Source organism: Methylomonas koyamae, from assembly GCF_006483455.1.
Classification (GTDB): Bacteria; Pseudomonadota; Gammaproteobacteria; order Methylococcales; family Methylomonadaceae; genus Methylomonas; species Methylomonas koyamae_B.
Genome location: NZ_PPPU01000027.1, coordinates 1 through 91,677 on the forward strand (window position 1 = coordinate 1; position 91,677 = coordinate 91,677).

Sequence of the window (91,677 nt, forward strand, 5' to 3'; positions counted from 1 at the left end):
ATGGAGCCACTTCTGTAATATGCCCTAGGTTACCTCCCAATTCCTAGGCGAACAGGATACGGCTCATGTCGGTTTTACCTTTTCTAACTTATGTAAGAAGTAATTCTTTGCGATGAAGAGCAAAGGCCCCGGGGAGTTGTCGCATAAATACCACCGAACCGAAATAATATTTCATCTGGCGTATTCATAATTCAAGAACCAAACATCCCCGTCAACCTGGAATTGAACCTACACGCCCAATGTGATATTGAAACTTGCCGCAAACGACCTTTATCGTATTTCAGACAACAATTGTCCTGGCGTTAGGGAATAAAGCGGCATTCAGTAATATTGCGATTTCAACAATCGTTTTCCGCGGAAAGCTTTGGAAATGATGCACGTAGATCGCAACATGCTCCTGCATTATTTCTATTTCAAGCTCGTTCCGCTGCGGTTTGGGATACAGTCAAGCGATGTTGTTAAATACGACTAATGGAATATCCTTCTCAGTCACGAGCATCCACGGCACGCATTTCTGCGCCCAATATCGTCCTTCAATTTCTAATTTTTCGATTGTGCAGGTATCTTGCAAGTTTTCCGAATATTTTGCTTGAAGAGCAGATTTGGGGGATTCCGAAACGAGTATTGACCAAAAAATCAGAACTCATGATTTGGAACGCACCTTGACATTCAGGGTGCACAATCCGCGCCTCATCTGCTATTAAGCGAGTATCTTCCAATCGTAAGGGAAATTGCTCTCGGATGTCTGCCGTATCGGTATACCATTCAAGTATAAAAATATCGCCAACTCAAGGTCGGACAGAAGATGATGGGTGCGCTGTGATTTGTGCCCGAATATGCGGTGAGAACGCCCGTCGGAGGGCAAATCTCTGACTGTCAGCCAGGAGCCATGCCCTGAGCCTCGCCCCTCTTTTATCCATTTTTGGTTTGTTACATCTGTAATTGCGTAAGATTTTTTCGCCATAAAAAAGCCACTAAGTCCTCGCTTCTTGATAAGGGTCTAGACTTAATGGCCCCAGTATGCAACTTTATTGCCCTCCTACACAAATCCATACCGTCAACGCTTCCGCTATTCCACCGTGACCGATTTTGCGAGGTTCCTCGGTTGATCGACATCGGTGCCTTTTAGCACGGCGACGTGATAGGAAAGCAGTTGTAGCGGTATCGTATAGATGATCGGTGAGATGGCATTGGCGACGCTGGGCATTTTGACGATTTGCACGTTTTCGTCGGCGGCGTCGCTTTCGGCCAGGTCTTCGTCCATGAATACGATCAGCTGCCCGCCGCGGGCGCTGACTTCCTGGATGTTGGATTTGAGCTTTTCCAGCAGGTTATTGTTCGGGGCGACCGTGACCACCGGCATTTCGGCATCGATCAAGGCTAGCGGGCCGTGCTTCAATTCGCCGGCCGGATAGGCTTCCGCGTGGATATAGGAAATCTCCTTCAGCTTCAAGGCGCCTTCCATCGCGATCGGGTAATGCGTGCCGCGGCCGAGGAACAGTGCATTGTGCTTGTCGGCAAATCGCTGCGACAACAGTTCGATGGCATTGTCCAGCTTCAGCACTTTTTCGATGTTGCCGGGCAAGGCGAACAATTGCGAAACGATGTGCTCCTCTTTGTCGGCGCTGAGTTCGAAACGGCGGCCGATGGCGATGATCAGCATCAACAAGGCCACCAACTGGGTAGTGAAGGCCTTGGTCGAGGCGACGCCGATTTCCGGGCCGGCGCGGGTCATCAACACCAAATCCGACTCTCGCACCAGCGAGCTTTCCGGCGCGTTGCAAATCACCAGCGAATGTTTGACGCCGAGCTTTTTAGCTTCCTGCAATGCGGCCAAGGTGTCGGCGGTTTCGCCGGACTGGGAAATGGTGACGACCAGGGTATCCGGGGCGACGACCGGATTGCGGTAGCGGAATTCGCTGGCAATTTCGATTGCACAGGGAACCCTGGCGTATTTTTCGAACCAGTAGCGGGCGACCAAACCGGCATGGTAGCTGGTACCGCAGGCTAAAATCAGAACCGACTTGATCTGGTCGAACACCTCGCCGGCGTTATGGCCGAAGGCGTTATCCTGCAAGCGGCTGTCGATGAAACGGCCTTCCAACGTTTCCGATACCGCCCAGGCTTGCTCGTAGATTTCCTTGAGCATGTAGTGGCGATATTTGCCTTTGTCGACCGCGTCGGCCTTGAGCTGGCTTTCGATGACCGGGCGGACCACGCGACGGCCGGCTTCGTCGAATATCGTCACGCCGTTGATGGTCAATTCGGCGATGTCGCCGTCTTCCAGGAAGATGAAGCGTTGCGTCACCGGCAACAGCGCGGCGATATCGGAGGCGATGAAGTATTCGCCGATGCCGATGCCGATTACCAATGGACTACCCTTGCGGCAGGCGACCAATACGTCGGGTTGTTCGCTGTCGATCACGCCCAGAGCGTAGGCACCGCGCAAGCTTTTGATGGTTTTGCCGACCGCGTCGAGCAGGCTAGCAGCCTCTTTTAGCTCTTCGGCAACCTTGTGGACAATGACTTCGGTATCAGTTTCGGACGTGAAAACGTAACCGTTTTCCTGCAGCGAGGTCCGAAGGTTATCGTGGTTTTCGATGATGCCGTTATGCACGACTCCGACCCGGTCCTTGCTAATGTGCGGGTGGGCGTTGCGGGTGCTGGGCTTACCGTGGGTTGCCCAACGGGTATGGGCGATGCCGATGCGGCCTTCGATCGGATCGGCCGCAATCAATTCTTCCAATCCTTTAACCTTGCCCAATTCACGCTTCCGGAATATTTCGCCGCTGTGGATTACAGCCAGTCCGGCCGAGTCGTACCCGCGATACTCAAGGCGCTTTAAGCCTTCAATTAAAATCGGGACCACGTTTCGTTGAGCAACACCTGCGACTATGCCACACATTATTCTTTCTCCGACCGACAGGGATGTTGGGAGTGCAGAAGATTGTCCGGAACAATCTCTGCCGACTTACAGGGATGTGAGGAGTGCGAAGCATTGTCGGGAACAATCTCCGCCAGTTTTACCGGTCTCTGCCAAGTCGGTACGGTAAGCTGCTTGGTGCGGCTCAACGTCAATTGGTCGTCGGGCGTATCCTTGGTGATGGTGGAACCCGCACCGATCGTGGCATTTTTGCCCACTGTCACCGGCGCTATCAATTGAGTATCTGAGCCGATAAACGCGCCGTCGCCGATCACGGTTTTGAATTTATTGACGCCATCGTAATTGCAGGTGATGGTCCCGGCCCCGATATTGACTTTGCTGCCGACTTCGCTATCACCAATATAGCTCAAGTGGTTGATTTTGCTACCGCTGGCAACCGTGGATTTTTTAATCTCGACGAAATTGCCGACATGAACGTGGTCGGCCAATTCGGTTTGGGGCCGCAGCCGGGCAAAAGGACCAATTCGGCTGCCACTGCCAACGCTGGCGTCTTCAAGTACGCTGTTCGCCAATATTTCTACGTCATCGGCAATCGTCGCATTTTTGAGTAAACAGTTAGGCCCGATTTTGACGTTGGAACCGATGCGATTCGTGCCTTCGAAAATCACATTGACGTCAATATCGATGTCCTGGCCCAATTCGGCAAACTCACCACGGATGTCGATACGAGCCGGGTCCCTGAGAGTGACACCTTTTTCCATCAGCACTTGCGCTTGTTCGGCTTGATAGACTCGTTCCAGATGGGCGAGTTGGGCCCGGTTATTGACGCCCAACACCTCGTCGGCACTGCCGGCCTGACTGGTCTCGATGGTCAAACCGTCTTCCACCGCCATTTCGATGATGTCGGTCAAATAATATTCGTTTTGGGCATTGTTATTGCCAAGTCTGACCAGCCATTGTTTAAGTTGACTGCCTTTGCAAGCCAGAATGCCGGTATTGCCTTCCGTGATTTGCAATTCGGCTTCGTTGGCGTCTTTTTGTTCGACGATTTTCACCACCGCATGGTCTTTGTCGCGGACGATGCGGCCATAGCCGGTCGGGTCGTCCAGATTGACCGTCAGCAAGGCCAAAGAGGTCAGGCTGACTTTATGTAACAGCGCGTTTAGGGTTTTCGCTTTCAGTAACGGCACGTCGCCGTACAAAATCAACACCGTATCCGGATCTTCGACATGGTGGATGGCCTGTTGCACTGCGTGTCCGGTACCCAATTGCTGCTTTTGTTCGATCCAGGTGGCATCCAGCACGGCCAGAGTTTGCTTGACCGTCTCGCCACCGTGGCCGTAGATGATGTAGATTTGGTTGTTTTCCAGAGATCGCGCAGTCTCGTAGACGTGTTGCAATAGCGCTTTGTCTGCAATTTCGTGCAGTACTTTCGGCCGGGACGAGCGCATCCGCGTACCTTGGCCGGCGGCGAGAATGATGGTTTTTATCGACATCGCTATTCCTTAAACAAAAAAAGCCCGATAACGTTACGCTATCGGGCTTAAATTTTCACGCAATTCGTGTTTTATGCGCCACGCTTTCTGAGTCTGTCCAGAGTTTTCAATTGGTTAACAGCTTGGGCCAACTCGGCTTGGGCAATTGCGTAGTCGTATTTGCCGGACTTGTCTTGTAACATTTCTTCCGCTCTGGCTTTGGCTTGCAATGCCGCCGCTTCGTCAATGTCGTGGGCTCTAATCGCGGTTTCAGCCAGCACAGTCACCAAATGCGGCTGAACCTCCAAGAATCCGCCGGACACGAAAAACGCCTGCGATTCTTTGTCGCTGATTTTGACCCTGACTTCGCCGGGCTTCAGTTTGGTAATCAACGGCGCATGGCGCGGCGCGATACCGACTTCACCCAACTCGGCAGGAGCGAACACCATCTCCGCCAAGCCGGAAAAGATTTCCGCCTCGGCGCTGACGATGTCCACATGTATTGTCATTGCCATGTTAAAACTCTCCTATGAGCCGGATTACATGCCTTTGGCTTTTTCGACGGCTTCGTCAATCGTGCCGACCATATAGAAAGCTTGTTCCGGCAGGCTGTCGTATTCGCCACTGATGATGCCTTTGAAGCCGGCAATGGTATCTTTCAGCGAAACGTATTTGCCCGGTGAACCGGTGAAGACCTCGGCCACGAAGAACGGCTGCGACAGGAAGCGCTGGATTTTACGCGCCCGAGCCACGGTCAATTTGTCTTCTTCCGACAATTCGTCCATACCCAAGATCGCGATGATGTCACGCAGCTCTTTATAGCGTTGCAGGATACCTTGCACGGTCCGGGCAGTTTCGTAGTGTTCCTGACCAATCACCAACGGATCCAGCTGACGGCTGGTGGAATCCAGCGGATCAATGGCAGGGTAAATACCCAACTCGGCGATTTGACGGGACAATACCACGGTCGCGTCCAAGTGGGCAAAGGTGGTAGCTGGCGACGGGTCGGTCAAGTCGTCCGCAGGTACGTATACCGCTTGGATCGAGGTGATAGAACCGGTCTTGGTGGAAGTAATCCGCTCTTGCAATACACCCATCTCTTCAGCCAGCGTAGGCTGGTAACCTACCGCAGACGGCATCCGGCCCAACAGCGCGGAAACTTCGGTACCGGCCAGCGTGTAACGGTAAATGTTGTCGACGAAGAACAGTACGTCGCGGCCTTCGTCGCGGAAGTACTCGGCCATGGTCAAACCGGTCAACGCTACCCGCAAACGGTTTCCTGGTGGCTCGTTCATCTGGCCGTAGACCAACGATACTTTATCGATAACGTTGGAATCGGTCATTTCGTGGTAGAAGTCGTTGCCTTCGCGAGTCCGCTCGCCGACACCGGCGAATACCGAATAACCGCTGTGTTCGATCGCGATGTTACGAATCAACTCCATCATGTTGACGGTTTTGCCTACGCCGGCGCCACCGAACAGGCCGACTTTACCGCCTTTCGCGAACGGGCAAACCAAATCGATAACTTTGATACCGGTTTCCAACAATTCGTTGGCTGGGGCTTGTTCGTCATAGGATGGCGCATCGCGGTGGATGGTCCACTTTTCTTTCTCGCCGATCGGGCCTTTTTCGTCGATCGCTTCACCGAGAACGTTCATGATGCGGCCCAGCGTGGCTTGGCCTACCGGTACTTTAATCGCCTCGCCGGTGTTGGTGACATTGACGCCGCGGCTCAGACCGTCGGTGGAACCCATCGCAATGGTCCGTACCACGCCGTCGCCCAGTTGTTGTTGAACTTCCAGAACCAGACCGCCCTCGACATTCAACGCGTCATATACTTTCGGCAAGTTGTCGCGTGGAAATTCCACGTCGACGACCGCACCGATGATTTGAACGATTTTACCCAAACTCATTATGTCGTCCTCTATAAAAATCTATCTAAACTTGTCTTGAATGCGTTACACCGCGGCGGCGCCGGCGACGATTTCGGAAATTTCCTGCGTGATCGCGGCCTGTCTGGCTTTGTTGTAGACCAGTTGCAATTCTTTAATGATATTGCCGGCGTTGTCGGAGGCGCTTTTCATCGCCACCATCCGTGCGGCCTGCTCGCAGGCGTTGTTTTCCACCAAGCCCTGGAATACCGCGGACTCGACGTAGCGAATCAATAAGCTGTCCAATACGTCTTTGGCGTTGGGTTCGTACAGGTAATCCCACCGGCCCTTGCTCTCTTCGCCCAGTTCGCCGACCGATACCGGCAACAATTTCTGCGTCACCGGCTTTTGGGTCATGGTGTTGACAAAGTCGTTGCTGAGCAGAAATAGCTCGTCGATATCGCCATTAGTGAACGCATCCAACATGATTTTGATCGGGCCGATAATGTCGCTCTGGTGCGGCGTGTCGCCCAATTTCGAGACTTGACCGACCAAATTGGCGTTGATCATGCTGAAAAACGCAGCACCCTTACCGCCAATCGCACAAACATCGACGGCGATACCTTTGCTTTGCCATTGCTGCATTTCGCCCAGCACTTTTCGGAACAGGTTGGCGTTCAAACCACCGCATAAACCACGGTCGGAACTCACCACGATAATGCCCACCCGTTCTACTTCCCGTTCGATCATGAACGGATGTTTGTACTCCGGATTGGCTTTGGCCAGATGCCGAATGATCTGGCCAATTTTTTTCGAGTAAGGCCGGGTAGCCTGCATACGGTCTTTGGTTTTACGCATCTTACTCGCGGCCACCATTTCCATGGCGCGAGTAATCTTCTGAGTATTCTTGATACTCGCGATTTTTGATCGTATCTCTTTACCAACAGCCATGTGCGAGTCCCTTACCAGCTAGCAGTCTTGACGAAACGCTCGATCGCCGCGTGAATGCCTTTTTGGATTTCGTCGTTGTAGTCGCCTTTCTCGTTGATTTTGGCCATCAACGCGGCTTCTTCGTTTCGCATGAAATCCAGCAGCGCCGCTTCGAATACGCGTACTTGCTTGACTTCCAGGCTATCCAGGAATCCATTATTGGCCGCATACAGCGAAACGCCCATCTCTGCGACCGACATCGGCGCATATTGATTCTGCTTCATCAATTCGGTAACGCGTTGGCCGCGCTCGATCTGTTTGCGGGTGCTTTCGTCCAAGTCGGAAGCGAACTGAGCGAATGCCGCCAACTCGCGGAACTGCGCCAAGTCCAGACGAATACCGCCGCCCAACTTTTTGATGATCTTGGTTTGCGCCGCGCCACCGACCCGAGAAACCGACAGACCCGCGTTAACCGCTGGACGGATACCGGAGTTAAACAGACCGGTCTCCAAAAAGATCTGGCCGTCGGTGATCGAAATCACGTTGGTCGGAACGAAGGCCGAAACGTCGCCGCCTTGGGTTTCGATAATCGGCAGTGCGGTCAGCGAGCCGGTTTTGCCCTTAACTTTTCCGCCTGTCAGTTTCTCGACTTCGTCGGCATTGATACGGGCGGCACGTTCCAGCAAACGGGAGTGGATGTAGAACACGTCACCTGGATAGGCTTCACGTCCCGGCGGACGGCGCAGCAACAAAGAAATTTGGCGGTAAGCCCAAGCTTGCTTGGTCAAATCGTCGTAAATAATCAGTGCGTCTTGGCCATTGTCGCGGAAGTACTCGCCCATCGAACAACCGGTGTACGGTGCGATAAATTGCAACGCAGCGGATTCTGACGCCGACGCGACGACGATGATGGTGTGCTCCATCGCGCCGTGTTCTTCCAATTTACGCACCACGTTGGCAATCGACGAACGTTTTTGACCGATCGCGACATAAATACATTTAATGCCGGTGCCTTTTTGATTGATGATGGCGTCGACAGCAATCGCGGTTTTACCGGTTTGACGGTCGCCGATGATCAACTCCCGTTGGCCGCGGCCAACCGGAATCATCGAATCGATGGATTTCAAACCGATTTGCACCGGTTGATCAACCGATTGGCGAGCGATAACACCCGGTGCGATTTTTTCGATTGGGGAGGTCAGATTGGTCTCGATCGCGCCTTTGCCGTCGATCGGGTTGCCCAGCGCATCGACCACGCGGCCCAACAGCGCTTCGCCGACTGGTACTTCCAAAATCCGGCCGGTGCATTTAACGGTGTCGCCTTCGGTGATGTGCTGGTAAGCACCCAACATCACCACGCCGACAGAGTCTCTTTCCAGGTTTAAAGCCATGCCGTAAGAGCCGCCAGGAAATTCCAGCATTTCACCTTGCATTGCTTCAGACAAACCGTGAACCCGAACGATACCGTCGGTAACGCTGACCACGGTGCCCTCGGTGTGGGCTTCGAGGTGGGCGTCGAAGTTCTCGATCTTCTTCTTGATCAGATCACTTATTTCTGATGGATTTAATTGCATGTTATTTTCCCGCTCTAACTCTTAAAGTCTTTTAGCTAATTGATGAAGCTGACCTCTGACGGAACCGTCGATGACTTTGTCGCCGGCTTTGGCGAGAATGCCTCCAATTAACGATTTGTCGACAGACACTGACGCGTTGACTTTTTTATGCAAAAACTTCTCGAGCATGGCGACGTACTTGCCTTGCTCGGTTTTTGTCAACGGGTATGCGCTTTGCAGCTCGACATTGACGTAACCTTCGTCGTCGGCCCTATACTGTTCGAACATTACCGAAATCTGAGGCAACAAAGGCAATTTGTCGTTCTCGATCAACACCTTGAGAAGATTCTTGGCTTCATCGTGAATTTGATCCTGGCAAATATCCAGGACCAACTGCGCTGTATTCTGTTTGTTGACTCTGGGGTTAGCGACGATTCCAGCCAAAGCTTCGTCCTGAACCAGCAAAGCCAAAAACGTCAAAGAATCGGACCAGTTTTGGGCAGCATTGGCTTCTTTGGCCCGCTTGAAAGCGGCCTGAGCATAAGGTCTTGCTAATGTCGATATTTCAGCCATCGCTTAACCCAATTGTTCCGCCGCTTTACTGATAATGTCTTGGTGCTTGGCCTTGTCGACTTCTTCTTTCAAAATCTGCTCGGCGGCACGCAAAGCCAAAGAGGAAACTTCTTTACGCAAACTTTCCTTGGCGTGCAACATTTCCTGTTCGATTTGAGCTTTCGCGGCTTCCAACAGGCGCTCGCCTTCTTTCTTGGCTTGTTCCTTGGCTTCTTCAACTAATTGGTTGGCGCGCTTTTGCGCGGCGCTGACGATCTCGGCCGACTGCTCCTTGGCTTCCTTCAAAACGCTTTTAGCTTTCTTTTCAGCCAGTTTAATTTCTTCCTGACCCTTCTCAGCCGCAGCCAAACCTTCCGCAATTTTGGTTTTGCGCTCTTCCAGAGCAGCAATGATCGGCGGCCAGACATACTTCATGGTGAACCACACCAGAAGCGTGAAAGTGATCATCTGCCCGATCAGAGTAGCATTGATACTCATTGATGCTTTCCTCGTAATGCCGTTGTTAGTCTATCTGTCCGCAGTCGTACATAAACGACACGCAAAAGGCTCACGCCTTAGGTTACAGATGGTTGGGTTAATTAACCTGCAACGGATTGAACGGCAGAAAGGAACGGGTTTGCGAAAGTCAGCATCAGCGCCAAACCCACACCGATCATGGTTACCGCGTCAAGCAAACCGGCGATGATGAACATTTTCACTTGCAGCATTGGCACCAGTTCAGGTTGGCGGGCTGCACCTTCCAGGAATTTACCGCCCAACAGGCCGAAACCGATAGCAGTACCGATCGCGCCCAAACCCAGAATGATACCGACGGCAATAACGGTGAAGCCTTGAACGTTGGCGATTAATGATGCGAGTTCCATAATGTCTCCTAAAGATTGATATGAATGTAAAAAATAAAGCGGTTAGTGGTCTTCGCAGGCCAGACTCAGGTAAACAATGGTCAAAACCATGAATATAAAAGCCTGCAAAGTGATCACCAGAATGTGGAATACGGCCCAGGGGAAGCCCAACACAGGCTGCACGATCGGGGGCAACAAGGCGATCAGGATGAATACCAACTCGCCAGCATACAGGTTACCGAATAGCCGCAAACCCAGCGAGATCGGTTTAGCCAGCTCTTCGACGGTTTTCAACAGCAGATTGAACGGCATCATTTTCGGACCGAACGGAGTGCAAGTCATTTCGTGGGCAAAACCGGCCAAGCCTTTGACTTTAATGCTGTAAAAGAAAATCAGGAAAAATACGCTGATAGACAAGGCGAAGGTGCCGTTCAAATCGGTGCTGGGCACGACCCGCATATATTCCATGCCCATCAGGCTACCGATCATCGGCAGCAAATCCACCGGCAGCATATCCATCGCATTCCACAGGAATACCCAGCAGAAGATGGTCAGTGCCAACGGTGCAATCAAAGCACTACGACCATGAAAACTGTCTTTAACCTGGGTATCGACAAATTCGACCAGCATTTCGGCGATGTTTTGCGCCAACCCCGGAACACCGGAGGTTGCCCGTTCGGCAACCGATTTAAAAAACAAAATGAACAATCCGCCCAAAAACACGGAAAAAAACAAGGTATCCAGATGCAATTTCCAAAATCCCTCACCAACCGCCAACGGAGTTAAGTGATGGACTATGTAACCGGTTGCGCCGCCTTCACTAGCCATTTTGCCTCTCAAATAAAAACTAACCGCGCCAATAGAAAAGCGCGAACCAAAAAACCGACAACACTGCGATATAGCCAACCAGCAGTGTTAAAAAATTAACCCAAGGGATCTGCAATACCATCGCGAACAATGCTGCCGTGAGCAATAACTTGACCGTTTCGCCGGTATAAAAAGCCTTTAAGATGCCGGGTGCTTCCTGATATCTGGCAAGATAAACTTTGTACGCAAAGTAAAGATTGGGAATCAAGGCCACACCACCACCTAGCAGTGGCGATATCGCGGATTTCCAGCCGCCTATCAATAAAAATCCCGACGCCACTACCGTAGCCATCAGGACCTGCGTGTATAACACCCGTCTGACAGTTGAAAACGAATTTTCCACTGTCATAAAACTCTCCTCGACCGTTAAGCGCGCCGATTATATCCAGCCATCGCGGTTTACGCAAGGTAAGGCCGCTACACGACTCAAAGCTAAGGCTTTGAAGCACAATCAAGAAATTGATACCACAGCGGCAATTCGTTTAACGCCCCGACAACAAAAGCAATAGCCGTGCCAGCGGCAAAATCAATAGTATTTCTAAGGTTTGTTGAAAAAACCGTGTTGGAGATGCGACAAACCGACAAGGGCTTGCGACAACCTGCCGCATCAGTGAATTTTCCCAATGATACCTTCCAACTCTTCCAGGCTGGTGTAATTGATGATCAACTTGCCCTTGCCGCCGGCCTGATGATTGATCTCGACCTTGGCGCCGGTGCGTTCCGACAGCTCGCGCTGCAAACGCAAGGTATCGGGGTCGATTCTCTTCGCCTGAGCCGCCGGCTTTTCATCGTGCATCTCACGCACCAGTTTTTCCACCGCCCGCACGCTCAAGCTTTGCTTGACCGCTTTATGAGCAATCTCGACCTGTTTCGATTCGTCCAAACCCAGCAAGGCGCGAGCATGACCCATTTCCAGCAAGCCTTTGCCCAGCATGGTTTTGACTTCGCCGGCCAATTCCAACAAGCGCAATAAATTAGTTACCGTGGTGCGCGACTTGCCGACCGCTTCGGCGATCTGTTGATGCGTCAGCTCGAACTCGTCCTGCAAGCGGTGCAAGGCTTCGGCCTCTTCCAGCGCATTCAAATCCTCGCGTTGGATGTTTTCGATCAAAGCAATCGCCATTACCGAACGGTCGTCGATGTCTTTCACCAGCACCGGCACTTCGGCCAGCTCCGCCAACTGAGCAGCGCGCCAACGCCGCTCGCCGGCGATGATTTCGTATTTCTCGCCAGCGATTTTGCGCACGACAATCGGTTGAATGATGCCTTGCGCAGCAATCGAATCGGACAGCTCTTTCAGCTTTTCGGGATCCATATCTTTACGCGGCTGGTACTTGCCGCGTTGCAGAAATTCGATCGGCAACTTTTGGGTGTCGTGGGTTTTTTCCGGAGCCGGGGCCGAAACATCGCCGAGCAACTCGCTCAAACCTCGACCCAAACCGCGTTTTTTCGGATTCATCATTTGGCTGCTTTGTGTTTGCGGATCAATTCGCCGGCCAGCGCGATATAGGCGACCGCACCGCGCGACGCTTTATCGTAAGCCAAGACCGGCACACCGTGGCTGGGTGCCTCGGCCAGGCGGATATTCCGGGGAATCGTGGTCCGGAACACTTTGTCGCCGAAATATTCGATCAATTGGTCAGACACGTCCTTGCCCAATCGGCTCCGGCTATCGACCATCGTTCTGAGAATGCCTTCCAAATGCAAACCCGGATTCACGGTATCGCGAATATTGCGCAAGGTCGACATCAACGACGACAAGCCTTCCAAAGAGTAATACTCGCATTGCATCGGAATCAAAACGCTGTGGGCGGCGACCATGGCGTTCAGCGTCAGCATATTCAACGACGGCGGACAGTCGATCAAAATGTAATCGTACTGGTCCTTGACCGGCAACAAGGCATCGGCCAGACGCCGCTCCCGATGCTGGGCCGTCATCAATTGCACTTCGGCGGCGGTCAGATCGGCATTACCCGGAATCAAATCGAACCCCAAATCCTTGTTCTTGACGATGATGCCCGAGACCGGCACCTCTTCCAGCAACAACTCGCAACTCGAATATTCCAGCTCGTCCTTGTTGACGCCGCAGCCCATCGCGGCATTGCCCTGCGGATCGAGATCGATCAACAGAATCTTGCGCTTGGTCGCCGCCAACGCCGCCGCCAGATTGACGCTGGTGGTAGTCTTGCCGACACCGCCTTTTTGGTTAGTGATCGCGATTATCTTAGCCATGCTTGAGTCTCTCTATGCGAATCAGACAACGCTCGGCATCTATGCCAGGCACCGCCAACGGGATCACTTGGTATTCGGCGTCTATTCCGGCTAACTCTTCGACAGGCTGCTGGCCTTTCATCGCCAATAGCACGCCGTCGTCGACCAATAAATGACCGGTCATTTTAACGATGTCCGGCATTGAGGCGAAAGCCCGCATCAACACCATGTCAAACAATTCGGCAGGTTGGAACTGCTCGACCCGGCTATGCACCACTTCGACATTGCTCAGCTTCAATTCCAGCACAGCCTGCTGCACGAAACGGGTTTTCTTGGAATTGGAATCGACCAGCACGAACTTGCATTCGGGGCGGCAAATCGCCAATGGTATGCCGGGCAAACCGGCACCGGTACCGATGTCGGCAATGCGGGACGGTTTGATATGCGGCAATACCGCCAGACTATCCAGAATATGCAAACCGACCATTTCCAGCGGTTCGCGCACGGCGGTCAGGTTATAGGCTTTGTTCCATTTTGCAATCAGCTGTACGAACTTGAGCAACGATTCGGTTTGCTCGGCAGACAAATTCAACGCCAAGGCCGCAAGGCCTTGCTGCAATTTTTCCCGACAGGCTTGCATCAGGCGCTTTTCTTTTTCAGATGCACCAACAACAACGAAATCGCCGCCGGTGTGATGCCGGGTATCCGCGACGCCTGACCCAGAGTTTCCGGGCGCTGTTTTTTCAGTTTTTCGCTGACTTCATTGGACAGGCCGGACACCAGACTGTAATCGACGTTTTCCGGCAATTTCAAATGCTCATAACGCTGGGTACGGCTGATTTCGGTTTGTTGACGGTCGATGTAACCGGCATATTTGGCCTGAATCGCCACCTGCTCGGCAACTTGCTCGTCGACTTCGGTTTCGTCGCTGAAGGTTAGCAGGTTTTCGATATCGACTTCCGGCCGGCGCAGCATATCCATCAAGTTGGCTTCCTTGAGCAGCTTTTTACCCCAATACTGCTCGGCCAACGCCGCTTCGTCGGATTCGGATCTGATCCACTTTTTCGCCAGCCTGCCTTGCAGATTGGCAATCGCTTCGCGCTTTTCCTCGAACCGGCGCCAACGTTCGTCGTCGACCAAGCCCAATTCGCGACCTTGTTCGGTCAGACGCAGATCGGCGTTATCTTCGCGCAACTGCAAGCGGTATTCGGCCCGGCTGGTAAACATTCGGTACGGCTCGGAGGTGCCGCGGGTAATCAAGTCGTCGATCATCACGCCGATATAAGCTTCCTCGCGGCCGGGACACCAGCTTTCCAGGCCTTTTGCCAGCCGCGCGGCGTTCAAACCGGCGATCAAGCCTTGCGCCGCCGCTTCTTCATAGCCGGTGGTGCCGTTGATCTGGCCGGCGAAGAACAGCGCATTCATGTGCTTGGTTTCCAAAGACGTCTTCAGATCGCGCGGATCGAAAAAGTCGTATTCGATGGCATAACCGGGACGGACGATTTCGGCATTTTCGAAACCGAGCATGGTACGAATGAAACGATACTGAATATCAAACGGCAAACTGGTCGAAATGCCGTTCGGATAGACTTCGTTGGTATTCAAGCCTTCCGGTTCGACGAAAATCTGGTGCGAATCGCGGTCGGCAAAGCGCACTACTTTGTCTTCGATCGACGGGCAGTAACGCGGACCGACGCCTTCGATGATGCCGGAATACATCGGCGAGCGATCCAAGCCGGAACGGATGATGTCGTGGGTTTCCTGATTGGTCCGCGTGATATGGCAACAAACCTGGCGCGGATGCTGCTCGCGGCTGCCCATGAACGAGAACACCGGCACTGGCGTATCGCCATGCTGTTCCTGCAATTTACTGTAGTCGATGGTACGGCCGTCGATGCGGGCCGGCGTGCCGGTTTTCAAACGGCCGATGCGGAACGGCAATTCGCGCAGTCGCTCCGCCAGTGCAATCGAAGCCGCATCGCCGGCGCGGCCGCCGCTGTAATTTTCCAGGCCGATATGGATACGGCCGGCCAAAAAGGTGCCGGCGGTCAACACCACGGCCTTGGCGTTAAATTCCAAACCCATCTGGGTTTTGACGCCGGTAACGCGGTCGCCTTGCACGATCAAATCGGATACGGCTTGTTGAAACAGCGCCAGATTGGGCTGATTTTCCAACGCGCTGCGCACCGCTTGTTTGTACAGCATACGGTCGGCCTGGGCCCGAGTTGCCCGCACCGCCGGGCCTTTACTGGCGTTCAAAATCCGGAACTGGATACCGCCCACATCGATGGCATTGGCCATGATGCCGCCCAACGCATCGACTTCCTTGACCAAGTGGCCCTTGCCAATGCCGCCGATCGCCGGGTTGCAACTCATCTGCCCCAACGTTTCGATGTTTTGGGTCAGCAACAGCGTTTGTGCACCGGTACGCGCCGCCGCCAGCGCCGCCTCGGTGCCGGCATGGCCGCCGCCGACCACGATCACGTCAAAGTCTTTCTGGAATTTCACAGGCAATCTATGTTCAAATAAAACGTTATTTTAATAGCTTAGCGAGAAAAAAGCATGAGAAAACAAAACCCCGGCCAGGGTTTACCGGCCAAACCCAAGCATAACCCGGTCGCCAAATTCGCCCGCCAATTCAACAAGGCGCAAACCTACGCCGACAAAACCCAATACCGCCGCAAAGCCAAACATCGCGGGCTGGAGCCTTTTGCCATCGTTTCCCGTGAGGCGATCGCAAAAGGCTTAGCCGCGTAACCCGCGCATTTCAAGGATTTCCAGCTCAGTGAAAGCAACCGTAGAAGACAAAGTTCAAACCCGGATTCCGACCGAACACGGCGAATTCATCCTGCATTACTACAGCAACAGCCTGGACGACAAAGAACACGTGGCCTTCGTCAAAGGCGACGTGGCCGGCAAGGACGACGTGCCGGTACGCATCCATTCCGAATGCTTTACCGGCGACGTGCTGGGTTCCCGCCGTTGCGATTGCGGCGAGCAGTTGGACATGGCACTGGACATGATCGACACGGCCGGCTACGGTGTGTTGATCTACCTGCGCCAGGAGGGCCGCGGCATCGGCCTATTAAAAAAACTGCAAGCCTACAACCTGCAAGACCAAGGTCTGGATACCGTCGACGCCAACATCAAACTCGGCCATCTGGCCGACGAGCGCCAATACGACATCGCCGCGCTGATCCTGGACAACCTGAAGGTACATTCGATCGAGTTGATCACCAATAATCCGCAAAAAATCGACGAGCTGACCAAACTCGGCGTGCAAGTGAATAACCGGATTGCCATCGAAACCCGCATCCACCGCGATAACCTCGACTATCTGAAAACCAAGGCCGAACGCATGCGCCACATGTTGTCGGTACCAGACCGTTCCTGAACAACATGTTAGATCACTTGAAACTGCCGGCCGCAGCGCTGAAGCTGACGATCGACCTGCCGGCCGACGCCGCTGGCCCGTATAGCGGCATCCTCGGCCAAAACCGCGCCCAGTCGGCGCTGGCATTCGGCATCGCAATGAAGGCCCCCGGTTACAACATCTTCGTGATGGGCAATCCGGGAACCGGCCGGCTATCGATGGTCAGCCACCATCTGACCGCCTACGCCGAGCAGCAAGAATCGCCGCTGTCCTATGCCTATGTCGAGAACTTCGAAAACCCGCGGGAACCGGTCGCCGTCGAACTACCGTCCGGCGAAGGCCATAGTTTTGCGAAAGACATCGAAAAGCTGATCGACAACGTGTTGGCCACCTTTCCGGCCGCATTCGAAAGCCCCAGTTACCAGCAAAAGAAAACCGCGATCGAACGCCGTTTCAACCAGCGCTACAACGCGGCGATCGATTTGGTCGATAGCAAAGCCAGAGCGATGGGCGTGGCCTTGTACCGCGACAACGACTCGATCACCTTCCTGCCGATCCGCAACAACAAGGCGCTGGACGAGGAGCAATTTACGCTGCTGCCGGAAGCCGAGCGCGACGCCTTCCACCAACACACCGAAGAACTGGAAGAATATCTGGGCGACGTGCTGCTGGAACTGCCGCAATGGCGGCGCACACTGGCCGAAGAAATCCGCCAACTGGATAGCGACACGATCAAACTGGCCCTGGAACCGCTACTGGCCGAACTGACCGACAAGTACCAGAACGTCGACGACGTCATCACCTATCTGGCGGAAGTCGAAAAAAACCTGAGCAATACCATCAGCGATTTCCTGATGCCGACTCGCAATCCGGAAAGCCGGGAAATCATCGCCAAGCGCCAGATGTTGGTCGAACAATATCTGCCCAACATCCTGGTGGATTGCAAACACGACGCCGCCGGCGCGCCGGTCATCTACGAACCGCACCCGATCTACCAAAACCTGTTCGGCCGCATCGAATATCTCAGCGACCAAGGCACGCTGATCACCAACTACCGCCGCATCTGTCCCGGCTCGCTGCATCGGGCCAACGGCGGTTACTTGATCCTCGACGCCGAAAAAATACTGACCTATCCCTTCGTCTGGGAAGGCCTGAAACGGGCACTGAAAGCCGGCAAGATCGAGATCGAATCGCCGTATTCGGAATTGGGCATCAACACCATCACCTTGAAGCCGGAAGTAATACCGCTCAACGTCAAAGTGATTTTGGTCGGCACTCGCGATATTTACTATCTGCTGGAAGAGCTGGATAGCGAATTCAACGAGATGTTCCGCGTCTTGGCCGACTTCGACGACTACATCAAACGCACGCCGGACAGTATCGGCCAATTCGTGCAGGTCATGAAACAACAGGCGCGCGATGCCGGCGCCAAACCGCTGACCGACGGCGCCCTGGTAAGACTGATCGAACACAGTTGCCGGTTGGCCGAAAATCAGCAACGGCTGTCGGCGCACGTCAACAACTGTCTGGAAATCATCGCCGAAGCCAACCTGCTGGGTAGCCAGACCGGCGCCGCGCAGATCGGCAAGGCCGAAGTCGAACTGGCGCTGGCCGCCCGCGAACAGCGCAACGGCCGCATCGCCGAAGCCATTCTGGAAGAAATGCTGGACGGCACGATTTTGATCGATACCGACGGCGAAGCCATCGGCAAGGTCAACGGCCTGACCGTGATGGACATCGGCGGCAGCAGCTTTGGCGCGCCGGCGCGGATCACCACCACGGTGCATCCCGGCTCGCGCGGCATCGTTGATATCGAACGCGAAGTCGAACTCGGTCAGCCGATCCATTCCAAGGGCGTGATGATTCTGACCGGCTACCTCGGCCACTGCTACGCCCAGCAATTTCCGCTGGCGATCTCGGCCAGTATCGCCATGGAGCAATCCTACGGCCACATCGACGGCGACAGCGCCTCGCTGGCAGAATTGTGCTGCCTGATCTCGGCACTGACCCGCACTCCGATCAAGCAAGGTTTTGCGATGACCGGCTCGATCAACCAATACGGCGAAGTGCAGGCCATCGGCGGTGTCAACGAAAAAATCGAAGGCTTCTTCGAACTCTGCGCCGCGCGCGGTTTGACCGGCCGACAGGCGGTAATCATTCCGGCCTCGAATAAACGCAACCTGATGCTGAAACGGGAAGTGATCGATGCGGTGGAACAAGGCTTGTTCGCGATTTACGCCATTTCCAGCGTCGACGAAGCCTTGAACCTGTTGACCGGGCAGGAAGCCGGCGCGATGAACGCCGAAGGCCAGTACCCGGAAGGCAGCGTCAACTTCAAAGCCGTCGCCCGACTCAAGGAAATTTCCGAAATCACGTCCGACGACGACAAGGAAACCGAGACCGGTTAGGCCAAACGTCAACTTCCCCGCAAGCAACCCCGCCGACATCGGCGAACCAGACCCAGATTTGCCGTTAGCGGGTTTGGTTGCTACAGTTCCTGCACCGAATTGGAGTCCGATAGCCGGTGGAGGCCTGGATGCGGAGATTTACCTTGTTCAACCGATGCCGGCTACCCGGCTTGACGCTGGCCGGCCTGGCTTTCGCGCTGCAATGCCTGGCCGCTCCCAGCGACGACCCCGATATCCTGGCCCGCCGCGGCCAGCAACGGCCGCTTGCCGCAGGCCAAACCGAAGCGCCGGCCATTGCGCTGGGCAAACCGGCCGGGGGCTGGACCAGCGGCTTGCAGATTACCGTGGCCGGCACCTGCTCCGACCCCAACGCAGACCCCATCGTCGTCAACATCAACGGCGTGCGTTACTACGTGCGCAACCTCAACGGCAGCTTCAGCCGGGCCTTCCCGGCCGCGAAAGGTAAAAACAGCGTCATCGCCGAATGCGCCAACACCGCCGGCGTCGCCAAAGCCTCGACCACGATAGACGCGGTGATTTCGCCGATCGCATTGAAAGTGATCCTGACCAGCGACAGCGACGGCGTCTATACCGACCTGCATATCTACGAACCGGATAAAAGCCACGTCTATTGGGCCGATACCAACTCCAACAGCGGCGGCATTTTCTTTTTGAATTCCAACGGCGACAACTTCGACCAGGCCGGCTACGGTCCTTATTTATACGTGCATCCGGCGCCGCCGGTCGGCGTGTTCCGCATCGATACCAATTATTGGCCGGGCGGCGCGGTCCAACACACGCTGGCGAACCTGGACATCATTCTCGACGAAGGCCTGCCCACCGAGAGCCGGCGCCGGGTGCAAAAACCGCTGGCCCGGCCCGGCGAAACCCAAACCCTGGCTTACGTCTCGATCCAGGGCAACCGCCAGCCGGCGAAAATTTATGTCCCCGGCCAGGACGCCGAGCGCGACATGCCGGCCGAGGTGCGCGAATACATTCAACACGAACCAAAGCGCGAAGGCGAAGCCGAGGACAGCGCCGAAGAACTGGGCTATCTGCCCCCACAAGACGCCGAGGCCTTGCGCGAGAGCGTCACCAACGTCGCCCTGCTACAGGCCCGCAAGCTCAGCCCGCTGTGGGAACCCAAACAACGCGACTGCGCCGGCCTGGTCCGCTTCGCCTACCGTACCGCTTTGGAGCCGCGCGATGCGGCCCGCAGCGCCAAACTCGGCATCCCCAACAAATTGAAACTGCCAACCATCTCCGAACAGGCCCGCAAACTACTGCCCGGCTATCCGCAAATCTGGCAGACCGGTTTGAATAACGGCGCCGCGCGTTACGGCCATTTCGCCGACGCCGAAACCCTGATCGGCTATAACTTCCGGCTGAAATCGCGCGATCTGGCGGCAGCGCAAAGCGGCGATTTGCTGGTCTACCAAAAGCCTTTGATTAACGACGAACCCTACCACCTGATGCTGTTCGCCGCCGGCCGCGCCGAGAATCTGGCCGTCTACCATAACGGCGCCCAGGGCAGCGAAAGTCAGGTACGGGTGGTGCGCGTCGCCGAATTACTGCAATCGCCGGACCCGGTCTGGATTCCCCGCCCGGAAAACCCCTATTTCCTCGGAGTGTACGAATGGAACCGCTTACCCCCGCAAAGCGCCTGACCGCCATCGCCGCCGGTATAGCATTGGCGGCCGGCGCGAGCGTTGCGCTTTACCAGCACTTGACCGAGCAAGCTCTGACCAAGCTGGTCCGCGCCGACCTGCCGCTGCTGGACTTGACCGTGAAATTGCGCGATGCAGCGCGGAACGATCTGGACGCTAGTGCTTCGCTAGTCGGCAGCAATGACGAGGTGCCGGCCGGCGACGAACGCTGCCCGGCGCTGACCGGCGGCGACATCGGTTCCGCCACCGCAGTGGACGTTTCGATCAAGCGCCCGGCCGATTGCCCCCGGCGCGCCGCCTGGTACGTGCGCAAACATCCGGTGGCGTTTACGCTGTATTTCAACCGCGGCGATGCGTTTCTGAACTGGTGGGACAATCAGCCCGAACTGCGGCAGATGGTGGAAAACCGTTTCGTCAAAGGCCTGTTCTTCGGCCTGCTGCAAAGCCTGCACGTCAAAGCCGAACAACTCAACTTACAAGGCATGCAAGGCGACTTCTTGCTGCAAGTGCTGCGGGACGCGGTCAATGCCAACGCCGAATTGCATTACGACATGGCTCACGGCAACCAGGGCTGGGTCATCAGTTACCGGCGCAGCGCCAGCGGCTTGGCCGACCAAGCCCTGCCGGCGCTGGCCGGCGTCCTGGCCAGCAGCGGCTACCGGGTCGCCAAGTTGCCGGAACCGATTCTGGAAGCCCGCATCGGCCTGCAAAAACTGTTCTTTACCGAATTTCGCGGCCGGATTTATCTGGCGCAAAGCCTGGAAGCGTTACTGAATGTGTTGGACAGCACCGTGCCGGAACCGGCCGGCAGTGATGCGCCGCTGAGCCTAACCTTGCGCAGCGAGGCCTTCGTCGCCAATCTGTTGCCGGTATTCGCCGGGGCGGAAACCTATCCGTTGCGCTGGGATTTTGCGCTCGCTGCCGGCGCACCGGGCGCGTTGCACTTACCGGCCGCCGCTTGGCAGGGTCAATTGCACAGCCGGCTGTTCGAAGGGGTGGTTGCCAGCATTCCGCACGACGCCTTCGCCGGCTTCGCCGCCAGCCTGGCGCTGCCGCCGGACCTGACTGCGGAGGATTGGCGCAAACTGGCCGCTGCCGGCCCGTCGGCCAATCCCCCCGGCCCGGAAGCGGCCGGTATCGGCCTGGTATGGGACTTCAGCCCGGACGACCCGAGCGGTGCGGTCGGCGTCGTCGTCGCCAACCCCAGCCAACCGCAGGCCAGCGCCGCTTATGCCCAGTATCTGAAAAATCCCGACCTTGGCGCCGAATGCGGCGGCGGCAGCCTGTTTCTGGCCGCCAGCTCGCCGAACTTGTTGACGCGGATGAAAGACGCCTGCAACAAACAGTCGCTGAGTCCGCTGGACTGGCAGCGCGGCGTCGAAAAAACTCGGTTGCAGGATGCGCAGTTGATCGCCTTCGTCAATCCCGGCGCGGCTACCCGCGAATTATTCCTGGCCGGCGGCGCCGGTGCCAACCAGGACGCCAACGAATTCGCCCCGCGCTGGCAACAGGACTACGAAGCCGCCAAAGCCTCGATGCGTCAAGACGGCGACAAGTTATTCGCCGGCCTGCCGATTTTGAGTTACGCCGGGCGGATTACCGAGCCTAGCGCCGGGGCGACCTTGACCGGCAAGCTGATCGCGCAAACCGCAAGCCCTTAGCCGTCGGCAGCATCGGTATCGGCAACCCGGCTTGGCGGCGGCAACTCTGTGCTGAACCGGGCCGGTTTTTCCAGCCGCTCCAGGCATAAATCGCCGACTTTAGGCGTCCATAACGCCGGGTTGAGCGGAAACGGTTGGATTTGGCCGGTGCGGCGGTAGCCGCGGCGTTGGTAAAACTCGATCAGCTCCTGGCGCAACGGAATCACGGCCATCGAAAAGCGCTGCACCGGCCAGACCCGCTCTGCCCACTGTTCGGCTTGGCGCAATAGCTGTTTGCCGATGCCCTGGCCCTGAAGGCGGGGGCTGACCGCAAGCATGCCGATCTGCACCTGGCCGGCGCCATATTGCAAATGCACCGAACCTAGCAATTGGCCATGTTGCCTGCAGACCAGAATCAACGAGTCGGCGCCAGCCAACAACTTGACGATGCCGGCGGCGTCGATGCGGCGGCCTTCCAACAAATCGGCCTCGGTGGTCCAACCCAGGCGACTGGTTTCGCCGCGATAGGCGGAGTTGATCAACTCCGCCAAGGCCTCGGCGTCGTTCGCATCCGCCTTACTAAATGCCAATGCCATCGCCTGCTCCCGACCTACCCTTCGATCAAGCCAGCCAGGCTTTGACTTTGGCTTTAACATCCGCTTTCAATTGTTTGGCGAAGCGGTAAATTGCGGTATCGGCGATTTTGGCATGCGCCCAGCGCAGCCAAGCGCTAATGGTGTGGTAGATAAAAGCGATTGGCCGAAACGTCAGCAGTTGCGGTTTGGTCAGGTTGAACACCCGTGCCACCAGTAAGGTGCCGAGCAGTTTGGCGAACACTTCCAGCAAGATCCCTTGCAGCAGCAAGCCGTGCACCAGCAGCGACAACGCGGCGAGATTGATCGGCGTCACGATCATTAATGGTACCGTAATCGCCAGCAAAGCCATCGGCGGCGAGGTTCGGCTCAGCCAAACTTCAACCCGTTCCAGGCGCAACCACAGCGCCAGATAATGGCCGCAAGCCGACAGGAAGTCCCACAGCCATTCCTCGATAATCAACACAATGGCAAGCAGGGTCAGCAACAGTTTTTTCATCGTCGTCATCCGGCAAAAATTCAAGGGCACTATACCGAAACCGGCTCAGCGTTGTCGCCGGAAACATAAAGCCGCGTCCGGGCGATTTAGAGCCAAGCCCACCGGCCCAATGGCTTGACCCCGGTTTAACCGGCGGCGGGGTTTGGCCTCATCGCGCTCCGGCCGGGTTTAACCACGGGCTGCCGCCGGCCAGCAAGGCCTCGAATTCGGCGACCGGCAGCGGCCGGCTCAGCAGGTAACCCTGGTAATGGCGGCAGCCGAAACGGCTGAGTAGCGCCAGCTGTTCCGGAGTTTCCAGGCCTTCGGCGATGACTTCCAGTCCTAGGGTTTGCGCCATCGCGATGATGGTCTGGGTGATTGCCGCGGCACTCGGATCGCTGACGATATCGCGGACGAAACTTTGGTCGATTTTCAATTGGTCCAGCGGCAAGCGCTTCAAATAGCCCAACGACGAATAACCGGTGCCGAAATCGTCCAGCGAAAAGCGGATACCCTGGTTCTTCAGCAACTGGATTTTATCGATCGCATCCTCGGCTCGGTTCAACAGCACGCTTTCGGTGAGTTCCAGCTTCAAGCGTTGCGAGACCGACGGGTAGTCGGCCAACAGCGCGCCGACCTTGGCGGTGAAGTCGTGTTGTTGAAATTGAATCGCACTGACGTTGACCGCCAACGCCAGCCGGCCGAGCACAGGATCGGCTTGCCAGGCCTGAAGCCGGCAGCAGGCCTCGGCCAACACCCAATCGCCCATTTCGATAATCGACCCGTTTTCTTCCGCCAACGGAATGAATACGGCCGGAGATATCATGCCGCGCCGCGGATGGTGCCAGCGGATCAAGGCTTCGGCGCCGGTCGCCCGATTCCGGTCGTCGGCTTGGACTTGGTAATACAGCTCCAGTTGGTTGCCGCGAATCGCCGCCAGCAAGTCCGCTTCCAGTTCCAAGCGCTGCATCATCGCCGCCTGAATTCCGGGATCGAAGAAGCGAATCGTATTGCGGCCGGCGGTTTTGGCTTGGTACAACGAGGTTTCGGCATTTTTCAGCAGACTTTCCAGACTGTCGCCGTGAGCCCGAAACAGGCTGATGCCGATGCTGAAGGTCGCCAGCAAACCGCGCGAGTCGCATTGGTATGGCGTTAGCAGCGCCTGCTGCGCCTTCTGGGCAATGGCTTCGGCCTGAATCGCCGCTTCCTGCTTCGATACCGACAACGGCCACAGCAACAAAACGAATTCGTCGCCGCCGAAACGGGCCACGGTATCGCCCTCCCGCACACAATACTCCAGCCGGCGCGCGGTTTCGACCAGAATCTTGTCGCAAGTCTCGTAACCGTATATGTCGTTCAATTGCTTGAAATGGTCGAGGTTCAGCGTCAACAACGCACCGTATTGGCCGTTGTGGCTGGCCATCGCCATCGCTTGCTGGATTCGGTCGAGCAGCAGCGCCCGGTTGGGCAGGGCAGTCAAACTGTCGTGCAAGGCCAGAAAATCGGCGCGTTGGTCGGCTTGGTGTTTGTCGGCGATCAATTGCGAGGTATGCCGGTCGTAATGCCGGCACAGCAATATCGCCCTGGCCAAATGCGCCATGATCGGCTCAAACATCCGCGTCAGCGGCAGATGGGTTTCCGGCATGATCGGCGCCAACAGAATCACGACGCCGATGTCGGTGATCGGCAAGCGCAAAAACGCCCGGTAACGGTCCGAACTTACCGGCAATCCGGAAAACAGTGCGGCCCGATCGTCTTCCCGCGCCGCCGGCCCCAGCGCCAGGTCTGCCGGCAACGATATGGTCTCGCCGATGTGTTTAATCAATTGAAAATCGCCGATCGCGGCCAGCAGCGCCGCATCCAGACAATCGCTGCCGGCCGTTGCGCTTGGGGATAAATCCAGGCAAATGAAACCGGCCGGAAACGAGGTGAAATACAACAGGCGTTGCAGGGTGCGAGTCAGCAGCGGCTTCAAACTGATCTCGCCGCCGATCGTCATCGCCATTTCGTACAAAACCGGGATGACCTCGTCGTGCCTCATGCGGGATTGGTCCAGGCGGCGGTAACGACGGTGGCGTTATGGAATAAAGGATAGCCCCACAACGTGGTGTCGCCGATTTCGCCCAGGGCCAGACCGCCGGCGATTGCCGACGCTTGGCTCAAATTCTGAAAAATCGCCAATTCTTCGCCGGCGCTGGCCGCGCCGAGATGTTGGCGCCGACCGGCGCAATAAAACAACAGCAGTTCGCGGCCGGCCGGAGCGCCGCTGAGTTTGGACAGACCGCCGTGCAAGCTTTGCAAAGTGTCAGGCGAATCGACTTGCGGCGCATCCAATAAGGCCAACATCGAATGCGGCGGTACTTCGCCGATGCAATACAGCGCGTTATCGGCGTCGAGCATGACCGGAATCCGCACCACGGTGGTGTGGTTGGCCCTGAGTATGCCGAACGGAAAATGCACCGCGTATTGGTAAAATTTATCGCGGGTAATCTCGACGCCGAACTTGGCTCGCACCAGTTCCTGATAAACCTCAAACGCCGGGCGCCAGTCGATATGTATGATCCGGTTGCGGTCGGTGGACGTCGCCGGCAAGGTTTCGGCTTCGCTGCGGTAACCGTGCTCCAACACCGCCCCGTCATGCGGCTTCAGCAACAGCGCCAACACGCCGTTGCCAATAATCCGCTGGTTGTCGAACAGACAGGGCATGGCTTGAAAAGTCTCGCTACCGGCGTTGACGCCAGCGTAATGCACGCGGTTGGCCAGACGCAGATACAGCTCGTCGAGCAGCGAGCCGATATTCGGCAGCAGCGCGTCCAGCACTAAAAACAGCGTGGCCGGCACCTGGTCCTCCAGATAGCGGCCGACATGGCCGGCTATGGTCTCGGCGGCCTCGGCCGCACCGATGGCATCCTGCCGGGCGACGTCGAACAGCGCCGCGTAGGGCATCCGGTCGAACCGTAACAAACAAACGCCGCTGCTGCGAAAGCCGGTGCCATAGATCAATTGCGGAAACATCGCGCCGCACAACGGCAGCCCGCCGCGGTTGCACAAGGCCTGCAACGCTGGAATCGACGCCTTTTCGGCTTCGGGAAACAAGGCCAGCACGCCCATTTCCGGAAAAAGCGCGCGCCACTCCGCCAACCGACTTTCGATGGCGGCTAACTCTATCGAGGGAAAATAGGCGAAACTTGCCGGCGCCATTGTGCACGCTCCGTAACCGTTACGGTCTAAAGCATACTGGGCGTAGGGGAAAATGTAAAAACCGAGTGCAGCACCGCGCTGGCTGGCGCACACTTTTCGCAGCGCCTCGCCGGGCGGAGCTGGTAGATGGCAGGGAAGTACGGATTCCAATGAGATCCGCCACCGGTTCCAATTTCAACATTGCCAGTGGCGACGAGCGGCCAAAAGCCGACGGTCGGTTTGCTAACGTAGGCTGGGTTGAATGTTAATGAAACCCAGCGTCGAACGCGATTATTTGAGATGTACAAATGATTGTTTTAAAGCTTTTGCTGGGTTTCGCGTTGCTTAACCCAGCCTACGGCCCGGCATGGGTCGCGGTTTTGGAGTGGAACATACTGAGAATTGACGGCCCGACGCCGATCGCCGAAGATCAAGCTTTTTTCGGGAGCCACTCATGCCAGACCACGCTTTTGTAGTTTCCGCCGCCGACGTGCGCATTCCAGGCATTCTTTACGGTACGGCCTGGAAACAGGAACGCACGGCAGAACTGGTCACGCAAGCCATCGCTGCCGGGTTTCGCGGCATAGACACCGCCTGCCAGCCCAAGCATTACGACGAAGCCGGCGTCGGGGCAGGCATTGCCGCCGCCTGCGCTAAATCAGGCCTTGCCCGCGCCGAGCTTTACCTGCAAACCAAATTCACGCCGTTGAACGGCCACGATCCGCTACGAATTCCCTATAACCCGCGCGCGGGTCTGGCGGAACAGGTGGCGCAATCGTTCGCGGTTTCGCAACGCAATCTGCAGACCGATTATCTGGACGGCCTGGTGTTGCATTCGCCGCTGGCCGACCGCAAGCAGTTGCTGGAGGTCTGGCAAGCTATGGAAGCCTTGGCCGGGGCCGGCAAGGTTAAGCAGTTGGGCATCAGCAATTGCTACGATTTTGCGCTGTTCGAATATTTGTACCAAACCGCCGAAATCAAGCCGGCCGTGGTGCAAAACCGGTTCTATGCCGACACCGGCTACGACAAACAAATTCGCGCTTTCTGCCGGCAGCGGCAAATCGTCTACCAAAGTTTCTGGACCTTGACTGCCAACCCGCGGGTGCTGGCGCATCCGGCGGTAACCGCTGCAGCCGGCGCACGCGGCCGGACGCCGGCGCAAATTTTTTTCCGTTATCTGCACCAACACGGTGTCGTTCCGCTGACCGGGACCTGCTCCGCAGCGCATATGGGCGAGGATTTGGCGATTTTCGAGTTTACGCTGGACGCCGACGAATGCGCGGCGATTTCGGCGCTGTTTTGACCGGATAATCCGACGTCGTTCGTACCATAGTCGCGTTGCCTGTGGCCGCAACTCACTTATAATGCGGGACAACTTTTGCCTTCATCCCATTCCATGGCCTCAACTCGCCTGATTCGCCAATTCGCCGGCCTGTGCCTGACGCTGCTATCAGCGCAACTGGCGATGGCCGCCGACGACGACGCGGACGCACTGGACAGCACCAGCGAATTGCTGTCCTTGAGTTGGGACGAACTGACCGAACTGAAAGTATCCGGTCTGGCCCGCCAAGCGCAAACCGTCAAAGACACGCCAGCCGCGGCGTTTGTGATCAGCGCCGAAGATATTCGCCGTTCCGGCGCCGCCAGCCTGCCGGAATTGTTGCGGATGGCGCCGGGTATGGCCGTGGCCCGCGTCAACAGTTGGAATTGGGGCGTTAGCGCCCGCGGCTTCAACGATCTCTACGCCAACAAACTGCAGGTCATGATAGACGGCCGCAGCATTTACGATCCGCTGATCAGCGGCGTTTACTGGGGTCAGCATATTCCGCTGCTGCAAAACATCGAGCGGATCGAAGTGCTGCGCGGCCCCAGCGGCAGCCTGTGGGGCGCGAATGCGGTGAACGGCGCGATCAATATCGTCACCCGCTCGGCGGCCGACACCGAGGGCGGCTTGCTGACCGCCGCCGGCGGCACCGAGGAGCGCGGCTTCGGCGGCGTCCGTTACGGGCAAAAGCTGTCCGATTCGACGTATCTGCGCGGCTCCATCAATGCGCTAGTGCGCGACGCCAGCGTGGATATGGCCGGCCTGCACAATACCCACGATACCGGCAACGCCGAAACCGCCAATTTCCGCCTGGACAGCCAATTGACCGAACGCGATCAACTGATGCTGGAAGCCACCGCCACCCGCTACCGGCTGCACGGTTTTTTGACCGGGGTGTCGTCGGCCACGCCGCCTTATTGGCGCCAGGACGACTTCGGCAAGGACGGCGTATCCGGCAGCCTGCAAGGCAACTGGACCCACCAGTTCGACGGCGAGCGAGAACTGCGGGTGAACATGGCCTTTACCCAGACCGACTGGCAAATGGCCACCAATCGGATGAGCCGCTCGCATTACAATCTGGACATTCAGCATAGCCAACCTCTGTTCGGCAACCACCATTTGCTGTGGGGCCTGAATTACCAGATCATCGACGACCGTTTCGACAATACGCTGACGCTGGGTTTCGAGCCGGACCGCTTTACCCAACACAACATCGGCCTGTTTGCCCAGGACAACATCGATCTGCTGGACAATCTGCAATTGACGCTGGGTAACCGGGTCGAAAACTTCACTTACACCGGTTGGGAAACCGAACCCAACGCCCGGCTGATCTGGACCCCGCACAAAAACCATCGGCTGTGGGCCGGAGTCTCCCGGGCCGTGGCATTACCCAACCGCGCCCAGCAAAGTATCCGGCTATTTCTGCCGGTCCCCGGCCAACAGTCGTTATTTTTTCTGGCCGACGCCAATCAGGACATGCGCACCGAAAACGTGGTGGCTTATGAGCTGGGCTGGCGCTGGCAGGTCAACAGCCGGCTGGATCTGGACAGCACCGTGTTTTACAACATTTACGACCGGATTCAGGGCGTCAAGGCCAGCGGTTTTACCGCCAATGCTCAAGCGCCGGGTTTTCCGCTGCCGATTCTCGACCTCAGTGTCGGCAACTACCGGCAAATGAAAAGTTACGGCCTGGAACTGGCCGCCAACTACCGGGTCAGCCACGATTGGCGCCTGCAGGCCTCCTATACCGGCATTCGCTTCGACAACGACGCCGACAGCCGGCAGCCCTGGTTTCTGGACCCCTTGGCCGAGGAAAAAGTCAATCCGCAGCATAGTTTGTCGCTACGCTCGATGCTGGACCTGACCGACGATATCGAACTGGACGCCTGGGCGCGTTACGTGGACCGCATCAGCGTCAACCAAGTCCGCATTCCGGATTACATTTCGCTGGATTTGCGGCTCGGTTGGCGGCCGGCCAAGAATCTGGAACTGTCGCTGGTCGGGCAAAATCTGCTCGACGGGCAGCGTCCGGAATTCAACGACGTGGTGTACATTCCGGTCTCCAGCCAGATTCAACGCGGTTATTTTGCCCAACTGTCCTGGCGGTTCTAGGTTGAGTAAGACGATGCGCCTTTGTCTATATATGCTACTCAACCTCTGCGTTTGGCTGCCGGTTGCGGGCGGCCAGGCGGCGGAATTAGGTCCTGCCGAACGCGAATACCAACTAAAAACCGCCTATTTGTTTCATTTCGCCGAATTGACCCGCTGGCCGGAAGCCCGGCCCATCGTCATCTGTTTGCGCGGCTCCAGCCCGTTACGGAAATTTCTGCCGATTTTGGAAGGGCAAACCATCGACGGCGCGCCGGTACATGTCGATCTCGAACCCGGTCCCGATATCGATAGCTGCAGTATTTTGTTCCTGGCCGAAAAAGACTTGCTGACCGCGGAAGTCGCCGGGCAAGCCCGGGCCAGGCACGTGTTGCTGGTCGGCGACAGCGAGGGCTTCGCCGCGGCCGGCGGCATGGTGCAATTCAGCTTGCGCGACAACAAACTGAAACTGGTGGTAAATTTAGCGCCGGTAAATTCCGCCCACTTAAAATTGAGCTCCAAATTGCTTCGGATGGCCGAACTAATCGAATGACAGCCTCGACTCAACCGCGAATCTCCATCAGCCGCAAGCTCGGCAATATTCTGCGCCTGATGGTGATGCTGAGTCTGATGGTAGCGACCGTGTCGCTGACCATTCGCGAGTACGGGGCGTTACAGCAGGCCATCGGCTACAAGTTGCGGCTCACTGCCAACATGATCGGCCAAAACAGCAGTTTCGCGCTGCTGTTCGACGACGCCCAGACCGCGCAAGAAATTCTGGACGCACTGGCACACGACCCCGACATCATTTCCGGCCAAATTCAGAACACCGCCGGCAAAATCCTGGTCAGTTACCGCAAGCCGGCTTCGGCCTGGCACGACTGGTGGCCGCAGCAAATCGCCAAAACCCGCTCCATCACCCAGCCCATTCTGCACAAGAACCAGCAGGTGGTCGGTTATATCGCGCTGGAAGCCAGTCTGAAACAGAGCTACCACACGCTGCTATTCAACGCCGTGTTAAACGCCAGCATTATCCTGATCGCATTGAGCGTGGTCGGCTTTTACGTGCGACGCCTGCAACGCTCGTTTCTGCGGCCGATCCTGCAACTGGCGGAAACGGCCCGGCAGATCGAACAGGACCAGGACTACAGCCGGCGCTCGGCGTATACCGGCAACGACGAAATCAGCGATCTGGCCGAGGCCTTCAACAACATGCTGGCCCAGACCGAAGCCCACGAAGCGGATCTGGAAATCCAGGTCCAGACCCGTACCCGGGAACTGGAAGCCGCCAAGCTGGACGCCGAATCGGCCAATCAGGCCAAAAGCCAGTTTCTGGCGAATATGAGCCACGAAATCCGCACGCCGATGAACGCGATCGTCGGCCTGGTCGAGTTGTGTCTGAACAGCGCACTGAGCGTTAAACAGCGCGAGTACTTGCTGCGGGTCGAATCTTCGGCCCATTCGCTGATGACTCTGATCGACGACATTTTGGACTTTTCCAAAATGGAAGCCGGCAAGATGCAGATGGAGACAATCCCGTTTTTATTGGAAGAGACGCTGGAGCACGTGTTCTCGACCATGTTGCAGCTCAGCGCCAAGAAAGGCATCCGCCTGATCCGGCCCGAACAAACCGACGCTTACCATGCGGTGATCGGCGATCCGCAGCGTTTGCGGCAAATTTTCATCAATCTGGTCGGGAACGCAATCAAGTTTACCGAACGCGGCGAAGTCCGGGTTGCCGTCACCGAACTAGAGCGCGATGCGACAACGGTACGCCTGCAATTTGCCATCAGCGATACCGGTATCGGCATTAGCGCCGAGCAACAAAACAAGCTGTTCCAGGCCTTCAGCCAGGGCGACAGCAGCGTCACCCGCAATTACGGCGGCACCGGTTTGGGCCTGATTATTTCCAAGCAATTGATCGAACAGATGCAAGGCAGCATCCGGGTCGACAGCCAGCCCACGATCGGTTCGACATTTACCTTCGATGTGCTGCTCGGCGTCACCGATCTGGCCACGATCCGCAATTTCCAGATGCGCCGCCACCGCAACGGTTTCGATCCGGACTTGTTGCGGCCACTATACGGTAGCCGGGTATTGCTGGCGGAAGATAACGAAATCAACCGCATCGTCGCGGTCGAATTATTGGAACAGGCGCAAATTCAGGTCGATGTTGCCGAGAACGGCGAAATTGCGTTGCAAAAACTGCAAGACAACCGCTACGACTGCGTACTGATGGATGTGCAGATGCCGGTCATGGACGGTTACCAGGCCACCCGGCTGCTCAGGCAAATAGCGGGCTGCGGCGATATTCCGGTCATTGCGATGACCGCCAACGTCATGCCCGGCGACCAGCAACTGTGCGCCGCAGCCGGCATGAACGATTTCATCGGCAAACCGATTCTGCCGGCCACCCTTTACCAAGCATTGCTGAAATGGATCAAACCGGGCGCCGACCCAACCGTCGAGGTCCCGCCGCCGGGTTGAACCTCGGCTTACTTACCCCACGGCATGACCGGTACCGTCGATACGCTGTTGGCCGGCGCGCCTTCGATCACCTTGCGGCTGATCGCCAGATAGACCAGGGTGTTGTGTTTGGCGTCCCACAAGCGGGTAATGTTGGTGGATTTGAACAGTAACGAGGTGCTTTCCGAAAAGACGGTTTCTTCGTCGGGTAATTTGGCCGGCAACGCAATCGGGCCGATCTGGCGGCAGGCCAGCGAGAACTGCGACGGGTCTTCCGCCAACCCCAAGCCGCCAGAAATGCCGCCGGTTCTGGCCTGACTGATATGGCAAATCACGTTCGGAATCTTCGGATCTTCGAACACGTCGACGCAGACTTTATGATTGGCGCCGATCAACTTCCAGGCCGTAGTCACGCAACCGACTTCGTCTGCCAGCGCCGGTGCAGCGGCGGCGATGGTCAAGCCGCACGCGATGCGGCCGCCGTGTTTGAGCAAGGTTTTCAACATAATAGTCTCCGCAGGGTTTTCGAAAAACGGGCAGGCGCGTCAGGGTAACAAGCGCCAATCGCTAAAACAAGCGGCCTGACCGTAATAGCGTCGCCACTGGTCGTAAACGTTCCAAACCACGGCGTGCTCGATCAAAAAACGCTTACCGGACTTGGCGATGCGCACGCCGGAATAGTCGTCGATATAGCCGCGGCTGGAGACTTGCGCCAACAAGCGCTCGCGTTCTGCGCGGTTAACCGGTTCCGCCGAAAACCGCGACGGCAGGCCGACCAACTCCTGCCACTCGAATTCGAACAGGGCCAGGGCTTGGCAGTTGGCGTAGTTGAATAGCGGATCGGCATCGGCAGTATGCGACAGCAGCGCGAATCCGGCGTGAAAGGCGGCCTCGCCCAAGGACTGGCCTGGCCGCGGCTGCAGCAGCGGCGTGCCGAGCAATTCCCGGTAGCTGTCCAATACCAGGCCGATATGCCGGCTATGAAAATCGTTGGCGGGGCTGGGAACGGTCAAGTCAAGCATACGGGTTGATTGGGTCAAACGCCGGAACGGTAAAGTTCTTTTTTATACACGGCGCTGATCCGGTTGCCGTCCCAGACGTAACAATAATGCGCCCCCTGTTTCACCGGAGACAACCAGCGCGGTTTGAACACGGCGACGCATTCGCCGCCGGCGGCACGTACGCTGGAATAGGCAATCCCATTCGAACCGTCGGCGCGCAGTTGCTTGGCCAAGGCCTGTGCCGCCGCGTAATGTCCGGTATCGCTAGCGTAAATATCCGGCAGTTCGCTTTGTTTAGCGCGGATGTCGTGCAGTTCGGCGTCCAGGTCCGAGGCGTAAGAACGCATGTCGATCTCGATTGGCGCTTGCCGGGTCGCCGCCAAGAAGCGGGCGCGATGGAAAGCGGTTTCGGCGATTGCGGTATCGACATCCTTGGCCGCGTAATAGACGCCGAAACTGCCGTCGGAGAAGCGGCTGCCTTCCGGATTCAAATGAGTGAACGCAGCCATGATCGGCGTGGTTCCGGGGCCGGAGATTCTATCCGCCGCCGCCACCAGCCGTATTTCACCGGCCTCGTCGCGCAGACGGTCGTTGGTCAAGGCCTCGATTGCGAACACCACTTCCAGATCGGCCGGATCGGCTACCCGGTCGAACAATCCGGTCGGCGGAAACCGGCTGGGTACCAAGCGCCAACACGGCCGCCAGTCGATCCGCGCCGTTGCGATCGATTTCATGCCCAACCGCACTGGGCGTCCAGATATTGGCGTACCACGTATAAATCGGCGACCCGGCCCGACAACATGCGCTGCAACGCGCTTTGCCCGGAAAACGGCGCGGCCTGATTGGCTTGCTGCAACCAGGCGTCGGCGGCTTCGGCTTGCGGCAGCAGAATTTGCAGGGCTTTATAGATACCGAAAATGTAAGACAAACGCTCCAGCTTGTCCGGATTCAGGCTGGCGCTTTCCGGGCTTTTTTTCCATTTGAAATAGGTGCTGCGCGAATCCAGCCCCAGCAACTTCATGGCTTGCTCGACATTCAGCCGCCAGACGTCGGCAATATTGAAAAAGGTGCGTAACGCGGCGCCCGCCACGACGGCACTGTCGGCCGGTAATGCTGCTTGTGCGGTCGATAACATAAGCCCCCCATACAACTCATTTGAACTTTATGTAAAAATAAGTCTATTTATGGACTTTGTCAATCAAATCGCTGGCCGCTATTTGGTGTAGGTATATTCGGCCACCACGTCTCCTTGAAAAACCAAGATCAACAATTGGTCATCGGACTTTTCCCTGACCAGACCGTAAGACATGCCTTGGATATAGCCTCTACCGTAGGCATCGGAATAGCTATAAGTCCATGTTTCGAAATCGGACGATTTCGTCGTGGACACCGGTTCACCGAAATGTTGCCTGATCATCGCTTTGGTCGTGACACCCTTTCTGATCTGGGAGACGTAGGTATCGTCAAATTTACGCCCTTGCGATGCAGCGGCGCAGCCGCCGACGATTATCGTCGCGACAGTCATGCAGAATACGATCAATAAATTTCTCATCGAACTCACCCTCCAACAAAAATTGGTCAAGACTACGAAACCCGAAGCAGACCGGCAAATTAGAAAGCACCTTTCAACGCCAGCGCCGCCCTCGCCAGACGTTCTCCCAATACCCAGCACAAACGCTTTTCGTGCTCGGTCAGTTCGGCATCGGCTTCGGAACAGTGGCTGGGACCGTAAGGTGTGCCGCCGCTGACCGTTTCCCGCAGCGCGATTTCGTTGCAGGGCAGGCTCATCAGTAACATGCCGTGGTGCATCAACGGCAACATCATCGACAGCAGCGTGGTTTCGTGGCCGCCGTGCATGCTGCCGGTTGAGGTGAACACGCCGGCTGGTTTGCCGGACAAGGCGCCGGAAAACCACAGCGGCGTCGAGCTATCCAGGAAATACTTCAACGCCGCGGCCATATTGCCGAAATGGGTCGGGCTGCCCAGCGCCAGACCGTCGCAATTTTCCAGATCGTTTAACGTCGCGTAGGGCGCGCCGCTGTCGGGAATGCTGTCGGCGACTTTTTCCGATACCGCCGATACTTCCGGCACCGTGCGCAGCAGCGCTTCGGCTCCGGCCACCGACTCCACGCCGCGGGCAATGTGCTGCGCCATCCGCGCCGTGCCGCCGTCGCGGCTGTAATACAGGACCAGGATTTTCGCCATTACAGGATACCCAAAACAGCTTCGGGCGGACGGCCGACGGCGGCTTTGCCGTCCTTCAAGACGATGGGTCGCTCGATCAGTTTCGGAATTCTGACCATGGCTTCGATCAATTCGGCGTCGCTCAAGGACTTATCGTCCAAGCCGTTTTCCTTGTATTCGGGTTCCTTGGTACGCATCAACTCGCGCGGTTTCAGCCCCAGCTTGTGCAAAATATCCTGCAATTCGGCGGCGGTGGGCGGGGTTTTCAGATATTCGACGATCTCGGGCTGGATATTGTTGGCTTCCAACAGTTTCAAAGTGTCGCGGGATTTGCCGCAACGCGGGTTGTGGTAGATTTTCACGCTCATGCTTCGCACCTGTATCGCAATGGGTTGCGGCTATAATAGCACCCTTCGAATCACGGATAACTTCACACAGCCATGCAATTACCCAACTATTCCAACGCTCGGGTGCTGGTGGTCGGCGACCTGATGCTGGACCGCTACTGGCACGGCCCGACCTCGCGTATTTCTCCGGAAGCGCCGGTGCCGGTAGTGCATGTCAAACAGGACGAATTCCGCGCCGGGGGCGCCGGCAACGTGGCGCTGAACATTGCCGCGCTGGGCGCCAAAGTCTCGGTGCTGGGTTTTACCGGCGAAGATCAGGCGGCAAACGCGCTGGAAAAATTGCTGAAAGACGCCGGGGTGTTATGCCTGTTCCAGGCAATACCGAATTATCCGACCATCACCAAACTCCGGGTGATGAGCCGCCATCAACAACTGATCCGGCTCGATTTCGAAGACGGTTTTCAACAAATCGACAGCGAGCCGTTGCTGCATCTGTACCACGCCGAACTGATGCAATCGCAGGTGGCGGTACTGTCCGATTACGGCAAAGGCACCTTAAACCAAGTGCAGCAATTCATTACCCTGGCCCGGCAACTGAAAAAGCCGGTGTTGGTCGATCCGAAAGGCAGCGATTTTTCGATTTACCGCAATGCGACCTTGATCACGCCGAACCTGGGCGAATTCGAGGCCGTGGTCGGCCGTTGCAGCAACGAGGCGCAAATCGTCGAACGCGGCCTGAATCTGATCGATACGCTGGCGCTGGATGCCTTGCTGGTCACCCGCGGCGAGCACGGCATGAGCCTGCTCTGCAAGGATGCCGAACCGCTGCATTTGCCGACCCATGCCCGCGAGGTATTCGACGTGACCGGCGCCGGCGACACCGTGATTTCGGTGCTGGCCGCCAGCCTGGCGGCGAAAAAACCGCTGGCCGAAGCCACCCAACTGGCCAACATCGGCGCCGGCATCGTGGTCGGGAAAATGGGTACCGCCACGGTCGATACCGACGAACTGGCCGCCGCGCTGCAAGGCCCGCGGGCGCGGCACAAGGGCGTCTGCACCCTGCCGGAACTGCTCAAGGAACGCGCCGCCGCCAAACAGAACGGCGAAAAAATCGTCGCCACCAACGGCTGTTTCGACATCCTCCACCCCGGCCACGTCCGTTACTTGCAGCAAGCCAAAACCCTGGGCGACCGCCTGGTGGTGCTGGTCAACAGCGACGATTCGGTCAAGCGTCTGAAAGGCCCGGAACGCCCGGTCAACGATTTGGAACACCGGATGGAAATGCTGGCGGCGCTGGAATGCGTGGACTGGGTGGTGGCGTTCGCGGAAGACACGCCTAAAGCCGTGATCGACCAGTTACTGCCCGATATCCTGGTCAAAGGCGGCGACTATAGCGACATCACCAGCATCGCCGGCCACGACAGCGTGCTGGCCGCGGGCGGCGAGGTGAAGATACTGTCGTTCATCGCAGGCCATTCGACCACCGGCATCATTCAGACCATCCGCGATAAATCCCGGCCTTGATTTCGATTGCCGACCGCTAGCCGGACTGGTCCGGCTGGTAAGGCAACGAATATTGATCGCCTTCCCGCGCCAGCCAGATCGGAAATCCTAAGCGCTCGGCTTGCAACAGACGGGCATAAATCGAATCCAGATCGGCGTCGCTGCGGGTCGGCTCGTGGTGAGTCAAAAACAGTTGTTTGACCCGAGCTTCGGCGGCAATCTCCAGCGCCGAGCGGTAGGTGCCGTGGCCCCAGCCACGGCGGTCGGCATATTCGGCGTCGGTGTAGGAACTGTCGATGATCAGCGCGTCGACGCCGGCCATCGCTCCGATCACTTCTTCGTTCTTCTGATCGATCAATTCCTGCATCGCCTCGTAACCGGGATGCTGTTCCGGATAAGGGTTCAGCGGCGGCTCGTAGTCGCCGGTGAAAAACAGCGAACCGCCGGCGTCATCGTCGACCCGATAGCCGAAGTTGAACACCGGATGGTTCAGCACGGTGGGCGTGACGCGGACGCTGCCGATCCGGATCGGTTCCCCGGCTTTCAGCGTGGTGTAACGCACCTCGGCCTTCAGTTGCGCTTCGCTGATCGGGAAATAGGCGTGCTGCAACTGCACCCGCATCGCCCGCTCGATGCCCTGATGGGTCACCGGTTCCAGGCCGCCGTATATATTGATGCGGTTACCGGCTCGGAACATCGGCAGAAAAAACGGCAAGCCCTGGATATGGTCCCAATGAGTATGGGTGATCAGAATATGCGCGGTCAAATCGCGTTTTTGCAGCAGCGTTTGCGCCAGCGCATGGATGCCGGTGCCGGCGTCGAGAATGATCAGATCACCGGCGCTGCTGGTGATTTCGATGCAGGTGGTGTTGCCGCCGTAGCGGACCGTATTCGGCCCCGGCGTGGCAATCGAGCCTCTGACGCCCCAGAACTTGAACTTCATGCCTGCCGGCCTAATGCGCTTCGTCCCAGTTGGCACCGGTGCCGGCTTCCACCAGCAAGGGCACGGCCAACTCGGCGGCAGCGGACATGATGCCGGTGATTTTGGCAATGCTGTCCGTGAGAATGGGCTCGGCCACTTCGAACACCAGTTCGTCGTGCACCTGCATGATCATTTTCAGGTCGGCGCCGCTAGTTTCGATCCAGTCGTGGCAGGCGATCATCGCCCGTTTGATGATGTCGGCAGCGCTACCCTGCATCGGCGCGTTGATCGCGGTGCGTTCGGCGTACTGGCGTTGCGCGGCGTTGCGGGCGTTGATGTCCGGCAAATACAGACGGCGGCCGAAGAGGGTTTCGACATAGCCTTGCTGCTTGGCCAATTCCCGCGTGCTGTCCATGTAGTGCTTGACGCCGGGGTAACGGCTGAAATACAGGTCGATGTAAGACTGGGCCTGATTGCGCGGCAAGCCCAATTGCTGCGCCAAGCCGAAGGCCGACATGCCGTAAATCAGGCCGAAGTTGATCGCCTTGGCCGAGCGGCGCAAGTCGTGGGTGACCTGATCCGGCGCCACTTCGAACACTTCGGCGGCGGTAGCGCGGTGTACGTCCTCACCGGCGGCAAAGGCTTTCAGCAAACCCGCGTCGCCGGACAAATGCGCCATGATCCGCAATTCGATCTGCGAATAATCCGCCGCAACGATTTTGTAGCCGGACGGGGCGATAAAGGCTTGGCGGATTTTGCGGCCTTCCTCGCTACGGATCGGAATGTTCTGCAGGTTGGGGTCGGTCGACGACAACCGCCCGGTCGCCGCCACCGCCTGGTGGTAGGAGGTATGCACCCGCCCGGTTTTGCGGTTGATCTGCTGCGGCAGTTTGTCGGTGTAAGTCGATTTCAATTTGCTCAGGCCGCGGTGTTCCAGAATCAGTCGCGGTAACGCAAAATCCACCGCCAATTCCTGCAATACCGATTCATCGGTCGACGGCTGGCCTTTCGGGGTTTTTTTCAGTATCGGCAGATTCAGCCGGTCGTACAGGATTTCCTGAATCTGTTTCGGCGAACCCAGGTTAAAAGCCGAGCCGGCCAGATCGTGGGCCTGGATTTCCAGGCCTATCATCCGGTCCGCCAATTCCTGGCTTTGCTGGGCCAGCATGTCGCTGTCGATCAGCACGCCGTTTTCCTCGATTTTGGCCAGCACTTTGACCAGCGGCAGCTCGATATCGTTATACAAGGCCCACAAACTGGGCCGTTGCTGCAATTCGGCGGACAGGGTCTGGTGCAGGCGCAAGGTGATGTCGGCGTCTTCGGCGGCGTATTCGGTGGCGAGATCGATCGCCACTTCGGCAAAACCGATCTGCTTGGCGCCCTTGCCGCAGACGTCCTCGAAGTGAATGGTATCGACACCCAGGTAATGTTTGGCCAGGTCGTCCATATTGTGTTTGGTCGCGGTACTGTTCAACACGTAGGATTGCAGCATCGTGTCGTGGCGGATACCGCGCAACGCGATGCCGTGGTTGGCCAGGACGTGGGCGTCGTATTTCAGGTTTTGGCCGAGCTTGGCGTGGTCCGGGTTTTCCAGTAACGGTTTCAAAGCCTTCAGCACGCTCTGCCGATCCAGTTGCGCCGGCGCGTCCGGGTAATCGTGCGCCAGCGGTAAATACGCGGCTTGGCCGGCTTCGATTGCAAACGAAACGCCGACGATCTCGGCTTCGCTGTAATTCAGGCTGCTGGTTTCGGTATCGAACGCGAACAGCTCGGCTTGTTCCAGCCGGACCAGCCAGGCGTCGAATTCGGCTTGGCTGAGGATGGTTTGGTAATCTTTTGCGACCGGCGCCGGTTTCGGCGCTGCGGCTTGCCCGACCGGTTCGGCTGTGGTTGCTGAGGCGTCGCCGTTCAGCGTTTTCAACCAACTGCTGAAGCCCAGACTGCCCAACTGCTGTTTCAACGCGGCGATATCCGGTTCCTTACGTTTCAGATCGTCCAGGCTGTAATGCAAGGCCACGTCGCATTTGATCGTGGTCAATTCCCGCGATAGCGGCAATTGGCCCAAGGCCTCGCGCAGGTTGTCGCCGATTTTGCCTTTGATTTGGTCGGCGCTGGCGATCAGGTTGTCCAGCGTGCCGTATTCCTGCAGCCATTTGGCGGCGGTTTTCGGTCCGACCTTGGGCACGCCGGGGATGTTGTCCACCGCGTCGCCCATCAAAGCCAGATAATCGATGATTTGTTCCGGCTTGACGCCGAATTTGTCCTGAACCCCGGCAATGTCCATCACCGCGCCGGTCATCGAGTTTTCCAGGATGATCTGCTCGTTGACCAATTGCGCCATGTCCTTGTCGCCGGTGGAAATGATGACATTGAAGCCCTGGCGGGCGGCGTTTTGCGCCAGACTGCCCAGCACGTCGTCGGCCTCGACCCCGTGTTCGATGATCAGCGGCAACCCCAAAGACCGGATCAAGTCGTGCAGCGGTTGAATCTGCACCCGCAATTCGTCCGGCATCGGCGGCCGGTGCGCCTTGTATTGGTCGTACAACTCGTGACGGAAGGTCTTGCCCGGCGCGTCGAATACCACAGCGAAGTAAGGCGTGTTGTAGTCGTTGATTAACTTGCGCAACATGTTGGAAACGCCGTAAACGGCGTTGGTCGGTTCGCCTTTACTGTTGGTCAGCGGCGGTACGGCGTGAAAGGCGCGAAACAGAAACGACGAACCGTCGACGAGAATCAGTTTGTGGATGGCGGAATCGGACATGTGCGGTCGAAAGACAGATAGATGCCGGAACGATACAGGGCGAGCCAGAGCGCTGCAAGCGTAGAATTTCACACGCCGCCGGCGCACGCTTTTCTCGGCGGTGCTTAGCGCAGTAGACTATTGCTATCCGCAACTTAGCAGAGAACGGCCATGGCCCTTGCCAAACTCAAAACCCGCATCAGCCCGGAACACTATCTGGCCGGCGAACGCCAGTCCGAGCTCCGCCACCAGCTCATCGACGGCGAAGTCTATGCGATGACCGGCGGCAGTGAGAACCACAACTTGCTGGAAGGTAATATTTTCAATCTGTTCAAAAACGGCCTGAAAGGCAAGCCGTGCAAGACTTTCATGTCCGATATGAAACTGCGCATCGCCGACGATTTTTTCTACCCGGACGTGATGGTGGTTTGCGGCGAAGACAAGCAGGACAACTACTACAAAACCGCGCCGGTCGTGATCGTGGAAGTGTTGTCCAAAACCACGCGCAAATTCGACCAGACCGCCAAACGTCTGCGCTGCCAGACCCTGCCGACGCTGGAGGAATACGTGCTGGTCGAGCAGGATAAAGGCGAGATTCAGGTATTCCGCCGCAACCAGCATTGGCAGTCGTTTTATTACTATCTGGGCGACCAGATCGAATTCGCAGCGCTGGATCTTAGCCTGAGCGTGGCCGATATTTACGAGCAGGTCGATAACGAGGACGTCGTGGCGTTCAACCAACAGCCGCCGGCCGAGTCGCTGCCTTAAGCAGGCGCCGTCAGGCCGGATTTTGCCGCGGTTGATCGACCAGCGCGGCGATGACCAAATCGCCGCTGACGTTCAAGGTGGTGCGACACATGTCCAGAAAGCGGTCCACCCCCAGAATCAGACCCATGCCTTCGGCCGGTATCCCGACCTGCTGGGTCAGAATCATGATCAAAGGCAGCGAGCCGCCCGGTACGCCGGCGGTGCCGATGCCGGCCAGGATCGACATCAAAACCACCTGCACCTGTTGCGCCAACGATAGATCGACGCCGTAGACCTGGGCCAGAAACAATACGGTAATGCCTTCGAACAGCGCCGTGCCGTTCTGGTTGGCGGTGGAGCCTATCGTCAGCACAAAGCGCGAAACTTCCGGGCTGAGTTTCAATTCCCGTTCCGCCAGTTCCAATGAGCGCGGTAATGTGGCGTTGGACGACGCAGTCGCGAAGGCATACAAATACACGTCGCGGCATTGCCGGAAAAACGGCCAGGGCGCGATACCTCTGAATAGCCTTAACATTGCGCTATAAACCAGACCTTGTTGCAACAGCAGGCCGGCGACCACCACCAGCACGTAGAATCCCAGCGAGAACAAAATCTGGTGGCCGAATTTAAAGGTGGATTGAAACACCAGCGCGAATACCGCCCACGGCGCGAATTGCATCGCCGCGTCCACTATCCGCAGGCAGGCGGCGTAAGTTTCCTCCAACAACGCCAGCCAACGCGACGGTTTGCCGCCGTTCGCTGCCGCGAGAGCAGCACCGAACGCCAACGAAAAAAACATCAACGACAGCATCTCGCCGTCCAGGGCCTGCACGGCGCTGTTGAACGGGTTTTTCGGGATGATCTCCAGCAACGATTGCACCACCGGCTTGGCTTGCGCCACGTGTTGGCGGATCTTGTGCACACCGGCCTCGTCGCCGAGCAGTTGCGAAATATCCAGACCGGTGCCGGGCTGCAGCAGATTTACTAGCGACACGCCGATCACCACCGACGCCGAGCTGGCAATCAGCGTAAATAATAAAGTGCGCTGGGCAACCCGCGCCAAACCGTGGTGGCTGCTGAGCTGGTAAACGCCCAGCATCAAACCGCTCATCACCATCGGCACTACGATCATGAAGATCAGCCGCAGAAAAATCTGGCCGACCGGTTCCAATAGGTAGCGGTTGAATACCTGCAAGCCGGCGTGGTCGGCAAAACCGTGGCAGGCCAGGCCGGCGGCGGCCCCCAACCCTAGGCTGAGCAATAATCGGTGATGGTTTTTCATGGCAGACATCCGCTCGGCAGTCGCAATAGCCTGGATAGTAGGTCTTTTCGCCGGATTTGTTAACTTTGCCGTGGTTCGGCGCGTCTTGTATTTCCCGGGCCGATCTCTAACAATACCGACACTCGGCCTGCCGGCCGGGCATTCGGTTATTTCCTTGAACAGTTGTAGGCGGGGCGCATCATGGCTTTCCACACCGATCAACCCGATGTTTATTTGACGGAAGACGAATATCTGGCCAGCGAGGCGGCTGCCGAAGTCAAGCGCGAGTATATCGACGGCCAGGTCCGCGCGATGACCGGTGCCGGTTATAACCACAATTGCATCGCGGCCAACATTCTCGGCGAGTTCAGAAGTCATCTAAAAGGTACGCCCTGCGCGACGTTCAAGGCCGAAATCAAACTGCAGATCGGCAAGGATTACGTCTACCCGGACGTACTGGTGGATTGCAGCAATATGTCCGGAAACGACCTATTTTCAACGGCGCCGGTCATAATCGTGGAGGTGTTGTCCCGCTCCACCCGTAAAACCGACACCACCACCAAACTGATCCGCTACATCAACCTGCCGTCGTTGCAGGAATACGTGCTGATCGAACCGGACATCGTTTCGGTGCAAGTCCTGCGCCGCGCCAACCACTGGCTATCCGAGTACTATTTTCTCGGCGACGACGTGACGTTTACCTCGATCGGGCTAACGCTGAAAGTGGAGGACATTTACGACCGGGTCGAGAACCGCGACATCAACGAATTCCGCGAACGGGCGCAACAACCATGACCCAACCCATTGACTGCAACCTGCACGATTACCTGGAAATTGCCTGTATCTACGGCTACCGCGTCAAACTGACGCTGACAGACGGCAGCGTGGTGGCAGGCAAAGCTGTCGACACCGTGACGACCGCAGACAAACGCGAATATTTGCAGCTCGATACCGAGCGGGTGGAAACCAATCGCTTGGCCAAGTTGGAGGTACTGACGCCGGGAGCCAAATTTAGCGAAGTGCGGTTTTAAACCTCAGAAATTACAACCCGGAATCCGCTTATGGACGCTCTATCCAACATCCCCACCGTGGCCCACGTGATTCAACAGGCGGTCGCACCGGTATTTCTGCTGACCGGGGTCGCCGGCATTCTCGGCGTGTTGACCAGCCGCCTGGGACGGGCGGTGGATCGGTTTAGAACCTTGAATATGCTGTTCGAAAACGGTGCCGACGAACACTATCCGGAAATGCGGATTTTGGCCCGGCGCGCCCACTGGATTCATTGGGCGATTAGTTTGTGTACCGTATGCGCTTTGTTGATCTGCCTGTCCATCGTCGCCCTGTTCGTCGGTACCGAAATCGCCGTCGATCCGTCTCCGGTGGTTTCGTTTCTGTTCGTGGCCGCCATGCTGGCCTTGATCGGCGGCTTGCTGTGCTTTTTACGGGAGATCGCGCTGGCGACCGGAATGATTTCGCTGCCGGGGCCGAAATAATGACTTAGGAAACGGTGGGCAACATTGCCCACCGTTCGCTTCGCCTGGCCGCAAACAAGCAGCCCCAAGCTTACCGACTAAAGCTTGCGTTTAAAAAAAAGAACCGTTTTTTCGCGCGCGTCATAGGCCTGCTCCACATTCGGAATCATATTGACCGTACCGCCCCGGCCCAAATGCGAAAAATTGTCGGTGATCGCAATCGGCACCATTAATCGATCCCAAGCATGCGTGGCATCTGGGTAACTAACCACATCTACCAGCGCTTGTTCGTCGGCCGCAAGACCTGATTTCAACGCCAGACAAGGCGCTGCGCTTTCGTCGTATTCGTCCAACCCGCCGATCTGGATCAGCACCGGCGCGCCGGTTAACGGATTCCCGTTCGGGCTACCGAAACTGAAATAAGGCAGTCGCGGATTGTTGTAGCCGTAACATAACGGATAGTTGGCGACGTGGGCTTTGAAATGCCGGCCGCCGCCGTATTGTTGAGTAACCTGTTCGGTCGCGCTGGCCAGGGTCATGACGCCGCCCCAGGAAAAGCCCAAGACGCCGATTCTTTCCGGGTCGATCTCGGCTTGGTTGCTTAAAAACTCCAGCGCGGCAAAGGCATCGGGATAGGTCAGAATCGGTAAAGCCGGACGATTGGCGGCCGAGGCAACGCCGCGGGCTTCCCACATGTCGAGTTCCAGCGTGGCAATACCGGCCTGCTGCAGCTCGCTGGCATAGAAGTCGCCGCGCGCATCCACACCGGCGGAGCCATGTAAAATCACCACGGCCGGCAAACCGGCGTGCTTACCGCGGCAGTGTCTCTTTCCCGGCAACGACAACTTGGCTTTGACGGTTAACGCGCCTTGACTGACCACCCCACCCGGAACGCCCGGATTGAAAGCCAACTTTTCCGATTGAATCTCGACAAACTCGATTTTGGGTCGGCTTTGCGCAGCGCAATTTGCACCGTCGTGAGCCTGAACGCCGGAAAATGCGCTCGATAGTAATATGCCGGCGAATAAGGCATCGCGGAATTTGCTCATAGTCGTTTCCTGTTCGGATGGAAGAATTAAACCCGGAATCGGCTTAACCGAATTCTAGGCACTGATCTAATGCGCTAGGAAGTATAGTCGCCGCGGAACCTGCGAGTGGACTCGCCGAAATTCAATCGATATAAGGAATCGGACAATCTGTAGGCCGGAACAAGCCGAACGGTGTTTCCGGAAATTTAATGCGTGTCATGAACCGAATACGGTGCGACAAATGCTAATAAGCTAGACCTGACCCTGTTTTCCTGTTTTCCTGTTTTCCTGTTTTCCTGTTTTCCTGTTTTCCTGTTTTCCTGTTTTCCTGTTTTCCTGTTTTGAAACTCAGTCAAATGGGCTTTAGCGTGAGGGTGTCGTGGATGCTGCGAGGGAAGTGCGCTGACATGTGATAATCTGTGAAAAAGATGTTGTCAGCGAAATTATAATAACAAAAACAATTAGTTATGTCAATAATTGATTATTATGACTGCAACGATCTGCCATTGTTTAATTAGTTGTTGTTTATACGAACACCTCCCGCTCCGGTCAAATTAGCTAAGGCTTAGGAAACTAAATAACGCAGAAATGGCACTAGAGTTTTTGCGAACACTTTTAGAACTGATAAGCTAATCATGCTGACTTATGGAAATTCTAAGCTTTATAAATCGGCCAGCAATCATTCGGATTGTTTAGTAAGCAACACATTTAACCAACATACTTTATTGGAGCGAAAATGCAGTTAGGATACATAGCAAACACTGATTACAAATTAACTCTTACACCAGGTAATGCTGTTGACATAGCTAATGGAGTAGGGGTAGATATGAGTGATTCCCTATTTCCAAAATTTAGGACACAAATTTTTGGAAAAGGGGAGGCATTTAAACACGACTCCCCAACTGACTTGATCATAGACAGTTGCACCGTGTACGAGTCTACTGATTATAAGGAAGAAGCCAGACAACTAGCTACGTCCTTTTCTGCACACTTTGGAGTTACAACTGGGAATGCGGCATACTCTAAGGCGCGAAATGAAGTTGACACAAAGAAAATATTTTATATTGAGATCGCGCAAATAGGCGAAGGCATGGCGATTGATAAAAATGATATTAAATGGGAATCGCCTCCAATTGCTGAAAGCTTAAATGACCCTAAGGAAATTCTTGACCAATTTCTGCTGGATTCGGGGAGTCATTATATAAATCGTGTGTATTATGGAAAACTAATTATAATCCGAGCAGCCATCAAAACGACAAGCATATCTGAACGCGATTCATTCTCCGCATCAGTAAAAGCCGCTGCCGCTTCATGGGGAGGAGGCGCAAGCATTTCTTCATCTCACGAACAAGTTTTAAGAAGCTCAAATGTGGAATTAGTAGCTTCAATTGTTTCTGGGGGTGTAACCGGATTAAATTTGGCCCTAACAAGTTATGAAGATATTAAGGTTATTATAGAAAAAATAAAAAATGGCACTATTATAATCAATAACGGTCCAGTCAAATGCGACGTAACTAGTCTATGGCACACTATTAGCGCATATCCAAAAATAAGGAAGGTGTTATCTTTTCCAAAGGTAGAGCCAATTCAACCAATCTTCGGTGTACCTAAAGGAACAATTATCGCTTGGTACCCAACTCCCGAGAGCATTATTTTTGATGACGTCAATACTTCGCAAATAAAATCAATAGTCATGCCAGCAGGATGGACTATCTGTGATGGTAAAAACAACACCCCTAATCTAGTAGGTAACTTCATCCGAGGTATTGTGAGCCCATCAGAGTCTGGTCTACAAGGTGGTCAACCGTCACACTTTCACACTTGTAGCGGTATTACAGGCGGTGAAACAAACGGAATGCAGGGACCAAACGAAGGAGCTGATAATTATGCTGGTAAAAACTGGCAGCATCAGCATAATTTTTCTGCTTCCACATCAGAAAGCTCCAATATTCCTCCTTATATCGGATTGATTTACATTATGAAGTTATAATTATTAAGTCAAATATAAGATATACATCTTTTAATAACGTCTCCACTAGAAAAATAAAATTTTTTAATAGTTTATATATCGGAAAGATAGGCATAATTCGCCACATATAAGTCCTCGCTTTTGTAAATAAATAAAACCTAAATATTCACGTTTTATATTTTTACTCAAACGAGGGCATTAACCAAATTTAGACAAAAAATTCTAATTTGAAGGTGAATGAACCCTTTTCATCACCTTCAATCCAGGAGTTTTTTATGTCTCGGTTGCAGATTTATATCGGCAAAAATACCCACCGTATCGCTTTTTAACCAATCCCGCCGCACGAACGCCAATGACCAAGACCGAGGCGCAGTTGCTGTTGAACAAAGCCAACAAAGCCTCAAACTTTCTATTTGCCAGTGTGGTCACTCTGATTGCTCGGCGCGGATATTTGGCGCTAGGGTTTGTAAAGCCGCATGATTGCTTAAGAAAATACACTGAAATTTCCAACGCCTACATTTGCCGACTCATCCAGGCCTCAGACACCTACCTACAAATGGACCCAAAATTACTACATTTGCAATGGGTTTCTGAAAGCGCGCTAAGGCCGCTTGTCCACTTGCAGACAAAGGATCTTCAGGCAATTTGGGGCTGGGTTCTGAAGCATCGTGACGGTGACGCTCGCATTACTAGCCGAGATATGAACCTCGCCATTGACGCACTAAACATTCTCAGCCACGAAATTTGCGCTGTTGAACATCAAGCCGCTGTTACCGTCAGAATAGACCGAGAATTACTACCCAAATTCCATCGGCACATTTTTCGCATTGCAGATGCCATTCGGGATGAAAATATTAACAGTAAAACCGAGTGGGAAATAATTTCAAAAATGATCTACCATCAGTTGCTAAAAAACTTTATTGATCCAGGCAAGCACGCCAACGTTGATAAGCAGTCGCATCGCAGAAAGGGGTCAGGCCTAGAAATATAGCAAATCCTTTCAAGGATGCTTAATTGCTAAACCTGACCCTGCTTTGCATTGCCGAACGGAAATTAGTCGTATCGCTTCACTTCACGGCCGAATCGGGTAAACAATCAAAATTCATCACCCGGCAAAGGTTCCCGCCTAGGTACTTTTGCCAAAATTGCCTGAAGAGCCGATGCATCGGCCCGTTCGGCTCTAGCTTGCAGATATTCCTCGGTGGCGATTGCCGAAACCTTTTCCGCTACCGCACTGGCAATGAATTGGTTGATTGAAACGCCTTCTTTGCTTGCCAATTCTTTAATGTGGCGGTGAACTGAATCGGGTAATCGTAAACTGAGCGCACTCATAGCAATCTCTCCAACAGGGTTTTAGGCGTAATCGCTTCCACTCCGAATTTTTCAATGCTGACAAAATCTTTCAGGTTGTGGGTGACAATGGTTTTTACCTCAGCGGCAACAGCTAGTTCCAAAACCAAATCATCCTTCGGATCCGGTAGATAGGGCCGCCATAAAAAATACACTTTCTGATGCCTACCAAACCCACATAAACTATCCAGGATCACCTCAATTTCAGTATCGGTCAATTGAAGCATGGTTTGATTCCGCTTCAATATTTCTTCGTATTCGAACAGCAGCGGTGTCGATATCACTAGACTCAGTTGCTTAGCAGCCAAAAGCTCCAACACTTTAAATGACGCTCCGCTGGCCGAATATAAGCCAGCGAACAGCACATTGGTGTCCACGATGATTTCCGTCATACCAAATACGGTATCACTAATGTTGCATGCCGACAAATATCCAAATCGGGCAAATAAATGTCCCGATCATTTAACTGCTACTGTTCCAGCCACCCCATTCCCCCTGACCGCCTCGTTATACATATCAAACCCACTAGCCGGCGGGATCGAGGCGTTGCCGGGGCGGGTGGCTTTCCAGACTTGGTATAGCTTCAATTCGGCGCCGGGTTGCAGTTTGGCGACGCGGATGATGCGGTCCGGGTAGCGTTGGGTTTCCTTGATGCCGGCCCAGTAGCTGTCGTCGCCGGCTTGCAGTTTGGCGTCGGCCAGGTAGGTCTGGTCGTTTTCCTGGCCCTCCGCCAGCGACGGGATGCCGTCCTCGATCACGACGAAGTCGCTGCCGGCCGGCAAGCGGTTGGATTCGGCGCTGCGTTTGATTTTGACTTCGCTGACCACGACGTCGCCGATGTGCAGCGCCTGGCTCAGGTCGACCGGTTCACCGCCGCCGGCGGTAATCCGGCGGAAATTGCGTTGCACGCTGAGGCCGTTGTCGCGGGCGGTGACGGCCGGGTACGGCAGTTCGACTTGCAAGGTGGCGGATGCGATATCGGTTTCGCTGAGATCGGCGATATGCAGATCGGCCAGTTCGGCGGCGGCCGGCAACTTATCGAACCGGCCCAGATAGCCGCCGGGAATGGGTTGCAAGCTGCCCAACGTGGCGGATGCATTGGCGACTTTCAAGGTCCGGGCTTTTTGGCTTTGCGCGGCGGCGGCTTCCTTGCTCAATAACTCGCGGGTGTTGAAGATAACTTGGGCGGTATCGTAGGTCGAAGTCCAGTAGCCGTGTTGCTGGGTCTGCAACAACAGCCGCTTCAGTCTGCTTTCCAATGCCGGCGGCAAGTCGCCCGCAGCCTGCAATGCGCCTAGCCCGGCGGATATTATGCTGGGCAAGCCGAAGCGAAAGCCGAGCCGCTCATACGATGGACCGGGTTGGCTCTGATAAGCGGCCGGATCGATCGCCTCCAGCGCCTGTTGCAGGCGTTTGCCCAAACGCTTGGCCAGATCGGGCTGGCCTTTCATCTGCTGGTTGAAGGCATGCCAGCTTTGGTTTTTGTAGGCCGCCAAGATGCGCAGCGCCGCAGTCAAGTCTTCGGCACCGGCTTGCGGGTCGGCGCCGACTTTTTCGACGAACTCGGCTTGCCGCTCCCACGGCGCCTGGTAGATGTAACCGACCGCCGAATAAGCGGCCAGCGTAAAGCCGTCCAGCACTTGCTCGGTATTGGCTTGTTGGGCCAGCCACTCCGCGCCTTTGTTGTAAGCCGAGGTGGTGCCTTCCAGTTTCAATTCCTCGGCATATTTCAAGGCCTGCATCGCGATCATCGTCACCGGCACGCTGGGCTCCGGATCGTTGGCCCACAACGCAAAGCCGCCGTCGGCTTTTTGGTTTTGGATCAGTTTCCGGATACCCAACGCCGCATTCTGCTTGGCGCGCTGCAAGGGTTTTTCCAGCGGCCCCAGTTGCTCGGGCTTGAGGCCGGCGCGTTCGATCAGGTCCAGCAACACCAGGTTCGGCACCGTGCTATGCGCCAGTTGTTCGGTGCAGCCGTAAGGGTATTGCACCAGCATCGCCGCCGCCTGCAAGGCCGCGCCAAGCAGGCCGGAGTTGACCCGTACCGTCAGTTGCGCGGCTTGGGCCTGCTCCGGAATATCGAAATGCAAATGACCGTCGCGGCGTTCGGCAGCATAGACTTGCGCCATCGCTGCCGGCTGAATCGGCAAATCGAATTCCTCGGCACCACCGACTTTGACTGTGTTCGGCGCGGTCAACGCCGCTTTTAAGCTGGCATTGCCGGCTTGCGGGCCGGCGGTCAGACGCAGCGGCCATAGTTGCTCGGCTTTGGCGGCCAAGTCGGCGCTCGGCGTTAAATTGATGTCCTGGCCTTGCAGATTGTCGCTCAAACTCAGATTGCCGGCGACTTTGACCGGTTCGGGCCAATGGCTGGTCAATTTGACCGCCAATTCCACTTCGTCGCCGCTACGTAAAAATTGCGGGCCGACCATATCGACGGCGATGTCGGTTTTGGTGCGGAACTGGCCGGTGGTTTCGCCGAGGCGGCCGTCCTGGTCGCTGGCCACGGCGGTGACCAGCCATTCGGTGACGTTGGCCGGCATATCGACGTCGATCGTCGCCGCGCCGTTGGCGTCGGTGACCACGTGCGGGAACCAGCCGGCGGTGTCGCGCATGGCTTTTTTCGCCAGTTTGCTTTGGCTTTTCAAGGCACTCAGCGCGAAGTTAGGCTTGCGCAGCAAGTCGGCGTAGCCGTAGCCTTGCAAGTCGTCGGAATAGTAGGTCGACAGATTGCTGCGTTGTAGCGGATAGAAAAAGTCGAAAATGCCGGGGCGGAATTCGGCTTGCACCGCGTAAACGGCGCGATCAACAATCGATACCGCCAGCTCGGTATTTGCCGCCGGGCTGCCGTCGGCGCGTTTGACCTGCAATTTGATTTGGGTGGGTTTGAGCGGTTCGGCTTCGGCCTGAGCCGGCTCGATGGCGATTTGCAGCCGCTTCTCCAGCGGCACGATACGGAAGCCCAACGTCTGCTCCTTGTACTTGCCGCCGGCCACCGGCACCGTGACGGTGTGGTAGAAGCCGGTGCCGTATTCGGGTTTGGCGGTCACTTCGAACCAGCGGCTGCGGCCTTGGGCCTGGGCGCTGCGGCTATCGAACAATTTGGCGCCGGCCACGGTTTCCCAGATCGCCCCGGCTTCGTTATTGCCCCAGGCCTTGGGCAGCAAGGCAAACACTTTGGCGTGCTCGCCGGGACTGAGGATCGTGGTTGGCGTGTACAGCTCCAGTTCCGGATTGTCGGCCACCGCCTCGCCGCCGTTGCCGGCGACGATCAAGGTGGCCGGTTGCGAAGTGGAACTGTGGCTCATGCTGCGGCCGTCCAGCGTTTCCAAACGCGCCACGGCCGTCAAGCGGCCGAACTCTTTCAACGCCGGTATGCTGAGTTTTTGCTGGCCGTTGGCGTCGGTGGCAATATCCAATTTCACCAGACTGCGCTTGCCGCTGCCGGGCTGTTCCAGCATCACGTCGACCACGCCGCCGGCCTTGGCTGCCGGTTTGCCGTCGGCGTAACTGGATTGCAGCAAAATCTGCAAATCCTGATCGCCGACCGCCGCGACAGTTTTGTTAAAGCGCAGTGCCGGCTGGGCTTCGGCCAGCGTGGCGTAAATGCTGTCGGTCAAAATCGCGCTGCCGCCGGCGGCATCCTGGGCGCGGACCATTAATGTATAAATCCATTCCTGTTCCGGTTTCGGCGACTTGGCGTCGGTTTGGGCTTCGGCCGGTACGGTAAATTCGAAACTGCCGTCGCCGTTGTCGGCCAGTTTGGCGGCGGTTTCCCACGGATTGCTGGCTTCGGCGGCCTGGCGAGCCTCAATCGAACTGAACAGGCGCTGCGGCTGGGTCAACGGTGCGGCGGATTTGATCTGGCCGAAATAATCGTTGCCGGCCGACAAGCCGGCGCCGGCCTCGGTCACGAATTGCGGCGCCTCGAATTTTTTGCGGTACAAAAATACTTCGAATTTGACGTTCTGCGGGATGCCGCCGCTGTAACGCTTGGCGCGGAATTTCAGATTGAACGCTTGCCCGGCCTGCACAGTCGGGCTGCGTTCCAGCCATTCCAGGTAAAAGGTCGGTTTAATGTAATCGCGCACCCGAAATTCGCCGCCGTAGGCTTTATGGTCGATCTCGGCCAGCAAGCGGTACAAGCCCGGCGTCTGGCCTGGATCGAGCTCGAAGCTGCCGGAAAACGAGCCGAAGTCGGTCAGTTGGCTATGGCCTTGCAAGCCGGTGGCGTTGCCGTCGGCGCGGACTAATGACACGTCGGTTTGTTTGGATTGAAAGGCCGGAATCCGCAATTGGCCGTCCTGCAAATTGCGGACGATGCCTTTGTAGAAAAAGGTCTCGCCGGGCTTGAAGATCGGCCGGTCGGTCATCACGAATAGCGCATCGTCCTTGGCCTGAGTCGGCAGAAAATCGGTCGCGGTCAACGCCGTGCGCGCTGCTGCGTTGGCGTTGGCGTTGGCGTTGGCGGCCGGCGCGTCGACCCGGACCAGCAGTTTGCCGTCCAGCACCCCGTCGGGATTGTTGAAGCGCAGTTCGCCGGCGGCATCGGTCGCCCCCGGCAAGTTCTGCCAACGGCCGCGGCCGTCGCGGACGCTGACTTTGGCATTGGCCAGCGGCTGCAAATCGCGGTTCATCGCCCGCACCAGCAATTGCTCGCTGGATTGCTTGACCTGCACCGCCAGGCTGCTGACCTGAATCAGACACTGCGCCTCGGTCTTTCCTTGCACCGCCTGCAACAGATACAGGCCGTCCGGCAACGGCTCGAGGGCGATCTGCCGAACTTTGTAGCGGTGCTCGCTCCAGGTGTCCTCGTTGAACCACCAGCCCAGATCGTGGGTTTGCTGGCCGTTGCGCAGCAAGTCCAGATAGGTTTCCTTCACCACTTGAAAGCCCTTGGGCGGGGCGACCAGGATTTGCTGCGGCACGGCCGCCAACGGCTTGTCGGTCACGGTCAAGACCGAGCCGCTGAACGGCGTGTCTTTCAACGACTTGCGAAATTCCACATCCAGCATGCCGCGCAGCAATTTCAGCGGCGATTCGGCGTTGTTCAATCCTTTTGCAAAATAATGGCCGGGATTGAGCTCGCTGACCGGCTGCTCGTAACTGCGGCTGACGTTGAATTGGCCGTCGAGAAAGCTTTCCAGATTGTCGGCTTTCAGCACCCGGATCAGCATCGGCTGGTCGGTAACGGTGTAATCCAGGCGGATGCTGGGCGATTCGGTGTTGCTGAAACTGCGTTCGGCGGTCAGGTAGAACGGGCTGCCGGCGACGACGGCAAGCGGTGCGAGCATCAACGCAAGCCCAATTGCCACGGCAAAACCCGCTAGCCGGTCGCGCAACACTGCATTCAGAAATCGGTACATTTCAACGCCTCCCGGCCGACGATTATCGATTGCCAATCCCGGCGCAGCGCGCCCGAACCGGCATTAATTTCGCAGTAGCATAGCCGCTAATTGGAGAAATGAAACGCTTTTGCACAGGCCCGGCTGTAGTGGCTGTGCCGTGGGCCGATTGCGGTCCCGCCAGGCGTTTTTCATGCAGCGGAATTGAAGGGATCGCCCTACATATTTCCTTACGTTTGGTGAGGATTGGGCTATAATTTAGACATAGATCACAAAAAGCCGGGGCAGGGAGCTGGCAATCGCGCCGCAAGCTGCCGGTACACGCTTTCGAGGGATCGCTCTGCGGTAAAGGGGGGTGAACATGTCTGTTCCATATCCAGCAGCCGACGGCGGTATTTCGGTAGAGCTCGGCAAGAGTTCCGCAGGACCGGCATCCGAGTCCGGCAAAGTCGATTTATTTCCCATCGCCAATCCAGACTTCCGGAAAATTAAAACCCTGAAGGACTTGGCGCTCCGCAGCATCACGCTGGCCCAATTCCCGGTCGTCAGCGCCTGGCGCGAAAAGCTGTTTTCGCCGGCAGGTACGCCGGAAATCTGCGATGAATTGCCGCGCCTATTAACCGAATTTCTGCGCCGGCCCGAAAGCCAAACCTTGCCGCCTTACACCCGGCGCGCCCAAGCGCTACGCCACATCTTCGTCAACAAAACCGCAATCGTGCATGCCGACGACTTGCTGCCCGGCCAAACTACCACCAGCTTCGTCGGCCCAGTGGTTTACGCCGATACCATAGGCTATTGCATTTGGCCGGAACTGAAAACCGTCACCACCCGCGCCCAAAATCCGTTCAAGATTCGCCCGGAAGTGGCCGAGCGACTAAACCGGGAGATATTTCCATTCTGGCTGGAGCAAAAGCCAATCCAGGAACTGGCCCGTTACAGCGATTACGATAGCGCCGCCTATGAGAACCGCGACCGGATCGGCGGCAATTATCCGGAGTCGATCGATCCGCCCTTGCGTAAAAAAGCCGGAGAAACCCCGAAAGCCCAGGAATTGATGGAAAGGGTAGCGTTCTTCCTGTCCGATAAGGCCACCTGCGTTTCGCATACCGTGCCGGATTTCGAACGGGTGTTGAAATACGGCTTCGATGGCTTGATCGAACGCGCCAAACAGGATATCGCCAGCGGCGCGGCCGCTACGCCGGACCAAGTCGAGTTTCTACAGGGCGTGATTGCGGTATACGAAGGCGCCAAACTATACGCCCAGCACTTGGCCGAGGCTGCCGACCGCGCCGGCAATCAAGTGCTGGCGACCATCTGCCGGAAGATTCCGGCGCAGCCTGCCGAAACCTTGCACGAAGCGCTGGCCGCGGTCTGGATTTGTTACCACCTGCTGTTGCAGGAAAACACCAATTTCGGTTTTTCCATCGGCCGCCTGGACCAAATCCTCAACCCCTTCTATCTGGCCGATTGGCAAAAACTGGATAACCCTCAAGCGCAGGAGGACTATACCCGGCGGGCGGTGGAACTGGTCAGCCATTTTTTCCTGCATTGTTCCGACCACGTCCCGTTGTCCACCTCCGGTTCGGAAACGCTGTTTGCCGGCAGCGGCTCCAATCAGGCGTTGACTGTGGGCGGCACCCGTTACGAAAACGGCCAGGTCGTCGATGCGGTCAACGACATGACCTACATCATCCTCAAGGCCACCGAGATCCTGGCTATCCGCGACCCGAACGTGCACGCCCGCTATCATCGGGATGTGCATCACCGCGACGCCCAAGGCAATTCGCTGCCCGTTGAAGTAATGGACCCGTATCTGAAACGGATTTGCCAGGTCAATATCCTGACCCGAGCCACGCCGGCGTTGCATGGCGACGCCGCTGTGGTGCCGGCCATGGCCAGTTACTACGCTGCCCATGCCGGTATCGGTTCGGAAGAAGCCTTGGCCGATGCCTACGATTACACCTCCATCGGATGCATCGAAGAAAACGCCGCGCACAAACATTACGGCAACACCGGCTCGACTTTGATGGTGTTGCCGGCAGTATTGGAGCTGGCTTTGTACGGCGGCAAACATCGCAGCGACGGCGTGGCGCCAAAATCGCCCAACCTGTTTTACGGCGACGCCCGTTACACCACGCCGCCGCTGCTCCAAATCGATAGCATGCCAGCCTTTATCGAGGCCTTTAGGTTTCAACTGAACGAGATGGCCCGCCACGTCGTGCAATGCAACAATTACTTCGGCCGTTTCTACGAACAATCCCGGCAGTCGCCGTTTTTGTCCGGCTTGTTTACCGGGCCGACCAATACCCCGGACAGTGACGGCGCCAGTTTTCGCGATGTCTCCGCCGGCGGCGCCAAATACAACTCAGCGGGGATTGCCGTGATCGGTTTGGCCGACGTGATCGACTCGTTTTGCGTGTTGGACACCCTGGTATTCGGCGGCAAAGTCACGGCCGGCGAATTGTTGGCGGCAATGCAGGCCGATTTCGACACCGGCAGCTTGCAGCCCAAAAGTTTCTGGGCTTCATTGCGGGAGCGGGTACAAAACTGGCTGCATCCGGAAGATGCGCCATTGCCATTACCGACGTTAAGCGCCGACCGCCTGAATCAAATCAAACAGATGATCCGGCTGGCACCCAAGTACGGTGCCGGCGTCGATCAAACTCCCGGCGGCATTTACAACAACGCTACCGCCGTCAAATACACCCACCTGCTGACCGAAATGTTGCAAGAGGTATTTGCCCAATACCGCACCCATCGCGGCGGGCGCTATCTGCCCGGTTACTGGAGCATGACCAACCACGCCGGTTTTGGGATGTTGACCAAGGCCACACCCAACGGCCGGCGCAGCGGCGAATCCTTCGCCAGCGGCATCACGCCCTGCCCTGGTGTGGTCAAAGCCAACGGCGAGCCGGTCAATTTGCTGGATCACATGCTGTCGGTCACGTCGGTGAATGCCAATACCGTGCAGAACGGTTATACCTATAACCTCAGTCTAACCACCCGCGATCGCGGCCATTTCGAAGAGGACACCGAATTGTTCTCGCGTTACATGAAGGCCTTTGCCGACCAAAACGGCGTGCTGGTGCAAATGTGCGTGTCGTCGATCAACGATCTGGTCGCCGCCGACCGCGCCGCCGCCGCCGCCGGGGAATCCGGGGCCGGCGAGGCCGAACATAAAGCGCTGGAGCCGTTCAAGGATCTAATGATACGCGTGGCCGGCTACTCGGCGTATTTCGTCACGCTGAGTCCGCAGATGCGCAAAGAGATTATTCAACGCGCCAATTTCGGGCTGGACACCGGCGCCGAGCAACATACGCTCAACGCAATTTAAGAGGAGAACTGTCATGCATGCCGGATTTCCCTGTTTATTACCGAATTTACAAAAAACCTTGCAGTTGGGTGCCAATGCCGCGATTGATGCCGGCGAACTGCCGGCTGTTTTGGATAAAGCCCAAGGCCGCTTGTTGGCCAGCGGCATGGCTGTCGCGCTGCGTTTGGGGTTTGGCTATTTGCTGCGCGATTGCCAGCTGGATGCCGCGCAAGCGGCCAAGGCCAATGCCTTTTTCGAGGAAAACTTCATCATCATTGATCCCCTGGCGCCTGGCGGCCAACGCTACTATCAGGGCAAGTTTCTGATCCGCACCAGCCGGCGCGGCGACGACATGAACGTGTTGCTCAAGTTCTGTCCCAATCCCGATGCCCTGTACATCGACACGCCGTTCGGCCGGGCCTTGAATTCGCTGGCACTGGTTGCTACAGAGGTGCTGGACGAAAACCAGGCCGACCGGATCGAGCACGATCCCAGTAAAGTCGATCTGGTAGTGAAATTTAAAGACGTGCAATCCATCATCGGCCTGCTGGGCCGTGGCGGGGTCGACATCGTCGGTTTGCTGCTGGAAAACCTGGTGCAACTGACCGGCCACGTCGGCCATCTGTTTAAATTGGGCGCTATCGCCACGGACATCCAGTTGTCCCTGGATATTCCCAAAGCGGCCTAGCATTGGAGAGCGGAGATGGACCACAAAGCTTTCATCTTCGATATCAAACGCAACACCAGCGAGGACGGGCCGGGTATCCGCACCACGGTGTTTTTCAAAGGCTGTCCGCTGAGTTGCAGTTGGTGTCAAAATCCCGAGGGTATATCGCCGGGGCCGTCCCTGTCCTTTCGTGCCGAATTATGCCGGCCGGACCAGTGCGAGCGGCCTTGTCTTAAAGCTTGCCGATTAAAAGCCTTAACGCTGCAAGACCAACAACTGCGGCTCGATCGAGAACGTTGCGACCAATGCGGACGCTGCGCGGCGGTATGTTCGCAGCATGCCTTGGAGCTGGTGGGCCAATGGCTGAGTGTGGACGAGCTGTTTTATCGAGTCGCCATCGATAAACCGTTTTTCGACGCTACCGGCGGCGGCGTCACGGCGTCCGGCGGCGAATGCACCACGCACATGAATTTTCTGCACCATTTTTTTAAAAAACTGAAAGCCGCCGGTATTCATACCGCCATCGAAACCAACGGCATGTTCAATTTCGGCCGTTTTACCCGCCTGTTGCTGCCATGGCTGGATTTGGTCTATTTCGACTTAAAACTGATCGACGAAGCCGCCAGCATCCGCCACACCGGCCATTCCAACCGGCCGATTCTGGACAATTTGTTGCGTCTGACCGAGTGCGCCGAGATTCCGGTCAAAGTCCGTATTCCATTAATCCCCAACATTACCGCCACCGACGAGAATCTGCGCGGCATCGCCCGGTTCTTGCGGGAGCACCGGATCGAGCAGGTCAGCGCCCTGCCTTATAACCCCTTATGGCTGGACAAGCTGCAGCGCTTTGGGATCGATACCGACTATCGGTACGCCGCCTTCATGAGCGATGCCGAGATCGAACGCTGCGTCGATAGCTTGCAGGCCTGTTGATTTCAAGGAGAGTCGTCATGCAAACCGATTTCCATCATGCCGTGACTTATGTCGCCGCCCGCACCGCCGGCTTCACTCACCAGGATGCCGACATCGTTGCTTATTCGGCGCAATACGTGGACGACGCCGTTAGCGATGGCCTGGTCCATTTCGACAACAACGCCTTTTACGCCAGAATTCATTCCTCGCACAAAAGCGCCGACATCGGCAATTTGAACAACGACCAAAACCTGATGATCTGGTTGCCGTTCCATTTTCTGCCGGGCAACGGCGGCAAGGGGCAGGGTCAGGACCCGGACGGTACGTTTATCCAAAAAATCGTCTGTCTGCCCGACAGCCCGCCGGCCAAGGAAATGGTGCAGGCAGCGGTCGACGATAAAGGCAAACCGTACAGTCTGCATCGCTTGGGAATTGCCTTGCATGTGTATGCCGACACCTGGTCGCACCAGGGTTTTGCCGGGGTGATACACGAAATCAACGAAGTGGAACACGCGCGGGAGTTGAAAAGCTCCGGCATGTACAGCAAACAGCTGCAGAATGTATTGGAGGATATCCTGGACGATGTGATTCCGCCGCTGGGCCATGGCCGGGCCAAAGATTTTCCGGACCTGCCGTTCTTGCATTGGCAGTATCGGAACGGTCGCGGTGCTTGGATCGTTCGCGACAACCCGACGGATTTTTGCGCGGCTGCGGACGCGATGTGCAAAGTGATGCAACAGTATCTGGGCAAGGCGCAGAATGGATTGCCGGCCGCCGACAAAACGCTGCTGGCAAAAATATTTCTTGAGTTAAAGGTCAAGGACGACAAAGCCCGCCATCGGCAATGGCTGGAAATCGTCAAGAACGGCTTCAAGGGCGAGAAATTCAGCTTCGGTACGGCGGAGATTAGTTATGCCGCCGAAGGCGTCAATTCCTGGAAGGAAAAAGCGCTGGGCAGCAGTTGGGACATGCGGGTACATAAATACACGCCGGCATTTTTGAGTAGTCACTGGAAGCTGTTTCACGACGCGCTGCAACTGCATCGTTTGACCGTACTGCACGACATTTTGCCCAAGTACGGCATTTGCGCCGGCTAAGCCGGCAAGCGGGAGAGTCGCCATGAACCCCAACACCGCAGCCGATCTACCCTGCCGGACTTTATACCCCATCGTGCTGTTGCACGGTATCGGTTACCGCGATGACATGTTGATGCTGAACTCCTGGGGCCGAATTCCGAAAACATTGGAAGCCGCCGGTGCCAGGGTGTTTCAAGGCGGACTGGATGCCTGGAACAGCCACGAAAATAGTGCGCTGGCACTGAAGCCGAATATTGAGCAAATACTTAGCGAAACCGGCGCGGCAAAGGTCAATATCGTCGCCCATTCCAAAGGCGGCCTGGAAGCGCGCTACCTAATCTCCAAACTGGATATGGCCGATAAGGTGGCCAGCTTGACCACGGTTTGCACCCCTCATCACGGCTCGGCCGTGGCGGATTTGGTGGCCGGTGACATTCCCGATACCGATAAACTGCTGAGCATAAATTTCTTCAAACGCCTGGCGCAGCGATTGGGATTCGGCGCGATGGACATCCTGGCCAGAATCACCGGTGACAAAAGCCCGCAAGCCGGCATGGCCATAAGGCAACTGACGCGTCACTATCTGGCGGAATTCAATCGGCAAGTGCCGGACATGTCGGGCGTTTATTACCAAAGCTACGGCACGCTGATGCGCCGGGCGATCGACGATCCGGTGTTTGCCGCCACCCATGTGTTGCTGAAACGGATAGAAGGCGACAACGACGGCATGGTCTCCACGCAATCCTGCCAATGGGGCAGATTTCGCGGGCTGATCGGTGATAGCAACCCGGACAAAGGCTTGTCGCACGGCGACTTGGTGGACTATCGCGGCGTACTGCTGACGCATTTCGATATTCCGGCGGTGTATCTCGACATCGTCAAAGATCTAAAACAGCAAGGCTTTTAAGCTGGGCTTATACGTCCGGCCTAAGCCAAAAATATAACAAATACAGGGGAAGGACCATGAACAACTATCTCGATGTCGCCAATTTCCCAACCGCGTCAGAGCAAGAACAGCAAGCACTGGCAAGCGCTCTCGACGCCATTATCAACAACGATCTCCAAGTCGGCGCACTGCCTATGCTCGGCAGCTATCGCAAGATTTTGGGCGATAACCTGCGCCGGGATGAGTGGGACGGTATCCATGAAAAGCTGCTGACCCTATTCAAGTGCGGTACTAGTACGCCGCTGGACGGGCCGATGATAGGTGTGTCGATGTCCATCCGCGACAGCGATTATTTCAAGGAAACCGCCAAGCAGCACGGCGAAAACCGTTCGATGCTGGCGCATCTGGAATGGATGGCGACCTTGTGGAATGTTACTTACGCCAGTACCGGTTTATGGATGGGTAAGACGTTCGAGCCGGTGGCAAAAGAGGTGTTTGCCGCCAAATGCGGCCACGATCCGGTCGCGATCTTTAACTACGATCCGGAAACGACTCGCATTGGCCGGAATTTTTTCCGCGAACCGGACGATCCTAATTTCATTCAAAGCTTGGGTATGCCGGTGCTGACCCAGTTCTGGAATCTGCGGGATCGGCCGTTGGGTACCAATGCGCAGGGCTTTGATAGCCAATTGCTTGCGCAAAATTTGGCCAAGGAAAAAGCCATCCCGTATGTAAAAACCGGCGGAATTTTCCTGGCGATGCCTGGCAGGTCCGTGGTTGGAGAGATGAACGGCAAAGCCGTTTATCAGCTTAATTACCGTTGGCACGATTTGCATCCGGCGTTCCCGATGACGCGGCTAATCGACGAGTTGGTGCAGATCGAGGACGGCGTCTATTTGGGGCAGTTGGTCATGGCCACTCATCATTACAGCTTGGGTACGCTGCAGATACCTCTGTTCGGTGATCATCCGCCGGAATGGGAACTGGGCGAAGCCTATACCGGCGACAATTCGGTCGATTATGGCTACCAAAATAATGGTTTCTTTTTGATGATAGATACCGCACGGGCCAGGGAAGCGTTTGCGGACGAAGCCTTCCCCAATTTACGGCCTCGGCCCGGCGAACGCGGCTGGAAGGAGCTTGGCTACGATAAACCGGTGTCTACCATACCGGGCGCTGCACCGCATGGCGTGGATTGGGCGACTGGTTGGCGCGACGATCCCGAGTTGCAGCGTAAATTCACCACATTTTGCCTGGAAGCATCGCCAAAAAGTGACGATGGCGATGTGCGCGAATTACTACAGCCGGGCGAATCCATTTTGCAAATGTTGCAACGCCAGCAGGGCAAAATTTCCGCCGCCAGCGGTTTCGACGATCACCTACGGCATTTTGAAGTGTTGAATCGATTGTTTCGCGCCGGCGTTGCTCCCGGCATTGTGGATGGCGTGTTTCAAGGGCAGGGTAGAGGTTACAGCACCCGGTTCGATGCCCCGGAAGCGCGCGATTGGTATGGGCAAAGCGATCCGTGCAGCGGCTTTGACTATTACCACGGTGCCACGCTGAATTTGCATTGGGGCTTTGGCGACAGTTTTATCGCCAATATCGCCCGCTCATTGCAGGAACACAGCATGATTCCGGCCGCGCTGGCCGACAAACTGCAAACCGATCCGCGCGCGCCAAATTTGCTGAATGCGGTGTGGGCCAATATCGGCCGCTTTATTTTTCCTTGGGCCGGCAAGTCTTTCGAGCGTATCAGCGGCCGCAAATTGAGTATGCTGCTGGACGAAAGCGACGACTTGGCGCAACGCTATCCGGAGCGGGTAGCCGAACTAAAAGCCCATCCGGCCAGCTTTCCGCATTACGCCTTGGTCGAGAAAAACCGCGAACACTATTGGCAGCAGCCGGGCGTTTACGCCGAACATCTGCGCAGCGGCAGTTGGGACCGGGGTATGTCGAAAACCGACAAGGCGTTCTGGGAACGGGAAGCCGCCGCGCATTGGGTATTTGGCAATAACATCCAGGACTCGCGCATCCTGCCCACCGATGCCCTGTTCCGGGTCTTGGATATGAACTACCACCCGCCGCTACCCTCCATCCAGCAATTGGCCGATGCCGGCCCCTCGCCGTTCGTCAGGCAGGGCTACAGCTTTTTGGGGGTGGACGACAGGCCGTCGATCTTGCCGATGAACAACGGCCCGGATAAGGCCAAGCAAGTGTTCCAGTTCCATTACCGCTACCCGCTGATCGGCGGACCGGCCCCGATCGGCACCTGTCTGGACGAACTGGTGGAAATTGCCGAAGGTTTGTTCCTGGGCCAACTGATTTACTCCACCGCCTTGCTGGTGCCGTTTCACTCGGCCACCGATCCGGCGGAATACCAATACCAGCTATTCGGCTATTTCCTGTTGCTGGATAACACCTGGGAACAACACCGGCAGGCGATAGGGTTTGATATCAATACGGCCGGTTGAAATTGCGATGGTTGACCACGAAAACAGGATTTTTAACCACGAAAGACACGAAAATCGCGAAAGGGTTTTTACCGTTCTGCTTCGTTATCCAGTGGCAACGGCACCTGCGATAAATCCAGCTTGCCCTTGAAGGCTTGTTGGCTCAATGCGCCGTAGAGGTTTTCGAGATCGGTCAGGCTTTTTTGGTAGCGGGATTTGAGGCTTTCGACTTTTTCGACGATGGCGGCGAACTTTTGTCGATCTTCTGTTTCAGGCCGGATGACCTGCAAAGGCCGCAATGTTTCGATGTTGATATTCGCTCTTGCTGCTTCAGGCGCTCTTGCCCTGAGTACGGGTTTCCAAAATCTAAGCAGAAATTCAATGAAAACAGCTTCCGTTATTTCACCCGATCTTGGAGTAATACCGATCACAGAATCAGGGGCATAGGTTGGTATTTCAAGAATGGCGGTCTCGCCAATTGTCGCGCCGACTATTGCGATAACAATCGTTCCGATATCAAATTCTTTGCTTACCTTGATGCCCAAGTCATTCAGAGTTTGTGTAAATTCTCTCAGTCGTCCATTAGACCGGCTTATGTCTCCAGTTTGAATAAATGGGTATTGACCATTAAAAAACTTGGGGTCATTGCGCGGGCGGGGCGAAAAACGGCCGCGTTCTATTGAGGCCAATTTACCAAGGGGTTCTATTTTCCACCCTTTTTCATTCCGCACCGGATCACCAAACATCTCCAGAAAAACGCTTTTGAGCAGGTCATCGAGATGTTGCAGGTGTTGTTTGCGCTGGGCGATCAGCCCTTCCACTTTTCCGAGCAGATGGGCAATGCGCTTTTGGTCGTCGATTGGCGGCAGCGGAAGCTCATATTGTTCAATCCATTTTGAGCTCAAGTTTAGTTGCGCGACACCATTAGAGTTTTGAATAGCCTCCCGTTCAAATTTATTAGAATTTAAATATTGGAAAAGATATTGATCGTTGATTTCGTCGGAGACAGGACGTATTAATCCCACACGTTGGTTTAAAACTGCAGGTAAATGCTCCGGTTGAATTCTTCCAACACGACCAACGTTACCAGTTAATGAAATGAGTATGTCGCCAGCTTTGAGCTTGAAATTATTTGCTCTATCCGCGATTTCATCTGAAACAAATTTTGGATCGTTGTCTAAAACAGCTCCTTTTTGAACGTTTGTTATACGCATTACACGGTATCCAAAACCAACATAGTCGTCGCTTTTGAAGGCAAATCCGTTTGAGATTTTGCAAAGACGTGAAAGCTCTTCCTTTCTCATCCGATCATTCCTTTCAACTCCAACAACTCCCGCACAATCCCACTCTCTAAACTTTCCAAAACCTTTTCGTGCTTTTCGCGGTTAAAAAAATCTTCCCCCAGTTCCGCCACCAATAACCGTTCCAGAATCACGCCCGGCGCATCGTAATGAACTTCCTCGAACACGTCTTGCTTATAGCGCGACAAGGACAGGTCGTAACCTTCTTTTTCGATCTCGGCGCGCGGTACCATGAAGCATCGGGCGGTGCGGTCGGTGTCGGTGTCGGTGTCGGTTTCGGGATTGCGGGCGCGGTACTTGGCGACGATGTCCTGCAAGTCGCCGTAGCCGTCCTGCTTGCTGCGCTTGTCGTCCAGACTGTAACCGTCGGCCTGCATCTCGTAAAACCAGACATGGTCGGTAGCCGGATGATCGACTTTAGCCTTGGGGCTCCAGACCTTGGTAAACAACAGAATGGCGGTGCTGACGCCGGCATAGGGCTTGAACACGCCGCTGGGTAGGGTAATCACCGCCTTCAGGTCGCAGCGTTCGATCAATAGTTGGCGTAAGGCTTTAAACGCACCACCTGAACCGAACAACACGCCTTGCGGCACGATCACGCCGGCGGTACCACCGATTTTTAACAGCCGGTAGATGTTTTCGACAAACAGCAATTCGGACTTGGTGGTGGACAGGCTGAGGTTTTCGTTGATGTCGCCCTTGTCGATGCTGCCGGTGAACGGCGGGTTTGCCATAACGATGTCGTAGGCGGCTTCTTCGCTGTAGCTTTTGCTGAGGGTGTCCTGATAGTCGATGTGGGGTTCGTCGATGCCGTGCATCATCAGATTCATCAAGCCCAACCGGACCATGGTGCTGTCGATGTCGTAACCATACAGCGAGGCTTGCAGAATGGCCTGGGCTTTTTCGGTCAGGCCGGCCGCCACCGAGGTGCGGACGAAGCCATCTTCGTCGGGCGCGAGGTCTTGCTTGCCGGCTTTGATGGCCAGTTGAGTAACGATGTACTGATAAGCGCCGAGCAGAAAGCCGCCGGAACCGCAGGCGGGATCGGCGATTTTATGGCCGAGTTGCGGCTGCACCAGATCCGAGATCAGTTTGATGATGTGCCGGGGGGTGCGGAACTGGCCGTTCTTGCCGGCGGTGGCGATTTCCGACAGCAGCATTTCGTAGACATCGCCCTGGATGTCCTGAAAGGCCTGGCCGTTGTCGCGCGAGTCTTTTTCCATGACCTCGAAGATTTCGTCGATGGTTTTCACCGCCTCGACCAGCAGCGCCGGTTTGGGGATGATGAACACGGCGTTCTTCATGTGATGGGTAAAGTTGGATTCGGTGCCGTTGAGGTCTTTCAGGAACGGGAATACCTTGGTTTGCACGTGTTGCAGCATCTCTTCCGCGTGCATGCGTTTGAACTCACTCCAGCGTAGCGTGCGTTTTTCGACCGCAAATTTTTCCGGCTCTGGCTGGTTGCGGTATTCCGGCGGAATCCAAGTGCCGACGAATTTGGAACTGTAATGTTCGCCGGTCCATTCCGCGTCGGACTGGCGTTTCAAGTCCAGCTCGTCGAGCCGCTTCATGAACAGCAGGTAGGTAATCTGTTCGATGGCGGTCAACGGATTGCTGATGCCGCCGCTCCAGAATTTGTTCCAGAGCTGGTCGATCTTGCTTTTGAGTTCAGGGTTGTTTTGCAGCATATTTTTTTCCTTTAACCACGAAAGACACGAAAAGCACGAAAAGACTACTGGGCCAGTCGGATTATCGTAACTTTCGGGTAAGTACCAAAGCTGATGAGCAATCCTAGCTTCATGCCAGTTGCTCTGAGATAGTTAATGACTTGGGCTTTGTGCTCGGGGGCAATCTCCTTGACCGCTTTCAACTCCAGTATGATTTTTTCGAAACAAATAAAGTCCGGTTTATAGGTTTGCTGCAGTGGCTCGCCCTTATACATCAGTTTGAGCTCCGGTTGAGCCTTAAATGGAATATCTCTTTTGCTTAGCTCTTTTTGAAGACATTCCTGATATACCGCTTCCAGAAAGCCGCAACCTAACTCACGATAAACTTCAAACACAGCACCTTGAATGGCATAACACTCTTCTTTGAAAAGAATTTTTTCGTGACTTTCGTGTGTTTCGTGGTTCATATCATCACGCAGCCAAGCGTTCGGTGAGTTGCAGGATTTCGTTGATCTCAGCGGGGCTAAAGACGCCGCGTATGCCTTGCGGATGAATCACGGTAAACGGGGCGTTGATCAGGTCTTTTTTCTCGACCTTTTCGCGTTCGATGATGAAGTTCTTCAGCAAGTTGAGAAACTCCAGTTGGCCGCTGGATAGCGTGGTATGCGCCAAAATGAATTGGTCAAAGGCAGCACTGACTTCATCCGGGAAGCTTTTGAGGATTTCGATACCGAGGATGTGGCGAATAAACTGGATGAAGCGGGCTTTGCGGTTTTTGTAGACTTGGCGCAATAAGTCTTCGGTGATGTGCGGGTGTTCTTCGTGCAACAGTTCCGCAAGCTGGCTGGCTTCGTCGGCGCTGACGTTTAAGCCGTTTTTGATTTTTTGCAGGATAGGGTTGCTGGCGGTTAATTCGGCAATCAAGGTTTCGACCATTTCCCGGTAGCGGCTGATGCCAACCGCTTCATGCTGCGGACCGAATTCCACCATTTCCTTGTTATGCAGTACGTCGGTCAAATCGAGATGCACCGGGCCGGGACCGGTCATTTGTTCGCGAAACTTCATCAGTGGGCCTAGGCTATCCACCAATTCGTCGAAGCGGTCTTCGTCGGCAGTGGCCCAGTAGTGGTTAGTCTGCGCGGCACGAATCAGTGTTTCTTGCTGCTTTACGAAGCTGACGGAGAGCGGCAGTTCGCTGATTTGCTCGACAATGCCGTCGCGGAGAGTTTCTGCTTGCGGTCGATCTTGGTTGAGTAATGCCAGCGAGTATTCAAGCAGATCACGTTCGAAGCGCATGGCTTTGAAGTCGGCGTCTGAAACAGTGCGGAACAGTGGTTTGATTTCGGCACGCAGGAATTCAAGTTTCTGGTGGGTCAAATTGATCCAGAAATTTTCGTCGTCGAGCCGGGCCAAGACAACGGAGGCTTCTTTGATGACCACGGAATTTCTCGGCAAGGCGGCAATCTGCCGACGCAGTTTGCTGATTTCGCGTCGGGCAATCGACTCCTGATCGGTATCGATGGCTTTTTCGATTTTATCCAGACGCAAGCCAACCAAGCGCACCGGTAGCGGCAATTGCGGTTTTAGTTCCTTGCCTTTGGGTTGCAGTTTGAAATATTCAAAATTGTCCCAGCAGTCGAGTACCAAAAATACGTCTTTCTCCAAACACCACGGTTTGGGTTTGCTGGTTTCTAAAAGACGGGTGCCGCGTCCGATCATTTGCCAGAATTTGGTGTAGGAGTACACCGGTTTGGCAAACACCAGATTGACGATTTCGCGCACGTCAATGCCGGTATCCAACATGTCGACACTAATGGCGATGCGCGGCATATCGTTGTTGGTGAACTGGTCCAGCAAACCACCTTTGCCGTAGACGCGAGGATCGTCAGACACTAAGACTTTAGCCAGTTCGCCGTGGTATTGGGGATAGAGTTTGTCGAAGATTTCTTCGATGCGGCGGGCGTGCGCTTTGGACGAGCAGAAGAAAATGGTCTTGCCGGGCAATACGCCGTTGGCGTCTTTGATGCACTCCTCCATGAACTCTTTGACGATCAGAGTATTGGTACCCTTGTTGATGACTTGTTTTTCGAGCTGAGTGCCTTCGAAGTTGATTTCTTCGACATCCTTGCCTTGCAGAATCAGCTTTTTCTGGTCTTCCAGCGAAATGGTGCGCTTGTTGATGCCATCCATCTGGAATCGGGTCTGAATCTTCATCACCTGAAAATTGCACAGATAAGGCGGTTCGCGATTGACCGCTTCCTCAAAGGTGTAAGCAAAGGTTGGCAAACCATCTTCACAGTGAAAAAGCTGGAAGGTGTTGTGGTCGATGATGTCGGTCGGTGTCGCCGTCAGACCCAGCGTGATGGTTTTGAAGTAATCGAGGATTTCGCCATAGGTGTTGTAAATAGAGCGGTGGCTTTCGTCGACCACGATGAAGTCGAAGTAATGCGGGGACAGGTGCTGGGTGTCATCGCGGATGATATTGAGCATTGTCGGATAGGTTGCCACGTAAATCCGCCGGTCTTTGGCAATCAACTTTTCGCCGACATTGGGCCAGCGCGGCTCGTGGGGCAAGTGCTCTTTGAAGGCCTGCAAGGCCTGTTCACGTAAGGCAATGCGGTCAACCAGGAATAACACTTTCTCGGCGTGGCCGGCACGCATCAGCGCATCGACCATGGCGATACAGGTGCGGGTTTTGCCGGTGCCTGTGGCCATGACCAGCAGAAAGTTGCGTTTCTTTTGCTCAATGCCTTCCAGCACGGCCCGGATAGCGCGGATTTGGTAGTCCCGACCGGCAATATTGGTATTGATAAGCTCTTGGGTCAGCGGTTTGCGATTGCGACGGATGTAGGCAAAGCGTTCCAGATCGTCACGGGTGGGAAAACCAACCACTTTGCGTGGCGGCGCATTTTCCAGATCCCAAAAGTAGGTTTCGAGGCCGTTGGTGTAAAAGCAGAACGGCAACTCGCAATCCAACTGCTTCTGAATGTTGTAGCAATATTGCTTGGCTTGCTCGCGGCCTATTGCGGCATCGCGGCTGGACTTCTTGGCTTCGATGACGGCCAGTGGCTTGCGATCTTTGCCCAGCAGGACGTAGTCGCTGAATTGGTGACCCTCGTAAGGCGTACGTGGTTCGTCCACGCCCTCTGGCAGACCCGTCAAGATGTCGAATTCTTCTACGACTTGAGTCGGGTCCTTTACATTCCAACCAGACACCGCCAATTGTTTGTCTATCAGTTCCGAGCGCGTCAATGCTTCAGATTTGGCCATGCGATCTCATCCTAAATTACATTCCGATGTAAGTGTCTGGGGTTCAACCGGGTTGCGAGGTTAATTTCTGCCGACTTTGCGCCACCTGTTCGTGGACAGACGCTTCGCCTTATTTAAAAAAACGCAACATTTTGTTTTTTAATGATTTTTTATAAATTTTGCAAAACTCTAAAGATTTGACAACTTTTGGTCAGTCTCGGTTTACCGATTGCATTTTCACACGTCCGAACAGGACAAAGCGGAGATCGCTTCAATCTTTCACGGCTATCCGGCCGTTGTCATCGAAAAGCCTGCCAAGAGTCCCATCCGGGCAGAAGTAGTTTTGCAGACTAAGTTTCTTCCCCGTCGACATCGCTACGTAGCTCGGCTAGTTGCATCAGCAACTCCGGTAAGGCAGAGCATACCGTTTCCCAAACCACTTCAAAGTTGATTTCAAAATAACCGTGGGCAATACGATTGCGCATGCCGCGCATGTTTCGCCACGGCACATTTGCATAACTTTCGATGGCAGCAGGATAGTGATCCATTAACTTGCTTGCGGCTTCGCCTATGATGATCAAACTCATCACTACCGCTTGTTGTGTGCGTTTGTCGGCAAGAAACTCTGCCTTGCTTAAACCTTCGACAAAACTACAAGCATCGGTGGCGGCTTGTTGTATGTACTCAAGGTAATCGGCGAGGCGATTGGCTGTCATACCGGCTGGGCCTCGGCCAATATTTGTTCCCTAAACTTCGCGGGCAAATCGCCTGGAGTCAGCAAATCAACCGGGACAGCCAGTAATTCCTCCAGTTCGAGTTGCAATCCGCCCAGATCGAAAAGTGTGGCGCCAGGAAGCGCATCTACCAGCAAATCTAAATCGCTGCCATCGCGATCCGTCCCGTAAATTACCGACCCGAATACGCGCGGATTGGCGGCTCGAAATCGCCCAACTGTCTGGCGTATTACCAAGCGTTTAGAATCTAATGCCTCCGACGGTTTCATGTTTAAACATCCAAATTCGCCACATCCAAAGCATTCTTGACGATGAAATCCCGGCGGGGTTCGACGATGTCGCCCATCAGGGTGGTGAAGATTTCGTCGGCGGCGATGGCATCCTGGATTGTGACTTGCAGCAGGCGGCGGCTGTTGCTGTCCAGCGTGGTTTCCCAGAGTTGTTCCGGGTTCATTTCGCCCAAACCTTTGTAGCGCTGGATGTGTTGGCCTTTTTTGACTTCCCGCATCATCCATTCGAAGGCCTGTCTGAAATTGGCGACGTGTTGCTCGCGTTCGCCCATGCGCATGACTGAGTGTTCGCCGAACATGTTGGTGGTGTGTTCGACGTAGGCGGCGATTTTTTGGTAATCGTTACCGGAAAAGAACGGTGCGTGCAGGACGAAGGTTTTGGTGATGCCGTGTAGGCGTTTGTTGACGGTGACGTCGAAGTCTTCGCCGTCGCGGTAGTTCAACTCGCTACTGAATACGGCTTTGTGGTCGCCGGCGTTCAGGTTGCGTTCCAGTTGCGCGAACCAGGCCGACAACATTTGCGGGTTGGCTCTGATCTCGGCATTCAATACCGGCATGTAGGTCATTTGTTCCAGGTACAGGTCGTCGTAACGTCTGGACAGGCGTTGGATCGCGTTCATGACGTCGGCAAACTCGGTAGCGAGTTTTTCCAGGCCCGGCCCCTGAATAATCGGCGTGTCGGGATCGGTTTGCAATTGGGCTTTATCCAGCGCCATTTGGATCAGGTACTGGTTTAAAGCATTGTCGTCTTTGACGTAATGTTCCTGCTTGCCTTTTTTGACTTTGTAGAGCGGCGGCTGGGCAATGTAAATATGGCCGCGTTCGACCAGTTCCGGCAGTTGCCGGTAGAAGAAGGTCAGCAGCAAAGTGCGGATGTGCGAGCCGTCGACGTCGGCATCGGTCATGATGATGATGCGGTGGTAGCGCAGTTTGTCGACGTTGTATTCGTCTTTACCGATGCCGCAGCCCAGCGCGGTGATCAGGGTGCCGACTTCTTCCGATGAAATCATCCGGTCGAAGCGGGCGCGTTCCACATTAAGGATTTTACCTTTCAAGGGCAGGATGGCTTGAGTGCGGCGGTCGCGGCCCTGTTTGGCCGAGCCGCCGGCCGAGTCCCCTTCCACGATGAACAGTTCGGACAAGGCCGGATCTTTTTCCTGGCAATCGGCCAATTTGCCGGGCAGACCGGCGATGTCGAGCGTAGTCTTGCGACGGGTCATTTCCCGGGCTTTGCGGGCCGCTTCGCGGGCTCTCGCCGCATCGATGATTTTGCCGGCGATGGCTTTGGCGACTTGGGGTTGTTCCAGCAGGAATTCCTGGAGTTTTTCGTTCATGGTCGATTCGACCAGCGGCTTCACTTCCGACGACACCAGTTTGTCTTTGGTTTGCGACGAGAATTTCGGGTCGGGTACTTTGACCGACAATACGGCGGTCAAACCTTCGCGAGCGTCGTCGCCGGTGGTGGCGACTTTTTCTTTTTTCGCCAGACCGTTGGTTTCGATGTATTGGTTGATGGTGCGGGTTAGCGCGGCGCGGAAGCCGGCCAAGTGGGTACCGCCGTCGCGTTGCGGAATGTTGTTGGTGTAGCAGAACACGTTTTCCTGATAGGAATCGTTCCACTGCATCGCGACTTCGACAGTGACGCCTTCTTTTTCGGCTTGAAAGTGAAACACTTTCTCGAATAGCGGAGTCTTGTTTTTGTTCAAGTGTTGCACGAAAGCGCTGATGCCGCCTTCGAATTCGAACACGTCTTCCTTGCCGCTGCGTTCGTCGCGCAACGAAATTCTGACGCCGGAGTTGAGGAAAGACAGTTCGCGCAGGCGTTTGGCGAGAATGTCGTAATGGAATTCGATGTTGGTAAAGATGGTCGGGCTGGGCTTGAAGTTGATATAGGTGCCGCTGCCTTCGGCCTCGCCCACCACCGCCAGCGGTGCCACCGGTTCGCCTAGTACATATTTCTGCGTGTGCAGTTTGCCGTTCTTGCGGATTTTCAGGGTCAGTTCTTCGGATAAGGCATTTACCACCGATACGCCGACACCGTGCAAACCGCCGGAGACTTTGTAAGCGTTGTCGTCGAATTTGCCGCCGGCATGCAGTACGGTCATGATCACTTCGGCGGCGGAGCGGCCCTCTTCCTTGTGAATGTCGACCGGGATACCGCGGCCGTCGTCGGACACCGATACCGAACCGTTTTCGTGGATCACCACATCAACGCCTTTGCAGTATCCGGCCAATGCTTCGTCTATCGAGTTATCGACGACCTCGAATACCATGTGATGTAAACCGGAACCGTCATCGGTATCACCGATATACATGCCCGGACGTTTTCTGACCGCGTCCAGACCTTTCAGTACTGTGATATTCGAACTGTCGTATTGTTCACTCATGAGGGTATCCAGTGTGTTGTACCGCAAGGTGGTTTGTCGTTGCTATCGCATTCGACAGATCATGCGTTGGTGATGGAGGATTCTAGTTTTTATTGTTCGTTCCACGTGAAACATCAATGCTCGGTAATCTTGCCTTGTTCCACGTGAAACCATTTGTAGTTATCGATGTTACTCAAATCGCCGAAGTCGGCTATTCCAGTGCTGCTGATAAATATTTGGCATTCAAGTCCGACCAAGTATTTTAGCAATTTTGCCCTGTTATCTGCATCCAATTCCGCGGTAAGGTCGTCTATCAGGATACAGCAGGTATTGGGACTGTCCCGATTCAGCAAGGTGACTTGCGCTAACAACAAAGCTAATACCAACAGCTTCTGCTGACCGCGGGACAAGTAGTCCTTGGCTAAGCGTTTGCTGAAGTAGGTTTGGAAATCGGCTCGATGCGGACCGCTATGGGTAAAGCCGTAGCGCATGTCCTTGTCCAGATCGGTTTTTAACGCCTGCTCCAAATTCAATTTGTCGTCCCAGCCGGTAAGGACACGCAATGCCACGTCGTCGCTGCCTAAAAAATACCCGGCCATTTCCAGAAACACCGGCTGCAAAGCGTTCAAATAGCTCAGGCGGAAATCTTTGATCATCTGGCCGTATTCCGCCAGTTCCCGATCCCAAGCCGAAATTTGCCGAACTTGCCGACTCTTGAGTAACGCATTGCGCTGCTGCAAGGCTTTACTGTAATTACGCCAGCAAGACAGAAAATTCCTGTTTTGATTGAAAATCCCCCAATCCAAAAACTCTCTTCTGATTTGCGGTCCGGAATCCAGTAAACGGTAGCTTTTCGGATGGATCAGCTGCACCGGCAGCGCATAAGCCAAATCGGCTTTCTGCCGGTTTTCCTGGTCGATACGGATTTCGCATTGCTTGCTATCGATTTGAATCCCGAGCTGACTGACCGATCCGTTTTGCTGCCGATTTTGCGCTGCGACCGTCAATTGCGATTGATCGAAGGCGATGGCTTGCTTGATATGGGTGGTTCGAAACGACCGGGCGCGACCCAAGATGAAGATGGCCTCCAACAACGAACTTTTACCGCTGGCATTGGCCCCGGTAATGAAGTTGATGGACGGCGACGGCGAAATGCTGGCGGACTGGATGTTCCGCACCGCCAGAACATCCAACTTTAACAAAGTCATGCCGGGAAGCGGTTTACATCCGCATCGGCATTACGATGAATTTGAACAGGGCTTGTTCGGGCTCTTCGACAAAACAACTGCTGGCATTGCTGGCAATGGTCAAGACAGCCATTTCCGAATCCAGATTGGTCACCGCATCCAGCATGTATTGCGAATTGAACGAAATCGTCAAAGGCTCGCCCTGGTAATCGATCACCAATTCTTCCTCGGCTTCGTCATGCTCAGGATTGTGGGTACTCAGCTTCAGCGAATCGTCGGCAATATCGAAAGTAACGCCTTTGTATTTTTCGTTGGACAAAATCGCCACCCGGGTCAAGGCTTCCCGCAACAATTGTTTTTGTATCAACAGCGGCGACATGAAACTCTGGTTGAACACCTTGCTGAAATCCGGAAATTTGGCGTCTATCAATTTGGACGAGAACACCACATCCTTGTAATAGAGTTTGATGTGATTATTGGAGAACTGGATATTCAACTCGGCTTCCGGGTCGTCCAACAGGCGGCTCAATTCCTGTACCGCTTTTCTCGGCAAAATAATGCGGGCTTCACAGCCGGTAGCCTGGCCAATGTCGTCCTCGTAAATCGACAAGCGGTGGCCGTCGGACGCCACTAATTTCAATTTTGAATTGCTGACATGCAGCAACAAGCCGTTCAGATAGTAACGCACATCCTGGTTGGCCATGCAAAACACGGTTTTTTCCAGCGCTTTCTTTAATTTGCCGGCGTTCAATATGAAATCGTATTCGTAGTTGGATTCGTTGAACTCCGGATAGTGTTCGGCCGGCAAGGTGCTCAACGAAAACCGGCTGCGCCCCGATACCAATTTCACCTTATCGTCCTGCAACTCGAAACTGACTTCGGCCGCAGGCGGCAGCAAGCGGCAAATATCCAGAAACTTCCGCGCCGGGACCGTGATCTCCCCCGACTTTAATATTGATTCGATATTTATCTTCGAGACAATTTGGATTTCAGTGTCGGTACCGGTCATTACCAATTGGTCGTCGCTGGCTTGCAACAGCACGTTGGAAAGAATGGGCATGGTTTGCCGTTTCTCGATAACGCTAACGATTTGCTGCAATGGAGCGAGAATTTGATCTCTGCCAATAATAAATTTCATATCAATATCTTTTCTCTATTGTTATTACTATGAAAGCAAAACCTGTGGAAAAATAGTTTTTATCTCTAAAAATCAATAGCTTTACAGCATATTGATTCTGTACGCTAACCGTCGCCGTGCTTGTTGAGCAGTTGTGGAAAACCGGCAACGGCAAACAAGGCTACAAGTTGTCCACATCTTTTGCCGACATTATCCAACATTCTTTTCAACAGTTCGCTCTCCTTATTATGGAGGAAACAGACATGTCTCTCATTGGAAATGTGGTTTGTTTGGATTGGTCTGTGGCTGTTCGGATTCGTACCGCGTATTTGTCGACCTTGATGCATCATCGTAAATTTCCGCCACTTCGTAGTTGGCTAGCCCGACCGACCTCCCAACAGCCAATCATAAATAACTTATTAAATCTTTTATTTTTGTTATTACTATTAGGCAGAAAAAATTTGTGGATAAGTCAATTTTTATAATATTTTTCATATGGATGTAGTCCCTGTAACTCTGTACATCCTGCGCATCGACGCCTGTTTCAAGATTGTGGATAACACCTCAGGTGGGTTTTATCCGGATGTTATCCACAAGATTTAACAAATTTTGCCGACAAGCTTATCAACAATGTTTATAAGTCCGATATGCTGAATTTGGAGGACGAACCGATAAACCCGTTGTAAGCCGGCCGATTGGCCTAAAATGGTAACGGCTCATTTTTTCAAGGAGAACTTATGCTGGTACTTGGCGTGGATATTGGCGGATCCGGGATCAAAGGTGCGATAGTCAACACCGAAACCGGAGAATTGGTGTCGGAACGGCATCGTATCGACACGCCGCAGCCGGCGACTCCGGAAGCGGTGGCGGCGGTGTTGGCGCAATTGGTGGTGCATTTTCACTGGAACGGACCGGTAGGCTGCGGCTTTCCGGCCGCGGTGCAACACGGTATAGCCTTGACGGCCTCCAATATTTCCAAGGCGTTTATCCAAACCGATATCGACAAATTGTTTTCGGAAGCGACAACTTGCGCCTGTTTCAACGTCAACGACGCCGATGCCGCCGGCATTGCCGAAATGCGTTTCGGTCATGGCGTTGATCAAGCCGGCGTGGTGTTGCTGGTGACGGTAGGTACCGGTTTGGGGACAGCGTTGTTCACCGACGGCAAGTTATTGCCCAATACCGAGTTGGGCCATATCTTTTTAGAGAACGGCGTCACAGCCGAACGTTATGCGTCCGATGCGGCGCGCAAGATCGAGGACTTGGGTTGGAAGACCTGGGGTAAGCGTTTCAATATTTATTTAACGACGATGGAAAAGTTGTTCTGGCCCGACTTGATCATTCTGGGCGGTGGCGCCAGCAAAAAGCTCGATAAATTCCAGGACCAGCTCGCACTCAGCACACCGGTAAAACCGGCCGCATTTTTAAACCAGGCCGGCATCGTCGGCGCCGCACTGTTTGCCAAGTCGAAACTTTAATTGGGGTAAGCCAGCCGGCTTTGGCGTTGCGATTACTCGTCCGCTTTACCCGGTACGATGATTGCTTGGTTTTACGCCGGTTGGGGAAGCTTTTTACGGTCGGCGTGTCCTGGCAGCTAAGTTTCTCTATATTTCCGCTCTATCCAACCGCAGGCGTTAACCATGGCAATCAGCGTTTTCGATATCTTTAAAATCGGTATAGGCCCTTCCAGCTCGCATACCGTTGGGCCGATGCGGGCCGCAATGGCCTTTGCCCGGAAATTGGAACAGCAAGGCCTAATCTCCGAAGTCCGCCGGATTCAGGTCGAACTTTACGGTTCCTTGGGTGCCACCGGTAAAGGCCATGGTACCGACAAGGCGGTGATGCTGGGTCTGGAAGGTGAAGCGCCGGACGCGGTCGATCCAGATTCGATACCGCAGCGGTTGGCGCAGATTCGCGAAACCGGTTCGGTGCGGTTACTGGGCTTCCATCCGGTGGCGTTCAACGAAAAGTCCGATTTGCTGTTTCAACGTAAAGTGTTGCCCTATCATTCCAACGGCATGCGGCTGACCGTGTTCGATGCATCCGGCGCCGAATTGGTGCAGGCCGATTATTATTCGGTCGGCGGCGGCTTCGTCGTGACCGGACCGGAAGCGGCGATAGATCGCCTGAGCAACGACGATACCTGCTTGCCTTATCCGTTCAACACCGGCGACGGCTTGCTGAAATTGTGCGCGACCCATCGTAAATCGATCAGCGAATTGATGCTGAGCAACGAGAAGGCCTGGCTCAACGAATCTCAGATCCGCGAGCGGTTGCTGACGATCTGGCAGGTGATGCAAGCTTGTGTCGAACGCGGCTTACGCGAAGAGGGCATTCTGCCCGGCGGCATGAAAGTCAGACGTCGCGCCGCCAACCTGTATCGGCAACTGACCGGCGAAATTCCGCGGCAGACTCCGAGCATGCCGGTTGGGACGATGGAGTGGGTGAATTTGTTTGCACTGGCGGTCAGCGAAGAAAATGCGGCCGGCGGCCGCGTTGTCACCGCACCGACCAACGGAGCGGCCGGCATTATTCCGGCCGTACTGCATTATTACTGGAAATATTGCGACGGCGCCAACGAGGACGGCGTGATCCGCTTTTTATTGACCGCGGCGGCCATCGCGATTTTATACAAAGAAAACGCTTCGCTGTCCGGCGCGGAAGTCGGATGCCAGGGTGAGATCGGCGTGGCCTGTTCGATGGCGGCCGGCGCCTTGGCCGAGGTGTTGGGCGGGACGCCGGAGCAAGTCGAAAATGCCGCTGAGATTGGCATGGAACATAATCTGGGTTTGACTTGCGATCCGGTCGGCGGCTTGGTGCAAGTGCCTTGCATCGAGCGCAACGCGATGGGCTCGGTCAAAGCCATCAATGCGGCGCGGATTGCCTTGCGCGGTGACGGTAAACATTTCGTTTCGCTGGACAAAGTCATCAAGACCATGCGCGAAACCGGCGCCGATATGAAAACCAAATATAAGGAAACCTCGCGCGGCGGTTTGGCGGTGAATTTGATCGAATGCTAACACGGCATTCGGTCACAGCCCCGGATGCCATGTCGGGTTAGCCCAGCGGTTTAACCGGCGGCGATTTTCGGTTCCAGCACCGCTACCGGTTGGTCACGCAGATACCAACCGTAATACAAGGCGTAAGCCACCAAAAACACCAGATACCCGGACCACAGTATGTCGGACAAGTAATGGCCGCCGGCGGTCATCCGGGTAAAACCCATGGTCCAGGCCAAACCCAACGTGAGAACCAAATACAGCGTTTTGTAGTTTTGTGCCAAAAAATACAGCGCAAAAAAAGCGTATCCGACCGAGCAATGTCCACACACGAAGGACTTGTCCGGGCTATGGCCCAATTTTGCCGGCGGCACGTAAGCGTATTCGCCGCCGAATTCCTTGGTATGCACCGGCCGCGGCCGGCCCCAGTGATCTTTGACGATCAGATTGACGACCAACCCCGGACCTATCGCAATCACCAGCAAGATGTACAAGGCCTGACGCCGAAAACTGCGGAAATCGTCGTACAGATGGCTCAGCAGGTACATCAGAAGTGCAAACCCGCCGGCAGTGATGGTGAATGGAAAAGCGTAATCGTAAAGAAGTCGCCAGAACCACCAATCCTGTTTCGGCCAAACCCCGCCGGCGTTACCGGGGTAAAAAAACAAACCGGCCGCCCAACGGTCCAAATTGGTGAACCAAAACAATGAGGTTGTGGCCGCGGCCAGCACGGCCAGACCGATTAATTCATAGTAGTGACGCTTAGACGTTTCCATTCATCATCCTGGTTATTGTGGCGACTCCATTACAGTTAAGCCAGAAATGCGCCAAAAAGGTATACCAGACCTAAGCTATTGAAAAACAACAGTCAGAAATCGGGCCGGCGGTTTTTTAATTGGTTTTTACCTGTACATCTAGGTTTAATTCAACCAATCGATCGGCCGATTTGCACCAGTTTCGTGCGTTACACACCGACGATCGGGCACAGTCTAAATGACGATCCGATCGTTATTTTTTAATTCCAAACTGTCGCTAAAAAGCGCGCAGTTTGGCAGCGGGCAAGTGTTAGCGCTCGTAACCACTTTCGTTTCATCCTGATTCATTCCTGTACTTACCGGCAGCGGACTACACTTGTGAGTCAACCCGACGCCGGAAAGGCCGAAAGGTGAATGTCCAGTGACTTTAAAAGAATAAAGGAAGAAACCATGAAACCATTTCTATTGAATGCGGTACTTGCCGGTTTGTTAGGGTCTGCCGTTGCAGCGCAAGCTGCCGACGTCTGGCAAAAAGTTGAAGTAACTCCGGGCCAATATCCGGTGAAAATCGGCGATACGCAAAAACTGGTGATGCCCAGTTGCGCATTCGGCCAACCCTATTCGTTTTACGTAAAACCGGGTAAGGCCGACAAGGTCTTGTTGTATATGAATGGCGGCGGCGCTTGCTGGAATTACCAGACATGTAACATTGTGCCGGGCCAACAGGCCAGCTATGTGCCGTCGGCCGATGTGGCCAATGATCCGAATCAAATGGCCGGTTTGCTGGACGCCGAAGATCCGGAGAATCCGTATAAAAATTGGACCATGGTGTTTGTGTCTTATTGTACTGGCGACGTATTTTTAGGTTCCAAGGATACGGTTTACCAAAATCCGTTTAATCCCGATCCGACCGATGCGGTAGCCATTAAGCACCGCGGCTTCGACAACTTTCTTTACGTACTGGATTACTTTAAACGTGAGCGGAAAAACAAATTCAGTCTGTTGAATGCCGGCGGCGTAGACATCGATAAAATCCTGGTCGCCGGTTCCAGTGCCGGCTCCTACGGTGCTGCATTGAACTATCCCTGGGTCCAAAAAATGTTGGGCAAGGACGCCAAAGTTTCGTTGCTCGGCGACGGCGGCATGGGAGTGATTACCGACGGCTTTTTGGCTTCCGGCGTATTCGGCCCCAGTTCGGGTTGGAACATCGATACCAATCTGCATCCGATATTCAAAACCTTGCCGGCTGCTCCGGCTACCGATTTCCTGCCGAAAGTCTACAGAACCCTGGCAGCGCAATATCCGAAGGAACGATTTGCTCAATACACTACGGCTTACGATGTGGTGCAAAAATTATTCTTGAACATCATGGAACAAAGCGACGGCGTGCCGGCCGACCAAGTCTCCGGTTTCGGGAGTTGGAGTTTTAGAATGAACACAATTGCCGCCGGTTTAAAAACGGCCTTGCCGAAAAATTACCGGGCTTACATCGATCCGGGGTGCAATCACACGATATTCCGGTTCGACGAGTTTTATACATCTGCCTTGAACGGCATCCGGTTCGTGGATTGGGCCAAGGCGATAGTCACCAACGATGCCGCCGACTGGCAAAATCTGAGTTGCACGCCCGGTGTCGATTGCGGCGAGCAGAATTTAACCCAGGCAGGGGTGTTGACTTGCTTGGCTAGAAGTTTCGGCACCCCTTAATGGACAATTCATTGACTCTCTAGCCGATCCGGCCTGAACTTGCGGCGACGACGGTCTGCAAACGACTGGTCGCTCGCCGCTTAAACCGGGTGCCTGAATCGGTGGCGCATTCTCATGATGCCACCGATGAAAACCGCCTGGTGTAACTTTTTTTACGTTCTTTCGAGTAAAGTAATCCGGAAAACTAAGAACGAACTGAAGATGCGACTCCGGTTGCGTTCGCAGTTTAGTGACAGCGGCCGGCATTTATCTTTCCAATCCGATCAGAGCGTAACGATGAACATACTGCAAACTCGAGGCGGACGCAGTTTTATTGCTTCGCCGAAAACAACTCTGCGTTGGACGCTAGCGCCGACTATTAACCCGGCCCTGTTTATCTCTGGTTTTCGGTTTGGGCCGAGGCTGTCGAAACCCGCAGCGGAATACTCTTCGATCAACTCGAAGCGAATGGTATTTAATGGCCGATCTAATAAGGGCGGCGGCTCGTTAACGGCTACCAGATCTGCGATTTTCGGCCTAGTTTGCCTCGCCGCTGCCTTTCCGCTTGCTGGCCGCGCCGAATTTATCACTCACCCGCTCGACCAGGCACCGCCAGCGCAGCCGGCCGAAACCTCGGCAACGCCATCGTCTCAAACCCCGCCGCCGGTTCAACCCAGCCAGACCGATATTCAGGCGCAGTTCGGCGCAAAGAAATTGGGCACTTGCAGCATGACCTACAAATTGGAGGGATTTTCTCTGGCGTATAAGCAATACGACGGCAGTGGCGAAATAAGCTGCCGTAACGGCGAAAAGGCAAAAGTCTTGCTGTCGTCGAAAAGCATCGGTTTTACCATCGGCTATTCCAAGATCGAAGGTGAAGGCTATTTCACCGACGTCAAATACCTCAGCGAAATATACGGCGACTACATTTCTTTGGGTAATCACTTCGGTTTTAAGAACTCGATCGATCGGCAAGTGCTAACCCGTGGCGAGATATCGTTGGTGTTGATCGGTAAAGGCCAAGGTTTCGATATCGGTTTTACCATTGGCGATTTGTCGATCAAACCGAAATAAATTGCAAATTTACTTAAGAGACTCTCGTTGATGGAAACAGGGAATGGGTTGCTGTTGGCCGCGTCGCTGCTGGCGGCGTTGGTGGGTTACGCGCTGTGTGCGTGGCGAGCCGGCAAACGGGAGCGGAATTGGTTTAGCCAAATTGAGCAGCAGCAACAGCAGATACAGCAGCAAGCAGTAAAACTGGCGGTGGCCGAAGAACGCCTGGTCTTGTTGGCTCAACGCGAATCGGATGTGCAAGAGTTGCAGCAACAATTACTGGTTTTGAAAACCGAAAACGCCGAGCTAAATACCCGCCAGCAGGAACAACACAAGCATAACGAAGAAAAAATCCGCTTGTTGCAGGATGCGGAAAATCAACTGAAAACCCAGTTCGAAAATCTGGCGCATCGAATCTTCGAGGAACGCGGCAAGCAATTCGTCGAGCATAACAAGACCAGTATCGAAACCCTGGTGGCGCCGCTGAAGCAGCAGCTCGGCGAGTTCAAACAGCGGGTGGAAAGCGTTTACGACAACGAAACCAAGGATCGCATCAGCCTGCGCGAGGAAATCGTTTCATTGCGCCGCGATACCCAGAAAATGAACCAGGAAGCGTTGAATCTGACCCGCGCTTTGAAAGGCGACCACAAGGCCCAAGGCAATTGGGGCGAGATGATTCTGGAAAAAGTGCTGGAGCAATCCGGCCTGCGCAAGGGCATCGAATACGAAACTCAGGGCGCGTTCCGTGACGAGGACAACCGGTTGTTCAAACCCGACGTGATCGTGCGCCTGCCGGACAACAAGGACGTGGTGATCGATTCCAAGGTGTCGTTAAATGCTTACGAGCGCTACTGTGCCAGCGACGACGATGCCGAACGGACCGAAGCGCTGAAGCAACACGTCGAAGCAGTGCGCGCTCACATCAAAGGCCTCAGCGGTAAGGATTATTCCAGCCTGAAAGGCTTGCGTTCGCTGGACTTCGTGCTGCTGTTCATGCCGATCGAAGCCGCTTTCATGGCCGCGTTTCAAGGCGACGAAAAACTGTTCAACGACGCCTTCGAACATAAAATCGTCGTCGTTACCCCAACCACGCTGTTGGCAACTTTGCGCACGATTCAAAACATCTGGCGCTACGAACAACAAAACGAGAACGCCCGGCTGATCGCCGACAAGGCCGGCGCGCTGTACGACAAAATCCGCGGCTTCGTCGAAGACATCGAAAAACTCGGCAACCAACTCAGCACCGTGCAAAAAACTTACGACGGCATCGTCAACAAACTCAGCAGCGGCCAGGGCAATCTGTTGCGTCAAGCCGGCGCGCTCGAAGAACTGGGCGTGAAAGTGAAAAAGAAACTGCCCAAGAGCCTGACCGAACAAATGGACGCCGGTGACGACGCATGAGTTTGGACTACGCCACGCTGGAGCTGCTGAAACAAAACCATCCGGCCTGGCGCTTGCTGCGCTCCGACCATGCCCCGCTGATCGCCGGTTTTCTACACCGGACCTTTGTCGCCCCCAACCAGCGTCTGATCGGTCAGGCCGATCTGGCCGAAGCGCTGGAAGACGAGCTGTTTGCCTTACGCGTACGGCTGGGTAACGTTGCTTTTCCCAAGCCCGCACTGGACTACCTGAACGATTGGGCCGGCAACGACAAGGCTTGGTTGCGCAAGTTTTACCGGCAAGGTTCCGACGAGCCGTTTTTCGACCTGACGCCGGCCACCGAAAAAGCCATCGCCTGGCTGGGCAGCCTGACTGAACGCGCCTTCGTCGGCACCGAATCGCGGTTGTTGACCTTGTTCGAATTGCTCAAACAAATCAGCGAAGGCAGCGAAACCGACCCGGAAACCCGCATCGCCGAACTGGAAAAACGCCGTACCGAACTGGACGCCGAAATTGCCCGTATCCGCGCCGGCGATCTGGCCCTGCTGGACGACACCGCGTTGAAGGACCGCTTCCAGCAATTCACCGCACTGGCCAGGGAACTGCTCGGCGATTTTCGCGAAGTCGAACATAATTTTCGCGGCCTGGACCGGCGGGTGCGCGAGCGCATCGCCTTATGGGAAGGCGGCAAGGGCGAATTGCTGCAAGACATCATGGGCGAGCGCGACGCCATCGCCGACTCCGACCAAGGTCGGAGTTTCCGCGCCTTTTGGGATTTTCTGATGTCCAGCCGCCGCCAGGAGGAACTGTCGAGCCTGCTGGAAAAAGTTCTGGCCCTGCAACCGGTCGCCGAACTAAGACCCGACGCCCGCTTGCGCCGGGTGCATTACGACTGGCTGGAAGCCGGCGAACACACCCAGCGCACCGTCGCCGAACTCAGCCGGCAACTGCGCCGCTTTCTCGACGATCAAGCCTGGCTGGAAAATCGCCGCATCATGGAAATCCTGCACGGCATCGAAGCCAAGGCCCTGGCCTTGCGCGACAACCAGCCGCCCGGCGAAGTCATGGCGATCGCCGAAGCCGCCGCCGACATCGAGCTGCCGATGGAGCGCCCGCTGCATACGCCCGCCGTCAAGCCGCGCATCGAAAGCATCGTCCCGCAAACCGGCGACGAAGACCTGGACGCCGCCGCGCTGTTCTCGCAAATCGTCATCGACAAAACCCAACTGGCCCGCCACATCCGCCACGCCCTGCAAGACAAAGCGCAAATCACCTTGGCCGAACTCTGCCGCGCCCGCCCGCTGCAACACGGCCTGGCGGAACTGGTCGCCTACCTGCAACTCGGCGGCGACAGCTTCAAAACCACGGTCGATGAAGCCGCCGAAGACGTGATCGTCTGGCAAACGCTGGACGGCGACGGGCGGGAATTGAGCCGGCAAGCGCGGTTGCCGAGGGTGATTTTTGTCAGGTGATGATTGGCGGTCGTCACTTTTTTGTTGTTGGCCCGGAATGTAAATAGACTAATAAATTTCAATATGTTACGCTAATGAGTAAATTTACTCAGTAACGTAACATGAAATATTCCCGTCCCCAGGAAGCCCTACTCAAAACCCGTCTCAGCGATTCTGTTCACTTCATCAATCTACTCGCAGGCCCAAGGCAGGTTGGCAAAACCACCATTATCCGCGACATCGTTTTTGCCGAGCCGACGCAAGGCTATTACGTGTCCGTGGACGACGAACCGAACCTATCTCTCTATGAAATGGCTGGTGCGGTTGCAGCTATCTCGCCACCTCAAAGAAAGGATAAAGCCTGGTTGGCATTTCATTGGCAGGAAGCCAGAAATCGCGCCGCTGCCTGGCTTAAAACCGCGCAAAGCGACGAAGCCTTTGTGTTTGCGATAGACGAAATCCAAAAAATCGAGGATTGGTCCAACATCGTTAAGGGCCTATGGGATGCCGACCGCGCAAACGGCGTACCCATGCATGTGGTATTACTGGGTTCCGCACCGTTGCTGATGCAAAAAGGCTTATCCGAAAGTCTGGCCGGGCGCTACGAAACCTTGCCCGTTAGCCATTGGGGCTTTGCTGAAATGCAGGAAGCCTTTGGGCTGACGCTGGAACAATACGTCTACTTTGGCGGCTATCCAGGTAGCGCCTGGCTGATTAAAGACGAAACCCGCTGGCGCCGTTACGTACGCGACAGTTTGATTCAGCCCAATATCGAAAAAGACATCCTGCAAATGGTGCGCATCAAAAATCCGATGCTGCTGAAACAGTTATTCGAACTGGGTTGCCATTATTCAGGGCAGGAACTGTCATTGACCAAGATGATAGAAGCCATCATCGAAGCCAAGCATACAGAAACGCTGGCCGATTACTTACATCTATTGACCGAAACCAAGTTATTGGCCGGCCTGCATAAATATGCCGGACAGGAGGTGCGCAAGCGTAACTCGGCGCCCAAACTGCATGTGTTCAATACCGCCTTGATGTCGGCCTTGCAGGATTACAGTTTCGCCGAAGCTCAGGCCGATAGAAGTTATTGGGGGCGCTTGGTGGAAAGCAGCGTAGGTGCACACCTACTCAATACTATCGACGAAGATACAAAACTTTACTACTGGCGCGAAGGCAACCAAGAGGTCGATTTCGTGTTGGCCAAAGGCAAAAAATTGACGGCGATAGAGGTCAAAAGCGCACCCAAGCCGGTGGTATCTGCGGGATTGAACGTGTTTGGAGAAAAGTACCCGCACGCCAAAAAAATATTGGTTGGCGCTGGCGGTGTGACGTTGGCGGAATTCCTGTCTCAACCCGCCGAAGATTGGCTGGAATAATTCATGCTGTATCGCGTCTCCCGAACCGTTACCGAAAAAGCTGCGGACGACAGTCCCGCAGAAAGCCGTACTATCGCCGATTACAGAGACCGGCCGGCCTATGTATTGCTCGGTGAGCCCGGTGCAGGCAAATCCACGCTGTTCGAGCACGAAGCGAAGCTTACCGGCGGCTATTACATTTCAGCCAGAGACTTTATCGATTTGGATAGTGAGGAATGGCGGGAGACAACCTTGTTCATCGACGGCCTGGACGAGGCCCGAGCCGGCAATGACCACGCGAGAACGCCCTTGGGTGCTATTAGAGGCAAACTCAATAAATTGGCTTGCAAACGGTTCCGCATCTCCTGCCGCGAAGCCGATTGGCTGGGAGGACTGGATAACAAGGATTTAGCGAAAGTCAGCCCGTCCCAAGAAATCACCCATTTATACTTAGATCCATTAAGTATCGGCGACGTGACTGCGATACTCGCCAACGATGACCGTGTCGGCGATGCGGATGGTTTTATCGACAAAACTCAACGCTTCGGCCTATCCGGTTTGCTGGACAACCCGCAAACCTTGGATATGTTGATCGATGCCGTCAAGGGTGGACGGGAATGGCCTAAGACCAAGCAAGAGATTTATCGGCTGGCGGTCGAACAATTAGCTGTGGAATTTAACGATGAACATGGGGTTGCCGAAAAATCCCCCGTTCTTATTCCAGCCTTGCTCGATATGGCGGGCACGCTGTGCGCGATTCAATTGCTCGCCAACCTATCCGGCTTCAGCGAAGGTTATCCACAACGGGGCCGCGTCAGCCTTGTTTCTCTCGATCTTCCCCCGGCGACCCAAGCTGCCTTAAAGACCCGTTTGTTCAGAAAGGTGGGAGACGAATACAGCTATGTGCATCGTAGCATCGCTGAATATCTGGCGGCTTATTTCATCGCCGGCAAGATCAAGCAAGGTTTGTTGGTCAATCGAGTATTGGCATTAACGACCGGTGTAGACGGCGGCATTGTTGCCGCGTTGCGCGGCTTGATGGCTTGGTTGGCGGTATTGTCGGAGCCGGCGCGCGACCGCTTGATCGAAATCGATCCCTTGGGAGTGGTGTTGTATGGGGATGTGCAGTTATTTTCTACGGCAAGCAAAGTAAAACTGTTGAATGCTTTGAAAGTAGAAGTCACAAAAACGAGCTATTCGCGCTACGAATGGGACGAGCGATCTTTCGCTGCCATCACGACTAGAGACATGGCCCCATATTTATTTGAATTATTCAATAACCCTTCGCGGGAACAACCGGAGCAAAGTGTCTTAGATTGTGTGTTAGATGGTTTATACCACGGTGAAGTGATCGAAGAACTGAAGCCCTCGTTGTTAGCTGCAATTAGAGATAGTTCTTACTGGGAAGGGATTCGAGTTCGCGCATTACAGGCGTTTATGCACCAATACCCGCAAGACTCGAGTAATTTGTTGGCCCTCGCCGAGGAGATTCGTCAAAACAAAATTGAAGACAACAAGCGGCTTCTGGGTTTATTGCTTTATAAATTATTTCCAGATTTTATTCCTGCCAGGGATATATTGCAATATCTAAAGCCAATTCGAAATCATAATTTAGTGTCGCACTATGATATTTTTTGGCGAAGTGAATTTAGCAAGCGCGTGGCCGATGAAGATTTGCCAATTGTTCTTGATAAATTAGCTGGGCTTGGTGTCAATTTACTTAAAATCTCACCCGTGCAAGACCTATTTTCAATGGCTGGTGAATTGCTGGTTAGGGGGGTAAACACACACGGGGTATTTATTCCAACAGAAAGATTATATAGCTGGCTATGTATTGGACAGCATGATTACCACTCTAAATTACGGAGTGAACATAAGAAGAAAATACGTGAATGGCTTGAAAAACAACCGACTATTTATTTGTCTCTTTTCGAGTTTGGTATTTTACAAATAGACAAAGGTACTAACAATATATCCAGCGAGTGGTATAAAAAAATCCGATCTCGATTTTACGACGCCACCCCGCCGAACACCTTTGGAGTCTGGTCTTTGGCAAAGGCTGAAAATTGCGACGATTTTAAAATCGGTTGCGAACTCGTTCGCCAGGCTTTTACAGCTTTGATAGACGAGAGAAGCCATCATGGTTTGTCACTGGAATATTTTCAAGGTTGGATAAGCCAGCACGATCAATTTTGTAATTTTTACGAATCGTTAATTCTTAATCCTATCGAAGATTGGCAATATGAGCATGCACAGTCTGAAAATCACTGGGAAAATGAGCAAAAAAAACAATTAAAAGAAAGACTAGATTTTTTTAAGAAGCATAAAACTGAAATAACGGGAGGCGGAGCCCATCCTCATGTTTTTCATAATCTTGCATCAGCTTACTTTGACCATTTTAGCGGTATCAATGGAAGCACCGGAGAACAACGTTTATCGGACTTTTTAAACAACGATACCGAACTCATACAGGCTGCAAAAATCGGTTTAAGAAAAATATTAGATAGAAGAGATTTGCCTGAGCTCGATGAGATATTTGCGCTCGCCTTGGAGGGCTGTGAACATTATATTCGTTTGCCTTTCTTGGTATGCATGGAAAAACTCTATCAAGAAACCCCTTCTATATTATTTAACTTAACACCTGATTTGATCAGTAAGGCTCTAGCCTTTTGGTATACCTACGGATGCGGAGATGAGCCGGCATGGGTTAAACCATTAAGTTTATTGAATGAAGAATTAACCGCTAAAGTTTTAATTGCCTATGTTGGTGCCATGTTGGCCGGAAAAAAACAACATATCCATGGACTCTATCAGTTGGCACATGACGAAGCCTATAAGGAAATTGTCAAACTGTCGGTAATTCCTGTATTCAATAAGTATCCGATCAGGGCTACGGCGCAGCAAAGTAGTCATTTAGAATGCTTGCTCAAAGCAGCTATTAATTGGTTAGATAAAAATGAGTTAATGGTACTAATCGATAAAAAACTGGCTTGTAAGGGTATGGATGTAGCCCAGCGCGTCTATTGGCTGATTACTGGGTTGATTATTCGACCGGAAAAATATCAGGATTTATTCAAAAAGGAGTTGTACGGTAAGGCAACACGCATCAATCATTTATCCGCTTTTTTATGCCCAAGTTGGAAGATAAGAAACGAAACTTACGCATTACCCGCTTCGGCCGTCGGTTTATTGATTGAAATGTTTGGACCTCGTTGCTCGCCGCGTATGGAAACTGGTGCTCATTTTGTTGGTAGAGCCGAAAATGAACGAGATTATGTTCGGTATTCTTTAGATTTGCTTGCGAGCGATCCAAGCGAAAGCAGTACTGAGGTTCTCTACTCTTTATCGACGCAATCAAAATTGGCCGCTTGGCACTCACTAATCCGCGACGCCCACCAAACTCAACAAATCAGCCGCCGCGAAGCCTTATTCAAACATCCCGACGCTTCCCAAGTCATCGAAACGTTGAACAATCAAAAACCGGCTAATGTCGCCGATTTGGCCGTGCTGGTGTTCGATTGTTTGCAGCAATTGGCGGAAGAAATGCATGGAGGCAGTACTAACCGCTACCAAAATTTTTGGAATTTAAAGGGCAAGGAAGCGTTAAGCCCTAAAGAACCTTACTCCGAGGAAGACCCTAGGTACGAAGAGGTTGGTCGCAATTATTTGGTTGATCTCCTGAAACCGATGCTCACGAAATACGCTGTCGCCGTCGAACCGGAAGCATTGCAAGCTAATGAAAAACGCGCCGACATTAAATTGTCCTTCATCCACGAGGGCCGATCGTATTTCCTACCCATCGAAATCAAGCGCGATTACCACCGCGAACTGTGGAAAACCATTCATCAACAATTAATACCGCGCTACACCATCTCCCCGGAAACCGAAGGACGGGGCCTGTATCTGGTGCTTTGGTTTAATTTCAAAAAGCTGCCAACGCATCCCCAAGGCCTGCCGCCGCCCAAGTCCGCCTCCGAACTGGAAGAAATGCTGGAGGCCACATTGACGCGGGCGGAGCGAAAATTAATTGATGTCTTTGTTTTAGACGTTTCGGCGTATACCGGGCCAAGCCGGTAAAATGTCGGCAAAATTCGCAATTGATAATTTCTTAAGGTAATCATGACCGATACGGACGACGAAACTTCACCCCAATACGACCTTCGGCAGTTGTAATCCCGCTACTCAAAGGCGTGATCTATCAGGAATCTGACAGGGTCGTAGGATGCGGTAAACAACGTGCACCGCATCGTTCGCGATTGGTGCGGTTCGTAAACTCACCACACCCTACAAATAAATTAAAGTCTGCCTATACCATCAAGCGTCGGCTCCCATAAAGCTCCATGACTAACCGGCTTTATTCACCGAGCAACCGCCGCGCCAGCAAAGCCTGCATGTCCCGCCGTCCGTCGGCGATCAGATAAACATAGACTTGTCGGGCTATGATGCGATAGACGATGCGGTAGGGTTTGAAGAAGACTTGGCGGTATTCCTGTATCCCCAGCGCCGCAAGTTCTCTCGGGAAATTGCCGCGTTCCGGGAAACTCGCCAAGTCGTCCAGCGTTTGCAACAACTTGTCCAGGACGGCATCGGCATTGGCCGGCGTATCGAATTCGGCGATGTAATCGTAAAGGCTTTCCAAATCCTGCTCGGCGCCGCGAGTCAGCAGCACTTGATAGGCAGCAGGCATCAGCGATTCGTCTTTTTCGCGCGCAGCCGGGCGGCGACTTCGGCCGCGGGTTTGGCGTTGCCGTCCGCAATGTCGCGGTTACCCAAGGCCAGTATTTTCAATAAGGCCAGGGTTTCCTGGGTTTCTTCGTAGGAGGCTACGTCCTGCAACACGGCCTTGGCTTCGCCGTTTTGGGTAATGACCAAAGGTTCGCGGCATTCGGCCAGTTTTAATAGCACTTCGGCGGCGTTGGCTTTCAGGTAACTGATGGGTTTGACTTGAGACGAGAAGCGCATGGAGGCACCGATGAATTTATAAAGGACTTAATATAGTCTTTTAATAGTCCGGCGACAAGTATCGAAATTGCTTAAGGAATGAATTCGTAACATTCGTGCGATTAGGCTTCGTTAATCGCACCTACACAAGCTGCCGGCGGTTATGAGTTACGGTTTTCTGAAGCTGCTGTAGCAAAGGCAGCAATTCGGGAATATCGGTTTGGATGACGCTCCATAGGGTATCGTTGTCGATGTCGAAATAACCATGAATCAAACGGTTGCGGGTGGCGATGATCATGCGCCAGGGTATTTGCGGATTGTTTTCGCGAATTTCGCCGGGAATATGGGTTGCGGCTTCGCCGATCAATTCCAGGTTGCGGACAGTGGCATCGTAGTTTAATCCGCTATCGACAAAGCGCTGCTGATCGAGGCCTTCGGTCTAAATGAGTACTTTTTCGGCAAACGTCAGCATATCGTCCTGATAAAAACGCCATTCGCGCGCGGCGGTTTCAGACATCGATGGTGTCAGAAGTGGCTCCATTCG

General features: G+C 54.8%; 77 protein-coding genes and 1 pseudogene. 30 read left to right on the forward strand and 48 right to left on the reverse strand.

The window, feature by feature from the left end; translation table 11 throughout:
• Nucleotides 1-445: 445 nt before the first annotated feature.
• The 17 genes from C2U68_RS21840 to mnmG all read right to left on the reverse strand — a co-directional run bounded on the left by C2U68_RS21840 (nt 446) and on the right by mnmG (nt 15,714).
• Complete coding sequence (locus tag C2U68_RS21840) at nt 446-640, reverse strand: TnsA endonuclease N-terminal domain-containing protein (protein WP_140913250.1); 195 nt, start codon at nt 638-640, stop codon at nt 446-448.
• Nucleotides 641-1,069: 429 nt separating this feature from the next.
• On the reverse strand, nt 1,070-2,905 hold the full coding sequence (gene glmS, locus C2U68_RS14440) for a glutamine--fructose-6-phosphate transaminase (isomerizing) (protein ID WP_140913177.1): 1,836 nt from the start codon (nt 2,903-2,905) through the stop codon (nt 1,070-1,072).
• Nucleotides 2,905-4,380 carry a bifunctional UDP-N-acetylglucosamine diphosphorylase/glucosamine-1-phosphate N-acetyltransferase GlmU gene (glmU, locus tag C2U68_RS14445; RefSeq protein WP_140913178.1) on the reverse strand — a complete coding sequence of 492 codons (1,476 nt, stop codon included), beginning with the start codon at nt 4,378-4,380 and terminating at the stop codon, nt 2,905-2,907. The genes glmS and glmU overlap by 1 nt, the downstream gene beginning before the upstream one ends.
• Before the next feature lie 71 nt (nt 4,381-4,451).
• Nucleotides 4,452-4,874: a F0F1 ATP synthase subunit epsilon gene (locus C2U68_RS14450; protein ID WP_140913179.1), complete on the reverse strand. Its 423-nt coding sequence runs from the start codon at nt 4,872-4,874 to the stop codon at nt 4,452-4,454.
• Between the two features lie 24 nt (nt 4,875-4,898).
• Nucleotides 4,899-6,272: a F0F1 ATP synthase subunit beta gene (gene atpD / locus C2U68_RS14455; protein WP_140913180.1), complete on the reverse strand. Its 1,374-nt coding sequence runs from the start codon at nt 6,270-6,272 to the stop codon at nt 4,899-4,901.
• A gap of 45 nt (nt 6,273-6,317) precedes the next feature.
• Nucleotides 6,318-7,181 (reverse strand): F0F1 ATP synthase subunit gamma, encoded by an 864-nt coding sequence (gene atpG / locus C2U68_RS14460; protein ID WP_140913181.1) that lies wholly within the window; start codon nt 7,179-7,181, stop codon nt 6,318-6,320.
• A gap of 11 nt (nt 7,182-7,192) precedes the next feature.
• A complete protein-coding gene (gene atpA / locus C2U68_RS14465) occupies nt 7,193-8,734 on the reverse strand; it encodes a F0F1 ATP synthase subunit alpha (protein ID WP_140913182.1) in 1,542 nt (513 codons plus the stop codon).
• A gap of 21 nt (nt 8,735-8,755) precedes the next feature.
• On the reverse strand, nt 8,756-9,286 hold the full coding sequence (locus C2U68_RS14470; protein WP_140913183.1) for a F0F1 ATP synthase subunit delta: 531 nt from the start codon (nt 9,284-9,286) through the stop codon (nt 8,756-8,758).
• 3 nt (nt 9,287-9,289) lie between these two features.
• Nucleotides 9,290-9,763, reverse strand: coding sequence for a F0F1 ATP synthase subunit B (locus C2U68_RS14475; RefSeq protein ID WP_140913184.1), 474 nt, complete (start codon nt 9,761-9,763; stop codon nt 9,290-9,292).
• A gap of 101 nt (nt 9,764-9,864) precedes the next feature.
• Nucleotides 9,865-10,149, reverse strand: coding sequence for a F0F1 ATP synthase subunit C (gene atpE / locus C2U68_RS14480; protein WP_020484117.1), 285 nt, complete (start codon nt 10,147-10,149; stop codon nt 9,865-9,867).
• A 42-nt stretch (nt 10,150-10,191) separates the two neighbouring features.
• Nucleotides 10,192-10,956 (reverse strand): F0F1 ATP synthase subunit A, encoded by a 765-nt coding sequence (gene atpB / locus C2U68_RS14485; protein WP_140913185.1) that lies wholly within the window; start codon nt 10,954-10,956, stop codon nt 10,192-10,194.
• Between the two features lie 19 nt (nt 10,957-10,975).
• On the reverse strand, nt 10,976-11,344 hold the full coding sequence (locus C2U68_RS14490) for an ATP synthase subunit I (RefSeq protein WP_140913186.1): 369 nt from the start codon (nt 11,342-11,344) through the stop codon (nt 10,976-10,978).
• A gap of 83 nt (nt 11,345-11,427) precedes the next feature.
• On the reverse strand, nt 11,428-11,619 hold the full coding sequence (locus tag C2U68_RS14495; RefSeq protein ID WP_140913187.1) for a hypothetical protein: 192 nt from the start codon (nt 11,617-11,619) through the stop codon (nt 11,428-11,430).
• A complete protein-coding gene (locus tag C2U68_RS14500; RefSeq protein WP_140913252.1) occupies nt 11,603-12,454 on the reverse strand; it encodes a ParB/RepB/Spo0J family partition protein in 852 nt (283 codons plus the stop codon). Before C2U68_RS14500 ends, C2U68_RS14495 begins: the two co-directional genes overlap by 17 nt.
• Nucleotides 12,454-13,227, reverse strand: coding sequence for a ParA family protein (locus tag C2U68_RS14505; RefSeq protein ID WP_140913188.1), 774 nt, complete (start codon nt 13,225-13,227; stop codon nt 12,454-12,456). Before C2U68_RS14505 ends, C2U68_RS14500 begins: the two co-directional genes overlap by 1 nt.
• Nucleotides 13,220-13,846: a 16S rRNA (guanine(527)-N(7))-methyltransferase RsmG gene (gene rsmG, locus C2U68_RS14510; RefSeq protein ID WP_140913189.1), complete on the reverse strand. Its 627-nt coding sequence runs from the start codon at nt 13,844-13,846 to the stop codon at nt 13,220-13,222. The genes C2U68_RS14505 and rsmG overlap by 8 nt, the downstream gene beginning before the upstream one ends.
• A complete protein-coding gene (gene mnmG / locus C2U68_RS14515; protein WP_140913190.1) occupies nt 13,846-15,714 on the reverse strand; it encodes a tRNA uridine-5-carboxymethylaminomethyl(34) synthesis enzyme MnmG in 1,869 nt (622 codons plus the stop codon). The genes rsmG and mnmG overlap by 1 nt, the downstream gene beginning before the upstream one ends.
• A gap of 54 nt (nt 15,715-15,768) precedes the next feature.
• On the opposite strand from mnmG, the gene C2U68_RS14520 reads away from it, so the two are divergent.
• From C2U68_RS14520 to C2U68_RS14540, 5 genes are all read left to right on the forward strand, one after another.
• Nucleotides 15,769-15,963: a hypothetical protein gene (locus C2U68_RS14520; RefSeq protein WP_140913191.1), complete on the forward strand. Its 195-nt coding sequence runs from the start codon at nt 15,769-15,771 to the stop codon at nt 15,961-15,963.
• A 28-nt stretch (nt 15,964-15,991) separates the two neighbouring features.
• Nucleotides 15,992-16,600, forward strand: a complete 609-nt coding sequence (ribA, locus tag C2U68_RS14525) for a GTP cyclohydrolase II (protein ID WP_140913192.1) — start codon at nt 15,992-15,994, stop codon at nt 16,598-16,600.
• Nucleotides 16,601-16,605: 5 nt separating this feature from the next.
• On the forward strand, nt 16,606-18,987 hold the full coding sequence (locus C2U68_RS14530; RefSeq protein WP_140913193.1) for an ATP-binding protein: 2,382 nt from the start codon (nt 16,606-16,608) through the stop codon (nt 18,985-18,987).
• Nucleotides 18,988-19,115: 128 nt separating this feature from the next.
• A complete protein-coding gene (locus tag C2U68_RS14535; RefSeq protein ID WP_140913194.1) occupies nt 19,116-20,654 on the forward strand; it encodes a DUF1175 family protein in 1,539 nt (512 codons plus the stop codon).
• Nucleotides 20,624-22,315, forward strand: a complete 1,692-nt coding sequence (locus tag C2U68_RS14540; RefSeq protein ID WP_140913195.1) for a hypothetical protein — start codon at nt 20,624-20,626, stop codon at nt 22,313-22,315. Before C2U68_RS14535 ends, C2U68_RS14540 begins: the two co-directional genes overlap by 31 nt.
• On the opposite strand, the gene C2U68_RS14545 is transcribed toward C2U68_RS14540, so the two are convergent.
• From C2U68_RS14545 to C2U68_RS14560, 4 genes are all read right to left on the reverse strand, one after another.
• Nucleotides 22,312-22,890 (reverse strand): GNAT family N-acetyltransferase, encoded by a 579-nt coding sequence (locus tag C2U68_RS14545; protein ID WP_140913196.1) that lies wholly within the window; start codon nt 22,888-22,890, stop codon nt 22,312-22,314. The two genes, C2U68_RS14540 and C2U68_RS14545, sit on opposite strands and share 4 nt — an antisense overlap.
• A gap of 25 nt (nt 22,891-22,915) precedes the next feature.
• Nucleotides 22,916-23,386, reverse strand: coding sequence for a hypothetical protein (locus C2U68_RS14550; RefSeq protein ID WP_140913197.1), 471 nt, complete (start codon nt 23,384-23,386; stop codon nt 22,916-22,918).
• A gap of 148 nt (nt 23,387-23,534) precedes the next feature.
• Nucleotides 23,535-25,406 carry a putative bifunctional diguanylate cyclase/phosphodiesterase gene (locus C2U68_RS14555; RefSeq protein WP_140913198.1) on the reverse strand — a complete coding sequence of 624 codons (1,872 nt, stop codon included), beginning with the start codon at nt 25,404-25,406 and terminating at the stop codon, nt 23,535-23,537.
• The gene (locus C2U68_RS14560; protein ID WP_140913199.1) at nt 25,403-26,566 is read right to left on the reverse strand and encodes an FIST signal transduction protein; all 1,164 of its coding nucleotides are present in this window, start codon (nt 26,564-26,566) and stop codon (nt 25,403-25,405) included. Before C2U68_RS14560 ends, C2U68_RS14555 begins: the two co-directional genes overlap by 4 nt.
• Nucleotides 26,567-26,999: 433 nt before the next feature.
• Here C2U68_RS14560 and C2U68_RS14565 point away from each other — a divergent pair, with 433 nt between their 5' ends.
• From C2U68_RS14565 to C2U68_RS14580, 4 genes are all read left to right on the forward strand, one after another.
• Nucleotides 27,000-27,848: an aldo/keto reductase family protein gene (locus tag C2U68_RS14565; protein ID WP_140913200.1), complete on the forward strand. Its 849-nt coding sequence runs from the start codon at nt 27,000-27,002 to the stop codon at nt 27,846-27,848.
• Nucleotides 27,849-27,941: 93 nt separating this feature from the next.
• Nucleotides 27,942-29,981, forward strand: a complete 2,040-nt coding sequence (locus C2U68_RS14570) for a TonB-dependent receptor plug domain-containing protein (protein WP_140913201.1) — start codon at nt 27,942-27,944, stop codon at nt 29,979-29,981.
• 13 nt (nt 29,982-29,994) lie between these two features.
• The gene (locus C2U68_RS14575) at nt 29,995-30,510 is read left to right on the forward strand and encodes a YfiR family protein (RefSeq protein ID WP_140913202.1); all 516 of its coding nucleotides are present in this window, start codon (nt 29,995-29,997) and stop codon (nt 30,508-30,510) included.
• The gene (locus tag C2U68_RS14580) at nt 30,507-32,444 is read left to right on the forward strand and encodes an ATP-binding protein (protein WP_140913203.1); all 1,938 of its coding nucleotides are present in this window, start codon (nt 30,507-30,509) and stop codon (nt 32,442-32,444) included. The genes C2U68_RS14575 and C2U68_RS14580 overlap by 4 nt, the downstream gene beginning before the upstream one ends.
• 8 nt (nt 32,445-32,452) lie before the next feature.
• On the opposite strand, the gene C2U68_RS14585 is transcribed toward C2U68_RS14580, so the two are convergent.
• The 7 genes from C2U68_RS14585 to arsC form a co-directional block, all read right to left on the reverse strand.
• On the reverse strand, nt 32,453-32,929 hold the full coding sequence (locus tag C2U68_RS14585) for a CreA family protein (protein WP_140913204.1): 477 nt from the start codon (nt 32,927-32,929) through the stop codon (nt 32,453-32,455).
• Between the two features lie 39 nt (nt 32,930-32,968).
• A complete protein-coding gene (locus C2U68_RS14590; protein ID WP_140913205.1) occupies nt 32,969-33,445 on the reverse strand; it encodes an MEKHLA domain-containing protein in 477 nt (158 codons plus the stop codon).
• Between the two features lie 14 nt (nt 33,446-33,459).
• Nucleotides 33,460-34,158 (reverse strand): RES family NAD+ phosphorylase, encoded by a 699-nt coding sequence (locus C2U68_RS14595; RefSeq protein WP_140913206.1) that lies wholly within the window; start codon nt 34,156-34,158, stop codon nt 33,460-33,462.
• A complete protein-coding gene (locus C2U68_RS14600; RefSeq protein WP_140913207.1) occupies nt 34,155-34,559 on the reverse strand; it encodes an MbcA/ParS/Xre antitoxin family protein in 405 nt (134 codons plus the stop codon). Before C2U68_RS14600 ends, C2U68_RS14595 begins: the two co-directional genes overlap by 4 nt.
• Nucleotides 34,560-34,637: 78 nt before the next feature.
• Nucleotides 34,638-34,976, reverse strand: coding sequence for an outer membrane protein assembly factor BamE (bamE, locus tag C2U68_RS14605; RefSeq protein WP_140913208.1), 339 nt, complete (start codon nt 34,974-34,976; stop codon nt 34,638-34,640).
• Between the two features lie 59 nt (nt 34,977-35,035).
• Nucleotides 35,036-35,629 carry an NAD(P)H:quinone oxidoreductase gene (gene wrbA / locus C2U68_RS14610; RefSeq protein ID WP_140913209.1) on the reverse strand — a complete coding sequence of 198 codons (594 nt, stop codon included), beginning with the start codon at nt 35,627-35,629 and terminating at the stop codon, nt 35,036-35,038.
• Nucleotides 35,629-35,976 (reverse strand): arsenate reductase (glutaredoxin), encoded by a 348-nt coding sequence (arsC, locus tag C2U68_RS14615; protein ID WP_140913210.1) that lies wholly within the window; start codon nt 35,974-35,976, stop codon nt 35,629-35,631. Before arsC ends, wrbA begins: the two co-directional genes overlap by 1 nt.
• 72 nt (nt 35,977-36,048) lie before the next feature.
• Here arsC and hldE point away from each other — a divergent pair, with 72 nt between their 5' ends.
• Nucleotides 36,049-37,479 carry a bifunctional D-glycero-beta-D-manno-heptose-7-phosphate kinase/D-glycero-beta-D-manno-heptose 1-phosphate adenylyltransferase HldE gene (gene hldE / locus C2U68_RS14620; RefSeq protein ID WP_140913211.1) on the forward strand — a complete coding sequence of 477 codons (1,431 nt, stop codon included), beginning with the start codon at nt 36,049-36,051 and terminating at the stop codon, nt 37,477-37,479.
• 16 nt (nt 37,480-37,495) lie between these two features.
• Here hldE and C2U68_RS14625 read toward each other — a convergent pair whose 3' ends face one another.
• A complete protein-coding gene (locus C2U68_RS14625) occupies nt 37,496-38,401 on the reverse strand; it encodes an MBL fold metallo-hydrolase (protein ID WP_140913212.1) in 906 nt (301 codons plus the stop codon).
• Nucleotides 38,402-38,411: 10 nt separating this feature from the next.
• Nucleotides 38,412-41,141 carry a DNA polymerase I gene (polA, locus tag C2U68_RS14630; protein ID WP_140913213.1) on the reverse strand — a complete coding sequence of 910 codons (2,730 nt, stop codon included), beginning with the start codon at nt 41,139-41,141 and terminating at the stop codon, nt 38,412-38,414.
• Nucleotides 41,142-41,291: 150 nt separating this feature from the next.
• Here polA and C2U68_RS14635 point away from each other — a divergent pair, with 150 nt between their 5' ends.
• Nucleotides 41,292-41,888 carry a Uma2 family endonuclease gene (locus C2U68_RS14635; RefSeq protein ID WP_140913214.1) on the forward strand — a complete coding sequence of 199 codons (597 nt, stop codon included), beginning with the start codon at nt 41,292-41,294 and terminating at the stop codon, nt 41,886-41,888.
• A 10-nt stretch (nt 41,889-41,898) separates the two neighbouring features.
• Here C2U68_RS14635 and C2U68_RS14640 read toward each other — a convergent pair whose 3' ends face one another.
• A complete protein-coding gene (locus tag C2U68_RS14640; RefSeq protein WP_140913215.1) occupies nt 41,899-43,149 on the reverse strand; it encodes a dicarboxylate/amino acid:cation symporter in 1,251 nt (416 codons plus the stop codon).
• Nucleotides 43,150-43,329: 180 nt separating this feature from the next.
• Between C2U68_RS14640 and C2U68_RS14645 the strand changes: the two genes are divergently transcribed.
• Genes C2U68_RS14645 through C2U68_RS14655 form a run of 3 tightly spaced genes read left to right on the forward strand, consistent with a single transcriptional unit; the run spans nt 43,330 to nt 44,621 of the window.
• A complete protein-coding gene (locus C2U68_RS14645) occupies nt 43,330-43,923 on the forward strand; it encodes a Uma2 family endonuclease (protein WP_140913216.1) in 594 nt (197 codons plus the stop codon).
• Nucleotides 43,920-44,159, forward strand: a complete 240-nt coding sequence (locus tag C2U68_RS14650; RefSeq protein ID WP_140913217.1) for a Rho-binding antiterminator — start codon at nt 43,920-43,922, stop codon at nt 44,157-44,159. The genes C2U68_RS14645 and C2U68_RS14650 overlap by 4 nt, the downstream gene beginning before the upstream one ends.
• A gap of 30 nt (nt 44,160-44,189) precedes the next feature.
• Nucleotides 44,190-44,621 (forward strand): DUF2721 domain-containing protein, encoded by a 432-nt coding sequence (locus tag C2U68_RS14655; protein ID WP_140913218.1) that lies wholly within the window; start codon nt 44,190-44,192, stop codon nt 44,619-44,621.
• A gap of 77 nt (nt 44,622-44,698) precedes the next feature.
• Here C2U68_RS14655 and C2U68_RS14660 read toward each other — a convergent pair whose 3' ends face one another.
• Nucleotides 44,699-45,649, reverse strand: a complete 951-nt coding sequence (locus C2U68_RS14660; RefSeq protein ID WP_140913219.1) for a dienelactone hydrolase family protein — start codon at nt 45,647-45,649, stop codon at nt 44,699-44,701.
• A gap of 715 nt (nt 45,650-46,364) precedes the next feature.
• Here C2U68_RS14660 and C2U68_RS14665 point away from each other — a divergent pair.
• A complete protein-coding gene (locus tag C2U68_RS14665) occupies nt 46,365-47,618 on the forward strand; it encodes a hypothetical protein (RefSeq protein WP_140913220.1) in 1,254 nt (417 codons plus the stop codon).
• Nucleotides 47,619-47,949: 331 nt separating this feature from the next.
• A complete protein-coding gene (locus C2U68_RS14670) occupies nt 47,950-48,588 on the forward strand; it encodes a hypothetical protein (protein ID WP_140913221.1) in 639 nt (212 codons plus the stop codon).
• A 104-nt stretch (nt 48,589-48,692) separates the two neighbouring features.
• Here the strand turns inward: C2U68_RS14670 and C2U68_RS14675 are convergent, their stop codons facing one another.
• The 3 genes from C2U68_RS14675 to C2U68_RS14685 form a co-directional block, all read right to left on the reverse strand.
• The gene (locus C2U68_RS14675; RefSeq protein ID WP_140913222.1) at nt 48,693-48,929 is read right to left on the reverse strand and encodes a toxin-antitoxin system HicB family antitoxin; all 237 of its coding nucleotides are present in this window, start codon (nt 48,927-48,929) and stop codon (nt 48,693-48,695) included.
• Nucleotides 48,926-49,339, reverse strand: coding sequence for a putative toxin-antitoxin system toxin component, PIN family (locus C2U68_RS14680; protein WP_140913223.1), 414 nt, complete (start codon nt 49,337-49,339; stop codon nt 48,926-48,928). Before C2U68_RS14680 ends, C2U68_RS14675 begins: the two co-directional genes overlap by 4 nt.
• Before the next feature lie 66 nt (nt 49,340-49,405).
• Entirely contained in the window at nt 49,406-54,313 is a 4,908-nt protein-coding gene (locus C2U68_RS14685) for an MG2 domain-containing protein (RefSeq protein ID WP_140913224.1), read from the reverse strand.
• 340 nt (nt 54,314-54,653) lie between these two features.
• Between C2U68_RS14685 and C2U68_RS14690 the strand changes: the two genes are divergently transcribed.
• From C2U68_RS14690 to C2U68_RS14715, 6 genes are read left to right on the forward strand one after another with little or no spacing between them, the layout of a single operon-like run.
• Complete coding sequence (locus C2U68_RS14690; RefSeq protein ID WP_140913225.1) at nt 54,654-57,626, forward strand: pyruvate formate lyase family protein; 2,973 nt, start codon at nt 54,654-54,656, stop codon at nt 57,624-57,626.
• Between the two features lie 13 nt (nt 57,627-57,639).
• Nucleotides 57,640-58,293: a hypothetical protein gene (locus tag C2U68_RS14695; RefSeq protein ID WP_140913226.1), complete on the forward strand. Its 654-nt coding sequence runs from the start codon at nt 57,640-57,642 to the stop codon at nt 58,291-58,293.
• A gap of 15 nt (nt 58,294-58,308) precedes the next feature.
• Nucleotides 58,309-59,205, forward strand: a complete 897-nt coding sequence (locus C2U68_RS14700; protein ID WP_140913227.1) for a glycyl-radical enzyme activating protein — start codon at nt 58,309-58,311, stop codon at nt 59,203-59,205.
• Nucleotides 59,206-59,222: 17 nt separating this feature from the next.
• Nucleotides 59,223-60,281 (forward strand): DUF6765 family protein, encoded by a 1,059-nt coding sequence (locus C2U68_RS14705; protein ID WP_140913228.1) that lies wholly within the window; start codon nt 59,223-59,225, stop codon nt 60,279-60,281.
• A 22-nt stretch (nt 60,282-60,303) separates the two neighbouring features.
• A complete protein-coding gene (locus tag C2U68_RS14710; protein WP_140913229.1) occupies nt 60,304-61,167 on the forward strand; it encodes an esterase/lipase family protein in 864 nt (287 codons plus the stop codon).
• A gap of 56 nt (nt 61,168-61,223) precedes the next feature.
• Nucleotides 61,224-63,617 carry a hypothetical protein gene (locus C2U68_RS14715; RefSeq protein WP_140913230.1) on the forward strand — a complete coding sequence of 798 codons (2,394 nt, stop codon included), beginning with the start codon at nt 61,224-61,226 and terminating at the stop codon, nt 63,615-63,617.
• A 68-nt stretch (nt 63,618-63,685) separates the two neighbouring features.
• On the opposite strand, the gene C2U68_RS21250 is transcribed toward C2U68_RS14715, so the two are convergent.
• The 9 genes from C2U68_RS21250 to dnaN form a co-directional block, all read right to left on the reverse strand.
• The gene (locus tag C2U68_RS21250; RefSeq protein ID WP_222101917.1) at nt 63,686-64,900 is read right to left on the reverse strand and encodes a restriction endonuclease subunit S; all 1,215 of its coding nucleotides are present in this window, start codon (nt 64,898-64,900) and stop codon (nt 63,686-63,688) included.
• Complete coding sequence (locus C2U68_RS14725; RefSeq protein ID WP_140913231.1) at nt 64,897-66,585, reverse strand: class I SAM-dependent DNA methyltransferase; 1,689 nt, start codon at nt 66,583-66,585, stop codon at nt 64,897-64,899. The genes C2U68_RS21250 and C2U68_RS14725 overlap by 4 nt, the downstream gene beginning before the upstream one ends.
• A 44-nt stretch (nt 66,586-66,629) precedes the next feature.
• The gene (locus C2U68_RS14730; RefSeq protein ID WP_140913232.1) at nt 66,630-67,031 is read right to left on the reverse strand and encodes a GxxExxY protein; all 402 of its coding nucleotides are present in this window, start codon (nt 67,029-67,031) and stop codon (nt 66,630-66,632) included.
• A gap of 4 nt (nt 67,032-67,035) precedes the next feature.
• Entirely contained in the window at nt 67,036-69,834 is a 2,799-nt protein-coding gene (locus C2U68_RS14735; RefSeq protein ID WP_140913233.1) for a DEAD/DEAH box helicase family protein, read from the reverse strand.
• Nucleotides 69,835-70,163: 329 nt separating this feature from the next.
• A complete protein-coding gene (locus tag C2U68_RS14740) occupies nt 70,164-70,529 on the reverse strand; it encodes a DUF86 domain-containing protein (RefSeq protein WP_140913234.1) in 366 nt (121 codons plus the stop codon).
• Nucleotides 70,526-70,816, reverse strand: a complete 291-nt coding sequence (locus tag C2U68_RS14745) for a nucleotidyltransferase family protein (protein ID WP_140913235.1) — start codon at nt 70,814-70,816, stop codon at nt 70,526-70,528. Before C2U68_RS14745 ends, C2U68_RS14740 begins: the two co-directional genes overlap by 4 nt.
• Nucleotides 70,817-70,818: 2 nt before the next feature.
• Nucleotides 70,819-73,224 (reverse strand): DNA topoisomerase (ATP-hydrolyzing) subunit B, encoded by a 2,406-nt coding sequence (gene gyrB, locus C2U68_RS14750; RefSeq protein WP_140913236.1) that lies wholly within the window; start codon nt 73,222-73,224, stop codon nt 70,819-70,821.
• A 113-nt stretch (nt 73,225-73,337) separates the two neighbouring features.
• A complete protein-coding gene (recF, locus tag C2U68_RS14755; RefSeq protein ID WP_140913237.1) occupies nt 73,338-74,411 on the reverse strand; it encodes a DNA replication/repair protein RecF in 1,074 nt (357 codons plus the stop codon).
• A 13-nt stretch (nt 74,412-74,424) separates the two neighbouring features.
• Nucleotides 74,425-75,528 carry a DNA polymerase III subunit beta gene (gene dnaN / locus C2U68_RS14760; protein WP_140913238.1) on the reverse strand — a complete coding sequence of 368 codons (1,104 nt, stop codon included), beginning with the start codon at nt 75,526-75,528 and terminating at the stop codon, nt 74,425-74,427.
• 716 nt (nt 75,529-76,244) lie between these two features.
• Here dnaN and ppgK point away from each other — a divergent pair.
• Nucleotides 76,245-76,985 carry a polyphosphate--glucose phosphotransferase gene (gene ppgK / locus C2U68_RS14765; protein WP_140913239.1) on the forward strand — a complete coding sequence of 247 codons (741 nt, stop codon included), beginning with the start codon at nt 76,245-76,247 and terminating at the stop codon, nt 76,983-76,985.
• A gap of 162 nt (nt 76,986-77,147) precedes the next feature.
• Nucleotides 77,148-78,527, forward strand: a complete 1,380-nt coding sequence (locus tag C2U68_RS14770) for an L-serine ammonia-lyase (RefSeq protein ID WP_140913240.1) — start codon at nt 77,148-77,150, stop codon at nt 78,525-78,527.
• 50 nt (nt 78,528-78,577) lie between these two features.
• Here C2U68_RS14770 and C2U68_RS14775 read toward each other — a convergent pair whose 3' ends face one another.
• Nucleotides 78,578-79,282, reverse strand: coding sequence for a phosphatase PAP2 family protein (locus C2U68_RS14775; RefSeq protein WP_140913241.1), 705 nt, complete (start codon nt 79,280-79,282; stop codon nt 78,578-78,580).
• 429 nt (nt 79,283-79,711) lie between these two features.
• On the opposite strand from C2U68_RS14775, the gene C2U68_RS14780 reads away from it, so the two are divergent.
• The 6 genes from C2U68_RS14780 (at nt 79,712) to C2U68_RS14805 (ending at nt 90,269) form a co-directional block, all read left to right on the forward strand.
• Nucleotides 79,712-80,968 carry a pectin acetylesterase-family hydrolase gene (locus C2U68_RS14780; protein ID WP_186289626.1) on the forward strand — a complete coding sequence of 419 codons (1,257 nt, stop codon included), beginning with the start codon at nt 79,712-79,714 and terminating at the stop codon, nt 80,966-80,968.
• 708 nt (nt 80,969-81,676) lie between these two features.
• Nucleotides 81,677-82,021, forward strand: a complete 345-nt coding sequence (locus C2U68_RS14785; RefSeq protein ID WP_140913243.1) for a hypothetical protein — start codon at nt 81,677-81,679, stop codon at nt 82,019-82,021.
• Nucleotides 82,022-82,051: 30 nt separating this feature from the next.
• Nucleotides 82,052-83,401 (forward strand): DNA recombination protein RmuC, encoded by a 1,350-nt coding sequence (locus C2U68_RS14790; protein ID WP_140913244.1) that lies wholly within the window; start codon nt 82,052-82,054, stop codon nt 83,399-83,401.
• Complete coding sequence (locus C2U68_RS14795; RefSeq protein WP_140913245.1) at nt 83,398-84,852, forward strand: DUF3375 domain-containing protein; 1,455 nt, start codon at nt 83,398-83,400, stop codon at nt 84,850-84,852. The genes C2U68_RS14790 and C2U68_RS14795 overlap by 4 nt, the downstream gene beginning before the upstream one ends.
• A gap of 101 nt (nt 84,853-84,953) precedes the next feature.
• The gene (locus tag C2U68_RS14800) at nt 84,954-86,213 is read left to right on the forward strand and encodes an ATP-binding protein (RefSeq protein WP_140913246.1); all 1,260 of its coding nucleotides are present in this window, start codon (nt 84,954-84,956) and stop codon (nt 86,211-86,213) included.
• A gap of 3 nt (nt 86,214-86,216) precedes the next feature.
• Nucleotides 86,217-90,269 carry an NACHT domain-containing protein gene (locus C2U68_RS14805; protein WP_140913247.1) on the forward strand — a complete coding sequence of 1,351 codons (4,053 nt, stop codon included), beginning with the start codon at nt 86,217-86,219 and terminating at the stop codon, nt 90,267-90,269.
• A 277-nt stretch (nt 90,270-90,546) separates the two neighbouring features.
• On the opposite strand, the gene C2U68_RS14810 is transcribed toward C2U68_RS14805, so the two are convergent.
• The 3 genes and pseudogenes from C2U68_RS14810 to C2U68_RS14820 form a co-directional block, all read right to left on the reverse strand.
• Nucleotides 90,547-90,879 (reverse strand): type II toxin-antitoxin system RelE/ParE family toxin, encoded by a 333-nt coding sequence (locus C2U68_RS14810; RefSeq protein WP_140913248.1) that lies wholly within the window; start codon nt 90,877-90,879, stop codon nt 90,547-90,549.
• On the reverse strand, nt 90,879-91,154 hold the full coding sequence (locus tag C2U68_RS14815) for a type II toxin-antitoxin system Phd/YefM family antitoxin (RefSeq protein WP_140913249.1): 276 nt from the start codon (nt 91,152-91,154) through the stop codon (nt 90,879-90,881). The genes C2U68_RS14810 and C2U68_RS14815 overlap by 1 nt, the downstream gene beginning before the upstream one ends.
• A gap of 121 nt (nt 91,155-91,275) precedes the next feature.
• A pseudogene (locus C2U68_RS14820) lies at nt 91,276-91,557 on the reverse strand (DUF86 domain-containing protein); the annotation flags it as partial.
• Between the last annotated feature and the right edge of the window lie 120 nt (nt 91,558-91,677).

What these genes read in the sequence shown, in the direction of transcription:
- C2U68_RS14685 (WP_140913224.1), bottom strand. Translation starts at nt 54,313, where the DNA reads ATGTACCGATTTCTGAATGCAGTGTTGCGCGACCGGCTAGCGGGTTTT.
- ppgK (WP_140913239.1), top strand. Translation starts at nt 76,245, where the DNA reads ATGCTGGTACTTGGCGTGGATATTGGCGGATCCGGGATCAAAGGTGCG.
- C2U68_RS14585 (WP_140913204.1), bottom strand. Translation starts at nt 32,929, where the DNA reads ATGTTGAAAACCTTGCTCAAACACGGCGGCCGCATCGCGTGCGGCTTG.
- C2U68_RS14635 (WP_140913214.1), top strand. Translation starts at nt 41,292, where the DNA reads ATGGCCCTTGCCAAACTCAAAACCCGCATCAGCCCGGAACACTATCTG.
- C2U68_RS14560 (WP_140913199.1), bottom strand. Translation starts at nt 26,566, where the DNA reads ATGGCGCCGGCAAGTTTCGCCTATTTTCCCTCGATAGAGTTAGCCGCC.
- C2U68_RS14705 (WP_140913228.1), top strand. Translation starts at nt 59,223, where the DNA reads ATGCAAACCGATTTCCATCATGCCGTGACTTATGTCGCCGCCCGCACC.
- bamE (WP_140913208.1), bottom strand. Translation starts at nt 34,976, where the DNA reads ATGAGAAATTTATTGATCGTATTCTGCATGACTGTCGCGACGATAATC.
- glmS (WP_140913177.1), bottom strand. Translation starts at nt 2,905, where the DNA reads ATGTGTGGCATAGTCGCAGGTGTTGCTCAACGAAACGTGGTCCCGATT.
- C2U68_RS14500 (WP_140913252.1), bottom strand. Translation starts at nt 12,454, where the DNA reads ATGAATCCGAAAAAACGCGGTTTGGGTCGAGGTTTGAGCGAGTTGCTC.
- C2U68_RS14595 (WP_140913206.1), bottom strand. Translation starts at nt 34,158, where the DNA reads ATGAAATCGATCGCAACGGCGCGGATCGACTGGCGGCCGTGTTGGCGC.
- dnaN (WP_140913238.1), bottom strand. Translation starts at nt 75,528, where the DNA reads ATGAAATTTATTATTGGCAGAGATCAAATTCTCGCTCCATTGCAGCAA.
- C2U68_RS14780 (WP_186289626.1), top strand. Translation starts at nt 79,712, where the DNA reads ATGAAACCATTTCTATTGAATGCGGTACTTGCCGGTTTGTTAGGGTCT.
- C2U68_RS14795 (WP_140913245.1), top strand. Translation starts at nt 83,398, where the DNA reads ATGAGTTTGGACTACGCCACGCTGGAGCTGCTGAAACAAAACCATCCG.
- C2U68_RS14680 (WP_140913223.1), bottom strand. Translation starts at nt 49,339, where the DNA reads ATGACGGAAATCATCGTGGACACCAATGTGCTGTTCGCTGGCTTATAT.
- C2U68_RS14565 (WP_140913200.1), top strand. Translation starts at nt 27,000, where the DNA reads ATGCCAGACCACGCTTTTGTAGTTTCCGCCGCCGACGTGCGCATTCCA.
- C2U68_RS14810 (WP_140913248.1), bottom strand. Translation starts at nt 90,879, where the DNA reads ATGCCTGCTGCCTATCAAGTGCTGCTGACTCGCGGCGCCGAGCAGGAT.
- C2U68_RS14700 (WP_140913227.1), top strand. Translation starts at nt 58,309, where the DNA reads ATGGACCACAAAGCTTTCATCTTCGATATCAAACGCAACACCAGCGAG.
- rsmG (WP_140913189.1), bottom strand. Translation starts at nt 13,846, where the DNA reads ATGCAAGCCTGTCGGGAAAAATTGCAGCAAGGCCTTGCGGCCTTGGCG.
- C2U68_RS14785 (WP_140913243.1), top strand. Translation starts at nt 81,677, where the DNA reads ATGACCTACAAATTGGAGGGATTTTCTCTGGCGTATAAGCAATACGAC.
- C2U68_RS14545 (WP_140913196.1), bottom strand. Translation starts at nt 22,890, where the DNA reads ATGGCATTGGCATTTAGTAAGGCGGATGCGAACGACGCCGAGGCCTTG.
- atpA (WP_140913182.1), bottom strand. Translation starts at nt 8,734, where the DNA reads ATGCAATTAAATCCATCAGAAATAAGTGATCTGATCAAGAAGAAGATC.
- C2U68_RS14710 (WP_140913229.1), top strand. Translation starts at nt 60,304, where the DNA reads ATGAACCCCAACACCGCAGCCGATCTACCCTGCCGGACTTTATACCCC.
- C2U68_RS14570 (WP_140913201.1), top strand. Translation starts at nt 27,942, where the DNA reads ATGGCCTCAACTCGCCTGATTCGCCAATTCGCCGGCCTGTGCCTGACG.
- atpG (WP_140913181.1), bottom strand. Translation starts at nt 7,181, where the DNA reads ATGGCTGTTGGTAAAGAGATACGATCAAAAATCGCGAGTATCAAGAAT.
- polA (WP_140913213.1), bottom strand. Translation starts at nt 41,141, where the DNA reads ATGTCCGATTCCGCCATCCACAAACTGATTCTCGTCGACGGTTCGTCG.
- C2U68_RS14530 (WP_140913193.1), top strand. Translation starts at nt 16,606, where the DNA reads ATGTTAGATCACTTGAAACTGCCGGCCGCAGCGCTGAAGCTGACGATC.
- C2U68_RS14535 (WP_140913194.1), top strand. Translation starts at nt 19,116, where the DNA reads ATGCGGAGATTTACCTTGTTCAACCGATGCCGGCTACCCGGCTTGACG.
- C2U68_RS14640 (WP_140913215.1), bottom strand. Translation starts at nt 43,149, where the DNA reads ATGAAAAACCATCACCGATTATTGCTCAGCCTAGGGTTGGGGGCCGCC.
- atpE (WP_020484117.1), bottom strand. Translation starts at nt 10,149, where the DNA reads ATGGAACTCGCATCATTAATCGCCAACGTTCAAGGCTTCACCGTTATT.
- C2U68_RS14470 (WP_140913183.1), bottom strand. Translation starts at nt 9,286, where the DNA reads ATGGCTGAAATATCGACATTAGCAAGACCTTATGCTCAGGCCGCTTTC.
- C2U68_RS14715 (WP_140913230.1), top strand. Translation starts at nt 61,224, where the DNA reads ATGAACAACTATCTCGATGTCGCCAATTTCCCAACCGCGTCAGAGCAA.
- C2U68_RS14725 (WP_140913231.1), bottom strand. Translation starts at nt 66,585, where the DNA reads ATGCTGCAAAACAACCCTGAACTCAAAAGCAAGATCGACCAGCTCTGG.
- gyrB (WP_140913236.1), bottom strand. Translation starts at nt 73,224, where the DNA reads ATGAGTGAACAATACGACAGTTCGAATATCACAGTACTGAAAGGTCTG.
- recF (WP_140913237.1), bottom strand. Translation starts at nt 74,411, where the DNA reads ATGACTTTGTTAAAGTTGGATGTTCTGGCGGTGCGGAACATCCAGTCC.
- C2U68_RS14805 (WP_140913247.1), top strand. Translation starts at nt 86,217, where the DNA reads ATGCTGTATCGCGTCTCCCGAACCGTTACCGAAAAAGCTGCGGACGAC.
- C2U68_RS14600 (WP_140913207.1), bottom strand. Translation starts at nt 34,559, where the DNA reads ATGTTATCGACCGCACAAGCAGCATTACCGGCCGACAGTGCCGTCGTG.
- C2U68_RS14800 (WP_140913246.1), top strand. Translation starts at nt 84,954, where the DNA reads ATGAAATATTCCCGTCCCCAGGAAGCCCTACTCAAAACCCGTCTCAGC.
- C2U68_RS14540 (WP_140913195.1), top strand. Translation starts at nt 20,624, where the DNA reads ATGGAACCGCTTACCCCCGCAAAGCGCCTGACCGCCATCGCCGCCGGT.
- C2U68_RS14475 (WP_140913184.1), bottom strand. Translation starts at nt 9,763, where the DNA reads ATGAGTATCAATGCTACTCTGATCGGGCAGATGATCACTTTCACGCTT.
- C2U68_RS14490 (WP_140913186.1), bottom strand. Translation starts at nt 11,344, where the DNA reads ATGACAGTGGAAAATTCGTTTTCAACTGTCAGACGGGTGTTATACACG.
- C2U68_RS14695 (WP_140913226.1), top strand. Translation starts at nt 57,640, where the DNA reads ATGCATGCCGGATTTCCCTGTTTATTACCGAATTTACAAAAAACCTTG.
- C2U68_RS14645 (WP_140913216.1), top strand. Translation starts at nt 43,330, where the DNA reads ATGGCTTTCCACACCGATCAACCCGATGTTTATTTGACGGAAGACGAA.
- C2U68_RS14745 (WP_140913235.1), bottom strand. Translation starts at nt 70,816, where the DNA reads ATGAAACCGTCGGAGGCATTAGATTCTAAACGCTTGGTAATACGCCAG.
- atpB (WP_140913185.1), bottom strand. Translation starts at nt 10,956, where the DNA reads ATGGCTAGTGAAGGCGGCGCAACCGGTTACATAGTCCATCACTTAACT.
- C2U68_RS14665 (WP_140913220.1), top strand. Translation starts at nt 46,365, where the DNA reads ATGCAGTTAGGATACATAGCAAACACTGATTACAAATTAACTCTTACA.
- C2U68_RS14790 (WP_140913244.1), top strand. Translation starts at nt 82,052, where the DNA reads ATGGAAACAGGGAATGGGTTGCTGTTGGCCGCGTCGCTGCTGGCGGCG.
- arsC (WP_140913210.1), bottom strand. Translation starts at nt 35,976, where the DNA reads ATGAGCGTGAAAATCTACCACAACCCGCGTTGCGGCAAATCCCGCGAC.
- C2U68_RS21250 (WP_222101917.1), bottom strand. Translation starts at nt 64,900, where the DNA reads ATGAGAAAGGAAGAGCTTTCACGTCTTTGCAAAATCTCAAACGGATTT.
- C2U68_RS14450 (WP_140913179.1), bottom strand. Translation starts at nt 4,874, where the DNA reads ATGGCAATGACAATACATGTGGACATCGTCAGCGCCGAGGCGGAAATC.
- C2U68_RS14650 (WP_140913217.1), top strand. Translation starts at nt 43,920, where the DNA reads ATGACCCAACCCATTGACTGCAACCTGCACGATTACCTGGAAATTGCC.
- C2U68_RS14740 (WP_140913234.1), bottom strand. Translation starts at nt 70,529, where the DNA reads ATGACAGCCAATCGCCTCGCCGATTACCTTGAGTACATACAACAAGCC.
- C2U68_RS14815 (WP_140913249.1), bottom strand. Translation starts at nt 91,154, where the DNA reads ATGCGCTTCTCGTCTCAAGTCAAACCCATCAGTTACCTGAAAGCCAAC.
- C2U68_RS14590 (WP_140913205.1), bottom strand. Translation starts at nt 33,445, where the DNA reads ATGCTTGACTTGACCGTTCCCAGCCCCGCCAACGATTTTCATAGCCGG.
- C2U68_RS14660 (WP_140913219.1), bottom strand. Translation starts at nt 45,649, where the DNA reads ATGAGCAAATTCCGCGATGCCTTATTCGCCGGCATATTACTATCGAGC.
- glmU (WP_140913178.1), bottom strand. Translation starts at nt 4,380, where the DNA reads ATGTCGATAAAAACCATCATTCTCGCCGCCGGCCAAGGTACGCGGATG.
- C2U68_RS14675 (WP_140913222.1), bottom strand. Translation starts at nt 48,929, where the DNA reads ATGAGTGCGCTCAGTTTACGATTACCCGATTCAGTTCACCGCCACATT.
- hldE (WP_140913211.1), top strand. Translation starts at nt 36,049, where the DNA reads ATGCAATTACCCAACTATTCCAACGCTCGGGTGCTGGTGGTCGGCGAC.
- C2U68_RS14735 (WP_140913233.1), bottom strand. Translation starts at nt 69,834, where the DNA reads ATGGCCAAATCTGAAGCATTGACGCGCTCGGAACTGATAGACAAACAA.
- C2U68_RS14520 (WP_140913191.1), top strand. Translation starts at nt 15,769, where the DNA reads ATGAGAAAACAAAACCCCGGCCAGGGTTTACCGGCCAAACCCAAGCAT.
- C2U68_RS14555 (WP_140913198.1), bottom strand. Translation starts at nt 25,406, where the DNA reads ATGAGGCACGACGAGGTCATCCCGGTTTTGTACGAAATGGCGATGACG.
- C2U68_RS14655 (WP_140913218.1), top strand. Translation starts at nt 44,190, where the DNA reads ATGGACGCTCTATCCAACATCCCCACCGTGGCCCACGTGATTCAACAG.
- C2U68_RS14670 (WP_140913221.1), top strand. Translation starts at nt 47,950, where the DNA reads ATGACCAAGACCGAGGCGCAGTTGCTGTTGAACAAAGCCAACAAAGCC.
- C2U68_RS14625 (WP_140913212.1), bottom strand. Translation starts at nt 38,401, where the DNA reads ATGAAGTTCAAGTTCTGGGGCGTCAGAGGCTCGATTGCCACGCCGGGG.
- C2U68_RS14505 (WP_140913188.1), bottom strand. Translation starts at nt 13,227, where the DNA reads ATGGCTAAGATAATCGCGATCACTAACCAAAAAGGCGGTGTCGGCAAG.
- atpD (WP_140913180.1), bottom strand. Translation starts at nt 6,272, where the DNA reads ATGAGTTTGGGTAAAATCGTTCAAATCATCGGTGCGGTCGTCGACGTG.
- C2U68_RS14690 (WP_140913225.1), top strand. Translation starts at nt 54,654, where the DNA reads ATGTCTGTTCCATATCCAGCAGCCGACGGCGGTATTTCGGTAGAGCTC.
- C2U68_RS14580 (WP_140913203.1), top strand. Translation starts at nt 30,507, where the DNA reads ATGACAGCCTCGACTCAACCGCGAATCTCCATCAGCCGCAAGCTCGGC.
- wrbA (WP_140913209.1), bottom strand. Translation starts at nt 35,629, where the DNA reads ATGGCGAAAATCCTGGTCCTGTATTACAGCCGCGACGGCGGCACGGCG.
- C2U68_RS14575 (WP_140913202.1), top strand. Translation starts at nt 29,995, where the DNA reads ATGCGCCTTTGTCTATATATGCTACTCAACCTCTGCGTTTGGCTGCCG.
- C2U68_RS14770 (WP_140913240.1), top strand. Translation starts at nt 77,148, where the DNA reads ATGGCAATCAGCGTTTTCGATATCTTTAAAATCGGTATAGGCCCTTCC.
- C2U68_RS14730 (WP_140913232.1), bottom strand. Translation starts at nt 67,031, where the DNA reads ATGAACCACGAAACACACGAAAGTCACGAAAAAATTCTTTTCAAAGAA.
- C2U68_RS14550 (WP_140913197.1), bottom strand. Translation starts at nt 23,386, where the DNA reads ATGAAAAAACTGTTGCTGACCCTGCTTGCCATTGTGTTGATTATCGAG.
- C2U68_RS14775 (WP_140913241.1), bottom strand. Translation starts at nt 79,282, where the DNA reads ATGGAAACGTCTAAGCGTCACTACTATGAATTAATCGGTCTGGCCGTG.